The following is a 111317-nucleotide window of genomic DNA, read 5'->3' on the forward strand; positions in this document are numbered from 1 at the left end:
GCGCAGGCGGAAGCAGGCGTGGTGCCAGGGGCAGCGCAGGGTGTCGCCGTCGACCAGGCCCTCGGCCAGGGGCGCGCCGTAGTGCGGGCAGGTGGCGCCTATGGCGTACAGCTGGCCGGCCTGGCGCACCAGCAGCGCCGCTTCGCCGCCGACCTGGCCGGCGAGCGGGCTGCCTTCGACGATGTCCGCCAGGGGCACGCCCTGGGCGAAGTCGGGGCCGGGTGGGGACGATGGATGGTCGCTCATCGCTTGTTCCTCGTCTTTTCCTGAAGGTCACCGCTTCAGGATAGCCCCCGGCGCCCGGGCGCACGCCTACGCTCGTCGAGGCGCGGTCAGGCCGCGTGCTCCTTGCCCTGGCCTGCGCGCACGTCGAAGGCGCCGCCGGTGAGCACGCCGTCGACCGTCACCCGGCCCTTGCCCGGCAGCAGCGGGAACACCAGTTCGGCGAAGCGGTAGGCTTCCTCCAGGTGCGGGTAGCCGGACAGCACGAAGCTGTCCACGCCCAGCGCGGCGTACTCCAGCAGGCGCGCCGCCACGGTCTGCGGGTCGCCCACCAGGGCGGTGCCGGCGCCGCCGCGCACCAGGCCGACGCCGGCCCAGAGGTTGGGGGCGACTTCCAGGCGCTTGCGGTCGCCGCCGTGCAGCGCCGCCATGCGCCGCTGGCCTTCGGAATCCATCTTCGCGTAGTTGGCCTGGGCCGCGGCGATGGTGGCGTCGTCCAGGTGGCTGATCAGTTCCTCGGCGGCGGCCCAGGCCTTCTCGTTGGTCTCGCGCACGATCACGTGCAGGCGCACGCCGAAGCGCACCGTGCGGCCGTGGCGGGCGGCGCGCTGGCGCACGTCGGCGATCTTCTCGGCCACCGCCGCCGGCGGCTCGCCCCAGGTCAGGTAGGCGTCGACGTGCTTGGCCGCCAGCTCGTGGGCGGCGGGGGAGGAGCCGCCGAAGTACAGCGGCGGGTAGGGCTGCTGCACGGGCGGGAAGAAGTTCTGCGCGCCGCGCACCTGCAGGTGCTTGCCGTCGTGGTCGACGGTCTCGCCGCCGAGCAGGCGCCGCCAGATGTCGAGGAACTCGTCGGAGGCCTCGTAGCGTTCGTCGTGGGAATAGAACACGCCGTCGGCGGCCAGCTCGGTGGCGTCGCCGCCGGGCACCACGTTGAGCAGCAGGCGGCCGCCGCTGGCCTGGTCGAGGGTGGCCGCCTGGCGCGCCGAGGCGGTGGGGTTGCCCAGGGACGTGCGCAGCGCCACCAGCAGCTTGATGCGGCGGGTCACCGGCACCAGGCTGGCGGCGGTCACCCAGGGGTCGAGGCAGCTGGCGCCGGTGGGGATCAGCAGGCCGTCGTAGCCGAGCTGGTCGGCGGCCACGGCGATCTGCCGCATGTATTCGTTGGTCGCCGGCCGGCCGCTGCCGGAATGGCCCAGGTAGCGGGTGTCGCCGGAAGTGGGCAGGAACCAGAAGATATCCAGGCTCATGAAGGTGTCCTCGTTGCCATCGTCGAAAGGAAGGGGCGTTGCCCCGGGAATGCACGCGTGGCGGTGAGTCTTGTAGGTGGGAGGGCTCGCCGCGGAAAAGGCAAGCCCTGTGCCAGCGCCGGGATTCGCGGCCTGCAGCCCGCCACGGCGGCGGCGGGCTGTTGCTGGGCGGGCAAAGTGTTGATCCGCTGTTGTCTGGGCAACAGCTGGCGGGTCAGAACTTCCAGGCGTAGCCGACGCCGAGGATGTCCTGGCTCATCTTCAGGTCGGCCTCGCCGCCGCCGAAGGCCGGGTCGATGGAGCCGCTGCCCTTGACCTTCTCCTCGAAGCCGTGGGTGTAGGCCAGGCTCAGCTCGTTGTCCGCCGACGGGCTCCAGGTCAGGCCGAGGCTGGCGTGGTCCCGGATCACCCCGGGAGCGAGGATGTTGAGGAAGGTCTGGCTGCTCGGCACCGGCTGTTCGGCATGGCTGTAGCCGCCGCGCACGGTCAGCTGCGGGCTCAGCTGGTAGCTGGCGGAGAACTTGTACACGGTGATGTCGCGCCAGCCGAAGCCGGGGCCGTTCTTCGAGCCGAGCTGGTTGCCGGCGAACAGCTGCTGTGCGTCGAACGGGTTGCCCACCGAGGTCACGTGGCCGTACTTGATCTCCTGCACGTCGGCGCCCAGGGTCAGGCGCGGAGTCAGCTTGTAGGACAGGCCGGCGCCGTAGTTCTCCGGCACGTCGAAGCTGCCGCCGTCGGCGAACAGGCCGGCGTAGCGGTCGAACTTGTCGGCCTTGATCTTCGAGGCCCAGGTCAGGCCCAGGGTGAGTTCGTCGGTCAATTGGCCCTGCCAGCCCAGGCGCACGCCGACGCCGGTGGAGCTGTCGTGGTCGCGGTCGTCGAGGTTGCCCGGGTCGCTGGAGAACATCGGGTTGGCGAAGGCGCTCAGGCCCTTGCTGGCGAAGCGCTGGTAGACGATGTTCAGCGCGGCGCCGAAGGACTGCCGCTCGCTGAAGCGGTAGGCCACCGAGGGGGTGAGGAACACCTGGCTGAAGTCCACCCCGGCGCTGCCGCGGCTGCCGAAGGCGGCGTAGGGGTTGCGCCGGTAGTCGGTGTTCATGCCGCCGTTGCCGTACACCGCCAGGCCCACGCCCAGGCGCTCGTTGAGCTGCTTGCTGACGCCGAACTCGGGGATCAGGAAGAGGTTGCGCGCGTTGCCGTTGTAGTGGCCGTTGGCGCCGGCGCCGTTGCCCTCGATGCTGGCGCTGCGGTCCGGGGCGAACAGGCTCGCGCCCAGGTCCAGGCGGTCGCCGATCCAGGCGGTGCCGGCCGGGTTGTTGGCGGCGGCGAGGGCGTCCTGCGGTTGGGCGATGCTGACCCCGGCCTGGCCCTGTGCCTTGATCCCGTAGCCGTGGAAGAAATAGCCGTTGGTGGCCTGGGCCGCCGGGCTGGCGAGCCCGCCCAGGGCCACCAGGCCGAGCAGCAGACGTGACTGGACTTGCATGAATCGACACTCCCCATGGCGAGGCGGCACCTTGCCGCCTGAAGAGATGTCAATTTAATAGAATGTATAATATCTAACTATAATATTAATTTATTTTAATATTCCTTTCGGCAATATGAAGACGTCAGGGTTGCGGGCAGTAGAGCAGGTAGAGGGTGCTCAGCAGGTGCAGTACCTTGGGGTCCTTCACCGAGTAGAAGATGCGCTTGCCGTCGCGGCGGGTGTCGACCAGGCCTTCGCTGCGCAGCACGCCGAGTTGCTGCGAGAGGTTGGGTTGCTGGATGCCCAGGAGTTCCTCCAGCTCACCCACCGAGCGTTCGCCCTGGCTCAGCTGGCAGAGCAGCATCAGGCGGTCCGGGTGGCTCAGGGAGCGCAAGGTGGTGGCGGCCTCGGCGGCGGCCTGGCGCATCTGCTGGATATCCATGGGGCCCTCGGTGGGTGGAAGAGGCGGGCAGTATAGGGAAAGCGCCGGCTGGCACAAATCGCCGGCCGGTTCGCCGGAGCGGAGGCGGGCCGCTGCTGGCGAACAGTATAGGAAAATTGAAAGTCTTGGTGTGGGCTCAGCCTTGCCGCGGGGCCGTCCGCGCCGCTTCGACGAGGGCGGCCAGCTGGGCCGAGCGCTGCCGCAGCCAGGCCAGCGCGTTCTGGAACAGCGGGTGCCAGGAAGGGCCCGGCGCTTGCGCCAGGGGCTGCCAGAAGAAGGCGAAGTCGTGGCCGCCATCGTCCTCGGCGCGGTGTGTCCAGCGCTCCGGCAGGGCCTGGGCCGCCTGGCACAGCTGGAAGGACCAGACCTGGCCGGCGAAGCCGCTGTCCCAACTGCCGAGTTCGGCCAGCACCCGCGCGTCGGCGATTCCGCTTTCCTCGCGCAATTCGCGCAGCGCCCCCGCGGCCGGGCATTCGCCGGCCTCCAGGGTGCCCTTGACCAGCTGCAGGCCGGCCAGCGGGTGGTGGAAGGCCAGCACCTGCAGTTCGTCACATTGGCGCACGAGCACCGGGCAGGCCTTGTTGGGCGCCTCGCGCAGCACTTCGATGCGCAGGAAACCCTCGCTGGCCTGCGGTGCCTCGAAGCGGGCGTGCACGCTGCGGATGGCTGCTTCCGGCACCCGGTGGTCCTCGCGGCGCGCGCGGTTGCGCGCCAGGGCCAGTTCCAGGGCGGTGTCGAGCCATACGGCCACCACCGGCACGCCGTGGCGCGCGGCGGTTTCCAGGGCCTGGCGGCGATGCGCGGCGCCGGGCAGGGCGGCGTCGAAGAAGTACGCGGTGTCGCCCAGCGCGGCGGCGTGACGCTGCACCCAGGCGGTCTTGCCGCCGCCCTGCACGCCGATCACCAGGAATAGCGTGCTGCCGGCCGGGGCGCTGGCCAGCGCGCGGTCCAGTGCGGCGTAGGCCTGGCGCCAGGCCAGGGCGCTGCGCTCGGGGGTGTAGAGGCGGCCGCCGGGCGTTTCCAGGAAGTGGTCGGGATTGATGTGGCGGCTGTGGTTGTGGCTGTGGCTGTTCATGGCGAGGGGATATCCGTGCGGGGGCCGTTGGCTGGCCGAGCACTATAAAGGCGGCCGCGCCCCGGCGATAAATGGCGCGAAGGCATTTTCATGTACCGGCGAAAGCGTGTGGCAGGGGACAGGCGAGGCGGCAGGAAAATCTTCGGGCCTGTTTAGAATGTTTATTCACTACGGTTATTTGCTTAGTTCTGCAGGCAATATCCATGTTGTCTGTTTGGAGGTCATGGAATCTTCTTTGCCTGCAATGACGGAAATAAAGAAGCGATAACGAACGAGTGCTCCACTGGATATCCGTTTCCCCGAGGGCCGGCGAAGCAATCCGCCGCTGCCCCGCCAGCTTGTCCGCCCCCTCCGTCGGCCTAGAATCGCAGCCATTCGCAGTTATCCATTCCATCCAGTTCAGGGAGATACCAAGATGATGAATGCCATGCAGATGCCGATGAACGCCAACCCGATGATGCCGATGATGGGCATGCCGATGATGATGGCGACCCTGCAGTGCGAAATGCAGGACGACGGCATGATGTGCAAGATGATGCCGGCCATGGGCATGGACGCGGCCATGTTCCGCAACAACGCCGAAATGATGGCGATGATGATGAACTGCGGCATGCCGATGATGATGCACTGCGGCAACATGTCGATGATGTGCATGTCCCAGACCGGCATGGCGATGATGCCGATGATGGGCATGATGAACATGATGCCGATGATGATGGGCATGCCCATGCCGTCGATGAAGTGCATGATGGAGTGCTCCATGCAGGGCGACGCCATGATGTGCAAGATGATGCCGATGCAGGGCATGAACATGGAGATGTTCAAGAACTGCTGCATGCTGATGAACAAGATGATGGAATGCGGCATGCCGATGATGATGAGCTGCAACGGCATGCCGATGATGTGCTGCACCTGCTGATCGCGGCGCGCTGAACGGGAAAGGCCCGGTGGGGAAACCCGCCGGGCCTTTCGTTTTGCGCCGCCGCCTCAGTCCAGGCGTTCGGCGTAGGTGGTGACCAGGTAGGCCACGGCCTCGCTGTCGGCCGGGTTGCGGTAGCTGTGCGCCTGGTCGGCATAGAACAGGATGGAGTCGCCGGTGCCGAGCAGGAAGCGCTCCTCGTTCACCGCGATCTCCAGCACGCCCTGGGCCACCACCAGGTTCTCCTGGGTGCCGGGGGCGTGGCCGGCGGAGTGCTCGATGGCCAGGCCGGCCAGGCGCAATTCGTAGAATTCCACCTGGCGCGAGACGTCGAAGGGGAAGAGCGCGCGGCTGACGAAGGCGCCGTCGCCGCTGACCAGGCGCTTGCTCTCGCGCGCCGGCAGCAGGGCCACGCCGTCGAAGGCGCGGTCGTCGAGGAAGGCCGCCACCGAGACCTTCAGGCCCTGGGCGATCTTGCACAGCACCTTGATCGAGGGGACGCTGCGCCCGGACTCGATCTGCGCCAGCATCGCCCGGCTCACCCCGGACAGCCGCGCCAGGCCGTCGAGGGAGAGGTTGCGCTTGCCGCGCAGGCGCAGCAGGTTGTGCGCCACGCGCTGGCCGATGGGGTCGCCGGCGGCCGCCGGGGCGGCCTCCAGGCCCGCCTCGGTGGCGTCGGTGGAAAGCGGCAGGCCCATGTTCAGGCCTCGCGGATGCCGCTGTCGCGCTGCTGCTGCACCCATTGGGCGGCACCGAAGCCGGCGCGGCTCGCGTACATCGCCCACATCAGCTCGGCCATGCGGCGTGCCTGGCGGCGCGTGCGGTAGCGGGCGAGGTCGATGACGTTGTCGGTGCGGTCCATGGCGACTCCTGGGAGGCTTGGCGTTGAAGATGGGGGCTAGCCTAGCTGGGGTTGTGTTAGAACCATAAATACTGAGTTTTCATTTGTTAAGCATTTATTGGTCTAAGTGCTTTGGCCTCGACAGGGTGTCCGGTCGCCATGACGTTTGGATCGAGCGCCCCACGAAGAACAGCGAGGTCGCAATCGTTTGCTGCTTAAGTCTTCCACTGAGCCTGGTGAGTATCGCTTGACGCCTTATCTTTATTGGTTACGATTGGTTTTTAATCGAAATGACTAACTCTGCCCAGGAGGCACTTGACATGGCCACGACTTACAAGACTCGCTCGGTCACCGCTCACGTTCCCGTCGAACTGGCGGAGCGCGTGGACGAAATCGCCGAGCGCCTGGAACGCTCGAAGAACTGGATCGTCAAGCAGGCCTTGTCCGCCTGGCTAGACCAGGAGGACGAGCGTAGCCGCTTGACTCGCGAGGCCCTGGCCGATGTGGATGCCGGCCGGGTAATCGATCATCAGTCCGTCCAGGCCTGGGCGGAGAGCCTGGACTCCGACACACCGCTACCGCTGCCGGTACCGCGCTGATGGCGTTGCAGTGGACGAGCAAGGCTTTGTCCGATCTGGCACGGCTCCACGAGTTTCTCGCTCCGGTGAATCGGTCTGCGGCGGCCCGTACCGTCCAGCAACTGGTCGCCGCGCCGGCTGTCTTACTGACCAACCCACGTCTCGGTGAGCGCCTGGATGAGTTCGTGCCGCGTGATGTCCGGCGGCTTCTGGTTGGCCATTACGAGATGCGCTACGAGATACGGGGCTCCGACCTCCATCTGCTTCGTGTATGGCATACCCGCGAAGAGCGCTGACGGTTGGCCTAGGCTGAAAGCAACCCACGCCACCGCCAGGAGCCACCCATGAGCCTTCGCCCCTTCCACCTCGCCATCCCCGTCCACGACCTGCCTGCCGCCCGCCGCTTCTATGGCGAGGTGTTCGGCCTGGAGGAGGGCCGCTCCAGCGCCCAGTGGGTGGACTTCGACTTCTACGGCCACCAGTTGGTGATCCACGAGCACCCGCGCACCGCATCCCAGGAAAGCGCCCATTGCAACCCGGTGGACGGCCACGACGTGCCGGTGCCGCACTTCGGCATCGTGCTCGACTGGGCGCAGTGGGAGGCGCTGGCCGAGCGCCTGCGCGGGTTCGACGTGCGCTTCGTGATCGAGCCCTACGTGCGCTTCAAGGGCCAGGTGGGCGAGCAGGCGACGATGTTCCTCCTCGACCCCTGCGGCAACGCCCTGGAGTTCAAGGCGTTCAAGGACATCGGCCAGTTGTTCGCCAAGTAGCTCAGGGCAGCAGGCGCGGAAGGCTGCCGGGCATGCAGGGCACGCCGGCAACCGCCGATGCTTCTGCGACCGAACGGGTCGTTCTCGCGTGGAGGCCTTGCCGCCTTCAGCGCTCCGGCGGGTTCAGCCGGGTATCCAGGGCGAAGGCCTCCTGGCTGACCAACTCGTAGGCGCCCTTGGCCAGGGCCGGGCTGAGCAGCAGGTTCCAGCAGTGCGGCACCACCGCCGAGGGGATGAGGATGAACGGGTGGGCGTCGAGCAACTCGTTGCCGAACAGCTGTTGTCCATGGCTGGGGATGCCGGGCACCAGCCAGTTGCGGTTCGGCAGGCTGCCCGGCTCGACGCGCAGTACCCGGGCGGGGTCGAGGATACGCGCGCAGGTCAGCACGTGGGGCACCCGGTCCAGCGCGGCGAAGCCCTTGTGCACCGCCACCTCGAGGATGGCCGTGGCGGCGTCCGCGCTGGCGTACACGGCGCGCACGCCCCTGGAGTTCCAGCGCCCGCCGGCCAGTTCGGCGCCGATGCCGCTGTCCCAGCCGTCGGCGTGTTCGCGGCGGTCCAGGCGCCAGAGGTACAGCTCGCCGTTCCCTGGCAATGGCTGCATCAGTAGACCCCGTAGTCCAGGCGGGTGAGGAAGTCGTCCACCAGTTCGAAACCGACCTGGGTAGTCAGCAGGTCTACCGGCGCATGGCCCTCCAGGCCCAGGGCCGGGGCCATCAGCCAGTCCACCGCGGCGCGGCGCGAACCCATCACCTCCTCGGCGCGGCTGAGCACCTTGGCGAGGCGCCAGGCGCTGCTGCTCTGCTCGGCGGACAGCGGTTCGGGGTGCTTGAGGCGGCGCTGCAGGGTGCGCTCGGACATGCCGATAAGCTTGATGAAGGCCTGCTTGTCCAACTCCAGGGACTCGGCGAAGGCGATCACCACGTCCGACGGCAGGCCGCGCTCGATCATCTCGTGCACTTCGAACACGCTGCTGGCGTGGGGCCCCTTGTCGCCATAGAGCAGGCGCAGCGGCCGGTCCGGGTCCTGGGGGAGGCGATGGCGGTTGTCATTGCCGAGGTTCATGGCGCGGCGCTCCTGTTTTTTGCCATATGGCGAGAATTTACCGCCAGGTGGCGTGAATGACCAGTGAAACTGGCCGAACGGTCGCCGGCCCTTGCGCACTGGCTAGTCCCATTGGACGATCTTCCGCCGCCGGGGCCAGGCCATCGATCTCGACGCTTTCCTCGCGGGGTGCCGCGTGCGCATGGCCAACGACAAGCTTCCGCGGCGCGCCATGGTCCTGGATGGGTTGCCGCTGAAAGCCACCGGCAGGCGGGAGAGGGGGCCGTTCGGTATGGGCGGGGAGTCCAGCGTTAGGGTAGGGCGAATAACCGTTCGCGGTTATCCGCCGTCGGCCACTGCGCCTATGTCCACGAACGATGGCGGATAACGCCCTACGGCCATGCGGCATCGACGGCCGCTATCCCGCGACCCGCAGCCAGATCGCCGAGGCGTCGTCGCTGGCCTTGAAGCGCGGGTAGCGCAGGCACGCCGCGTCGTCCCGCTCGATGCCGCGCAGTTCTTCCGCCAACGGCCCCAGGCCGTGGGCGAGCACGCGGGCGACCAGGCCGGCGGCGTTGTAGGCGCCGTAGGTGTCGAACAGTGCGGCGAAGCCATCGCTCATCAGCAGCAGGTCGTCGCCCCGGGCCAGGGGCGCACGGGCCAGGCGCAGGCCAGCCCTGGCCTGCGCGGCATCCACCCCCAGCACGGCCTTGGGCCGTTCGCGGGCGGCGCGGCGGTCGGCCAGCACATGGGGCGCACGCACGCCGCCGGCACCGGCGCCGGGGCCGAGGGCGGCGGCTTCGGCGAGTTCCTCCGCACGGTTCGGTTCGGGTGTGAGGAAGGCCACGCCGGCGGCGCTGCGGTGGATCACCGCACAATCGCCGAGGAAGCCGCAGGCAAGGCTGTCGCCCTCTATCGCCACCGCGGCGAAGGAGGCGCGCGGCAGCTCCCAGGCGGCGACCGGCTCGCGGCGGCGGTCGCGCCGGTAGGCGTCGGCGACCACCTCGAACATGCCTTCGCACAGGTTCGCGAGGGTGCCGGAGGCCGCGGCGAAAGCCCGGTGCGCGGACGCGGCCAGCCAGGCGGCGCCACCGCGCTCGCCCAGCAGGCCCGGCGCGCCGAGGTCGGTCGCACCGTCGATGATCCAGGCATGCCGCTCGGCGCAGCCGATGCGGTCGTCGTTGGGAACCTCCGCCTTGCCGGCGAGGCTGAGGACCTGGAGCAGATCGAGGTGCATGGGCAGGGGGGCTCCCGTGAAGCGTTGGTCTCTGGTGGCCGCTGCCGGCCGAGGACAGAGCCTGTCAGCCGCGCGACGCGCTGTCCACCCTGCGTGGCTTGCATTCCGGGTTCGCTATGTAGAACTCTATACGGCGAACCCCGAGGACTTCGCAGAGAGCGCCCGAATGAATACCGCCGTGCACGCCAAGGAAGCCGTAGGCGCGAACTACGCGCTGGAACTGATGAAATACGCCCAGGCCCGCACCTGGGAGGCCGTGGATGCCATCGCCGCGGCCATCCGCCCGGGGATGAGCGAGTCCCAGGCCACCGCCATCGGCAAGCAGGTGCTCGCCGAGCTGGGCATGGAGCGCATCTGGCACCCGTTGCTGATCCGCTTCGGCGCCAACACCCTGAAGACCTTCAAGCAACGCTCCGACGGCGACCCGCTGCTGGGCGAGAACGACATCTTCTTCATCGACATGGGTGTGGTCTGGCGCGGCCACGAAGGCGATGCCGGGGCCACCTTCGTGGTTGGCGACGACCCTGAGATGACAGCCTGCGCGGCAGCGGCCAGGGAGTTGTTCCTGCACGTCGAGGCGCACTGGCGGGAAACCCGCTGCAGCGGCGTGGCGCTGTACGACTTCGCCCATGCCCGGGCCCAGGCGCTGGGCTGGAAGCTCAACCTGGACATCAAGGGCCACCGCGTCAGCGACTTCCCCCATGCCATCTACCGCGCCGGCGACCTGGGCGACTACGCCGAGCACCCGGGCGGCGGGCTGTGGATCCTGGAAATCCAGATCGCCCACCCGGACAAGCCCTACGGGGCCTTCTACGAAGACCTGCTGGCCTGACGCGGAGGCGCCATGAGCGAAGTCGTGCTGCTGTTCTCCTACGGCACCCTGCAGGACAGGGCCGTGCAACTGGCCAGCTTCGGCCGCGAACTCCAGGGCCGGGCGGACGCCCTGGTCGGCTACCGCCAGGACCTGGTGGAGATCACCGATGCCGCCGTGCTGGCCACCAGCGGCAAGCGCTACCACCCCATCGTCCGCTACAGCGGCGTGGCCGGCGACCGGGTGCCGGGCACGGTCTTCGAGATCACCCCGCAGGAACTGCTCGCCGCGGACGCCTACGAGGTGGCCGACTACCAGCGTGTCGGCGCCGAGTTGCAGTCCGGCCTGCGGGCCTGGGTCTACGTGCAGGCCTGATACGCCTTCGCGGCGCTCCGTTTCCCTGGGGTTCTGTTCCTGCGTTCCAGGAGGTTTCCCATGAGCAACGGCGTTGCAACCACCCCTTCACCGTCTGGGCAGCGACCGCGCCGAGCACCACGGCGGCCACGCTGGAGTTCTGCGCCCGCCACCGGATACTGCCGCGGGTCGAGCACTTCCCCATGAGCCGGGTCAACGAGGCTATCGAACACCTGCGCAGCGGCAAGACCCGCTACTGCATCGTGCTCGACGCCGGCAAGTGACGTGATGGGCGCGGCCCGCCGTGGCCGCGCTCGGTCTTGCGCCGCCAGCCGCTGCGCTTCGAGTCCCGACTGCCCCGCAAAGGTATCCCGGCGGACGCCTTCGTTCGACAGGGAAGGGCACCCCGGGGTTGCCTTGAACATATGGAAATTCGTATATTCGGTTTTCCATATGTTCTGGCGCCCACCATGCTCACGCCCCCCGAAGTCTTCAAGTGCCTGGCCGACGAGACCCGCACCCGCGCCACCCTGCTGATCGCCGAGCAGGGCGAGCTGTGCGTCTGCGAGCTGATGTGCGCGCTGGGCGACAGCCAGCCCAAGGTCAGCCGCCACCTGGCGCAGCTGCGCACCGCCGGGCTGCTGCTCGACCGCCGCCAGGGGCAGTGGGTGTACTACCGGCTCAACCCCGTTCTGCCCGCCTGGGTCCACGAGGTGCTGCGCGTCACCCTGCAGGCCAACGCCGACTGGCTGAAGGAAAGCGCCGCCCGCCTGCGCGACATGGATGGCCGCCCCGTGCGCGCCAGCTGCTGCTGACCCCTCCCGGAACCCGCCTCGATGCTGCTCGCCGCTGCCGTCTTCCTGTTCACCCTCGTCCTGGTCATCTGGCAGCCCAGGGGCCTGGGCGTCGGCTGGAGCGCCAGCGCCGGCGCGCTCGTCGCCCTGGCCCTGGGCGTGGTGTCGCTGCACGACATCCCCAGCGTCTGGGCCATTGTCTGGAACGCCACCGCCACCTTCATCGCGGTCATCGTCATCAGCCTGCTGCTGGACGAGGCCGGCTTCTTCGCCTGGGCGGCGCTGCACGTGGCGCGCTGGGCGGGCGGCAGCGGCCGGCGCCTGTTCGCCTTCTGCGTGCTGCTGGGCGCCGCCGTTTCCGCGCTGTTCGCCAACGACGGGGCAGCCCTGATCCTCACCCCCATCGTCATTTCCATGCTGCTGGCGCTGCGCTTCCCGCCGGCGGCGACCCTGGCCTTCGTCATGGCCGCCGGCTTCATCGCCGACACCGCCAGCCTGCCGCTGGTGGTGTCGAACCTGGTGAACATCGTCTCCGCCGACTATTTCGGCCTGGGCTTCGCCGAGTACGCCGCGGTGATGGTGCCGGTGAACCTGGCCAGCGTCGCCGCGACGCTGCTGGTGCTGTACCTGTTCTTCCGCCGCGACCTGCCGCAGCGCTACGCAGTGGACCAGCTGCAGGCGCCGCGGGAGGCGATCCGCGACCCGGCCACCTTCGCGGTCGGCGCCTGGATGCTGCTGGCGCTGCTGCTCGGGCTGTTCGCCCTGGAGCCGCTGGGTATCCCGATCAGCGCGGTGGCGGCGCTGTGCGCGGCGGTGCTGTTCGCCGTCGCCGCCCGTGGCCAGGTGATTTCCACCCGTCGGGTGCTGCGCGAGGCGCCCTGGCAGGTGGTGGTGTTTTCCCTGGGCATGTACCTGGTGGTCTACGGCCTGAAGAACGCCGGCCTCACCGACTTCCTCACCCGCGTGCTGGACGGCCTGGCGGGGCAGGGCGTGTGGGCCGCGGCCCTGGGTACCGGCCTGCTGTCGGCGCTGCTGTCCTCTGTCATGAACAACATGCCCAGCGTGCTGGTGGGGGCGCTGGCCATCCAGGCCGGCGCAGCCGGGGGCGTGGTCCGCGAGGCGATGGTCTACGCCAACGTCATCGGCTGCGACCTGGGGCCGAAGATCACCCCGATCGGCAGCCTGGCCACGCTGCTCTGGCTGCACGTGCTGGCGCGCAAGGGCATCCGCATCACCTGGGGCTACTACTTCAGGGTCGGCATCCTGCTGACCCTGCCGGTCCTGCTCGTCACCCTCTCGGCCCTGGCCCTGCGCCTGGCCTTCCGATAGCCGCCCGGCGGCGGCAGGAGCCTTCCATGCGAGTCCTGTTCATGTGCACGGCCAACAGTTGCCGCAGCATCCTTTCCGAAGCCCTGTTCAACCACCTGGCGCCCGCCGGCTTCGAGGCGGTGAGCGCCGGCAGCTTCCCCCGCGGCCAGGTGCTGCCGCGCAGCCTGGCGACCCTCGAGCGCGCCGGCATCGCCACCGAGGGCCTGAGCAGCAAGGGCAACGAGGCCTTCGCGGACAACCCGCCGGACATCGTCATCACCGTCTGCGACAAGGCCGCGGGCGAAGCCTGCCCGGTGTACTTCGGCCCGGCGTTGAAGGCCCACTGGGGCCTGGAGGACCCCTCCGAGGCGCTGGGCGACGAAGCGCAGCTGGATGCCGCCTTCCGCGCCACCCTGGCGCGTATCGAACGGCGTTGCCTGGCCTTCTTCGCCTTGCCTTTCGCCAGCCTCGATCGCGCCGCGCTGGAGCACGAGCTGGCGCGTATCGGCCACCTCTGACCGCGCCCGCCACGCAGGGCAGCCTCCGTGGCGGGCGCGGGGCGCGGCTCAGAGTTGCGGCGTGTATTTCACGCTGAACATCAGGTTGCGCGGGTCGCCGTAGTAGTTGTTGTAGTCGATGGTGTTGTACGCGGGCACGTAGTACTTCTTGTCGAACAGGTTGTTCATGTTCGCTGCCACCGTGACCTCGTCGCTCAGCTTGTACGCAACCCGCGCATCCCAGATGGCGTAGCCGGGCAGGTCGAACTTGTGGTCGTACGAGGTAGTGCCGCTGACGGCAGTGGTGCCCAGGCCCAGGGACACGCGGTTCCAGTCTCCCGGCAGGGTATAGTCGCCCCACAGCTTGAGCTGGTGCTTGGGTGTCCAGGTGCTGAATACCTTGTCTTTGTAGTCGTTGTCCTTGAGGTACCTGGTGGTGTTGTAGACGTAGCCGGCCATCAGCTGCAGTCCGCTCAGCACCTCGCCGCTGATCTGCGCTTCCAGGCCCTGGCTGCGCACCTTGCCCGAGGGTTTGGCGCAGTACCAGCCGTCGCAGTCCATGGGCCCGCCGAGGTCGAGCACCGCGCGGTTTTCCTGGTCGTAGCGGAACAGCGCCAGCGAGGTGTTGACCGCGCCATCGAGCAGTTCGCCCTTCAGGCCCAGCTCGTAGTTGCTGCCGGTGATCGGCTCGACGATGGAGCCGGAGGCGGTGCGGTCGGTCTGCGGCTGGAACACGTCGGTGTAGCTGGCGTAGACCGACCACTGCGGGTCCAGCTCGTAGACCAGGCCGGCGTAGGGCGAGACCTTGCCGGTGCTGGTGGTGGTGGATTCGCTGCGCGCGGTGTGGGCGAAGGTCTCGGCGCCGTAGGTGTAGTCGTACCAACTGGTGCGCGCGCCGAGGATCAGCTTCAGCGGCTCGGTCAGGTTGATCGACCAGCGCGAGTACAGGCCCTTCTGCACCACGTCGTAGTCGGTCAGCCGGCCCAGGCCGCGGCTGGCCAGGTCGTAGATGTCCGGCATCGGGCGATGGTGGTCGACATTGGCGGAATCGGCGCCGAAAGTGGGGGCGCGGGCCCAGCGGTCGTCGGTCTTGATCCGCGAGTAGTTGCCGCCCAGCAGGAAGCTCTGCTCGAAGCCCAGGCCGGTGAACTGGCCGTCCAGGTACAGGTCCAGGCCCTTGCTGTGGGTCGTGAAGTCGGTGCTCCAGTCGATGTAGGTGTTGTCGGTGGAGCCGTCGGTGGGCAGCGCGTCCCACAGCGCCTGGTAGGTGGCGCCGTTGTGCTCGCTCATGTAGACGCTGGCGGCCTTCACCCGCCAGTCGTCGTTGAGGCGGTAGGTGGCGTCGAGGAAGACGCTGGTCTGGTCGTTGTCGGAGCGGTTCCAGTCGGCGCCGACGTAGGTCGAGCGCGACCAGTCCGGGTTGCCGCCGTCGGCGTAGCGCGGCAGGCCTAGCATGGGCGGGCGCGAGTGGCCCTTCTGGTTGGCCACGCCGACGCCCACGGTGAGGTCCGGGGTGAAGTCGTAGTCCACCGCGCCGTAGACGGTCTGGTTCCAGCCGCGCACGTAGTCGATGAACGAGTCGCTGTCGTTGTAGCTGACCACGGTGCGACCACGCAGGGTGCCGCTTTCGTTCAGCGGGCCGCCGGCATCCAGCTGCATGCCGTAGCGGTCCCAGGAGCCGGCCTTGCCGGTCAGGCTGACGGTGGCCTTCTGCTGGCCGCGCTTGCGTACCAGGTTCAGTGCCCCGCCCGGGCTGTCGCCGCCCTGCAGCAACGCCGCCGGGCCGCGCAGCACTTCGGCGCGGTCGTAGAAGCTCATGTCCTCGGTCAGGTAGCTGCCCAGCGAGTAGGTGTTGCGCGGGATGGGCACGCCGTCGTACTGGATGGTGTCGATGCTGAAGCCGCGGGAGAAGATGAACAGCCCCGAGCCGGGCGACTTGGTGGCGGTCAGCCCCGGCGTGCGTTTGGCCAGGTCGGAGATAGTCTCGGTGTTCTGGTCGTCCATCTGCTTGCGGGTGATGACCGTCACCGACTGCGGGATGTCCTTGAGCTTCTGTACGCCCTTGCCCAGGGTCACTGCGCCGGAGGTGTAGGAGTGGGAGCCCTCGGTGGTGGCCACCGGCTCGCTGCCGATGACGTTCGTGGCGCCCATTTCCAGCACCTCGCCCTGCTTCACCAGGCGGTAGCCGTGCTCGCCCTGGCTGGCCTGGTAGCCGCTGCCGGCGAGCAGGCGGGCGAAGCCTTCCTCGACCTCGTAGTGGCCCTTGAGCCCCGGCGAGCGCAACCCTTGCAGGTCGGCGGTGCGGTAGAGGATGGCGATGCCGGCCTGCTGGGCGAAGCGGTTGAGGCTCTCGCCCAGGTCGCCGGCAGGGATGTCGAAGGTGCTGGCCGCGGCCTGGGCCAGTTGGGGCAGGGCGGTGGCGCCGCACAGCGGCAGCGCCAGTTGCACGGCCAGGACCAGGGGTGCCAGGGCGGCGCGCCTGGCTGAGTATCGAAGGGTGGACATCGGGTGAAAGCTCCGTTTCTTGGTTGGCTTCTTCCTTGACGGACGGCCCGGAAAAAGCGGAACCACTCTCACCCGTAAATCATTCCTGGCCGCCCTTCGCCTCGATCCACACCAGCCAGGGCGTGAAGCGCCGCACCTTCACCGGCAGGCTGTCCTCGATCAGCGCCAGGGCGCGCTCGCTGTCGTCCAGCGGCAGCACCGCGGAGATGCGCATGCCCGCGAGCGCCTTGCTGTCGTAGCGCCAGTAGCCGCGCTGCTGGCTCGACAGCTGGGCGAGCACCTCGCCCAGGGGCGCGTCGTGCACCACCAGTTGGTGGCGCTGCCAGGCCTGGTCGACTGCCGCCGGCTCCACCTTGCCGACCAGCCGGACGTCGTCCCGGCTCAGCCGCGCCTGCGAGCCGGCGCTCACCTCCAGGGTGTGCGAGCCGTCGGCGCTCTGCGCCGAAACGCGGGAGTGCAGCATGCTCAGCAGGGTGTCGCGTTCCTCGCGGCGCACCACGAAGCGGGTGCCCAACGCGCGCATGCTGCCGTCGTCGGTGGTGACGCGGAATGGTCGCTTCGGATCGGGCGCCACCTCCACCAGCACTTCGCCGCGCAGCAGCTCGACGCTGCGCTGGCCGCCGTCGTAGTGCAGGTCCACCGCGCTGTTGCCCGAGAGCAGTAGCACGGAGTCGTCCGGCAGCCGCTCGCGGCGCCATTCGCCCGGCGCGGTGCGCAGGTCGGCCAGCCAGTAGTGGCGCCAGTCGCCGTTCGCCGCCAGCAGCAGCGACAGGCCCAGCACGGCCGCGCCCAGGCCGGCCAGGGCGCCCGGCCGCCGCCGGCGCGGTGCCGCCAGGGTGCTGGAGAGGGCCGCCTGGACCGCCTGGCTTTCCTCCTGCAGGCTCTGCAGCTGGCCGATCAGGCCGCGCATCTGCTCGACCGCCCGGCCGCGCCGCGGGTCGCCGGCGCACCAGTGTTCGAAGGCCTGGCGCTCGGCGGCGGAGCAGTCGTCCTCTTCCAGGCGCAGCAGCCAGTCGGCGGCTTCCTCGAGCATGCGTTCGTCGCTCATGCTCAGACGTCCATCGCCTGGTTGCAGTGCACCAGCGCCTGTACCAGGTAGCGCCGCACCATGCGTTCGGAGATCGCCATGCGCTGGGCGATCTCGCCCTGCGGGAGGTTGCCCAGGTAGCGCATCAGGAAGACCTGGCGGGCCTTCTCGCCGAGGCCTTCGAGGGCGAAGGCGAGGATTTCCAGCAGCTCCAGGGTAGCGTTGATCCGTTCCGGGGAGGGCGAGCCCTCGCTGTGTTCGTGCAGCCTCGCCAGCTCTTCCAGGTAGACGGCCTCCAGGCGCTTGCGCCGTGCTTCGTCGATGACCAGCCGGCGCGCGGTGGTGCTGAGGTAGGCGCGCGGCTGGCGCATGTCGGCCAGGCAGTCGGGTGCGCTGAGGATGCGCATGAAGGTGTCGTGGGAAATGTCCGCGGCGTTCTGCGGGCAGCCGAGCTTGCGCCGCAGCCAGCCGAACAGCCAGCCGTGATGGTCCAGGTAGAGCTCGTGCACGGTGCGACGCGGCGGATCGGCTGGCTTGTGCATGTCGGGGCAAATGCAATTGATAATTCATATCAATTGTAAGGAGGGCGGTGACTTTCAGCAATTTCCTTGATGCCGAATCCGATGGATGTCGGAAATTCCGGTGTCGGAAGGGAAGCGCTGGCGCTGCCCCGAAATCCTGCTTGCGCCGCTCTAGACCAAGGTCCTAAAGACCCCGCCGGGCATCTGTGACACCTTCCCGCGCCGTTTTGCCGTCCCTGTTCTCCGGAGCCACGCCATGCCCTTGCCTTTCCCCTCCAGTACGCCCCGTTCGCTTTGCGGCCTGGGCGCCCTTGCGCTGCTCGGCGGCTTCGCCGGCCCGGCCAGTGCGGAGTTCCTGGAGGACGGCAGCGCCCGCCTGGAGGCGCGCACCCTGTACTTCAACCGCGACTTCCGTGATGGCGCCTCTTCCAACCCGCAGGGCGCCTCCAAGCGCGAGGAGACCGCCCAGGGCTTCATCCTTGACGTACGCTCCGGCTTCACCGAGGGCCCGCTGGGCGTCGGCGTGGATGCCCTGGGCATGCTCGGCGTCAAGCTCGACTCCAGCCCGGCCGACAGCAACAGCGGCCTGCTGCCGTCCAGTGGCCACGACCCGCGTCATTCGGCCGACCAGTACGCCAAGGCCGGGGTCGCCGGCAAGCTGCGCTTCTCGCGCACCCAGCTGCGCTACGGCGCCATGCTGCCGGACATGCCGCTGCTCAAGTACAACGACGGCCGCCTGCTGCCGAACATGTTCCACGGCGCGCAACTGGCCAGCGAGGAGATCCGCGACCTGAAGTTCTCCGCCACGCGCCTGGAGCGCTATACCGCGCGGGATTCCAGCGACGCCCAGGACATCCGCCTCAACTGCAAGAACAAGCGCTACGCCTGCGACACCACCGGCAACCGCTTCGACGCCTACCAGCTCGACTACAAGGTGAGTGACGACCTGTTGTTGCAGTACGCCCAGGGCGGGCTGGAGAACGTCTACCGCCAGCGCTTCGTCGGCCTGCTCGGCAAGCGGGCGCTGGGCGGGGGCGTGGCCAGCGCCGACTTGCGCTGGTTCGACAGCGACGATGATGGTGCCGCCCGCGCCGGCGAGATCGACAACCGCGCCCTCAGCCTGCTGCTGGCCTACGCCCGCGGCGGCCACACCTTCAGCGCCGGCTGGCAGCGCATGAGCGGCGACAGCTCGATGCCCTACCTCGATGGCAGCAACCCCTACGTGGCCAACTACGTGCAGGTGAACGACTTCGCCAACGCCGAGGAGCGCTCCTGGCAGCTGCGCTACGACTTCGACCTGCGCAGCGTCGGCGTCCCCGGCTTGAGCCTCATGGCCCGCTACCTCAACGGCGACCACATCCGCCTGGCCAGCGGTGGCGAGGGCAAGGAATGGGAGCGCGACCTGGAGGCCAGGTACGTGGTGCAGACCGGCACCTTCAAGGGCCTGAGCCTGCGCCTGCGCAACGCCACCTACCGCACCGACTATGAACAGTGGGCCCGGGACGTGGACGAGGTGCGCCTGATCGCCAGCTACAACCTGTCGATCTTCTGAGGCGGCTGCTCAGGCCAGCGTGAGGCCCATGAAAAAAGCCCCGTGGCGCATGCCACGGGGCTTTTTCGTTCACGTCAGGTCGCGACGCCGATCAGAACACGCTGAACGGGTACTCGACGAAGACGCGGACTTCGTTGCCGTCGTCGTTGTACTCGCGGGCGTCGTTGGAAACGCGAAGCCAGGAGCTGCGCAGCTTGATCGACAGGTCCTTGGCCGGGCCGCTCTGCACGACGTATTTCGCCTGGTTGAAGATCTCGCGCTCATGGCCATTGTTGGTCTGCGAGGTCTTGATGTTGTCGCCATAGACGTAGGCGACGGTGTAGCTCAGGCCCGGGATGCCGTATTCAGCGAAGTTGATGCTGTAGTTGGCCTGCCAGGAGCGCTCGTCCTCGGCGTTGAAGTCCGACCAGTAGGAGTTGGCCAGCCAGATGGTGGTGCCGCCGTCGCCGATGCGGTAGCCAGTATCGCGGTAGCTGCCGTAGACGTAGCCCATGTCGCCAGTGTTGCGCTGGTGGGCGAGCATGAAGGCGTGGGCACCGATGCTGTAGGTGGCCGCCAGGCTCCAGATGGTGTTGTCGCGGGCGCCGCCGTAGTAAGTCTCGGCGAAGTCCTTGTTCAGCTTGGTCTTGTAGCCGTTGAAGTCGAAGGTCAGCGACTGCTTGTCCTGCATCGGGAATACGTAGTTCAGGTTCACGTATTGCTTGCGGGCGATGTCCTCGTTCTCCGAGCCATACAGCGAGCCGCTGAAGTTGTCGGTGAACTTGTAGCTGCCGCCGAACACGTCGATGCGCTTCAGGTGGCCACTGTCGCGGCCTTCGGCACTCTTGCGGGCTTCCTGGGTGAAGCGGCCGACGTTCAGCTCCAGACCTTCGATCTCCTTGGAGGTGATCATGGCGCCGGTGTAGCTTTCCGGCAGCAGGCGCGAGTTGTCGAAGCTCAGGACCGGCAGGCTGGGCATCTGGTCGCCGTACTTGAGCACGGTGTTGGAGAGGCGGAACTTGACCGCCGCGCCGGCGCGGGCGAGGTCGCTCGCGGCTTCGCCACTGTCACCCTTCTTGAAGAAGTCGATGCCGCCGGCGCCGCTCTTGCCCTTACCGCCGTCCAGGCGCAGGGCGTACAGGCCAAAGGCGTCTACGCCAACGCCGACGGTGCCCTGGGTGAAGCCGGAAGTGAAGGTGGCGCTGGCGGCCTGGCCCCACTCGGACTTGTCGTCGGCACCGTGCTTGTAGTCACGGTTCATGTAGGCGTTACGGAAGAACAGGTCCAGGTGGCTGTCTTCCACGAAGCCCTTGGCGGCTGCCTGATCGTCGGCCATGACCTGGGTGCTGGCGGCGAGGATCCCCAATGCAAGCAAACTGAACTTTTTGTTCATCATCTTGTTATTTCCTGCAGTCTGTTTATTCGCAGCGCCCGAACGCAGAAAAAAGCTTGCCCGCCCGGGTGCTCCAACCCGGGGCCGGCGACGCTGGGTGCTGGCGTTTCTTGGATGGTCACGAGGCCCCTCACAGGCCCCGATGGCGCGCGATGATAGCAGAACGTGGATAAAATCCAGGAATTTCGAAGGGTTGGCGCGTTTTTGCGAAAGCGCCTACGCGAAATTGGGAGCCTGGTTCCCGCTCAGGCAAGGGGCTGCGCGTTGTTGCGCCGTTGCAGCCACAGGCTCAGGCCCAGGCCGATGATCGCGGCGGCGCAGGCGAACGGGAAGATCGCCCGGAAGCCCCAGGCACTGGCGATGGCACCGGCCAGCGGGCCGGTGATGCCCAGCGAGACGTCGATGAACAGCGAGTAGGCGCCCAGCGCCGCGCCGCGGCTGGAAGCCGGCACCAGGCGCACCGCCTCCACGCCCAGGGCGGGGAACACCAGGGAGAAGCCGAAACCGGTCAGCGCCGCGCCGGCCAGCGCCGACCAGGGCCCCGGGGCCAGCCACAGCAGGAGCAGGCCGAGGCTTTCCACCAGCAGGCAGCAGATGGCCACGGCGAAGCCGCCATGGCGGTTGATGGCGCTGGCGAACAGCAGCCGCGCGCCGATGAAGCAGGCGCCGAAGGCGCTCAGGCAGTACACCGCGCCACTCCAGCCGCGGCTGGCGTAGTACAGGGTGATGAAGGTGGCGATGCAGCCGAAGCCGATGCCGCCCAGGGCCAGCCCGGTGCCGTGGGGAGCCACGCGGCCGAGCACGTGGTGGAAGGGTAGGCGCTCGCCGTGGACGATGGCCGCGGCGCGCTTGGGCCAGGCCAGGGCGAAACCGATGGCGGCCAGCAGCATCACCACCGCGCCCATGCTCCACAGCCCCAGGTGCTGCACCAGCAGGACGCCGAAGGGCGCGCCCACGGCCAGTGCGCCATAGCTGGCGATGCCGTTCCAGGAGATCACCTTGGCGGTGTGCAGCGAGCCGACGCGGTCGATGCCCCAACTGATGGCGCCGGTGCCCACCAGGCTCTCGGCGGTGCCGAGGATCATCCGGCCGAGCAGCAGGCAACCCAGGCTCAGTGCCTGCATGTCCTGCAGCCACACCGAAAGCAGCATCAGCAGGCCGCTGCCGGCGCAGCCGAGCATGCCGTAGAGCACCGCGCGCTTGGGCCCGAGGTTGTCGATCACCTTGCCAGCGTAGGGGCGGGTGAGCAGGGTGGCCAGGTACTGCACGCTGATCACCAGCCCGGCCAGCACCGAGCCGAAGCCCAGGTCGCCATGCACGTAGCCCGGCAGCACGGCCAGGGGGATGCCGATGGTCAGGTAGGCGAGGAAGGTGAACAGCACCACCGACACCACCTCGAGCGTGATGGCGGCGTTGGAACGGGGCGTGGCGGTATCGGCGGACATGGACGTGAACAGCAGGGGCGGAGAGGGGAGGGGCATGATGAACCGCCGCCGGCTTGTAGGAAAGCTAGCTAACGAACTACCTGAAGGATTCGTCGCTCGGCCTTGTTTCGCGAGCAAGCTCGCTCCTACGAAGAGCGGGCGCCCCTTGTAGGAGCGAGCTTGCTCGCGAGCGCTCTTTCAGACCCGCCGGAACAACGTCGGGTAGTCCAGCACCAGCCCTTGCCCATCCACCTCCAGCAGCGCCTGGAAGTCCGTGCCCTCCAGGTTGCGGTACAGGTAGTGGTGGGCATCCTGGCGCGTGTAGCCCTGGCGCATCCTGCGTGGCCGCAGCTGCGGCGCTTCCACGTAGACCACGTCCAGGGCCACCGACTGGCCGTCGGCCAGGCCCAGGCGGCGGATCGGGAAGGTATTGGTGAAGGGGCTGGGCCAGATGTCGATGTCCAGGCAGCCGTCCAGCTCCGTCAGCGGGCTGCCGTCGCCCAGCGTCCAGCGGCCCCGGCCGTCGGCCAGCAGCACCAGGTGGCGCCGCAGGTGTTCGCCCTCCACCAGCAGCTCGGCTTCGCGCAGGCGCCAGTCGGCATCCCATTCCAGGCGGTACTCCAGCTGGTAGGGCGGCTGGCCGTCGGCGGCGGCCACGCGCAGCTGGCTGTCGGCGCGGCCGTCCTGAAGCAGCAGGCGCTCCCAGCTGGCCGGCGGGGCCTGCCACAGGCCTTCCCAGGTCAGCTGGCGGTTCATGCCGGGTCCAGCAGCAGGCCCAGGCGCAGGCGCTTGGGCAGGCGCGCGACCACCAGCTGGTGCGAGCGGGTGAGGGCCTCGCGCAGCTCGTCGGCGCCCATGGGGTAGGGGCGCTGCATGGCGATCCAGTAGGCGCGGGCCAGGTAGGGTGCGGGGCGGATGCCGGGGCGGTCGACGAAGCCGAGGAAGAGTTCCGGGCCGACCTTGAAGGCCAGGCCGCCGCGGCCTTCGTCGAGGAAGTCGAGGATGGCGAACATCTTGTTGCCGGCCACCGAGAACACCCGGTTGCTGCCCCACTTGATGTCCTCGCGGGCGCCGGGCAGTTGCAGGCAGAAGCGGGCGATCTGGTCGGGCGTCATGGGTTCTCCGGCGTCAGCCGCGGAAGTAGACCTGCACCAGATGGTAGCCGAACTGGCTCTTCACCGGGCCGTGCACGACGTTCAGCGGCTTCTTGAAGACCACCGCGTCGACGCTGCGCACCAGTTGCCCGGGGCGCAGCTCGCCGAGGTCGCCGCCGCGCTTGCCGGAGGGGCAGGTGGAGTGTTTCTTCGCCAGGGTGGCGAAGTCCTCGCCCCTGGCCAGGCGCTGCTTGAGCTGCTCGGCCTCGGCGGCGGTCTTGACCAGGATGTGGCGGGCCATGGCGACGGGCATGGGGTGGCTCTCTGCTGACGGAAAAGGCTGATTGTACCTTCCGCCGCCTGGCCGAAGGGCAGTGACGTATATCGCATTTCTCCGGGGCTGGCATTGTGCCCGCCCCTGGCTCTACCTAGAGTCTGGCGATTATTCCTACAAGCGACCGCCCTTTGCGGACGGCGCCTCCTCCTAGCGTGCGGATGCAATACAGATGGAAATCCAAGCGATGCTGCGGATCCTGTCCAGCCAGGACGGTTCCGACCTCTACCTGTCCACCGGCGCGCCGCCCTGCGCCAAGTTCAACGGCGTGCTCAAGCCGCTGTCCAGCGAGCCGCTGAAGGCCGGCGACGTGGCGCGCATCGCCGACGCCATCATGGACGAGGAGCAGAAGGCCGAGTTCGAGCGCGAGCTGGAGATGAACCTGGCGATCTCGGTCGCCGGCGTCGGACGCTTCCGCATCAACATCTTCAAGCAGCGCAACGAGGTTTCGATCGTCGCGCGCAACATCAAGCTGGACATCCCGCGCTTCGAGGACCTGATGCTGCCCGAGGTGCTGCTCAAGGTGGTGATGGAGAAGCGCGGCCTGGTGCTCTTCGTCGGCGGCACCGGCTCGGGCAAGTCGACCTCCCTGGCGGCGCTGATCGACCACCGCAACCGCAACAGCGGCGGGCACATCATCACCATCGAGGACCCCATCGAGTACGTGCACCGGCACCGCAAGTCGATCATCAACCAGCGCGAGGTGGGGGTGGACACCCGCAGCTTCCACGCCGCGCTGAAGAACACCCTGCGCCAGGCGCCGGACGTGATCCTGATCGGCGAGATCCGCGACCGCGAGACCATGGAGCACGCCCTGGCCTTCGCCGACACCGGGCACCTGGCGATCTCCACCCTGCACGCCAACAACGCCAACCAGGCGCTGGACCGCATCATCAACTTCTTCCCCGAGGAACGCCGGCCGCAGCTGCTCAACGACCTGGGCAACAACCTCAAGGCCTTCGTCTCCCAGCGCCTGGTGCGCACCCAGGACGGCAAGCGCCGCGCCGCGGTGGAGGTGCTGCTGGGCACCGCCACCATCAGCGACATCATCAAGCGCGGCGACTTCAGCTCGATCAAGGAGATCATGGACAAGTCCCGCGCCCTGGGCATGCAGACCTTCGACCAGGCGCTGTTCGACCTGGCGGTGGAAGGCGCGATCAGCGAGGAGGAGGCGGTGAAGAACGCCGACTCGGCGAACAACCTGCGGCTGAAGCTCAAGCTGCACCGGGACAACCCGGCCAGCGCCACGGCCCAGGCGGCCGGCACCCAGCCGGCAGCCCCGGCCGCGCCCGCGGTGGAAGCCTCCAGCTGGGGCCTGGAGCTGGCCCTGGAAGAGATCAAGGCCGAGGACGAGGAAGACAAGAAGGGCGGTTGAGGCCCGCCCAACCTGCGTGGGGCGAACAACCGTTCGCGGTTGTCCGCCGTCGGCCGTGCCTCCGGGGCATCCGGCGTGGCCGGTGAATCCGATCGCGGACGGAGTCCGTTCCTACGACCGTGCGTCCTGGAACTGTAGGAGCGGACTCTGTCCGCGATAGGCCGAGCCCCGTTGCGAAATCGCGGATGAATCCGCTCCTGCGCAAACCACCTCGGCGCAATCGCCCTACAGCAGGTCCAGCGGATAGCTGACGATCAACCGGTTCTCGTCGAAGCTGTTGGTCCGCCCCCAGTCGCGGCGCATGGTGGAGTTGCGCCATTTCACGTTCAGCGTCTTCAGCGGCCCCGATTGCACGGTGTAGGCCAGCTCGCTTTCGCGGCCCCACTCGGTGCCGTCGTCGGTGCTGGCGTTGTGCACGTTGCTGCCGTGGATGTAGCGGTTCATCAGGGTCAGGCCGGGCACGCCGAGGCCGGCGAAGTCGTAGTCGTGGCGCAGCTGCCAGGAACGCTCCTTGGCGTTCTCGTAGCTGGAGTTGTAGCTGTCGTTGGCCAGGGTGCCGCCGCTGGCGCCGTTGACGCGGAACCACTCGTCGTCGCCCATGACCTTCTGCAGGCCCAGGTAGAAGGTGCTGGCGCCGACCTTCGCCGAGAACATCCCCGAGGCGGTGCGGTTGTCCAGATCGCCGGCGCGGGCGCTGCCGTCCTCCTTGCCCCAGAAATAGCCGAGGTTGGCGCCCAGCACCCAGTCGCCCAGCGGCTGGAAGTGCTGCACCTGCAGGTACTGCTGCTGGTAGATGTCCTTCAGCTCGGCGTTCCACAGGCCGACGAGGGTGCGCTCGTGGTTGAAGCGGTATTCGCCGCCGGCGAAGTCGAAGCGGTCGGAGGTGTAGGCCGTGCGGTTGAACAGGCTCATGTCCTCCATGCTGGCATCGTTGCGCGGGCTGTTCTGGCGGAACTGGCCGCCGTACAGCGTCAGGCCGGCGATTTCCTTGGAGGTCAGCTGGGCGCCCTGGAAGGTCTGGGTCAGCGAGCGGCCGTCGTCGGAGCGCAGGATCGGCAGCGCCGGGGCCCATTCGCCGACCTTCAGCTCGGTCTTCGACAGGCGCGCCTTGCCGGCCACCGCGAGGCGGCCGAAGTCGTCGGCCGGGCGGCCGTCGTCGTGCACCGGCAGCAGCTGGGTGCCGGCGGTGCCGCGGCCGCCGTCGAGCTTGACGCTGTACAGGCCGAGCACGTCCAGGCCGAGGCCGACGGTGCCCTGGGTGAAGCCAGACTTGAAGTCGAGGATGAAGTTCTGCGTCCACTCCTCGGCCTTGCCCTGGGCGGTGTCGCCGACGTAGTTGCGGTTCATGTAGAAGTTGCGCAGCGTCAGGCTCGACTTGGCGTCCTCGAGGAAGCCGTCGGCGAAGGCGGGGAGGGTGGTACCGGCCAGGGCCAGGGCGGCGGGCAGGTAGCGGGGAAAACGACGGATGCAGGGGTAGCCCATGACGATCTCTCTGGAGTCATTGTTGTGGGGAGAGGCTTGTCTGGCGCCGGCTGTGGCGCCGGAAACGACGGCGCGGCGCTAGGCGGCGACCTGGCCTGGCGACGGCGGTGCGAGAGAGGGATGGGCGGCGTGCAAGTGCGACATTGCTCTGGACCTTCTTGTAATTGTTGGTGTGCTTTCGCGTCCGAGGGCAGCGGGCGCTGCCGGAGGTCGGTACGCCTCGATAGTGGAAGGGCGGCGGGCGGTGGACAATCGGTGAAAACGCTTCCTGTGCGAATATCGAACATTAATTAACTGGTTCGAACATTTAGGCGCGCCCTGCAAGCCGCCCCCGGCGGTTCCCCGGCCCGGTCGATCTCATTAGAATCCGCCGATCCTCGTAGTGGACGACACCCATGGCCGGTAGCCAGATCGAACGCGCCTTCAGCCTTCTCGAAAGCCTCACCAGCGAGCCCCGTGGCCTGCCGATGCAGACCCTGGCCGAGCGCCTGGAGATACCCAAGAGCGCCACCCACCGCATGCTCGCCGAGCTGATCCGCCTAGGCTACGTGCGGCAGAACCCGGAGAACGCCCGCTACCAGCTGTCCACCAAGCTGGTGGCGCTGGGCTTCCGCTACCTGTCCTGCAGCGGCGCCGACATCGTCCAGCCGATCCTCGACCGCCTGGCCCAGGACAGCGGCGAACTGGTGCGCCTGGGGGTGATCGACGGCAGCCGCCAGACCTGGATCGCCAAGTCCCAGGGCGCCCGCTCGGGCCTGCGCTACGACCCGGACATGGGCCGCGACGCGCCGCTGTTCTACACCGCCTCCGGGCACGCCTGGCTGGCCAGCCTGGACGACGCGCAGGCCCTGGAGCTGGTGCGCCGCCAGGGCGTGGGCGACCCCGCGCAGTTCGGCCCGCGCGCGCCGCGCAGCGAGGATGAGTTGCTCGGTTACCTGCGCCGCGCCCGCGAGCGCGGCTATGCCTGGGTCGAGCAGACCTCGGCGCTCGGCACCTCGGCCCTGGCCGCCGTGGTGCACAGCCCGGTGGACCGCCGGGTGATCGGCGTGCTGAGCATCGCCGGGCCCAGCGCGCGCCTGCCGGAAGCGCGCCTGCACGAACTGGCGCCGCTGCTGCTGGCCGCCGCTGCCGAGCTGTCTGCGGCGAGCCAGGCCTCCGACCTCTTCGCCTGATTCCCCTTGCTGCCTGGCCTTCCTCCCCCGCGGAGGAGGGCCGCTCGCGCCTGCCCGGACGCAACGGCGGTCGATAATCGCCCGCTGCCTGTCGTGCTGCACTTGAGTAAAATTGGAACCGAGTTCTAAATTCACTCATGCCATTCCATGGAGCCCCGCGTACCGGGCCCCAGCACAACAAGCAGAAGAGGAATCCCGCGTGACCGCTCCCTTGCGCATTGCCCTGATCGGCGCCGGCATCATGGGCCGCCAGCATCACCAGCACCTGCTTCATGTCCCCGCCCTGCAACTCTGCGCGGTGGCCGACCCGGGCCCCGGCGCGGCCGGGTTCGCCGCCGAGTGTGGCGTGCCGTACTACGCCGACCACCGGCGCATGCTGGAAGAGGCGCAGCCGCAGGCGGCGATCATCGCCAACCCCAACAACCTGCACGTGGCCACCGCCCTGGACTGCCTGGCCGCCGGCGTGCCGGTGCTGCTGGAGAAGCCGGTGGGCGTGCACCTGGACGAGGTGCGCGAGCTGGTCGAGGTGAGCCGGGGCAGCGGCGTGCCGGTGCTGGTCGGCCACCACCGTCGGCACAACCCGCTGATCGGCAAGGCGCGGGAAATCCTCGCCGCTGGGGCCCTGGGGCGCCTGGTCAACGTCACCGCGCTGTGGCAGCTGCAGAAACCCGACAGCTACTTCGAGGTGCCCTGGCGCCGCGAGCCGGGCGCCGGCTTCCTGCTCACCAACCTGATCCACGACCTCGACCTGCTGCGCTACCTGTGCGGCGAGGTGGTGCAGGTGCAGGCCTTCACCGGCAACTCGGTGCGCGGCTTGGTCAACGAGGACAGCGCGGCCATCCTGCTGCAGTTCGAGAACGGTGCCCTCGGCAGCCTGACCGGCTCCGACGGCGTGGCCGCGCCCTGGAGCTGGGAGCTGGACTCCGGCGAGAGCCCCCTCTACCCGCGCCAGGTCGACCAGCCCTGCTACCTGCTGGCCGGCACCGAGGGTGCGCTGAGCATTCCGCAACTGCAGCGCTGGCACTACGCACAGCCGGGCGCCGGCTGGCACCAGCCGTTGCTGCGCAGCAGCGAGCCCTTCACCCCGGGCGAGGCGCTGCGTCGGCAACTGGAGCATTTCGTGCGCGTGGTGCGCGGTGAGGAGCTGCCGTTGACCGACGCGGTGGACGGCGGCCGCACCCTGGCGCTGATCGAGGCCATCCGCGAGGCCGCCGCCAGCGGCCGGGCGTGTGCGCCGGCGCGGGTTGGTTGAATGAGACTGTGCAGCTTTGTCCGCGATAACCGAAGGTGCCGACGCGGATCGCGGACAAAGTCCGCTCCTACAGGTTGACGCTGAGATTCCCATCTACGCCGGACAGCCCCCTCTCCCGCTTGCGGGAGAGGGTTGGGGAGAGGGCGCTCTTGAGCCCGACACCTGGACCGCCGGTGAACACCGTTCGCGAGCAAGAGCTAGGCGCCCCCCTCGCTCCTACGAAAAGCGCCTCGGCGCGGCCTGTAAGCCACGAGATTCGCGCCCAGGGCGCGCTCCTACAATTCACCTGTGACCCGGATACCGATACCCATGACCGACCGAATCTTTTCCCTCGCCGCCCTGACCGTGCTCGAGCTGTCGCCGCCGGAGATGGTCGAGGTCGCCGCCCGCGCCGGCTACAGCCATGTCGGCCTGCGCCTGGTGCCGGCCACCGCCGAGGAGCACCACTTCCCGCTGGTGGCCGACGCCGAGCTGCGCCGCCAGACCCAGGCGCGCCTGCGCGACACCGGCATCCGCGTGCTGGACCTGGAGATCCTGCGCCTGAAGCCGGAAACCCGCGTGGCCGACTTCGAGCCCATCCTCGCCGTCGGCGCCGAGTTCGGCGGCACCGAGCTGCTGGTGGCCGGCAACGACGCGGACGAGGCGCGCATGACCGAGCGCTTCGCGCAGCTGTGCGAACTGGCCGCTACCTACGGCATCCACCCGCACCTGGAATTCATGCCCTGGACCGACGCCCCCGACCTGGCCACGGCCTGGCGCGTGGTGAAGAACGCCGGGCAGGCCAACGGCTGCGTGCTGGTCGATGCCTTCCACTTCGACCGCTCCGGCTCGTCCCTGCAGGACCTGGCGCAGGTGCCGGCCGAGCGCATGCGCTATGCCCAGCTGTGCGACGTGGCCGGCCCGCGCCCGGACGACATGCAGGAGATCCTCCGCCAGGCTCGCAACGAGCGGCGCTTCCCCGGCGATGGCGACTGCGACCTGGCCGGCCTGCTGCGCACCTTGCCGGCGACGGTGCCGCTGAGCCTGGAGATTCCCACCCGGCAACTGCTGGAGCAGGGCGTCAGCGCCCTGGAGCGCGCCAGCCTGGCCCTGGACAAGGCACGAACGGTGCTCGCCCGGCTCTGAGGCCGGCTGGGTCAGCCGCTGAAGCTGCGCGCGGTCACGTAGGCCCGTTTCCAGTAGGGCGAGTCGAGGGAGTCGATGCGGATCGTCCTGCCGGTACTGGGGGCGTGGATGAAGCGGTTGTCGCCGATGTACAGGCCCACATGGCTGGCACGGCCACTGCCGTTGTGGCTGAAGAACACAGCATCGCCCGGTTGCAGTTCATGGCGGGCTATCGTCGCGTCACGTTGCGCGATCATCGACCTGGTGGTGCGCGGCAGGCGCAGGTCGGCGACGTGGCGGTACAGGTAGACCAGCAGGCCGCTGCAGTCGAACCCGGTTTCCAGCGAGTCGCCGCCCCAACGGTAGCGCTGGCCGATGAGCTGGTGCGCGCGGGCGACGATGAGCTGGCGCGTGGTCGGGCTGACGGCGCTGTTCCGGCCCATCGGTGCTGGCTGGACGGTTGCCAGGGAATAACGGCGCCATTGCGGGGAATCGAGATCGTCGGCGTGGGCGAGGGGAACGATCAGGGCAAGCAGCGAAAGAGCAAGTAACCAATGAAAAACACGCATTTCGGAACACTACAGGGTGGAGTTTGAGTCGTGGCGCAATCCTTCTGCTGGCAAGCCCGCACCAGGCCCCCGGTCTATGCGGACGAGGGCGGTGCGGGTGAGGTGGGGTTGGCTGCTACTTCCCTGGTAGCTGCTGGCTCTCCAGCGTCCCTGCAGGCCGGGCATGGCCCGGCTCCGCAGCTGGGCGGCCAGGCGTTCGGCCAAAAGCATCGCGGAACAGGCCGGGGGCCTTTCCGTTCTGCGGCCTATCCGGGCCTGGAACTCCGGAGGCAAGAGGGATGTCGCAGCGAGCGGAGCCGGTCCGTTGGCGGGAGCGGTCGTTCGCACTGGAGCGCGGCGAGCACTGTAGCGGCGCGGGGCGGGCAGCCATATGGGATTAGTCCTGAATCCGCCGGGCATTCATCTGACCCCTGCCCGTTCCGGCGAAAGCGGCATGGCGCTGCGGCCCCGGCCGCGAGTCGCAAGCAGCCCGCCTACCTGGCGTACACGAGGATGCAGCTTCGTCGAAATCCCGGCACACTGCCGGGCGCCTTGCTTTTCCACCCACCGAACCGGAAGACCCGATGACCGCCGCCTCCGCGCTGTCCGGCAGCAGCCAGCCCCTGAAGGGCATCCTTCTGGTGATCCTGGCCACCTCGCTGTTCTCCACCCACGACGCCCTGTCCAAGTACCTCTCGGGCTTCTATCCGATCCTCCTGGTGGTCTGGGCCCGCTACGTGGTGCACACGCTGCTGATGGCCGGCATCTTCCTGCCGCAGTCGGGCCTGCGCGTGCTGCGCACCCGCCGGCCGGGGCTACAGGCGCTGCGCGCGCTGTGCCTGCTGGGCACCAGCCTGCTGTTCACCACCGGGCTGCAGTACATCCCCCTGGCCGAGGCCACGGCGGTCAACTTCCTCGCCCCGCTGATGGTCACCGCGCTGTCGGTGCCGCTGCTGCACGAGAAGGTCAGCGCCGGCCAGTGGGCGGCGGTGAGCCTGGGCTTCGCCGGGGTGCTGGCGATCGTCCACCCCGGCGGCGAGCTGTTCACCCCGGCGGTGCTGCTGCCGTTGGGCTCGGCGCTGTGCTTCTGCTTCTACCAGTTGCTGACGCGCAAGCTGGCGGCGGTGGACAGCCCGACCACCAGCAACTTCTTCGCCGGCCTGCTGAACACCGCCCTGACCACGGCCATGGTGCCCTTCGTCTGGCACACCCCGAGCTTCGGCCATGCCCTGCTGATGCTCGCCCTGGGCACCTGCGGCATGTCCGCCCACCTGTTCCTCACCCAGGCCTTCCGCCACGCCGCCCCGGCGCTGCTGGCGCCGTTCGGCTACTGCCAGATCGTCTTCGCCGGGCTGATCGGCTGGCTGGTCTTCAGCCACGTACCGAGCGCCAGTGCGCTGGTGGGCATCGCGGTGATCTGCCTGAGCGGGTTGGCGGCGGCGTGGATGCAGCGGCGGGGTTGAGGGGGCGGTGTAGGAGCGAGCTTGCTCGCGAATGGAGTTTCACGGTGGCGTCGGTGCTGGGTTCAAGAGCCCCTCACCCCAACCCTCTCCCAGAGGGAGAGGGGGCTGTCCTGGGTCGCTGGGAAGTCTGGAGTCAGACTGATACTCCTGACCACTCCTCGTCATTCCTGCGAACACGGAATCGTAGGGCGCATAATCGTTCGCGGTTATCCGCCGTCGTCCGTGCCACCGGGGCGTCCGGCCGGGGCGTTGAATCCGATCGCGGACGGAGTCCGCTCCTACGCCCGTGCGTCCTGGAACCGTAGGACTCTGTCCGCGATCATGGCGGATAACGCCGTAGGCGTTATGCGCCCTACGAGTTATCGCGAACGTGGGGAGTCAGGGTTCGCGAGCAAGCTCGCTCCTACGAAAAGCAAAAGCGCGTCAGCTCTGGCTCTGGCTTTTGGACTTCCAGAGAAATATCCGAGCGCACCGGAACGCCCCTTCAGAAGGCCGAGCGAAACCGGCGCTCAGGAGGTCATGCGACATGGATGTCGCGAGAGCCCCGATGGGCTACAGGGACGTACCCTCGGGGCGGGCCTCCGTGGCGGGGGAGTTCGCGAGGGTAGCCCGGCTCCATCGGGCCCGTATGCGGGGCAAGCCTTCTTGGTTACTTCTTTGGCGTTTGAAAGAAGTGACTCGCCCGAGGGGGCGAAACGAGAGACACCCACGCACTCGGAGCGGCGCGCCACACCCAAACCCAATAGACAGTTGCTCCTACGTCCGTGCTTCCTGGAATCGTAGGACTCTGTCCGCGATTTTCCGTCGTTTTCGCGAGCGGGGCGGTCATGGGTGTCCGACCTGGGCTCTCGCGATGTAGGCAATTTCCGGTTTTTCTCCAGGGTGATAGCCAGGTGTGCAGCAGCGCACCCCGGGCGGGCGCCCGGCAACCGTACTTTCTCTCCCTCGCACAGACGCCGGCGAGGGGGACTCCATTCCCGAAGCAGTATTCGCCTCGTCTGAGACCTATTGGTGAATAGTAACGATGAGGTTACTATGGCGGCCATAGAGGTGGTCGAGTATGTCCGGGAAGACGCGTCCTGCCCCTATCAGGAGTGGTTCGACTCCCTGCATTTCCAGGCGGCGGCCAAGGTTGCCACCGCCAAGGTGCGCATGGCGGTGGGCAACACCTCCAACGTTGGCATCGGCGAATACCGCATCGACTGGGGGCCGGGCTACCGGATCTACCTGGCGAGGGACGGTGAGGCGCTCATCGTGCTTTCGGTGGTGGCAGCAAGGCCGGCCAGGCAGCGGATATCCGCAAGGCGAAGGCGCTGCGCGCCGAGTACAAGCAACGCAAGAAGGCCCGGCTCGGGCCGCAGATGAGAGGGTGATTCCAATGGCACTGACCAGGGATTTCAAACAGACCGTCGTCGCGCGGGTACAGCGTGAACCGGCATTCGCCACCGCGCTGCTCGACGAGGCCGCTTCGCTGTTCCTCAACGGCGAGCCGGACGCCGCGCGCCTGATCCTCCGCGACCTGGTCAACGCCACCCTGGGCTTCGAGCGCCTGGCGGTCGAAACCGAGAAGCCGAGCAAGAGCCTGCATCGCATGCTGTCGGCCTCGGGCAACCCGGGCATGGACAACCTGGCGGCGATCTTCGATGCCCTGCGCCGCACCCTGGGGGTGGAAATCCAGGTGCGGGCGGTGCATGTCGCCTGATGCCGTTCCAAGAAAGAAGGCCCCTGTCGGGGCCTTTTTTCATTCTCGGGCATTACCTGTTCAGTGGCTGGCCACCCGCAGGCTGTTCTGCCGCGCATTGTCGTACTCGGCTTTTTCCAGCGGCTTGGCGTCAGGCTTTCCCAGGTCTTCCATCGGCAGACGGTGGGTTTCCGGGGCCAGGTAGGCGGCGAAGGCGCACAGGCAGGTGATGAGGAAGGCCAGGCTGCCGATCACCCACGGGATGTTGTCCGAGCCGGGCGGGGCGACGGCGGCGAACAGCGCCGGCAGCATGGCGGTGAGCATGGTACCGATGTTCTGCGCGATGGCCATGGCCGAGACGCGGTAGCGGGTCTGGAACAGCTCCGGGTAGAAGGACGGGAACACCGCGTTGTAGCCCTGGTACACCAGGCCCCACATCAGCAGCGACATGAGGAAGGCCAGCGGCACGTTCTGGATGCTGATGGCGTACAGGTAGCCGAAGGCGAGCAGGCCCGAGCCCAGGGCGCCGACGATCAGCGTCGGGCGGCGGCCGATGCGGTCGGAGAGGTTGCCGACGAAGGGAATGGCCAGCACCGCGACTATGTTGCCCACCACCGGGATCCACAGGTACACGCTCTTGTCGAAGCCGATGCCGTAGGCCGGCTGCACCGCGTAGGCCGCGCCGAAGATGGTGGCCACCACCGGGATCACGTTCATCAGCGACATGACCATGACCAGCAGCATCTGCTTCCAGCTGTTGCGGAAGGCCTCGGCGATCGGCGACCTGGCCACCTGCTGCCTGGCTTCCTCGTTGACGAAGGCCGGGGTCTCGTGCACCTCGCGGCGGATGATCAGGCCGGCGATCAGCACCACGGCGCTGAGCAGGAAGGGAATCCGCCAGCCCCAGGCGTTGAAGGCGTCGTTGGGCATGAAGTAGGCCAGCGGCAGGAACACCGCGGCGGCCATCACCTGGCCGGCCTGCACGCCTTGCAGGGTGTAGCTGGCGAAGTAGCCGCGGCGGCCGAAGGGGGCGTGTTCGAGGATCATCGAGCTGGCCCCGGAGATTTCCCCGGCCACGGCGAAGCCCTGCACCAGGCGCAGCACCACCAGCAGCGCCGGGGCGAGGAAGCCGACGTCGTGGTAGGTCGGCAGCAGGCCCACGGCCATGGTCGACAGGCCCATCATGAACATGCACAGCAGCAGCACGTTCTTGCGCCCGCGGGTGTCACCCCAGTGGCCGAGGAAGAAGGCGCCGACCGGGCGGGCCAGGTAGCCCACGCCGTAGGTCGCAAGCGACGCGACGATGGCCATCTTCGGGTCGGCGGAGGGGAAGAACAGCTGCGGGAAGATCAGGGCCGCGGCCTGGGCGTAGATGAAGAAGTCGTAGTACTCGAGAGCCGAGCCGATCCAACCGCTGGCGGTGGCTTTCTTGGCTTGGGAGCTGGAGGGAGTTGCCATCGTTGTCTCCGTTTCTTGTTGTAGTCGGTGCCTGCCCGCCGCCGCCGCGCCGCAGGGCGTGGTGCGCAGGTCGGGTCGGGGCACTGGAAGTCTTCGCGGGGGCCTGTCGCGCTCGGCTACGCGGCTCAGGGCAGCGGGCGAGCCGGCGTTCGTGGTGGGCTGGAGACGGCGGCGGTGAGGGGGCGTGCAGTCAACATGGGCAGGGACTCTTTGTTGAAATTGTTATGGGGCAAGGCGTCTCGCGGGCCAGGGGAGGCATGGCCCTGGTGTGTCGCGGTGAATCCATGGTCGGCCACTGGACGAAAAACCGTCAATTCGCTGATCGGCCTTTTGTTCGGTGATCGAACACAAAACTAACTGGTTCGTACAATTTGCCTTGCCGCTGGAAAATACCCTGCGAATAATCCAATGACCAGCCGTGCGTCCCACGGCTGGCGCTATTTCCGAAGGTCGCCGACAGCCGGCGGCCAGGCCATGGCTCGCAGAAGCCAGCAGCACAGGAGCCCCAGCATGCAGCGCTCGATCGCCACCGTCTCCCTGAGCGGTACCCTGCCCGAGAAACTCGAAGCCATCGCCGCCGCCGGCTTCGACGGCGTGGAGATCTTCGAAAACGACCTCCTGTACTACGACGGCAGCCCCCGCGACGTGCGCCAGATGTGCGCCGACCTGGGGCTTGCGATCACCCTGTTCCAGCCCTTCCGCGACTTCGAGGGCTGCCGCCGCGACCGCCTGGGGCGCAACCTGGAGCGCGCCGAGCGCAAGTTCGACCTGATGCAGGAACTGGGCACCGACCTGGTGCTGGTGTGCAGCAACACCGCCGCCGATTCCCTGGGCGAGCGCGACATCCTCGTCGACGACCTCCGCGAGCTGGCCGAGCGCGCCGGCAAGCGCGGCCTGCGCATCGGCTACGAGGCCCTGGCCTGGGGCCGCCACGTCAACACCTGGCAGCAGGTCTGGGACCTGGTGAAGGCCGCCGACCACCCGGCCCTGGGCGTACTGCTGGACAGCTTCCACACCCTGTCGATCAAGGGCGACCCCCGCGGCATCGCCGACATCCCCGGCGAGAAGATCTTCTTCGTGCAGATGGCCGACGCGCCGATACTGGCCATGGACGTGCTGGAGTGGAGCCGGCACTTCCGCTGCTTCCCCGGCCAGGGCGAGTTCGACCTGGCGGGCTTCCTCGCGCCCATCCTGCGCAGCGGCTACAAGGGCCCGCTGTCGCTGGAGATCTTCAACGACGGCTTCCGCGCCGCGCCGACCCGCTCCAACGCCGCCGACGGCCTGCGCTCGCTGCTCTACCTGGAGGAGAAGACGCGCCGCCTGCTGGAGCAGGACGCCGCGCCCGCCGGCGACCCCGGCATCCTCTTCGCGCCGCCGCCGGCCAGCCGCTACGACGGCATCGAGTTCCTCGAGTTCGCCGTGGACGAGAACCTCGGCGCGCGCCTGGGCGGCTGGCTGGAGAAACTCGGCTTCGCCCGCGCCGGCGAGCACCGCTCCAAGGCGGTGAGCCTGCTGCGCCAGGGCGACATCAACATAGTGCTCAACGCCGAGCCGTACTCCTTCGCCCACAACTTCTTCGAGGCCCACGGCCCCTCGCTGTGCGCCACCGCGCTGCGGGTGCGCGACGGCAACCGCGCCCTGGAGCGCGCCCAGGCCTTCAGGGGCCAGCCATTCCGCGGCCTGGTCGGCCCCAACGAGCGCGAAGTCCCCGCGGTGCGCGCCCCCGACGGCAGCCTGATCTACCTGGTGGAGCAGGGCGAGCCGGGGCAGACCATCTACGACAGCGACTTCCGCCTCGACGCCCAGGCGCAGGCCAGCGGCAACCTGCAGCGCATCGACCACATGGCCATGGCGCTGCCGGCCGACAGCCTGGACAGTTGGGTGCTGTTCTACAAGGCGTTGTTCGACTTCGAGGCCGACGACGAGGTGGTCCTGCCCGACCCCTACGGCCTGGTGAAGAGCCGCGCCCTCCGCAGCCGCTGCGGCAGCCTGCGCCTGCCGCTGAACATCTCGGAGAACCGCAACACCGCCATTTCCTACGCGCTGTCCAGCTACCGCGGCTCGGGCGTGCACCACATCGCCTTCGCCTGCGAGGACATCTTCGCCGAGGTCACCCGCGCCAAGGAGGCCGGGGTGCCGCTGCTGGACATCCCGCTGAACTACTATGACGACCTGGCGGCGCGCTTCGACTTCGACGACGAGTTCCTCAGCGAGCTGGCCTACTTCAACGTGCTCTACGACCGCGATGCCCAGGGCGGCGAGCTGTTCCACGTGTACACCGAGCCGTTCGAGGGACGTTTCTTCTTCGAGATCCTCCAGCGCAGGAATGGCTACGTCGGCTACGGCGCGGCCAACGTCGCAGTGCGCCTGGCCGCCATGGCCCAGGCGCGCAGCGGCGCGGCGCGCAAGCCCAAGCTCTGAGGGGCAGCGGCGGGGGCAGGCGCGCGGTGCCTTCCCCCGCCGCGCGCCACGGCCCATAATCGGCGGATTCCAAAGGGCAGTGAGCCAACCATGCCGAATCTCGCCGAACCCCTGGACTGCGTCACGGAAGTGCGCGGCAAGGGGCGCAAGAACAATCCCGAAAAGACCCGCGAGGGCATCCTCCAGGCGGCCATCGCCGAGTTCGTCCAGCAGGGCCTGTCCGGCGCCCGGGTGGACGCCATCGCCGAGCGCACGCACACCTCCAAGCGCATGATCTACTACTACTTCGGCAGCAAGGAGCAGCTCTACGTCGAAGTCCTGGAGAAGCTCTACGGCGACATCCGCAACACCGAGGACAAGCTGCACCTGGCGGAGCTCGCGCCACTGGAGGCGATCCGCCGCACCGTGGAGTTCGCCTTCGACCACCACGACCGCAACGTCGACTTCGTGCGCATCGTCAGCATCGAGAACATCCACCACGGCGAGTACGTGAAGAAGTCCTCGGCGATCCGCTCGATGAGCAACAACATGCTGCTGTCGCTGGCCGAGATCCTCCGCCACGGCGCCGAACAGGGGCTGTTCCGCGACGGCATCGACCCGCTGGACCTGCACCTGTTCATCAGCTCCTTCTGCTTCTACCGCATCTCCAACCGGCACACCTTCGGCGAAATCTTCCAGATCGACCTGACCGACGAGCAGGTCAAGCAACGCCACAAGCAGATGATCTGCGAGGCGGTGCTGCGCTACATCCAGCGCTGAGCCCGGCCAGCTCCAGGCCGGCGAGGTAGCCGAAGGTCATGCCCGGCCCCAGGGTGATGCCGCCGCTGGGGTAGTGGCCGGCCATCACGCTGGCCATGTCGTTGCCCACCGCGTACAGCCCCCCGATGGCCGCGCCGCTGCCGTCCAGCACCCGCGCGCGGGCATCGGTGCGCAGCCCGGCGAAGGTGCCGAGGCTGCCGGGCAACAGCTTCACCGCATAGAAGGGGCCTTTCCCCAGGGGCCGCAGCGAAGGGTTGGGCCGCTGCCGCGCCTCGCCCTGGGCCTTGTTGTAGGCCGAGCGGCCGCGCTGGAAGTCCGCGTCCTCGCCGAGGGTGGCGTGTTCGTTGAAGCGCTTCACCGTCGCCTGCAACTGCGCGGCGTCGATGCCGCAGCGCGCCGCCAGCTGCGCCAGGCTGCGGGCCTTCACCAGGTAGCCGCGGCGCTCGTAGGGCAGGTCCGGAAAGGGGAAGGGCTTCACCCAGCCGATGCCGTAGCGCCGCCGTGCCCGGGCGTCGGCGATCAGCCAGGCCTCGTGGGGCTCGCCCGCCGGCGTGGCGGCGAACAGGGCGTTCATGAAGTCGTGGTAGCAGTCGGCCTCGTTGGCGAAGCGCCGGCCGTCGCGGCGCACGCAGAGAAAGCCGGGCTTGGCCCGTTCGACCAGGTGCGGGAAGTGGCCGACGCTGCCGTCGCGGCGCGGCACCAGCGACACCGGCACCCAGGCGCCGGCGTGTGCCAGGTCGGTGGCCACCCGGGCGCCGATGGCTTCGCCCAGGCGCAGGCCGTCGCCGCTGTTCTGCGGCGGCGCGGCGGAGCGGTGCTGCCAGCCGTCCGGGGCGTGGGGCATCAGCTGGGCGATGCGCGCGCGGTCGTGGGGGAAGCCGCCGCAGGCCAGGACCACGCCACGGCGGGCGCGGATTTCCAGGGTGTCGCTGCGGGCGCCGGTGACCTGGCCGCCTTCGTGGAGCAGTTCGCGGATCGGTGTTTGCGTCAGCAGTTGCACCTTCAGGTCCAGCGCGCTGCGCAGCAGGCGGGCCACCAGGGCGTTGCCGTTGACCAGTTGCGTGCCGCGCCCGTGGCGCAGGCGCCCGTACCAATGCCGGGCGATGCGCTTGAGCACGTAGAGCGCGGCCCTGGGCGAGCGGGTGGCGTCGAGGAAGTTGGCCAGGTCGGCGCCGCCGGCGATGCCCATGCCGGCCAGGCTGACGACGTCCAGCGGCTCGCGCAGGTGGCGCAGCCAGGGGCCGAGTTCGCGGCCGTCGTAGGGCAGGGCGCACAGCGAGCGGCCGCCGGCGGCGGCGCCTTCGCCGTCGCGCATGTCCGGCATGCGGGTGCCGGAGAAGAACTGCACGGCGGTATGGCGCTGGAAGAAGTCGACCATTTCCGGGCCGTGGCGCAGGAAGGCGGCCTGGCGCTCGTCCAGCTGCTCGGCATGGACCTGGGCCTTCAGGTAACGCTCCGGCGCATCCTCCGGCTCGATGCGGCCTTCGGCGATGGCCAGCGGGTTGCGCGGGATCCACAGCCAGCCGCCGGACCAGGCGCTGGTTCCGCCGAGTTGCGCTGCTTTTTCCGCGACGACCACGCGCAGGCCGTGGTGTGCGGCAGTGACCGCGGCGGCCAGGCCGGCGGCGCCAGAGCCGACCACCAGCAGGTCGCAGTCGAGGGGTTGCAAGGTGGGCATGGGGTTTCTCTTGTCGTCATGGGGCGCGCGGACGGCTCCGCGCGCTGGGGCCATCACTGCAGCGGGGAGAAGCCGGTGGGCTTCATCAGCCGCGATTCCAGCTTGAGCACCGCGCCCAGTTCCCTGTTGCGCTTGCCGAACTCGGCCCAGCGCGGGTCGGCGGCCATGCTGGCGCGGCGCTGCATGCGCTCGTCCAGGCTCTCGTAGGCCCACAGGTGCACCACCTGGCTGCATTCGCCGAACTCGGTGGTGAAGAAGCCCACCAGCTTGCCCAGGTGCTCGGTCTGCACCGCGTAGGCGTGGCTGTGGTAGAGGGCCAGCCAGTCGGCCAGTTTCAGCGGGTCGATGCTGTAGGTGCGCAGTTCGTAGTACATCGTCAGTGCTCCAGGGTTGCTTGTTTCGAGGCCGGCGTGGCGAGGCGCGCGGCGATATGCCTGGCGGCCAGCCAGGCGAAGGTCAGGCCGGGGCCGAGGGTGATGCCGGGGCCGGGGTAGGTGCCGTCCATCAGCGAGTTCATGTCGTTGCCGGCGGCGTAGAGGCCGGGGATGGGCCGGCCGGCCGCGTCGAGCACCCGCGCCTGGCCGTCGGTGACCAGCCCGCGGGCCGAGCCGAGGTCGCCGGTGTGGAGGCGGATGGCGTAGTAGGGCGCCTTTTCCAGCGGCGCCAGGCAGGGGTTGGGGCGGTGGTCCGGGTCACCCATGTAGCGGTTGTAGCTGTTGCCGCCCTTGGCGAAGTCCGGGTCGACGCCGTTGCGCGCGTTGGCGTTGAAGCGCTCCAGGGTCTGGCGCAGGCCGCCGACGTCCACGCCGATGGCGCGGGCCAGGGCTTCCTGGGTCTCGGCGCGGTGCAGGTAGCCGGCCTCGATCAGCGCGCTGTTGTCGACCGGTTTCGGCCGCGCCAGTCCCAGGCCGTAGCGGTTCATGGCGGTGGCGTCGCAGACCAGCCAGCACTCGGTGTTGCCCGTGGCGAACATGCTCTGCACGAAGTGGTGGTAGGAGTTGGATTCGTTGACGAAGCGCTCGCCCGCCCGGTTCACCGCGATGACGCCCGGCTTGGCGCGGTCGGTGACCAGGTGCGGGAAGCGCTCGCGGCTGCCGTCGGCGTGGCGCAGTTCGGAGACCGGCGCCCAGAAGAAGTTCGCCGCCAACCCTTCGCCGGCCGCCGCGCCCACGCCTTCGCCCAGGCGCAGGGCGGCGCCGTCGTTGCATTCCGGCGACATGCTCAGGTGCCCGGTGTTGCTGGCCGGGCGGAAGCGTTCGGCCAGCTTGCCGGCGGCGAAACCGCCCATGGCGCAGACCACCCCGCCATGCACGCGGATGCGCTCGATGCGGCCTTCGTGCAGCACCTGCGCGCCCACCACGGCACCGTTCTCGACGAGCAGTTGCTGCGCCTCGCTGTTCAGCCACAGCTCCACGCCCTTGTCGAAAGCCGTGGTGGCCAGGCGCGCGATCAGCGCATTGCCGGTGGTCAGGCGCGTGCCGCGGTGGTGCCCGAGGCGGTCGATGCCGTAGCGGACCAGCAGCCTGAGGCAGTGCCAGAGCGACTTCGGCGAGCGGCGGAAGCTGAGGAAGTGCTGGATGTCGACGCGGTTGACCATCATGCCGCCGAACAGCAGCATGCCCGGCGGCGGCATGCGCAGGTCGCGGAAGCGCTCGCCCAGGCGGCGGCCGTCGTACTCGACCATCTCCAGCGCGCGGCCGAACTCGGTGCCGCCTTCCTCGTCGGGGTAGTAGTCCGGCGAATGCGGGCGCAGGGCGTAGCGCAGCTCGGTGTTGGCCTCCAGCCAGCGCAGCGCCGCGTGGCCGTTGCCGATGAAGCTGTCCACCAGCTCGGGCTTGTAGCCCCGGCCGATGGTGCGCTGCAGGTAGGTGCGCATGGCTTGCTCGGAATCCTTCGCTCCGGCCGCGCGGGCCTGGTCGGTGCCGTAGATCCACACCGCGCCGCCGGAGATGGCCGAGGTGCCGCCGAAGTTCTCGGCCTTCTCCAGCATCAGCACGCGCAGGCCCTGGCAGGCGGCGGTGGCCGCGGCGGCGAAACCGGCGGCGCCGCTGCCCAGCACCAGCACATCGCACTCGTGGCTCCAGGCCGGGGCGTTGAGGCTGGTCATGGCTGGATCTCCAGCGGGGTGACGCCCATGAAGGCGCCCAGGTTGCCCAGTTGCGCGAAGGCCATCTCGGCGCCGGTCTGGATGCGGCAGCCGGCCTCGCGGGCGCGCTCCAGCAGCGGGGTGATCTCGGGCTTGGTGACCACGTCGGCCACCAGGGTGTGGGCCTGCAGACCGTCGAGCAGCATGCCCGGCAGCGGCAGCTCGCCGGTGCCGCCCATGCCCACGGGGGAGGCGTTGACCAGCAGGTCGAGGCTGGCGATGTCATCGCCGCCGGCGCCGATGCGCACGTCCGGGAAGAGGGCGCCCAGGCGTTCGGCCAGCGCGTCGGCGCGGACCTGGTCGAGGTCGCGCAGCCGCAGCTCGCCGATGCCGGCTTCGCACAGCGCATAGGCGATGGCGCTGCCGACGCCGCCGGCGCCGACCACCAGCGCGCGTTTGCCGGCGGGTTGCAGGCCATGGCGTCGGGCGGCGTTGAGGAAGCCGGCGCCGTCGACGTTGTCGCCCAGCAGGCGGCCGTCGCGCTCGCGGCGGATCACGTTGACCGAGCCCAGCGCCTCGGCGCGGGCGCTCAGGCCGTCCAGGCGCGGCGCCAGGGCCTGCTTGTAGGGCACGGTGACCACGCAGCCGCGCAGGTTGTGCCAGCCACGCAGGGTGGCGACGAAGGCATCCAGGACATCGGCGCCCAGGTCGATGGCGATCATCGCGAGGTCCTGGCCGTTGTGGGCGAACCAGGTGTTGAAATTCTCCGGCGACTTCACCTGAGCGATGGGCGTACCGACGATGGCGACCAGTTCGGTCGAACCACGAATCATGCTGACCTCCAGGGTTCTTGGCGTTGTTCTGCTGGCCAGGGTGCGGCGGCGGGCTCTTGCGCTCAATGCGATTGACGGCGCTTTAGTGCGTTATTCGCAGTGGCAATGCGATAATCGCAATATTCGGCCGAATTACCTGGAGCCCACACCTTGGAAACCCCCGGCGTCCACCCCCGCGACCTGATCGCCGGCCTGCAGAAGGGCCTGGCGCTGATGCAGCTGTTCAGCGCCGAGCGCCCGCGCCTGAGCGTGCCCGAGGCGGCGCGCCTGTCGGGCCTCACGCCCAGTGCCGCGCGGCGCTTCCTGCTGACCCTGGTGCACGAGGGCTTCGCCGAGACCGACAGCCGCCACTACTGGCTGACGCCCAAGGCCCTGCGCATCGGCCAGGCCTACGTGGACTCGGCGCAGCTGCCGCGCATGCTGCGGCCGATCGTCGAGCAGGTGGCGCGGCAGACCCAGGAGCACGTCTCGGTGGGCACCCGCGACGGCGACGAGATCGTCCACGTGGTGCGCAGCCGCTACAGTCACATCGCCTCGCTGTCGATCCGCCCCGGCTCGCGGGTGCCCATGTACTGCACCGCCAGCGGCCGCCTGTGGCTGGCGGCGCTGGATGAGCAGGCGCTGGATGCCTACTTCGAGCGCAACCCGCCACGGGCGCTGACGCCCTATACGCTGACGGACCTGGCGGCATTGAAGGCTGAGATAGCCAAGGTCGCCCAGCAGGGCTACTGCCTGGTGGACCAGGAATACGAGATCGGCATGCGCGTGATCGGCGTGCCGCTGCCGGACCGCAGCGGGCGCCTGCGCGCCAGCCTGGCGATCACCACCCACGCCTCGCGCCTGGGCCTGGACGAGATGCGCCTGCGCTACCTGCCGGCGCTGTACGAGGCCCAGGCGCTGCTGCGCCCGGTGCTGGACTGAGCGGGCGCTGATCGCCCCAAAGGCCTGGCGCAGACGCGCTGACGCGGCATAATCGGCGGCTCCGCTTGCCGACGAGTTCCACGATGACTCTCGAATTCCTCCTGGTGGCGATCCCCGCCGTGCTGCTCACCGGCGTCTCCAAGGGCGGCTTCGGCGGCGCCCTGGGCGGCATCGCCGTGCCGCTGATGGCCCTGGCCATGCCGCCGACCCAGGCCGCCGCGCTGATGCTGCCGATCCTCTGCATGGCCGACGTCACCGGCCTGCGCCGCTTCTACGGCAAGTGGGACGTGCGCAACCTGAAGATCATGCTGCCCGGCGCGCTGCTGGGCGTGGCGGTGGGCGCGCTGAGCTTCGGCCTGCTCAGCGAGCGCTTCATCGCCCTGCTGATCGGCGGCATCGCCATCGCCTTCGTGCTGCTCAACGCCCTGGTGGCCCGCGCCGCGGCCCAGCCGAAGCCGGCAGCGTTGGGGAAGGGCGTGGTGCTCTCGGGCATCGCCGGCTTCACCAGCTTCGTCGCCCACGCCGGCGGCCCGCCGGTGATGATGTACCTGCTGCCGCAGCAACTGGAGAAGGTGCGCTACATCGCCACGGTGAACTGCTTCTTCCTGCTGACCAACGCCATCAAGCTGGTGCCCTACGCGCTGCTCGGCCAGTTCACCTGGCACAACCTGGGCACCAGCCTGCTGCTGGCACCCATCGTGGTGCTGGGCGTGTGGCTGGGCATCTGGCTGCAGGACAAGGTCAACCACCTGTGGTTCTACCGCATCGCGCGGCTGGGGCTGCTGGCGACTGGGGTGCAGCTGCTATGGGAGAACTGGCGGGGGTAGGGGGCGTTTTTCGTAGGAGCGAGCTTGCTCGCGAACAATGGCGTCAGGTTTGACTCCGGAGCTGGGGTGGAGTCCGCAACCCTCTCCCCAGCCCTCTCCCTGAAGGGAGAGGGGGCTAGTCCGTGCCGAGATAAGTGATGGTTTCAGCCTGATATCGCCGAGATTGCCGGCTAACACCATGACATCCAACTCTGCCCAACGGTCCCCTCTCCCTTCAGGGCGGGGCGCGCAGCCGAGGGTTAGGGAGAGGGCACTCTTCAACGCAAACACCATGGACCCAAGGAGCGTAGGGCGAATAACGCTCCGCGTTATCCGCCGCCTGACCACGGTCGAGCGCCCGCTGGCTGTAGAACAGGGCTCCGCTAGGTGTAGCGGCGTATAACCGCGAACGGTTATACGCCCTACGCTCAATCCAGGCTGCGGAAGTGGGCCTGCATGCGCTGCGCATCGGCCGGGCGGCCGCTGAAGAGTTCGAAGGCCTTCACCGCCTGGAACACCGCCATGGTGCCGCCGTCGAGGGTGCGGCAGCCGAGGCTGCGGGCGTGGCGCAGCAGTTCGGTTTCCAGCGGGAAGTAGATGATCTCCGCCACCCACAGCTCGGCGCGCAGCAGTTCCACCGGCAGCGGCGTGCCGGGCAGCTTGGCCATGCCCACCGGGGTGGTGTTGACCAGGCCGTCGGCCACCGCCATGGCGGCCGGCAGGTCTTCGCAGACCAGGGCACGGCCGTTGCCGAAGTGGGTGTTGAGGTTGTCCACCAGGGCCTGGGCGCGGCTCGCGTCCACCTCGAAGATGCTCAGCTGCTCGACGCCTTCGCTGAGCAGCGCGTGGGCCACCGCCGCGCCGGCGCCGCCGGCGCCCAGTTGCACCACGCGGTTGCGCTTCACGTCCGCCAGGCCACGCCGGAAACCTTCGGCGAAGCCCAGGCAGTCGGTGTTGTGGCCGATGCGCTTGCCGTCCTTCAGCACCACGGTGTTCACCGCGCCGATGCCGCGCGCTTCCTCGGACAGCTCGTCCAGCAGCGGGATGATCGCCTGCTTGCACGGGAAGGTGATGTTCAGCCCGGTGAAGCCCAGGCGCTGGGCGCCGTCGAGCACTTCGGGCAGGGCGTCCAGGTTCAGCTTCAACTGGTCCAGGTCGATCAGCCGGTACAGGTAGCGCAGGCCCTGGGCGTCGCCTTCGCGCTCGTGCAGGGCGGGGGTGCGCGAGGCCTGGATGCCGGCGCCGATCAGGCCGGCGAGGATGGAGGCTTTCTGGCTCATGGCGTCAACCCCGCAGCAGGTGGGCGAAGTGGTCGAGGGCCAGGCGATAGCCGTTGCTGCCGAAGCCGGCCAGCACGCCCACGGCGATGCCCGAGACGAAGGAGTGGTGGCGGAATTCCTCGCGCTTGTGCACGTTGGACAGGTGCACCTCGATCACCGGCAGCTCCACGGCGGCGAGGGCGTCGCGGATGGCCACCGAGGTGTGCGTCCAGGCCGCCGGGTTGATGACGATGCCGGCGCAACGGCCGCGGGCCTCGTGGATCCAGTCGATCAGATGGCCCTCGTGGTTGGTCTGCTTGAAGTCCACCTGCAGGCCCAGTTCGTCGGCGCGGGCGTGGCACAGCGCCTCGACGTCGGCCAGCGTCTCGTAGCCGTAGGTGGCCGGTTCGCGGGTGCCGAGCAGGTTCAGGTTGGGGCCGTTGAGGATCAGGATCGGGAGGGGCATGCGGGTGTCTCTTGTAGGTCTTGTCGCCGCTGGAGTGCGGTCATCAGAAAATGTACTAAACAGTTACTTTCGTCAATCGCCCCCCGCGACGCCTGTCAAAAGCCCTGTAAGCCGGGCGCAGCAAGGCCCGGCGCGGCTTCTGGACCGGGCCGGGCGACTGCTGGGGTGGGCGGAAGTGTGCGATCAGCGAACGGTCAGTCCCATTGCGGGGCAAATTCCGGGCTGACCAGACGGACGTTCTTCGGCAGGGCGGCGATCTGCGCGCGGTCGGCGTCGTCCAGGCGCAGGTCGAGGGCGGCGAGGTTGGAACGCTGGTTGGCCAGGCTGGCGGCCTTGGGAATGGCGGCCACGCCGTCCTGCTCCAGCAGCCAGGCCAGGGCCACCTGGCTGGGCAGCACGCCGTGGCGCCGGGCGATGGCCTGGATCGCCGGCTCTTCCAGCATGCGCCCGCGGCCCAGCGGGGTGTAGGCGGTGAGGGCCATGTCGTGGGCGCGGGCGTAGTCCAGCAGTGGCTGCTGGTCGAGCATCAGGTGGTACTCCACCTGGATGGCCGCCAGCGGCGCGCCCAGGGTTTCCACGGTCTCGCGCAGCAGCGCCAGGGGGAAGTTGGCCACGCCGATGGCGCGCGCCTTGCCGCTGTCGCGGGCGGCCACCAGGGCCTCGACGCTGCGCTTGAGGTCGTTGCCGGCCAGGCTGCCGTTGCGGCCCGGCCAGTGGATCATGAACAGGTCCAGGTAGTCGCTGCGCAGCGCGCGCAGGCTGTCGTCCAGGGACTGGGCGAGGTCGGCCGGAGCCAGGCGGTCCCACCAGACCTTGCTGGTGACGTGGACGTCCTCGCGGGGCACGGCGCTGTCGGCCAGTGCCTGGCCGACAGCATCCTCGTTGTTGTAGCCGGCTGCCGTGTCGATGTGCCGGTAGCCCAGCTCCAGGGCCTGGTGCACGGCGGCGGTGCACTCGGCGCCGGTCATCGGCCAGGTGCCCAGGCCGAGCCTGGGCATGTTCAGGCCGTGGCGGTTGCGGATGCGTGCTTGCATGGGGTGGCTCCTGCTTGGGGTTCGTAGTCGTGGGCGCCGGCGGCATGGCGGCCGGCGACGTAGCCGAAGGTCAACGCCGGGCCGAGGTTGATGCCGCCGGAGGGGTAGTGGCCGCCGAACACGCTGGCCATGTCGGTGCCGGCGGCGTACAGGCCGGGGATGGGCTCGCCGTCGGCGCCGAGCACGCGGGCCTGGCCGTCGGTCTTCAGCCCGGCGAAGGTGCCGAAGCAGCCGGGTTGCACTTTGACCGCGTAGAAGGGGCCGTGCTCGATGGGGGCGACGCACGGGTTGGGGCCGGGGTTGGCCGCATCGCCCTGCTTGCGGTTGAAGGCCGTGCTGCCGCGGCCGAAGACCGGGTCCTCGCCGTTGCGGGCGTGGCGGTTGTACTCGGCGACGGTGGCGGCCAGGCCTTGCGGGTCGATGCCGCAGACCCGCGCCAGTTGCTCGATGGTCGCGCCGCGCCTGAGGTAGCCGCTGCGCAGGTGCGCGCCGATGGGTAGCGGCGCCGGGCGCACGTAGCCCAGGCCGTAGCGGCGCAGGAAGCGGTGGTCGCAGACCAGCCAGGAGCAGGCCTCCTGGTCTTCCGGCAGGGCGGCGATCATCGCGCTGACGTAGTCGTAGTAGCCGTGGGCCTCGTTGACGAAGCGCCTGCCGTTGGCCAGCACGCCGATGATGCCAGGCTTGCCGCGCTCGATGATGTGCGGGAAGTGGCCGACGCTGCCGTCGCGGTGCGCCACCTTCGACACCGGGGCCCAGGCCACCGGCGAGCGCAGGTTCGTCTCGACGCTGCCGCCGGCGGTTTCGCCCAGGCGCAGGCCGTCGCCGGAGCAGGCGCCGGGCGGCAGGGCGAGGTTGTCGTGGCCGCTGGCGTCGCGGGGGAACAGCTGGCGGCGGCGCTCGGCGTCGTTGGGGAAGCCGCCGGCCGCCAGCACCACCGCCTTGGCGCGGATTTCCAGTTCGCCGCGCGGCGTCTGCACCACCGCGCCGCGCACGGCGCCATCCTCCAGCAGCAGGCGCTTGGCCGGGCAGGACTCCATCATGCGCACGCCCAGGTCCTCGGCCGACCTGGCCAGGCGCGCCACCAGGGCCACGCCGTTGACCAGGTGCATGGCGCGGCCGTAGCGGGCCAGGTGGTAGAAGTGGGTGAGCACGCGCCTGGCCACGTGGACGAAGGCGCGGGGCGAGCGGGTCATGTTGAGGAAGGCAGCCAGGTCGGCGCCGGCCATGATCGGCATGCCGAGGAAGGACGTTTCGCGCATTGTCCTGCGCAGGCGCGGCAGCAGGTCGCCGACCTCGCGGGCGTCGTAGGGCGCGGCTATCACCTGGTGCCCGCCGGTGGCGGCGCCGGGGGTGTCGCCATGCATGTCGGGGATGCCGTTGCCGTCGGCGAACTGCAGGCGGGTGTGCTGCTCGAAGAAGGCCACCATGTGCGGCGCGGCTTCGAGGAAGGCGTCCACCCGCGCGGCGTCGTAGTGCTCGCCCAGCTCGTTGCGCAGGTAGGTGCGCGGCTGCTCGATGTCCTCGACGATGCCGGCGCGGCGCGCCAGCGGGTTGCGCGGCACCCAGGCCCAGCCGCCGGACCAGGCGGTGGCGCCGCCGAACACCGCTTCCTTCTCCACCAGGATGACCTTCTGGCCATGCCAGGCGGCAGTGACCGCGGCGGCCAGGCCGGCGGCGCCGGAGCCGACCACCAGGAGGTCGCAGTCGGTGGGTGGGAGGTTCGGGGCAGGGGACATGGGTGGTACTCCACGGGAATTATTTTTGGAACCTGGTTCCATAATCTGATTTGGTGTGGAGTGAAGGCAAGCTGCCGGGCGCAACTACTGGTCGATAATCGGCCGGGGGGCGAAACGATACCCATCATTCATCGGGGCGCGGGGCTGATTATTTCCATGCAAGGCATGGTGGTGGGCTGGGCCTCGCCCCTCTCCCTAACCCTCGGCTGCGCGCCCCGCCCAGAAGGGAGAGGGAACCGTTGGGCAGGGTTGGGTGTTCTGGAGTCAGCCGGAAACGGCGGCGTCACCAACTGACACCAAACTGCGCCGTGGCACGGACAAGCCCCCTCTCCCTTCAGGGAGAGGGCTGGGGAGAGGGTTACGGACTTCGGCTCCACTCCGGAGCAAGGCTTGGCACCGCTGTTCGCGAGCAAGCTCGCTCCTACAGATGTTCCCTGAGTTCTCTGAAAGCTCGGGCGAAAGCCTAAGCCACTTCGGATTGTTGTCCCTGAGTTGCTCTCGCTAGGGTTCGTCCCTCACGGCGGTTGCCGTGCCGTCGTTACGGCCGTCGGGTTGGAGGCGCCTTCCCCTCGGAGATACGTAGAAAAGTATGCCCGTTACGGGTATGGTTTGGAGGCCGGGATGACGCGCATCCTCAAGCGGAAGGACTTCGCGCGGTGGCAAGCGAACGAGAAGTTACCTGATGCCGCCTTGTGCAGGGCAGTCGAGGAGATGCAAAGCGGTCTGATCGACGCGGATCTGGATGGCCATCTCTACAAGAAACGAGTGGCGCGGCCCGGCGGTGGCAAGAGTGGCGGTTACCGCACCCTGGTGGCGGCTCGAGTCGGTGACTGTTACGTATTCCTGCATGGGTTCTCCAAGAGCGACAAGGCGAATATCACGCAGGACGAGAAGAAGGCGCTGCAATTCGCCGGCAAGGTGTTCCTGGAACTGTCCGAGGATGCCTTGGCGAAGGCGTTGCAGGCTGGCGTGCTATTGGAGGTACATTGTGAGCAAGCTCATTGAATCCCTGCGTGACGACCTGGCTGTGCTCCATGAAGCGGGAGCGATCGGCAAGGTGACGATGCGCGAGTTCGACACGATCTGCCCGCCGCCGGTACGGGAGTTCAGTGCTGCCGACATCAAACGCCTTCGCGAAGGGCTGAAATTCAGCCAGCCGGTGTTCGCGCTCCACCTGCACACCACTGCTTCGACCGTGCGCAAGTGGGAGCAAGGCGAAACCCATCCAACGGGGCCTGCGCTCAAACTGCTCAATGTCATTGCCGACAAGGGTTTGCAGGCGATTCTCTGATAAAGGCATTTGGGCGTCCCCGGTCGAGCGGCGTTACCAGCTAACATCAGACTTCTCCGCTGCACGGACAAGCCCCCTCTCCCCGAAGGGAGAGGGCCGTTGGGCGTCCGCGGGGGAGGGTGTCGTGACCCTGGGCTCAGATATGCAACGCATGCCCCAGGGCGCGCAGGGCGGCTTCCTGCACCGCTTCGCCGAGGGTCGGGTGGGCGTGGATGGTGCCGGCGATGTCTTCCAGGCAGGCGCCCATCTCGATGGACTGGACGAAGGCCGTGGATAGCTCCGAGACCGCCTTGCCCACCGCCTGCCAGCCGAGGATGAGGTGGTTGTCCGCGCGGGCCACCACGCGGACGAAGCCGTCGTGGGCTTCCAGGGTCATGGCGCGGCCGTTGGCGGCGAACGGGAAGTTCGCCGTCAGCACCTCGTGCCCGGCGGCCCTGGCCTGGTCCGGCGAGAGGCCGACCACCACCACTTCCGGGTCGGTGAAGCACACCGCCGGGATGGCCGCGGGGGTGAAGGCGCGGCGCTTGCCGGCGATGAGTTCGGCGACCATCTCGCCCTGGGCCATGGCGCGGTGCGCCAGCATGGGCTCGCCGGCGATGTCGCCGATGGCCCAGACGTTGCGCATCGAGGTACGGCACTGCTCGTCGATCCTGAGCGCGCGGCCGTCCATGTCCAGGTGCAGGCTCTCCAGGTTCCAGCCTTCGGTGTTGGGCCGGCGGCCGACGGCGACCAGCACCTGGTCGGCCTCGATCACCCGCTGCTGGCCCTGGCCGTCGCGCAGGCGCAGGCCCTTGCCGTCGGGTTCCAGGCCCATCACGCTGTGGTTCAGGTACGTCTCCACGCCGAGCTTGCGCAGGGCTGCCGCCACCGGCTTGGTCAGTTCCTCGTCGTAGCCCGGCAGGATGCGCGGCTGCGCTTCCACCACCGTCACGTCCACGCCCAGCTTGCGGTAGGCGGTGCCCAGTTCCAGGCCGATGTAGCCGCCGCCGATCACCGCCAGGCGCCGGGGCAGGGCCTTGGGCGCCAGGGCTTCGGTGGAGGAGATGACCTTGCCGCCGACCGGCAGGAAGGGCAGTTCCACCGAGCGCGAACCGGCCGCCAGCAGCAGGTGCTCGGTGTGGATGCGCTGGGTGCCGCCGTCGGCCAGGGCGACTTCCACGGTCTTGCCGTCGACGATCTGCGCCCAGCCGTGCACCACGCTCACGCCATGCTTCTTCAGCAGGGCGGCGACGCCGGTGGTGAGGCGGTCGACGATGCCGTCCTTCCATTCCACGGTGCGCTGGATGTCGATGGCCGGCGCCTGCACGCTGATGCCCAGCGCGGACTTGCCGGCGAACTCGCGGGCTTTCAGGTATTCCTCGGCGGCGTGGATCAGCGCCTTGGAGGGGATGCAGCCGATGTTCAGGCAGGTGCCACCCAGGGTCGCGCCTTCCACCAGCAGGGTGCGGATGCCCAACTGCCCGGCGCGGATGGCGGCGACGTAGCCGCCGGGGCCGCCGCCGATGACCAGCAGGGTGGTTTCCAGGGTCTGGTTGTGCTTCACGGCGGTCACTCCAGGAACAGGGTGGCGGGGTGTTCGAGCAGGGCGCGCACGGCCTGGATGAAGGCTGCCGCGTCCATGCCGTCGACCACCCGGTGGTCGAAGGAGGAGGACAGGTTCATCATCTTGCGCACCACGATCTGGCCGTTGACCACCATGGGCCGCTCGACCATGCGGTTGACGCCGACGATGGCCACTTCCGGGTGGTTGATCACCGGCGTGCTGACGATGCCGCCCAGGGCGCCGAGGCTGCTCAGGGTGATGGTCGAGCCGGAGAGTTCCTCGCGGCTGGCCTTGCCGTGGCGCGCGGCCTCGGCCAGGCGCGCCACTTCCGCGGCGTTGCCCCAGAGGTCGCGGGATTCGGCGTTGCGCAGCACCGGCACCATCAGGCCGCTGTCGCTCTGGGTGGCCACGCCCAGGTGCACCGCGCCGTAGCGGGTGATGACCTCGGCCTCGTCGTCGTAGCGGGCGTTGAGCTGCGGGAACTCGCGCAGGGCCACCACCATGGCGCGGGCGATGAAGGGCAGCAGGGTGAGCTTGCCGCGGCTGGCGGCGTACTTGGCGTTGAGGTGTACGCGCAGCGCTTCCAGGTCGGTGACGTCGATTTCCTCGACGTAGCTGAAGTGCGGGATGCGCCGCTTGGCCTCGGCCATCTTCTGGGCGATCTTGCGGCGCAGGCCGATGACCTGGATCTGCTGCTCGTCGTGGCGCGCGGCGTAGCCGGAGGCGACCACCGCCCCGCCGTGGGCCAGGTACTGGTCGAGGTCGTCATGCAGGATGCGCCCGGCCGGGCCGCTGCCCTGCACGAACTGCAGCTCCACGCCCAGGTCGCGGGCGCGCTGGCGCACCGCCGGGGAGGCCAGCGGTTTCTCGCCGGGGGCGCGGCGCGGGGCCGGCGCGGCGGCAGCGGGGCGCGGCGCGGGGGCCGGCTTCGCTTCGGCTCGGGGGGCTTCTTTCTGCGCCTGCGGGGCCGGCTCGGGCTGGGCCTCGGCGCTGGGCGCCGCTGTGCTTTCGTGCGGCCTGGCCGCGGCTTCGCGGTGGTTGCCGGCGCCTTCCACTTCCAGGCGCACCAGTTCGCCGCCCACGGCCATGACCTGGCCGGGCTCGCCGCCCAGGGCGAGGATGCGGCCGGAAACCGGCGAGGGGATTTCCACGGTGGCCTTGTCGGTCATCACTTCGGCCAGCACCTGGTCCTCGTGGACCTCGTCGCCGACCTTGATGTGCCATTCCACCAGTTCCACTTCGGCGATGCCTTCCCCGATGTCCGGCATCTTGATCACGTGAATGCCCATTCAGACCTCCATGGCACGCTTGAAGGCGGCGCCGACGCGGGCCGGGCCGGGGAAGTAGTCCCATTCCTGGGCGTGCGGGTAGGGGGTGTCCCAGCCGGTCACGCGGGCGATGGGGGCTTCCAGGTGGTGGAAGCAGTTTTCCTGCACCAGCGACATCAGTTCGGCGCCGTAGCCGCAGGTGCGGGTGGCCTCGTGGACGATGACGCAGCGGCCGGTCTTTTTCACCGATTCGACTATGGTGTCCAGGTCCAGCGGCCAGAGGCTGCGCAGGTCGATGATCTCGGCGTCGATGCCGGTCTCCTCGGCGGCGGTCTGCGCCACGTAGACGGTGGTGCCGTAGGTGAGCACGGTCAGCTCGGAGCCGGCGCGGGCGATGGCCGCCTTGTCCAGCGGCACGCGGTAGTAGCCTTCGGGCACCTGGCTCTGCGGGTGCTTGGACCAGGGCGTCACCGGGCGGTCGTGATGGCCGTCGAAGGGGCCGTTGTACAGGCGCTTGGGCTCCAGGAAGATCACCGGGTCGTCGTTCTCGATGCAGGCGATCAGCAGGCCCTTGGCGTCGTAGGGGTTGGACGGCATCACCGTGCGCAGGCCGCAGACCTGGGTGAACATCGCCTCCGGGCTCTGGCTGTGCGTCTGCCCGCCGTAGATGCCGCCGCCGCAGGGCATGCGCACCACCATGGGCACGACGAAGTCGCCCACCGAGCGGTAGCGGATGCGCGCGGCCTCGGACACCAACTGGTCGGTGGCCGGGTAGACGTAGTCGGCGAACTGGATTTCCACCACCGGGCGCAGGCCATAGGCGCACATGCCCACGGCGGCGCCGATGATACCGCTCTCGGAGATCGGCGCGTCGAACACCCGCGAGGTGCCGTACTTCTTCTGCAGGCCTTCGGTGCAGCGGAACACTCCGCCGAAGTAGCCCACGTCCTGGCCGAACACCACGACGTTGTCGTCGCGTTCGAGCATCACGTCCATCGCCGAGCGCAGCGCCTGGATCATGGTCATGCTGGTGACCGCCTGGGCGTTCCCGTGTTGCGGATTCATGGCGTTCATACCCCGAGCTCCTGGCGCTGCCGGCGCAGGTGTTCCGGCAGGTCCTTGTAGACGTCGTCGAACAGGTTGGCGGCGCTGAACACGTGGCCATCCACCAGCGAACCGTGGCGTTCGGCTTCCTTCTGCGCGGCTATCACTTCGGCTTCCAGTTCCTTGTGCAGCGCCTCGTGCTGCTCGTCGGACCAGATGCCCAGGGCGAGCAGGTGCTGCTTCAGGCGGCCGATGGGGTCGCCGAGGGGGAAGTTGGTCCAGTCGTCGGCCGGGCGGTACTTGGACGGGTCGTCCGAGGTGGAGTGCGGGCCGGCGCGGTAGGTGACCCACTCGATCAGGCTCGGCCCATGGCCGCGGCGGGCGCGCTCGGCGGCCCACTGCGAGGCGGCGTAGACGGCCAGGAAGTCGTTGCCGTCCACCCGCAGCGAGGCGATGCCGCAACCCACGCCGCGGTTGGCGAAGGTGGTGCCTTCGCCGCCGGCGATGGCCTGGAAGGTGGAGATCGCCCACTGGTTGTTGACCACGTTGAGGATCACCGGGGCGCGGTAGACGTGGGCGAAGGTCAGCGCGGTGTGGAAGTCCGACTCGGCGGTGGCGCCGTCGCCGATCCAGGCCGAGGCGATCTTGGTATCGCCCTTGATCGCCGAGGCCATGCCCCAGCCCACCGCCTGGATGAACTGGGTGGCGAGGTTGCCGGAGATGGAGAAGAAGCCCTTCTCGCGGCTGGAGTACATGATCGGCAGCTGGCGGCCCTTGAGCGGGTCCTGCTCGTTGGAGAGCAGCTGGCAGATCATGTCCTTGAGCGGGTAGTCGCGGGTGATCAGGATGCCCTGCTGGCGATAGGTGGGGAAGCACATGTCGCCATCGCGCAGGGCCATGGTGTGGGCGGTGGCGATGGCTTCCTCGCCCAGGCACTGCATGTAGAAGGACATCTTCTTCTGGCGCTGCGCGGTGAGCATGCGGGCGTCGAAGATGCGCGTCTTGAGCATCAGCCGCAGGCCGCGCAGCAGCTGTTCGTGGCTGAGCTGCGGGTCCCAGGGGCCGAGGGCGTTGCCCTGGTCGTCGAGCACGCGCACCAGGCTGTACGCCAGGTCGGCGGTCTGCGCCGGTTCGACGTCGACGGCGGGCTTGCGCACTTCCCCGGCGGGGGACAGGTGCAGGTAGGAGAAATCGGTCTTGCAGCCCGGGCGCCCGGTGGGCTCGGGGACGTGCAGGCGGAGGGGGGCGTAGTCGGTCATGGTGGGTCTCCAGTTGTGATCGGGGGTAGGGGATCAGCAGACGGAAGACGCCGTGCCCGGCGGGTGCGGCTGGCCTGGTTGGGCGACGGTGCGGGTGCCGCGCGCGGTAGCGCGGCGGGTGCTGACATCACTCATGGTGAGGTCCTCGTTCGTTGTTCTTGTGATTTCAGTATAGGTGTGACCGGCTGGTTTTTTGCTCCAATTTGACTAGCTTGAGACAGAAGATTTAGTGTCTTTGAACTACAAAAACCCTTCTCCGTAGAAGTGAGCGCCATGGCCGACATCGACCGCACCGACCTCAAGATCCTCCGCGCCCTGGCCGACGACGGCCGCCTGAGCTGGCGCGACCTGGCGCAGAAGATCGGCCTGTCGCTGACGCCGACGCTGCGCCGGGTGCGGCGCCTGGAGGAGGAGCAGTACATCCAGGGCTACTTCGCGCGGCTGGACGAGGAGCGCCTGTCCGGGGCCATGAGCGTGTTCGTTTCGGTGACCCTGGAAAAACAGACCGGCGACTACCTGGCGCGGTTCGAGGAAAACATCGTCCAGGCCCCGCAGGTGATGAGCTGCTTCCAGATGACCGGCGACGCCGACTACATGCTGCGCGTGGTGGTCAAGGACCTGGCGGCCTACCAGGCCTTCCTCACCACCACCCTGACGCAGATACCCGGGGTGGCCGGGATCAAGTCGGCGTTCGCGCTGAAGTCGGTGCTCAAGCGGGCGGCGCCGCCGATTTGAGGGGGTAGGAGCGGATTTATCCGCGATTGCGCCGGCAGGGCCGGCGCATATGCCATCGTGAGCGTTACGAGCCAACCTGTAGGAGCGGGCCCTGCCCGCGATTCGCGCGGGGGAATGGCGTGGGTGGGCAGCGTAGGAGCGGATCTCATCCGCGAAGCGCGCCGGTGGTTCCGGTTATCGCGGACAAGGTCCGCTCCTACGGGATCGGTATGGCGCGCGCCAGCGGCGGATAACCGCGAACGGTTATGCGCCCTACGGTTTCGGGGGGCGCACGGCTGTGGGGAATGGCCTTACTGCTCGTCGAGGGCGAAGGCGGTGAGGCTGTAGGTGGGGATGCCGGCATCGGCCAGCTTGGCCGAGCCGCCGAGTTCCGGCAGGTCGATGATGGAGGCGGCCTCGAGGACCTTGGCGCCCATGCGCCGTACCAGCTGGGCCGCGGCCAGCAGGGTGCCGCCAGTGGCGATCAGGTCGTCGAAGATCAGCACGCTGTCGCCTTCGCACAGGCTGTCGGCGTGCACTTCCAGCAGGGCTTCGCCGTACTCGGTCTGGTAGGCCTGGGCCAGCACGTCGGCCGGCAGCTTGCCCTGCTTGCGGAACAGCACCAGCGGCTTGTTCAGTTCGTAGGCGATGATCGAGCCGATCAGGAAGCCGCGCGCGTCCATGGCGCCGATGTGGCTGAAATCCGCTTCGACGTAGCGCTGGATGAAGCTGTCGGCGACGAAGCGCAGCGCGCGCGGCGACTGGAACAGCGGGGTGATGTCGCGGAACACCACGCCCGCCTTGGGGAAGTCGGGGACCGCGCGGATCACGGATTTCAGGTCGAGCTGGTTGAGGATCATGCTGGCAGGGCACCTGGAGACTGCTTTCGAAGCTCCAAAGTATAACGGGCCCGCCACAAGGCGAGCCCGTTTTACGCGATGACCGGAGGGTCGTGCCTTCAGCTTTCCATCTGGCCGCCGGCGAGGGCGCACAGCTCGATGGAGTCGATGATGCGCACTTCCTTGCCTTCGGCGGCGATCAGGCCGTTCTGCTGGAAGCGGGTGAACACCCGTGACACGGTTTCCACCGCCAGGCCCAGGTAGTTGCCGATCTCGTTGCGCGACATCGCCAGGCGGAACTGCTGGGCGGAGAAGCCGCGGGCGCGGAAGCGCGCCGAGAGGTTGACCAGGAAGGTGGCGATGCGCTCGTCTGCGGTCTTTTTCGACAGCAGCATCATCATCTGCTGGTCGTCGCGGATTTCCCGGCTCATCACCCGCATCAGCTGGCGGCGCAGCTGCGGCAGTTGCTCGGACAGCTCGTCCAGGCGCTCGAAGGGGATCTCGCACACCGAGGTGGTCTCCAGGGCCTGGGCCGACACCGGGTAGGCCTCGGTGTCCATGCCGGACAGGCCGACCAGCTCGCTGGGCAGGTGGAAGCCGGTGATCTGCTCCTCGCCGCCGTCGGTGATGCTGAAGGTCTTCAGCGCACCGGAGCGCACCGCGAACACCGAACCGAAGGCGTCGCCCTGGCGGAACAGGAACTCGCCCTTCTTCAGTGGCCGGCCGCGCTTGACGATTTCGTCGAGGGCGTCCATGTCGTCGTTGTTCAGCGACAGGGGCAGACACAGGGGCGCCAGGCTGCAGTCCTTGCAATGCGCTTGGGGCAGGGCGCGCACCTTGATGGTTTCGGCCATGGGGAATCCTTGGGTGGAAAGGCACAAGAACCGCAAGGGTAACGCACCCGAGGGGGCGGCTGCCAGCATACCGGGGGGATTTCGGAATTTTCCGGTGTTTATTCCGAAACCTTATGTAAAAAAGGCCAGATTCGTACTTATTCGCTAGGTTGTTTCCTTCAGATAACCCGCGAGAACCGCTGCAGGTTCTGGTGCGGCAGGTAGTGGTCGAAGAGCATGCACAGGCTGCGCACCAGCAGCCGGCCGGCGGCGGTGACGTCGATGCCGCGGGGGTTCAGTTCGATGAGGCCGTCACGGGCGAAGCGCTCCAGCTCGTTCCAGATGTCGGCGAAGTAGCCGTGGAATTCGATGTTGAAGCGTTCCTCGATGTCCTCGAAGTCCAGCTGGAAGTGGCAGATCAACTGCTGGATCACCGCGCGCCGCACGCGGTCGTCGGCGCTGCAGTAGAGGCCGCGGCGGGTGGCCAGCTGGCCGTTGTCGAGGCAGTTCTGGTAGGTGTTGATGTCGGTGCTGTTCTGGCAGTAGAGGTCGCCGATCTGGCTGATCGCCGACACGCCCAGGCCCACCAGGTCGCAATGGCCGTGGGTGGTGTAGCCCTGGAAGTTGCGCTGCAGGGTGCCGTCCTCCTGGGCGCTGGCCAGTTCGTCGTCGGGCAGGGCGAAGTGGTCCATGCCGATGTAGCGGTAGCCGGCGGCGCTGAGCTGTTCGATGGTGCGCTGGAGCATGTCCAGTTTCTGCGCGGGGGAGGGCAGGTCCTGGGCGTTGATGCGCCGCTGCGGCATGAAGCGCTCGGGCAGGTGCGCGTAGTTGAACACCGAGAGGCGGTTGGGCTGCAGGCCGATGACCTGCTCGACGGTGCGGGCGAAGCTGTCGGGGTTCTGCTTGGGCAGGCCGTAGATCAGGTCGATGTTGATCGAGCGGTACTGCAGGGTGCGCGCCGCGTCCATGATGGCGCGGGTCTCATCGAAGCTCTGCAGGCGGTTCACCGCCTGCTGCACTTCCAGGTCGAAGTCCTGCACGCCGACGCTGACGCGATTGAAGCCCAGCTCGCGGAGCAGGCCCATGGTGGACCAGTCGGCCTCGCGCGGGTCGATCTCGATGCCGTAGTCGCCGGAGTCGTCTTCCACCAGGTTCAGGTGCTCGCGCAGCTGGCCCATGAGTTCGCGCAACTGGCCGGGGCTGAGGAAGGTGGGGGTGCCGCCGCCGAAGTGCAGCTGTTCCACGCACTGGTCCTTGCCCAGGTGGCGGCTGACGATCTCGATCTCGTGGATCAGCCGCGCGAGGTAGGGCGCGCTGCGCCCACGGTCCTTGGTGATGACCTTGTTGCAGGCGCAGTAGTAGCAGATGTTGGCGCAGAACGGGATGTGCACGTACAGCGACAGCGGCCGGTCGGCCTTCTGGCTGTTGCGCAGGGCATGCAGCATGTCGAAGGGGCCCACGCCTTCGTGGAACTGCACGGCGGTGGGATAGGAGGTATAGCGCGGGCCGGACAGATCGTAGCGACGGATCAGATCTGTGTCCCAGCGGATATCGTCGAGCATGCCGCAGTCCCCGAATCAGGCGAGCTTTTCGGCGCAGTCTAGGGAGACTGTGGGAAAAGCCTCTTGACCTGCATCAAGCGGTCGCAGGGGGTACCTCGTTGGAGGGGGGGGCTTGCAGTGGTGTTGGGGTTGGCTTTGGAGTTGCGGTGGAGTCCGTAACCCTCTCCCCAGCCCTCTCCCTGAAGGGAGAGGGGGCCAGTCTGTGCCGAGAAAGGTAATGGTTTCCGCCGGCAGCCACTGTGCTAGCCGGCTAACGTCATAACATCAAACCCTGCCCAACGGTCCCCTCTCCCTTCAGGGAGAGGGTTAGGGAGAGGGCGCTCTTCGGTCCGGGCACCAGGCTGAAGCCTGTTCGCGAGCAAGCTCGCTCCTACGAAAAGCGGGGGGCTTCAGTGCATCGCATGGCCCATCAGCCAGGCCTGGTGCGGGCCGGGTAGGGTCCACAGGCCGAAGAGGATCACCAGCAGGCCGCCGGCCATGCGCACGCTGCGTTTGCGCAGCAGCGCCGTGATCCGCTCGGCGGCGAGCCCGGTGGCCAGCAGCACCGGCCAGGTGCCCAGGCCGAAGGCGAGCATCAGCAGCGCGCTCTCCAGCGCCGAGCCCTGGCTGCTGGTCCATAGCAGGGTGCTGTAGACCAGGCCGCAGGGCAGCCAGCCCCAGAGCGCGCCGAGCAGCAGCGCGCGAGGCACGCTGGCCACCGGCAGCAGGCGGCTGGCGAAGGGCTGGATGTACTTCCACAGGCCGCGGCCCAGGGCTTCGATACGCGTCAGGCCGCTCCACCAGCCGGCCAGGTACAGGCCCATGGCGATGAGCAGCAGGCCGGCGACCACGCGCAGCGCCGAGGCGAAGGGCGTGCTGGCGATCGCCCAGCCGGCCAGGCCCAGCAGCAGGCCGGCGGCGGCGTAGCTGAGGATGCGCCCGAGGTTGTAGGCCAGCAGCAGTTGCAGGCGGCGCCCGCGCTGCTCGGGGGGAATGGCCAGGGTCAGCGCGCCCATCAGGCCGCCGCACATGCCCAGGCAGTGGCCGCCGCCGAGCAGGCCGAGGATCAGCGCGGACGCCAGCATGGGCGCCAGGTCAAGCATCGCGCGAATCCTTGTCCCGGGCTTCGCCCTGCGCGTCCCTGGTGCCTTCGGCCTCGTCGATGCCGGCCTGGTGCCTGGGGTCCTCGTCGTCGAACAGGATGCTGTGGGCCGGACCGTCCATGTCGTCGTACTGGCCGCTGTTCACCGCCCAGAAAAAGATCCAGACGGCGATGGCGACGATGATCAGCGCCACCGGGATCATCACGTAGAGAGCGGGCATATCGACTCCGTTGAAAGGGCTTGCGCCGCCTCAGTGGGCGGCGAGCGGGGCGGCCAGGGGCTGTGCCTCGGCGGCCGCCGGCAGGCCGCGCACGCGGGTCAGGCGCAGGGCGTTGAGCACCACGGTCAGCGAGCTGACCGACATGCCGATGGCCGCCCAGGCCGGGGTGATCCAGCCGAGGGCGGCGAAGGGCAGCATCAGCCCATTGTACAACCCCGCCCAGGCCAGGTTCTCGATGATCACCCTGCGCGTGCGGCGGGCCAGGGAGAAGGCCTGCACCAGGCTGTCCAGGCGGTTGGACAGCAGCACCGCGTCGGCGCTGGTCTTGGCCAGGTCGGTGGCGCTGCCCATGGCCACGCTGATGTCGGCGGCGGCCAGCACCGGCACGTCGTTGACGCCATCGCCCAGCATCAGCACGTGGCGGCCTTCGCCGTGCAACTGCTTGAGGATCGCCAGCTTGTCGTCCGGGCGCAGGCCGCCATGGACTTCGTCGATTCCCAGTTCGGCGGCCACGCTCTGCACCATCGGCGAGCTGTCGCCGGACAGCAGCAGGGTGCGCCAGCCGCGCTCGCGGCAGGCCTGCAGCAGGGCCGGGGCGTCGTCGCGCAGGCGGTCGTCGAGCACCAGCCAGGCCAGCGGGCCATGTTCGTCGCCCAGCAGCAGCCACTGGCCGTGCTCGCGGGGCATGGCCGGTTCCGGCAGGCCGCTCAGGGCGCAGACGAAGGCCGCCTGGCCGATGCGCAGGCGCTGGCCGTCGACCACGCCTTCCAGGCCCAGGCCGGGGTGGCTCTCCACCGCCTCGGCGGGCTGCGGGGCGCGGCCGAAGGCGCGGGCGATGGGGTGTTCGGAGCGGTTTTCCAGGGCCGCGGCCAGGGCCAGGCAGCGCTCGCCGTCCAGCGCCCCCAGGGGCTGCACGGCGCGCAGGGTCAGGCGGCCTTCGGTGAGGGTGCCGGTCTTGTCGAAGATCACCGTGTCGATGCGTTTCAGGCCTTCCAGCACATGGCCGCGGGTGAGCAGCAGGCCGAGCTTGTGCAGGCTGCCGGTGGCCGCGGTGAGGGCGGTGGGCGTGGCCAGGGAGAGGGCGCAGGGGCAGGTGGCGACCAGCATGGCCAGCACCACCCAGAAGGCCCGCGAGGCGTCGTGCTGCCACCAGAACAGGCCGACCACCACGGCCAGCACCAGCAGCACCAGCAGGAACCACTGCGCGGCGCTGTCGGCGACCTGCGCCAGGCGCGGCTTGTCGGCCTGGGCGCGTTCCAGCAGGCGGACGATGGCCGACAGCCGGCTGTCGTCGCCCAGGGCCTGTACCTGCAGGGTCAGCGGGCCCTCGACGTTGAGGGTGCCGCCGGTGACGCTGTCGCCGGCCTGGCGCGGCTGCGGCAGGTATTCGCCGGTGAGCAGGGATTCGTCGACGCTGGACTGCCCGGCGAGGATCAGGCCGTCGGCCGGCAGCACCGCGCCCGGCGGCACCAGCACCCGGTCGCCGACGCGCAGCTCGCTGAGCAGGATGCGCTGGCCGTTGCCGGCCTCGTCCAGGCGCAGGCAGGAGGCCGGCAGCAGGTTCACCAGCTGCGCGGTGGCTGCCGCCGTGCGCTCGCGGGCGCGGCGTTCGAGGTAGCGGCCGGCGAGCAGGAACAGGGCGAACATGCCCACCGCGTCGAAGTACAGGTCGCCCTTGCCGGTGATGGCGGTCCAGATGCCGGCCAGGTAGGCGCCGCCGATGGCCAGGGACACCGAGACGTCCATGGTCAGGTGGCGCGTGCGCAGGTCGCGCAGGGCGCCGCGGAAGAACGGCTGGCAGGAGTAGAAGACGATGGGCGTGGTGAGGAACATCGCCACCCAGCGCAGGATTTCATGCATCTCGGCGCTGAGGTCGATGTTGAATTCCGGCCAGGTGGCCATGGTCGCCATCATCGCCTGGAACCACAGCAGGCCGGCCACGCCGAGCTGGCGCAGGGCGCGGCGGTTCTCTTCGGCGAGCTGTTCGGCGGCCTTGTCCGGGTGGTAGGGGTGGGCGGCGTAACCGATCCTGCGCAGCTCGGCGAGCAGGGCGCTGAGCGGCAGCTGGCTGTCGGCCCAGCGTACGTGCAGGCGGTGGTTGGACAGGTTGAGCCCGGCCTCGGCCACCGCCGGCAGGCGCCGCAGGTGCTTCTCGATCAGCCAGCCGCAGGCGGCGCAGCTGATGCCTTCGAGGATGAGGGTGGTCTCGGCCAGCTCGCCCTGGTGCTGGACGAAGGGCTGCTGCACGTCCGGGCGGTCGAGCAGGGCCAGTTCGTCGTTCAGCTGGGCCGGCAGCGCCTCGGGGTTGGTGGCCGTCTCGGTGCGGTGCCGGTAGTAGCCTTCCAGGCCGCCGGCGACGATGGCCTCGGCCACCGCCTGGCAGCCGGGGCAGCAGAATTCGCGGGTCTCGCCGAGGACCCGGGCGGTGAAGCGGCTGCCGGGCGGAACCGGCAGCGCGCAGTGGTAGCAGGGCAGGGGGGCGCTCATGGGCGCTGGACTTCATCCCCCTTGAGGGGTTCGTCGCCGAGGAGGATCTCGCCGTCGGCAACCAGCTTCTCTTCCTCGAACAGGCGCCAGGCGTGTCCGTCCTGTTCGCCGAGCAGTTCGACGAAGCGGCGCCCTTCGACGGCGCTGTCCAGGCGGCCGGTGTAGCGGCCCGGCTCGTTGGCCGGCAGCAGGCTGACGTGGCGGTCCTGGGATTCCAGGGTGGGGGAGATCAGGTTGAGGGTCAGCTGCGCTGGCTGGCTATTGCCTTTCAGGCGCACCTCGACTTCGCCGGTGAGCTTGTCCAGACGCACCTGGGCCTGCATGTGCAGTTGCTGGGCCAGGTGTTCGCGGTCCAGCGAGCGGTTGATGCCCTTGCCGGCCTCGTAGTAGTTGTCGTTGACCAGGGTGTCCTGGTTCTCCACGGCGATGCGCACCATCGTCAGGCTGAGGAACACCGAGGTGGCGAGCATGCCGATGATGATCCAGGGCCAGAGGTGCTTGTACCAGGGTTGTACGGGCGCCGACTGCATGGGTTTTTCTCTCTCGTGGTCCGCGGGGCGGAAGCGGCCTGCCCGAGGGGTGGGCGGCTCGCCGGGGTGGGGCGGATTCTACGTGCTCCGGGCGCCGCTGGCATCCCGCCGCGGGGGCGGGATGCGTTGCGGTTCAGCCGGGGTTCAGCGTACGACCGGGCCGATGAAGCGGCTGTCGGCTTCCTTGCTGATGGACGGATCGTCCACCGACTGGATGGTGAAGGTGATCTTGTTGGTGCTGGACGGCAGCTTGTCCGGGTCCACCGCCAGTTCCACCGGCATGGCGAGGATGTCGCCGGCGGCCACCTGGACTTCCTTGCGGCCTTCCAGGGTCAGACCGTCCAGGCCCTTGGCGCCGAGCACGTAGGTGTGGTCGCGCTGGTCCTTGTTCATGATCTTCAGGCTGTAGACGTTCTCGATCCGGCCTTCGGCGTTCTCGCGGTAGAGCACGCGGTCCTTGCTGACGTCGAAGCCCACCAGCGGGCGGATCACCACGGCGGTCGCCAGCAGGCTCATCATCACGCACAGGGCGATGGCGTAGCCGATCAGGCGCGGGCGCACCAGGTGCGTCTTCTGCCCGGACAGGTTGTGCTCGGTGGTGTAGCTGATCAGCCCGCGCGGGTAGTTCATCTTGTCCATGATGCTGTCGCAGGCGTCGATGCAGGCGGCGCAGCCGATGCATTCGATCTGCAGGCCGTCGCGGATGTCGATGCCGGTGGGGCAGACCTGCACGCACATGGTGCAGTCGATGCAGTCGCCCAGGCCCTGGGCCTTGTAGTCCAGGGTCTTCTTGCGCGGGCCGCGCTTCTCGCCGCGGCGCGGGTCGTAGGAGACGATCAGGGTGTCCTTGTCGAACATCACGCTCTGGAAGCGCGCGTAGGGGCACATGTAGATGCACACCTGCTCGCGCAGCCAGCCGGCGTTGCCGTAGGTGGCCAGGGTGAAGAAGCCCACCCAGAAGTAGGCCCAGCCGTCGGCCTCGCCGGTGACCAGGTCGGCCAGCAGCTCGCGCATGGGGGCGAAGTAGCCGACGAAGGTCAGGCCGGTGACCAGGCCGATCAGCAGCCACAACGAGTGCTTGGCGGCCTTGCGCAGCAGCTTGTTGGCGCTCATCGGCGCCTTGTCCAGCTTCATGCGCTGGTTGCGGTCGCCTTCGGTGACCTTCTCGCACCACATGAAGATCCAGGTCCACACGCTCTGCGGGCAGGTGTAGCCGCACCACACGCGGCCGGCGAACACCGTGATGAAGAACAGCCCGAAGGCGCAGATGATCAGTAGGCCGGAGAGGAGGATGAAGTCCTGCGGCCAGAAGGTGGCGCCGAAGATGTAGAACTTGCGCTCGGGCAAGTCCCACCACACCGCCTGCCGACCGTTCCAGGTCAGCCACACGGTGCCGAAGTAGAGAAGGAACAGGAAAGCGCCGCCGACACGGCGCAGGTTGCGGAAGAACCCGGTGAAGGCCCGGGTGTAGATCTTCTCGCGGGAGGCATAGAGGTCGACGTTCTCTCCACCCTTCTTCGCGGGCGGTGTGACGTCTTGCACGGGAATCTGTTTGCTCATCAGTGCGTACCACGGCAGTGGGAGGGTGCCCCGTCGATACATGCCGAAAGGGTCAGGATATGGCTGCACGCCTAAACATGATACGACTTGGCTCTACGTGCAACGGTGCGACCGTTGGTCGCGTCGGAAACGTCCTAAATTTTTTCGTCCCCCCGAAATAGAGCGGCGCCGGTGGTAGCCGGCGCCGCTGGGTGTTGCGAGGGGAGGGCGGAAGCGCTTATTCGCTCTTCTGCGCATCACCCTGGGACAGGCTGTACACGTAGGCGGCCAGCAGGTGCACCTGGTCACCGCCGAGGCGCTCCTGCTGGGCCGGCATCTGGCCCTGGCGGCCGTAGCGGATGGTCTGCTGCAGCTGGGAGAAGCTCGAGCCGTAGATGAAGGCGGCCGGGTGGGTCAGGTTGGGCGCGCCCATGGCGGCGGTGCCCTTGCCTTCGGGGCCGTGGCAGGCGACGCAGGTGGTGGCGAAGATCTTCTGGCCGTTGGCGACCTGTTCGTCGGTCACGCCTTCGGGCAGCTTGCGGCCGTCCAGCTTGCTGGTGACGAAGGCGGCCACGTCATGCACGCCCTGGTCGCCCAGTACCTCGCCCCAGGCCGGCATGGCGGCGTGGCGGCCACCCTTGATGGTGGTCTCGATGTCCGCGGTGCTGCCACCCCAGCGCCAGTCCTGGTCGGTCAGGTTGGGGAAGCCGTAGGCGCCCTTGGCGTCGGAGCCGTGGCAGACCGAGCAGTTGGAGGCGAACAGGCGGCCGCCCATCTTCAGCGCCAGCGGGTCCTTGGCCACCTCTTCGATGGGCATGGCGGCGAATTTGGCGAAGATCGGCCCATATTTCTCGTCGGCCTTGGCCATTTCCTTCTCCCACTGGTGCACGCCGGTCCAACCCGGCTGGCCATTGGCGAAGGGCTTGCCGTCGCTGACTTCCTGGTAGCCCGGCAGCAGGCCTTTCCAGTTGCCCAGGCCCGGGTACAGGACCAGGTAGCCGAGGGCGAAGATGAAGGTGGCGACGAACAGCATGAACCACCACTTCGGCAGCGGGTTGTCGTACTCCTCGATGCCGTCGAAGGAGTGGCCGACGGTCTCGTCGGTGGCTTCGCTGCGCTGGCCGCGGCGGGTGGCGAACAGCAGCCAGGCCAGGGCGAAGATGGTGCCCAGGGTAAGTACGGTGACGTACAGACTCCAGAAGGTTGTCATTCTTTGTTGCTCCTAGAAGCTTGCTCTTGCTCGACGTGCTTCATGGCTGCCGGGTCGTCCGCGAAGGGCAGCAGGGCGTCCTGATCGAAGCGCTGCTTGCGCTTGCCGCTATAGGCCCAGAGCAGTACGCCGACGAAGGCCACCATCACCACGACGGTGCCGAGGCCGCGAATCGTCCCGATATCCATCTGCTGTCACCGTTTGCTCTTGATGATGGTGCCCAGGCCCTGCAGGTAGGCCACCAGGGCATCCATCTCGGTCTTGCCCTTGACGGCATCGCGAGCACCGGCGACGTCTTCGTCGGTGTAGGGCACGCCGAGGGTGCGCATGGCCTGCATCTTGGTCTCGATGTCCTTGCCGTCGAGCTTGTTCTCGACCAGCCAGGGGTAGGCGGGCATCTTCGATTCCGGCACTACGTTGCGCGGGTTGTACAGGTGCGCGCGGTGCCAGTCGTCGGAGTAGCGGCCGCCGACGCGGGCCAGGTCCGGGCCGGTACGCTTGGAACCCCACAGGAAGGGGTGGTCCCAGACGCTCTCGCCGGCCACGGAGTAGTGGCCGTAGCGCTCGGTCTCGGCGCGGAACGGGCGGATCATCTGCGAGTGGCAGCCGACGCAGCCTTCGCGGATATAGATGTCACGGCCTTCGAGCTCCAGCGCGGTGCGCGGCTTCATGCCTTCCACCGGCTTGTTGGTCACGTCCTGGAAGAACAGCGGGACGATCTGCGTCAGGCCGCCGATGCTGACGGCGATGACCATGAAGAAGGCCAGCAGGCCGATGTTCTTCTCGACTGCTTCGTGCTTCATCAATGAGCTCCTACAGCGGGAATACGGGCCGCGGCGTCGACTTCAGCCGCGTTGTAGCCGCGCACGGTACGGAAGGTGTTGTAGGCCATCAGCAGCATGCCGAAGGCGAAGAAGAAGCCGCCCAGCGCACGGACCATGAAGCCCGGGTGGCTGGCCTGCAGCGCTTCCACGAAGGAGTAGGTGAGGGTGCCGTCGGTGTTCACCGCGCGCCACATCAGGCCCTGGGTGATGCCGTTGACCCACATCGAGGCGATGTAGAGCACGGTGCCGATGGTGGCGAGCCAGAAGTGCGCGTTGATCAGGCCGGTGCTGTGCATCTGCTCGCGGCCGAAGACCTTCGGGATCATGTGGTACAGCGAGCCGATGGAGATCATCGCTACCCAGCCCAGGGCGCCGGCATGCACGTGGCCGATGGTCCAGTCGGTGTAGTGGGACAGCGAGTTGACGGTCTTGATGGCCATCATCGGGCCTTCGAAGGTGGACATGCCGTAGAAGGCCAGGGACACCACCAGGAAGCGCAGGATGGGGTCGGTGCGCAGCTTATGCCAGGCGCCGGAGAGGGTCATCATGCCGTTGATCATGCCACCCCAGGACGGGGCCAGGAGGATCAGCGACATCACCATGCCCAGGGACTGCGCCCAGTCCGGCAGCGCGGTGTAGTGCAGGTGGTGCGGGCCGGCCCAGATGTACAGGGTGATCAGCGCCCAGAAGTGGACGATGGACAGGCGGTAGGAGTAGACCGGGCGCTCGGCCTGCTTGGGCACGAAGTAGTACATCATGCCGAGGAAGCCGGTGGTCAGGAAGAAGCCCACGGCGTTGTGGCCGTACCACCACTGGACCATGGCGTCGGTGGCGCCGGAATAGATGGAGTAGGACTTGAACCAGCCGACCGGGATCTCCAGGTTGTTGACGATGTGCAGCATCGCGGTAACCAGGATGAAGCCGCCGTAGAACCAGTTGCCCACGTAGATGTGCTTGGTCTGGCGCTTGACGATGGTGCCGAAGAACACCACGGCGTAGGTGACCCAGACGATGGCGATCAGGATGTCGATCGGCCATTCCAGCTCGGCGTACTCCTTGGAGGAGGTGTAGCCCAGCGGCAGGGTGATGCCGGCCAGCACGATCACCGCCTGCCAGCCCCAGAAGGTGAAGGCGGCCAGGCTATCGGAAATCAGGCGGGTCTGGCAGGTGCGTTGCACCACGTAGTAGGAGGTTGCGAACAGAGCACAGCCGCCGAAGGCGAAGATCACCAGGTTGGTGTGCAGCGGGCGAAGTCGCCCGAAACTGGTCCACGGCAGCCCGAAGTTCAGCTCGGGCCATACCAACTGTGAGGCGATGAAAACACCCATCCCCATTCCTAGTATCCCCCAGACCACCGTCATGATGGCGAACTGGCGGATTACCTTATAGTTATAAGCAGTCGGACTGATTGCTGTGCTCATTCTAAGGTTCCACGGTTTTTTTGCTATTTAGGGACAAAAAACGGCGGCAAGTATGTAGAAAGCCAGTAGGCAATGCAACGCGCCGGGATAAGCCCCGGAGCCGCTGCGCATGCCGCTTTGAAGGCATTTCTGCCAATGTTTTTCAGGCTCTCTCTCGGCGCGTAAACCCTGATAAGCGTAGGGCTTCCCCGAATTACCGCCGACTCACGGATGGAATGAGCTTAGTCTTGATCTAGAGCAGTGTGAAGGAATGGCGCGCGCCAGGTGCGACACTTGGTCGCGTAACTGCGCGGAAGTTGCTCGCGCCCGGGCGGGCGCGAGCGGCAGGGGGGTCAGTTGGCGTTCTCCGGGCGGGAAATGTTGTAGATGTACGCGGCCAGGACGTGGACCTTGTCCTTGCCCAGGTAGGCTTCCTGGGCCGGCATCTGGCCCTGGCGGCCATGGCGGATGGTCTGCTGCAGCTGGGCGAAGCCCGAGCCGTAGATGAAGGCGCCCGGGTGGGTCAGGTCCGGCGCGCCCAGGGCGGCGGTGCCCTTGCCTTCGGGGCCGTGGCAGGCGACGCAGGTGGTGGCGAAGAGTTTCTCGCCATTGGCCACCTGGGCCTCGGTCACGCCTTCGGGCAGCTTGCGGCCGTCCAGTTTGGTGGTGACGAATGCAGCCACGTCATGCACGCCCTGGTCGCCCAGCACCTCGCCCCAGGCCGGCATCACCGCGTGGCGGCCGCCCAGGATGGAGGTCTGGATGGTCTGCGCGTCGCCGCCCCAGCGCCAGTCCTGGTCGGTCAGGTTGGGGAAGCCCATGGCGCCCTTGGCGTCGGAGCCGTGGCAGATCGAGCAGTAGGTGGCGAACAGGCGCTCGCCGGTCTTCAGCGCTGCCGGGTCCTTGGCCACCTCTTCGATGGACATGGCCGAGTACTTGGCGAAGATCGGCGCATATTTCTCGTCGGCCATGGCCTGCTCGCGTTCCAGCTGCTTCACCTGGGTCCAGCCATCGGTGTAGCCCGGCAGGATGCCCTTCCAGTTGCCCAGGCCCGGGTACAGGGCCAGGTAGCCGGCGGCGAAGACGATGGTGCCCACGAACAGCAGGAACCACCAGCGCGGCAGCGGGTTGTCGTATTCCTCGATACCGTCGAAGGAGTGCCCCATGGTCTGGTCGGTGGCGCCCTTGGTCTCGCCGCTGCGGGTGGCGAAGACCAGCCATAGCAGGGCGATCAGCGATCCGACGGTCAGTACGGTGATGTACAGACTCCAGAAGGTAGTCATGCTTTGTTGCTCCCAGAAGCTTGTTCATGCTCGGCGTGGCGCAGAGCCTGCGGGTCGTCGGCGAAGGGCAGCAGGGCGTCGGCGTCGAAGCGCTGCTTGCGCTTGCCGCTGTAGGCCCAGAGGGTGACGCCGATGAAGGCGAGCATCACCACGACGGTACCGAGGCCGCGGATGGTTCCGATGTCCATGGCCATCACCGCTTGTTCTTGATCGCTGTGCCCAGGCCCTGCAGGTAGGCCACCAGGGCGTCCATCTCGGTCTTGCCCTGGACGGCCTCGCGGGCGCCGGCGATGTCCTCGTCGGTGTAGGGCACGCCGAGGGTGCGCATGGCCTGCAGCTTGCCCTCGATGTCTTTGCCGTCGAGCTTGTGCTCGACCAGCCAGGGGTAGGCCGGCATCTTCGACTCGGGCACCACGTTGCGCGGGTTGTACAGGTGCGCGCGGTGCCAGTCGTCGGAGTAGCGGCCGCCGACGCGGGCCAGGTCCGGGCCGGTACGCTTGGAACCCCACAGGAAGGGGTGGTCCCAGACGCTCTCGCCGGCCACGGAGTAGTGGCCGTAGCGCTCGGTCTCGGCGCGGAACGGGCGGATCATCTGCGAGTGGCAGCCGACGCAGCCCTCGCGGATGTAGATGTCGCGCCCTTCCAGTTGCAGGGCGGTGTAGGGCTTCATGCCTTCCACCGGGGTGTTGGTGACGTCCTGGAAGAACAGCGGGACGATCTGCGTCAGGCCGCCGATGCTCACGGCCACGGCCATGCACAGGGCCAGCAGGCCGACGTTTTTCTCGAGTACTTCGTGTTTCATCAGTGGGCTCCTACGACGGCGGGAATCCGGGCGGCCGCTTCAGCGTCCTCCGCCTTGGAGGAGGCAATGGTGCGCCAGGTGTTGTAGGCCATGATCAGCATGCCGCTGAGGAACACGGCGCCACCGATCATGCGCACCACGAAGCCGGGGTGGCCGGCGGCGAGCGCTTCGACGAAGGAGTAGGTGAGGGTGCCGTCGGCGTTGACCGCACGCCACATCAGGCCCTGGGTGATGCCGTTGACCCACATCGAGGCGATGTAGAGCACGGTGCCGATGGTGGCGAGCCAGAAGTGCGCGTTGATCAGGCCGGTGCTGTGCATCTGCTCGCGGCCGAAGACCTTCGGGATCATGTGGTACAGCGAGCCGATGGAGACCATGGCGACCCAGCCCAGGGCGCCGGCGTGCACGTGGCCGATGGTCCAGTCGGTGTAGTGGGAGAGGGCGTTGACGGTCTTGATGGCCATCATCGGGCCTTCGAAGGTGGACATGCCGTAGAAGGCCAGGGATACCACCAGGAAGCGCAGGATGGGGTCGCTGCGCAGCTTATGCCAGGCGCCCGAGAGGGTCATCATGCCGTTGATCATGCCGCCCCAGGACGGCGCCAGGAGGATCAGCGACATCACCATGCCCAGGGACTGCGCCCAGTCGGGCAGGGCGGTGTAGTGCAGGTGGTGCGGGCCGGCCCAGATGTACACGGCGATCAGTGCCCAGAAGTGCACGATCGACAGGCGATAGGAGTAGACCGGGCGCTCGGCCTGCTTGGGCACGAAGTAGTACATCATCCCCAGGAAGCCGGCGGTCAGGAAGAAGCCCACGGCATTGTGGCCGTACCACCACTGGACCATGGCGTCGGTGGCGCCGGAGTAGATGGAGTACGACTTCATGAAGCCGACCGGCAACTCCAGGTTGTTGACCACGTGCAGCAGCGCCACGGTCAGGATGAAGCCGCCGAAGAACCAGTTGCCCACGTAGATGTGCTTGGTCTTGCGCTTCACCAGGGTGCCGAAGAACACCACGGCGTAGGCGACCCAGACGATGGTGATCAAGATGTCGATCGGCCATTCCAGCTCGGCGTACTCCTTGGAGGAGGTGTAGCCCAGCGGCAGGCTGATGGCGGCCAGCAGGATCACCAGCTGCCAGCCCCAGAAGGTGAAGGAGGCCAGGGTGTCGGAGAACAGGCGGGTCTGGCAGGTACGCTGCACCGCATAGTAGCTGGTGGCGAACAGGGCGCAGCCACCGAAGGCGAAGATCACGGCATTGGTGTGCAGCGGGCGCAGGCGTCCGAAGCTCGTCCACGGCAAGCCGAGGTTGAGTTCCGGCCACACCAGCTGGGCGGCGATGACGACGCCGACCAGCATGCCGACGATTCCCCAGATCACCGTCATCACGGCGAACTGGCGGACCACCTTGTAGTTATAAGCGGTCTGATTGGTTGTGCTCATGGTATATGGGCTTCCATCCACGGTTATGGGCTAGCCCATCCCGGCGGGTTCCTTACGGCGAACGCCGCCCCTCCCCCAGGGACAGGTACTAATTACGCAACTAGCGGAGCGAAGAATGGATAAACCCCGGAAACGGAATATTGATTCCGATCAATCGGCCTCCGAGGCGGTGCCAATACGTGACTGTGGCGCTTTGTCGCTGCTGTGGAACCGACCCGTCGGCGCGCTGTCGGCGACCCTCGTCCTGGCCCATGGCGCCGGCGCGCCCATGGACAGCCCGTTCATGGACGAGATCGCCCGGCGCCTGGCCGCCCGCGGCGTGGCGGTGGCGCGTTTCGAGTTCCCCTACATGGCCGCCCGCCGCGAGGACGGCCGCCGGCGCCCGCCGAACCCGCAGAAGCAGCTGCTGGAGTGCTGGCGCCAGGTATTCGCCGAAGTACGCGGGCAGGTGCAGGGGCCGCTGGCCATCGGCGGCAAGTCCATGGGCGGGCGCATGGCCAGCCTGCTGGCCGACGAACTCGGCGCCGACGCCCTGGTGTGCCTGGGCTACCCCTTCTATGCCGCGGGCAAGCCGGAGAAGCCGCGGGTGGCGCACCTGGCCGAGCTGCGCACGCCGACGCTGATCGTCCAGGGCGAACGCGACGCCCTGGGCGACCGCGCGCACGTGGCGCAGTACCTGCTGTCGCCGGCGATCCGCGTCCAGTGGCTGGCGGCGGCGGACCATGACCTGAAGCCGCTGAAGGCCTCGGGTTTGAGCCATGAGCAGCATCTGGACAGCACCGCCGACGCGGTGGCCGCCTTCCTCGCCCGTTGAACCGGCCTAGCGGCGTGCGGCCAGCAGGTCGAGCATGCCGCCGCCTTCCTTGATGGTCTGCAGGATGATTTCCGAGCGGATGTCGGTCACGCCGTTGGCGCGGTTCAGGCGATTGACGATGAAGTCGGAGAACTGCTTCAGGCTGCGCGCCTGCACCCGCAGCACGTAGTTGCTGTGCCCGGTGACGATATAGGCGCCGACCACCTCGGGCCAGCCTTGCACCCGCTCGACGAAGCGCTCGTGCCAGTCCGCCTCGTCCTGGCGCATGGACACATGCACCAGCGCCTCCAGCTCGATGCCCAGCCGCTCGGCATCCAGCACCGGGCGATAGCCGCAGACGATGCCTTCCTCCTCCAGATTGCGCAGGCGCCGCAGGCAGGCCGACGGCGACAGCGCGACCTTCTCCGCCAGCTCCTGGTTGCTGATGCGGCCGTTGTGCTGCAGGCAGAGCAGGATGCGCAAGTCGGTGCTGTCGAGAGTCATCTGCAGGATCTTCTATGAAAAGCTTTATTGGAGAAATTATCTGCGAATGAGCGGCGCATTCGCGACGAAGATAGCACGAAACTGCACAGGGCGTTGCAGCATCATCCTCCCACCTGCCGAGGAGACCGAGCATGCCCGACGACCGCACCCTGTGGGACATCAGCCCGCCGCTGGACACCAGCACCCCGACCTGGCCGGGCGACACGCCCTTCCAGGAGGAGCGCTGCTGGCGGATCGATGAGCAGTGCCCGGTCAACGTCGGGCGCATCACCCTGTCGCCGCACACCGGGGCGCACGCCGACGCCCCCTTGCACTACGACGCCGACGGCGCCGCCATAGGCGCGGTGGACCTGGCGCCCTACCTCGGCCCCTGCCGGGTGATCCACTGCCTGGATGCGCTGCCTTGCGTGCTCCCCGGGCACCTGCTCGGCCACCTGGCCGGGGTGCCGCCGCGGGTGCTGATCCGCACCTGGCGCAAGGCGCCGCTGGACGCCTGGCCGGAGCGCTTCGCCGCCGTCGATCCGGCCTGCATCGAGCTGCTCGCCGCCCATGGCGTGCGCCTGGTGGGGACCGACACCCCGTCGCTCGACCCGCAGGACAGCAAGCGCCTCGACGCGCACCGCGCCGTCGCCCGCCAGCGCATGGCCATCCTCGAAGGCCTGCTGCTCGACGAGGTGCCGCCCGGCGACTACGAGCTGATCGCCCTTCCGCTCAAGTTCACCCATCTCGATGCCAGCCCGGTGCGCGCCGTGCTGCGTCGTCTTTCGCACTAGGAACCGACATGACAACAAGAGAAGACTGCCTGGCCCTCGATGCCCGCGACCCCCTGGCCGCGCTGCGCGACGACTTCGCGCTGCCCGAAGGGGTGATCTACCTGGACGGCAACTCCCTCGGCGCCCGCCCCAGGGCGGCGCTGGAGCGCGCCCGCCAGGTGCTGGCGCAAGAGTGGGGCGAAGGCCTCATCGGTAGCTGGAACAGCGCCGGCTGGCGCGCCCTGCCGGAGCGCCTGGGCAACCAGCTGGCGCGCCTGATCGGTGCCGGCGAAGACGAGGTGGTGGTCACCGACACCACCTCGATCAACCTGTTCAAGGTGCTGGTGGCGGCCCTGCGCGTGCAGGCGGGCCGCGATCCCGCGCGCAAGGTGATCGTCACCGAGCGCAGCAACTTCCCCACCGACATCTACATGGTCGAGGGCCTGGCCGACATGCTCCGCCAGGGTTACCAGCTGCGCCTGGTGGATCGTCCGGAGGACGTGCCGGCTGCCGTCGGCGCCGATACCGCGGTGCTGCTGCTCACCCAGGTGAACTACAAGACCGGCCACCTGCACGACATGGCCGCGCTCACCGCGCTGGCCCATGAATGCGGCGCGCTGACCATCTGGGACCTGTGCCATTCGGTCGGCGCCGTGCCGGTCGACCTCACGGCGGCCGGTGCCGACTACGCCATCGGCTGCACCTACAAGTACCTCAACGGCGGCCCCGGTTCCCCGGCATTCGTCTGGGTGTCGCCGGCGCTGCGCGAGCAGGTCTGGCAACCGCTGTCCGGCTGGTGGGGCCATGCCCGCCAGTTCGGCATGGAACCGGCCTATGCACCGGCGCCGGGCATCGGCCGCTACCTCTGCGGGACCCAGCCGATCACCTCCATGGCCCTGGTCGAATGCGGCCTGGACAGCTTCGCCAAGACCGACATGCAGGCCCTGCGCGCGAAGTCGCTGGCCCTGACCGACCTCTTCATCGAACGCGTCCAGGCCCGCTGCGCGGCCCACCCGCTGACCCTGGTAACGCCGCTGGAGCACGCCCGCCGCGGCAGCCACGTCAGCTTCGAGCACCCCGAGGGCTACGCGGTGGTGCAGGCGCTGATCGACCGCGGGGTCATCGGCGACTACCGCGAGCCGCGGATCATGCGCTTCGGCTTCACCCCGCTGTACACCCGCTACAGCGATGTTTGGGACGCCGCGGAAATCCTCGGCGACGTGCTCGACAGCGGCGCCTGGCGCGCAGAGCGCTTCATGACCCGCAAGCAGGTGACCTGATCCGGCCCGCCAGGGCCTTCCCCGGGCGCCGGCTGGCGCCCGCCTTGACTGACAAGTACAACAAAAAGGTCGATCCCCTCCATGAAGCTGCATCCCTTGCCGATGTGTCCCTTGCTCGCGCTCGTCGCGCTGAGCGCGCCGCTGCTGGCGGACGAAGCCGACGGCGGATTCCTCGCCGGCAGCCAGCTGCTGCTGACCCAGCGCAACTTCTTCTTCCATCGCAACCTGCTGAACAACCCGGGCGGGCAGAACTATCGCCAGGAATGGGCCCACGGGATGATGCTGGACTACCGCTCCGGCTATACCCCGGGCACCGTCGGCGTCGGCGTGGACGCCTACGCCAACCTGGGCCTCAAGCTCGACAGCAGCCGCGCCCGCACGGGCACCGACCTGCTGCCGGTGGACTCCCGGGGCGAGCCGGAAGACGAGTATTCCGAAGCCGGCGCCGCGGTGAAGCTGCGGGTCTCCCGCAGCGAGCTGAAATATGGCAGCCAGGCGCCGATGAACCCAGTGTTCGGCACCGGCAACGCGCGCCTGTTCACCCCGATGGCCATCGGCGTTTCGCTCAACAGCCGCGAGCTGGACGGCCTGCTGTTCGACGCCGGGCACTTCACCGCCGGCAACGACGGCAACTCCAGCAACGCCGACGGCGCGCTCAAGGCGCTCTACGCCCAGGTGGAAACCCGCGCGGTCGACTATGCGGGCCTGGCCTGGACGCCGCGCGAAGGCACCCGCCTGTCCGCCTACAGCTCGCGCTTCGACGATATCTGGCGGCAGTACTACGCCAGCGCCGGCCAGCGTCTGGAGCTGGGCGACGGCCGAGCGCTGAACCTCGACTTCAACCTCTACCGCACCCTCGACGACGGCCGCCGGCTGGCCGGCGACATCGACAACACCACCTGGTCCGCCGCCGTGCGCTACAGCCAGGGCGCCCAGGCGCTGACCCTGGCCCACCAGCGCGTGCACGGCGACGAACCCTTCGACTACCTGGGCTTCGACCGCCAGAGCGGCACCTCGATCTACCTCGCCAACTCGGTGCAGGTGCTGGACTTCAACGGCCCCAACGAACGCTCCTGGCAACTGCGCTACGACCTCGACCTGGCCGGCTTCGGCGTACCCGGGCTGACCTTCATGAGCCGCTACGTCAGCGGCGACCACATCGACGACAGCCATTACCAGGGCGGCCCCAACGGCGCCTACGGACGCTATGGCGACCACGGCAGGCGCTGGGAGCGCGATATCGAGCTGGGCTACGTGGTGCAGTCCGGCGCGGCGAAGGACCTGTCGATCCGCGTGCGCCAGGCCAGCGTGCGCTCCAGCGCTCAGGTGGCCCGCGCCGACACCGCCGACAACGACGAAGTGCGGGTGATCGTCGAATACCCGCTGCAACTGCTCTGACGCCCGCCATAACGACAAGACCCCAGAGGCACAAGATGAACGACAAGACTGGATTCGCCGCCATCGCGGCACGCGAGCAGGGGCTCAAGCGCCAGCTCACCTCGGCGCAGATGAGCATGATCGCCATTGGCGGCGCCATCGGCACCGGGCTCTTCATGGGCAGCAGCTTCGCCATCGGCTTCGCCGGCCCCGGCGTGCTGCTCAGCTACGCCATAGGCGCGCTGATCGCGCTGTTGCTGATGGGCTGCCTGGCGGAGATGACCGTGGCCCATCCCACCTCCGGCTCCTTCGGCGCCTACGCCGAGTTCTACGTCGGCCCGCTGGCCGGCTTCCTGGTGCGCTACGCCTACTGGGCGGCCATCGTCCTGGCGGTGGGCACCGAGGTCACCGCCATCGCCCTGTACATGAAGTACTGGTTCCCCGGCGTGGCCAGCTGGGTGTGGATCCTGCTGTTCTCCTCGGCGCTGATCCTGACCAACGCCATCAGCGTCAAGGCCTTCGGCCACTTCGAGTACGCCTTCTCGGCGATCAAGATCAGCGCCATCCTCGCCTTCATCCTGCTCGGCGCCTGGCTGGTGTTCGGCGGCACGCACCCGGAGTACGGCTTCCATCACTACGTCGCGCACGGCGGCTTCCTGCCCCACGGGCTGTCCGGCATGTGGGTCGCGGTGATCATCGCCATCTTCAGCTACCTGAGCATCGAGATGATCGCGGTGGCCGCCGGCGAGGCCGAACAGCCCGAGCGCGCGGTGAAGCAGGCCTTCCGCGTGACCATGGTGCGCCTGCTGGTGTTCTACATCCTGACCCTGGCGCTGATCCTCGCCATGCTGCCCTGGGACCGGTCGGGGCAGGGCGCCGAGAGCCCCTTCGTCAGCGTCATGCAGCAGGTCGGGATTCCCGGCGCCACCGGGCTGATCAACTTCGTCATCCTGGTGGCGGCGCTGTCGGCGATGAACAGCCAGCTCTACACCACCACGCGGATGATGTTCAGCCTCTCGCGCGCCGGCTACGCGCCCCGCGCCATGGGCCGGCTGAGCGGCGCCGGGGTGCCGCTGAACGCGCTGGCGCTGTCCTGCACCGGCATCGCCCTGGCGACCCTGGTCAACGTGGCGTTTCCCGAGCAGTCCTTCATGCTGATGATGGCCATCTCGATCTTCGGCGCGCTCTTCGCCTGGATGATGATCTTCTTCACCCACTACCGCTTCCGCCGCTACCACCAGGCGCGCGGCGCCCTGCAGCTGTCCTTCCGCATGTGGGGGTTCCCCTGGGCGACGCTGCTGGGGCTGGGGCTCATGCTGGCGATCCTGCTGACCACCGCCTTCGTCGATGTCTTCCGCATGACCCTGGTCTTCGGCATCCCGTTCCTGGCGCTGCTGACGGCCGCCTACTGCCTGTTCGTACGCAAGGCCGCGGCGGTGGCGGCGGACCCGGCGCAGTCGCTGTAACGCAAGGCACCTCGGCCAGGTTCGGCTTCGGAGCTGCGTTGGCGTCCGTAACCCTCTCCCCAGCCCTCTCCCGCAAGCGGGAGAGGGAGCTTGTCCGTGCCGAGAGAAGGAATGCTTTCACCGGAAACCGTCGAGGCTGTCGGCTGACTGCATAACCTCCTGTTCTGCCCAACGGTCCCCTCTCCCTTCAGGGAGAGGGTTAGGGAGAGGGAGCGGAGTCAAGCCATGCACCGAAACCGCCGGGAGCGTAGGGCGAATAACCGTCCGCGGTTATCCGCCGCCTGACCTTGGTCACCAGGCACTGCGGCCCCGAGCCCGAAGCCCCGTTCAAGGGCGCTCCGAACCGACCACGAAGCGGGCAACGGACGAAGGAACGGCGTACAACCGCGAACGCTTGTACGCCCTACGCCCGGACGAGCCCCAGTGCTCAGCGGTTGAACCGCTCCACCAGCGAATACTGGCTCTGCGCCGTGCCGGTCAGCTCCTCGCTCAGCTGCGCGGTGCGCTGGGCCTCGTCGGAGGTCTGGTCGGCGAGCTGGGCGATGGTGGCGATGTTGCGGTTGATCTCCTCGGCCACTGCGCTCTGCTCCTCGGCCGCCGCGGCGATCTGGTTAGCCATGTCGGCGATGTTGGCCACCGAGTCGCTGATGCCGGACAGCGCCTGGTCGGCCTCCAGCACCCGCTCGACGCCTTCGTCGGCCTGGCGGCGGCCAACTTCCATGGCGCTCACCGCGCCTTCGGCGGTGGTCTGCAGCTTGGCGATCAGGCCGTGGATCTGCTCGGTGGACTCGGCGGTGCGCTGGGCCAGCGAGCGCACCTCGTCGGCCACCACGGCGAAGCCGCGGCCCATCTCGCCGGCGCGGGCGGCCTCGATGGCGGCGTTGAGCGCCAGCAGGTTGGTCTGGTCGGCGATGCCCTTGATCACGTCGACCACGCCGCCGATCTCGTTGCTGTCCTGGGCCAGCTGGCTCACCGCAAGGCCGGTCTCGCCCACCGAGGCGGACAGGCGCTGGATGGCTGCGCGGGTCTCGCTGGCCACGCTGCGCCCGCGGCGCGTCAGCTCGTTGGCCTGGCGGGTGGCGTCGGCGGTGCGCTGCACGTTGTTCGCCACTTCCTGGGTGGTGGCGGCCATCTGGTTGACCGCCGTGGCCACCTGCTCGGTCTCCACGCGCTGGCGTTCCAGGCCGGAGGAGCTGTGGTGGGCCAGGGTATCGGCCTGGCGGGCCTGGGCGGTGAGCTGCTCGGCGGTGTCCTGCAGGCGTGTCAGGCAGGTCTTCAGCCGCGCTTCCTGGCTGAGGATGGACATTTCCAGGCGCGCCTGGGCGCCGCGGCTGTCGGTGTACATCTGTGCGATCAGCGGGTCCGAGGTGGTCTGCTCGGCCAGGCGCAGCAGGCGCTTGAGGCCGCGCTGCTGCCAGCCCAGGCCGGCCAGGCCGAGGGGGATGGCGAGCAGGGCGGCGAGGGCGAAGCCCCAGTGCGAATCGAGCCAGACGCCGATGAGGAAGGCCACCTGGCTGATCAGGATGAACGGCAGCCAGTCCAGCAGCACCGGCAGCCACAGGTCGCGGCGCGGGATCGCCGGCTTGCCGGCGTTGATCCGCTGGTACAGGGCCTGGGCGCGCTCGACCTGCTCGGCGCTGGGGCGCACGCGCACCGACTCGTAGCCGACGATCTCGTTGCGCTCGAAGATGGGCGTGACGTAGGCGCTGACCCAGTAGTGGTCGCCGTTCTTGCAGCGGTTCTTGACGATGCCCATCCACGGCTTGCCGTTCTTCAGCGTGGCCCACATGTGGGCGAACACCGCCGGCGGCACGTCCGGATGGCGCACCAGGTTGTGCGGCGAGCCCACCAGCTCGTCCCGGGCGAAGCCGCTGATGTCGACGAAGGCGTCGTTGGCATAGGTGATCACGCCACGGCTGTTGGTGGTGGAGATCAGGCGTTGTTCCGCTGGGTAGGTGCGTTCACGCTGGGTGACGGGCTGGTTGTTGCGCATTCAGGGCAAGGTCCACGAAAAAGGCATGTGACGGTTTTGTTATCGGCCGGGATCAACGAAAGTTGAAGCCTTGTTCGATATTTGGCGTAGGAATATTGACGTGGACGATGGCAAAACGCTATCTGTCACATGGTCGTAGATAATTTTCCTATGGATTTATAGGTTTTGTCTGCCGGGCAGGGCCTGCTCCCGCAAGGGCGCGGGCACAGGGGAAACCGTAGGAGCGGATCTTATCCGCGATTTCGCCGGCAAGGCCGGCTCCATCCCCACACCTACGGCAGACTCCGCATGGGGCGTAGGGCGTATAACCGTTCGCGGTCATACGCCGTTTCACCTATCTCCCCACCGGCTCCGACCTCGAACCGGGCGACTGCTCAGATCAGGCTGCGCAGCACGTAGTGCAGGATGCCGCCGGCCTTGAAGTACTCCACCTCGTTGAGGGTGTCGATGCGGCACAGCACCTCGAAGCCATCCTGCTTGCCGTCCTCGCGGGTGACTTCCACCTTCAGCGTCATGTGCGGCTTCAGCTCGCCGTCCAGGCCGCGGATGTTCAGCACTTCCTTGCCGGTCAGGTTCAGCGCCTTGCGGTCCTGGCCGCCGGTGAACTGCAGCGGCAGCACGCCCATGCCCACCAGGTTGGAGCGGTGGATGCGCTCGAAACTCTCGGCGATCACCGCCTTGACCCCCAGCAGGTTGGTGCCCTTGGCCGCCCAGTCGCGGGACGAGCCGGTGCCGTACTCCTTGCCGGCGACTATCACCAGCGGCGTGCCCTCGGCCTGGTAGCGCATGGCCGCGTCGTAGATCGCCAGCTTCTCGCCGCTGGGTACGTGGAGCGTGTTGCCGCCTTCCTCGCCGCCGAGCATCTCGTTCTTGATGCGGATGTTGGCGAAGGTGCCGCGCATCATCACCTCGTGGTTGCCGCGCCGCGAGCCGTAGGAGTTGAAGTCGGCGTAGGCCACGCCGTGCTCGCTGAGGTAGCGCCCGGCCGGGCTGTCCTTCTTGATGTTGCCGGCGGGGGAGATGTGGTCGGTGGTCACCGAGTCGCCCAGCACCGCCAGCACCCTGGCCTTCTCGATGTCGGCCACCTTCGGCGGGGCCTCGGCGATGTGCTCGAAGAACGGTGGATGCTGGATGTAGGTGGAGTCGGCCTGCCAGGTGTAGGTCTGCGCCTGGGGCACTTCGATGGCGCGCCACTTCTCGTCGCCCTGGAAGACCTCGGCGTATTCCTTGTGGAACATCGCGGTGTCCACCTTCTGGATCGCCTCGGCGATCTCCTGCTGGCTCGGCCAGATGTCCTTCAGGTACACCGGCTGGCCGTCCTTGCCGGTGCCCAGCGGGTCCTTCGACAGGTCCAGGCGCACGCTGCCGGCCAGGGCGTAGGCTACCACCAGGGGCGGGGAGGCCAGCCAGTTGGTCTTCACCAGCGGGTGCACGCGGCCCTCGAAGTTGCGGTTGCCGGACAGCACCGAGGCCACCGTCAGGTCGGCCTGCTGGATGGCCTTCTCGATGGGTTCCAGCAACGGCCCGGAGTTGCCGATGCAGGTGGTGCAGCCGTAGCCCACCAGGTCGAAGCCCAGCTCGTCCAGGTAGCGCGTCAGGCCGGCGGCCTTGAAGTAGTCGGTGACCACCTTGGAGCCGGGGGCCAGCGAGCTCTTCACCCAGGGCTTGCGCTGCAGGCCCTTCTCCAGCGCCTTCCTGGCCAGCAGGCCGGCGGCCATCATCACGCTGGGGTTGGAGGTGTTGGTGCAGGAGGTGATGGCGGCGATGACCACCGCGCCATCCTGCAGGTGGTAGCTCTTGCCCTCGTGCTGGTACTCGATGCCCTGGCTCTCGGCGCTGCCCACCGCGGCGCCACCGCCGCCTTCATTGAGCAGGCGCGAGACTTCCGGGCTGCGCGCGGCCTTGGGCTGCAGCGCGAGGAAGTCGGCGAAGGCCTTGCCCACCTGGCCCAGGGGAACGCGGTCCTGCGGGCGCTTGGGCCCGGCCAGGCTGGCCTCGACGTCGCCCAGGTCCAGCTGCAGGGCGTCGGTGAACACAGGCTCGTGGCCCTTTTCGCGCCACAGGCCCTGGGCCTTGCAGTAGGCCTCCACCAGCTTGACGGTCTGTTCCGGGCGGCCGGACAGGCGCAGATAGCCCAGGGTGATCTCGTCCACCGGGAAGAAGCCGCAGGTGGCGCCGTATTCCGGGGCCATGTTGGCGATGGTGGCGCGGTCGGCCAGGGGCAGGTCGGCCAGGCCGTCGCCGTAGAACTCGACGAATTTCCCCACCACGCCCTTCTGCCGCAGCATCTGGGTGACGGTGAGCACCAGGTCGGTGGCGGTGATACCTTCCTTCAGCTTGCCGGTAAGCTTGAAGCCGATCACCTCGGGGATCAGCATGGACACCGGCTGGCCGAGCATGGCCGCCTCTGCCTCGATGCCGCCGACGCCCCAGCCGAGCACACCCAGGCCGTTGATCATGGTGGTGTGCGAGTCGGTGCCGACCAGGGTGTCGGGGAAGGCGTAGGTGCGCCCGTCCTCGTCCTTGGTCCACACCGTGCGGCCCAGGTACTCCAGGTTGACCTGGTGGCAGATGCCGGTGCCCGGCGGCACCACGCGGAAGTTGTCGAAGGCGTTCTGGCCCCAGCGCAGGAAGGCGTAGCGTTCGCCGTTGCGCTGCATCTCGATCTCGACGTTCTCGGCGAAGGCGGCGTGGCTGGCGTAGCGGTCGACCATCACCGAGTGGTCGATGACCAGGTCGACAGGGGACAGCGGGTTGATCTTCTGCGCATCGCCCCCGGCCTTGGCCATGGCGTCGCGCATGGCGGCCAGGTCGACCACCGCCGGCACCCCGGTGAAGTCCTGCATCAGCACCCGCGCCGGGCGGTACTGGATCTCGCGGTCGGAGCGGCGCTCCTTCAGCCAGCCGGCCAGGGCGCGCAGGTCGTCGGCGTTGACCGTGTGGTTGTCCTCCCAGCGCAGGAGGTTCTCCAGGAGCACCTTGAGCGACTTCGGCAGCCTGTCCAGGTCGCCGAGCTGCTTGGCGGCTTCCGGGAGGCTGTAATAGTGGTAGGTCTTGCCGCCCACCTCTAGGGTGCGCAGGCTGTTCAGGCTGTCCACTGCGGGCATGACGTTCTCCTCAGGCTAGGTTCTGCCGGATCGACGGCACCGCTCCGATACTGACGGAGGCGCCGGGCGAAGAGCCCGGCATGGCGCAAAAGCAACGCGGATTGGCGGTAACTTCTGCATATCTGGCGGCATCCTGACGGTTTCCGGCATGCGTGCCCCGGGGCTGCCAGGCCCTGGAACGCGACTTCGGAACTCTCAAGCTAGACCGCTCCGGGCGGTCCTGCCATGGAGTCTGGACCCTTTGCCGCAGCCGCGGGTTCCCCCGGCCCGGCTTTCGCGGCGGGCGAATCCGGGTGAAAGCCGGCCGCTCAGCGACTATAGTGCGCGGCCAAGGAGACACCCCGATGAACACCCTGCTACTGCATTGCCGCCCGGGCTTCGAAAACGAGGTCTGCGCGGAGATTTCCGACCTGGCCGCCGGCCTGGACGTGGCTGGCTACGCCCGCGCCAAGCCGGCCACCGCCTACGCCGAGTTCGTCTGCCAGGAAGCCGACGGCGCCGACCGGCTGATGCGCCACCTGCGCTTTTCCGAGCTGATCTTCCCGCGCCAGTGGGCCCGCGGCACCGGTTTCGTCCCGTTGCCCGAGCAGGACCGCATCGGCGCGCTGCTGGAGGAGCTGGGCCCGTACCCGCTGTGCGGCAGCCTTTGGCTGGAAGTCTTCGACAGCAACGAAGGCAAGGAACTGTCGACCTTCTGCCGCAAGTTCGAGAAGCCCCTGCGCGCCGCGCTGGTCAAGGCCGGCAAGCTGCGCGAGGACCCGAGCCTGCCGCGCCTGCTGCTGACCTTCCGCTCCGGCCGCGAAGTCTTCGTCGGCCTCGCCGAGCCGCGCAACAGCGCCATGTGGCCGATGGGCATCCCGCGCCTGCGGTTCCCCCGCGAGGCGCCCAGCCGCTCGACCCTCAAGCTGGAGGAGGCCTGGCACCACTTCATCCCGCGCGCCGACTGGGACAAACGCCTGGCGCCGGGCATGCTCGCCGTGGACCTGGGCGCCGCGCCCGGCGGCTGGACCTGGCAACTGGTCAACCGCGAGATGCGGGTGATCGCCGTGGACAACGGGCCCATGGCCGAGAACCTGGTCTATTCCGGCCTGGTGGACCACCAGCGCGCCGACGGCTATGTGTTCCGGCCGCGGCAGACGGTGGACTGGATGGTCTGCGACATCGTCGAGAAGCCGGCGCGCACCGGCTCGCTGATCGAGACCTGGATCGGCGAGGGGCTGTGCCGCGAGGCGGTGGTCAACCTCAAGCTGCCGATGAAGCAGCGCTACGCCGAGGTGCGCAAGATCCTCGAACGCCTGCGCGAGAGCTTCCGCGAGCGCGGCCTGCGCGTGGCCATCGGCTGCAAGCAGCTGTACCACGACCGCGAGGAAGTCACGGTACACCTGCGCCGCCTGTAGGGCCGCGGGCGATCCGCGACCTTCGGCGACTTGCCGTGGCGCCGCGCAGCGACCATGCTGTGCGGCGCACCCCCTCCCGGAGCCGCTCGTGAAGCGAAAGTTGCCCTCGCTGCTGGGCAGTTACAGCCGCATGTTGTTGCCGCGCCGTGGCCTGGGTCGTGGCGAGCGCCTGCCGAACCTGGCCATGGACAGCCGCAGCCTGCGCTTCGACGCCCGCCACCTGCGCGCCTACCGCCAGCACTTCGGCCTGGACCCGGCCCTGGGCGTGCCCCTGCTGTACCCGCAGGTGATCAGCCTGCCGCTGCACCTGCGCCTGCTCAGCCGTTCGCGCATGCCGCTGTCGATCCTCGGGCTGATCCACCTGCGCAGCCACATCCAGCGCTACCGGCTGCTGGAAGAGGGCGACCAGTTGCAGCTGGACTGCCGCATCCTCACCAGCCGGCGCAGCCCGCTGGGGCTGGAGGTGGACGTGGTGACCGAGGTCTGGCACCACGACATGCTCTACTGGCAGTCGATCACCACCTACCTGCGCCGCGGCGACTTCCTCGACGACCACGCCGAGCCCGACCCGCTGCCCGAGCGCGCCCAGTGGCACACCCTGGAGGTGCCTGCGCACCCCGGCGTGCAGTGGCGCGTGCCGAAGATCGCCGGCTGGCGCTATGCGGGCCTGAGCGGCGACTTCAACCCGCTGCACCTGTCGCGCCTGATGGCCTCGCGCTACGGCTTCGGCAAGCCCTTCGCCCACGGCATGTGGAGCCTGGCGCGCAGCCTCACCGGCCGCCGCCTGGCCGAACAGGTGCGCCTGGACGTGCACTTCAAGGCGCCGCTGCCGCTGGGCAGCCAGGTGCGCCAGAGCCACCGCCGCCTGGGCCACAAGGAACAGTGGGCGCTGCTGCCGGTGGACGGCGACGGCGAGCCGATGCTGCTGGCCCAGCTGGACGAGGCGCCCGCCGGGCCGCTGCGCTGAGTCAGCGGCCAGCCGCCAGGCGCGGCTGCAGCGGCAGCAGGGCGGGCAGTTGCACCTCGCCCTGTAACGCCACCGTGCGAAGCTGCCAGGAGCCGTTGAACAGGTACTGGCCACTGAAGCCGCTGACCAGCAGGCCGATTTCGTCCCCCGCCGTCAGGCGGGCGCTGACCGCGTTGAGCCGCGTGGTGCCGCGGTTGAGCAACGGCTTGACCTGCTCGTCCAGCACCCGGGTGCGGCCGTCCGCGCCGCGAATCGCCAGCGAGGCGAACAGCAGCGCCTGCTCGCCCGCGCCCAGTGGCCGGGAGAGGCGCACCTCGGGGCTGCCGAGCAGGGCGCCGGGCTCGGCGACCTGGTGCAGCGGGATGAAGGTGCGGGGCTGCAGCAGCCCGCTGCTGGCCGGGCGTACCGGTGTCGGCGGCAGGGCCACGGTGGGGCCGGGGGCGGGCAGTTCGTCCAGCGCCAGGCCCTGGTCCAGGTCGAGGCTGACGCACAGCGAGGGCACGCTGTCGGCGGCGCCGGGGCGCCGGCGCAGCTTCTCCTCGTACCAGGCGAGGATGCCCTGGTAGAGGTTGATGGCACGCTCGCCGCAATGGATCACCGGTTCGTTGTTGAACGGCGGCAGGCCGCTCCAGGCCTGCAACGGCGGCGGCAGGATGTGCCCGCCCTGCATCCCCAGCAGGCGCACGTCGGCATTGCCCTGGCGCAGGCACTGGCGGATCTGCAGGCCCTGGTCGAGGGGGAACAGGGTGTCGCGCAGGCCCTGGATCAGCAGGGCGTCGGCATGCGGGCGGCGGCCCTCGGCGCAGTAGCGCGCCAGGCTGTGGGCGGCCAGCTCGGCCCGCACCGGTTCGGCCATGCGCCCGCTGGCGCTGTGCAGGTAGTCGGCCTGGACGAACTTGCCCAGGTCGTAGCCGGTGGCCAGGCCCAGGCTGACCAGCACGCCGCCCCAGCCCATCTTCAACTGGCCATCGGGGGCCAGGGCGTCGCTCAGGTCGTACCAGGTGGCGATGGGCACGATGGCGTCGATGCGCGGGTCTTGCGCCGCGGCCAGCAACTGCACGGCGCCGCCGTAGCTCTCGCCGAGCATGCCCAGCCGCGGGTCGCCGGGGCCGTCCATGCTCAGCCGGGGCAGGTGCGCGGCGGCCCAATCGATCACCGCGCTGGCGTCGCTCACCTCGAAGCGTGGGTCCATCATCTCGATGCGCCCGTCGCTGCCGCCCCAGCCGCGCTGGTCGTAGCTGACCACCCAGTAGCCGGCCTTCCAGGCCTTGAGCGCGGCGCGCCCGGACATCATGTTCTGGCCATAGAAACCGTCCGGCCCGGTCACCCGCCAGCCGCCCCAGCCGTGGGTGTGCACGACCAGCGGCGCCGTCTCGCCGGCCTTGAGCGCCGGCTGGAACACGGTGGCGGACAGCCGCGTGCCGTCGCGGGCGGTGATCACCGCCTCGTACCAGCTGGCCGGCAGGTCCTGTCCGGCGCTGGCGGCATAGTCGGGCAACTGGTCGCGGGCGGCGCAGGCGGTGAGCAGCAAAGCGAGGCAGAGCAGGGCGGGCAGGCGCATGGGCGGGGGACATCCGCTGTCGGGGAAGGCGCCGAGCTTAGCCCAGCGCAGCGCAGCGGGGGCCCGACGAAAGGTTGGGCCATTGCCGTTCGCCCGCGACGCGTGACCCTGCGCCCCGCTTTGGGCGACAATGCGCCATTCGTTTTGCGGAGCCTCTCCATGTCCCAGCCTGTCGACGCCATCCTCGACGCCACCGGCCTGAACTGCCCCGAACCGGTCATGATGCTGCACAACAAGGTGCGCGACCTGCCGGCTGGCGGCCTGCTCAAGGTCATCGCCACCGACCCCTCCACCCGCCGCGACATCCCCAAGTTCTGCATCTTCCTCGGCCACGAACTGGTGGAGCAGCAGGAAGAGGCGGGCACCTACCTGTACTGGATCCGCAAGAAGCTCGACTGAGCCGCCACCGCCGACGATGTTTCCTGGGCGTAGGGCGAATAACCGTTCGCGGTTATCCGCCGCTACACCTCGGCTCAATCCGAGTTCACGGCCAACCCTGGTGGTCTGATCGGCGGATAACGCCGGAGGCGTTATGCGCCCTACGTCGGCCACAGGGAAAACGCCTCGCCCGCTTGACCCTCCCATGGCAAAGTCGAATGCTGTCCGCTCTCGGTCATTGAAAGTGGACATCATGAAAGCCCTGGACATCGAGGCCGTGCAGGCCTTCGTGCTGGTCGCCGAGCTGAAGAGCTTCACCCGCGCCGCCGAGGCCCTGGCCAGCACCCAGTCGGCGGTGAGCCTGAAGATCAAGCGCCTGGAGGACGGCCTCGGCCGCCGCCTATTGGAGCGCACGCCGCGCCTGGTGCGGTTGTCCGCCGACGGCGGGCTGTTCCTGGAAGCGGCCCGCGCCCTGGTGGCGGCGCACCGCCAGGCGCTGGGCGCGTTCGCCGGCGGCCAGCCCAGGCGGCTGGTGGTGGGCATCAGCCACCACATCGTCGGCGCCGAACTGCCCGGGTTGCTGCGCCAGCTCACCCGCAGCGAGCCGGGGCTGCTGCTGGAACTGCGGGTGGACAGTTCGCGGGAAACCCTGGAGCGCTTCGACCGCGGCGAACTGGACGTGGCCCTGGTGCTGCAGCAGGGCCCGCCACGCCAGGACGGCGAGGTGGTGCTGCAGGAACCCTTCGCCTGGATGGGCGCCACCGACTTCCAGCCATTGCCCGGCCAACCGCTGCCCCTGGCCACCCAGGCCGAACCCTGCAGCGTGCGGCGCATGGCGGTGGACGCCCTGGACCAGGCCGGGGTGGCCTGGCGCGAGGTGTTCGTCGGTGGTGGGTTGATGACCATTGGCGCGGCGGTGAGCGCGGGCATAGCCGTGGCAGCCCTGGGGCGTCGGGTGGCACCGGCGGGGTGCGAGGACGTGGGGGCGCGGCTGGGGCTGCCGGCGTTGCCGGGGCGCGATGTGCTGCTGTTCTCCCATCCCCGGGATGCGCAGGCGCAGGGGATGTTGCGGACATTGGTGGCGGCGGTGCGGAGTACGGTGGGGTAGAGGATGGTTACCTGGGGGCTTTTCGTAGGAGCGAGCTTGCTCGCGAACGAGGTTTCCCGGGACTTCGGCGCCAAGATTGGAGCACCCTCTCCCCAGCCCTCTCCCTGAAGGGAGAGGGGGCTAGTCTGTGCCAACGTCAACAACGGTTTTAGCCGGCAACTCCGGAACTGCCGGCTGACTCTGGAAAACCCAAACGCTCCGAACGGTCCCCTCTCCCTTCAGGGAGAGGGTTAGGGAGAGGGGGCGGAGTCAAGCCGAAACACTGCAATTGCCGGGAAACTCCATTCGCGAGCAAGCTCGCTCCTACGAAAAGCCCCATCCTTACCCCACCAGCACCCGAGCCACCCGCACCACACCCCAGGCCATCCCCAGCACCATGAAGGCGCCGAAGGCCAGCCCTGCCAGTTGTGCCGCCAGTTCCCGTTTCTGCCTGTCGTTCATGGCAGTCGCTCCAGCCCTGGCCGTGCCAGGTACAGGACTTCGTAGCCGAGGCTGCCCGCGCGTGCCTCCAGTGCCTCGGCACTGAGGCTGAAGCGCAGCAGCGTCCAGCGCTGCAGGTCGGCCACGACCCAGGCCGCCAGCACATCCTCCCGGCCCAGCAGCGCCTCGCCGGCGGCCAGCGCGCCGTCGCGCAGGGCGGCGGCGCCTCTATCGGACAAGGGTAGTTCCTCGCGGTACAGCGAGCGGGCCGGGCGATCGAAGGCGGGGCCGCGGCGGGCGTCCAGCGGCAGCCAGGTTTCCACCGCGGGCCGGCCGAAGCTGTCGATCACCCCCTGGAAGGCCTCGCCGGCCAGGAAGGCCGCGGCGGCGGCCGGTTCCCGCCAGAGGTAGACCGAGGCGTAGAGGTTGCCTTCGGCGCCGTGGCGGCCCTTTTCCTGGAGGACGAAAGCCTTGCAGGCCAGGCCCGGCCAGGCGTCCCAGTGCGGGCCCTTGCTGGCGGCGCGCTGGCGGATGGCGCCCATGTCGTGTTCCGCCGGCAGGCGGTGGCTGTATTGCATGGCGAACATGGCGGACTCCTTTATCCGTGGGCCTGGAAGGAGTCTGCGTGGCCGAAGCTATGCGAAACAGATATGAATGATTGTTTCAGTGATTCGATCTAGAAATCATTGAAGCCCAGTTCGCCCTGGGCCTGCTCCGGCTTCGGCCGTGCCGGGCGCTGGCGAGTCGGCGGCACGGGCGCCTTGCGTGGCGCGCTGGCTTGCGCCTCCGGCTCCGGCGGCGGCAGGGCCAGCCGGCAGCTGCGCACGGTCCACCAGCGCGGCAGCAGTTGGCGCACTTCGCTGCGGCCGAAGCGGTCGTCGATCAGCCAGACCACGCCTTCGTCCTGCTGGGTGCGGATCACCCGGCCGGCCGCCTGCACCACCTTCTGCAGGCCGGGGTAGAGGTAGGTGTAGTCGTAGCCGTCGCCGCCGCCATTTCCAAAGAGGGCATGCATGCGCTGGCGGATTTCCTCGTTCACCGTGTTCACCTGGGGCAGCCCCAGGGTGGCGACGAAGGCGCCGATCAGGCGGTCGCCGGGCAGGTCGATGCCCTCGCCGAAGGCGCCGCCGAGCACCGCGAAGCCGATGCCGCGGCCGCCGTTGCGGAACTGTTCGAGGAAGCCTTCGCGCTCGGTCTCGTCCATGTTGCGCGCCTGCACCCAGACCGGCACCCCGGGCTCGTCGCGGACGAAGCGTTCGCGCACCTGCTCCAGGTAGGCGTAGCTGCTGAAGAAGGCCAGGTAGTTGCCCGGCCGCTCGCGGTACTGCCGGGCCATCAGTTCGCAGATCGGCCGCACCGACTGGGCGCGGTGCCGGTAGCGGGTGGACAGGTTGCGCACCACCTGCACCTCCAGCTGTTCGGCGTGGAACGGCGATTCCACGTCGATCCAGGCGGTGTCCTGCGGCAGGCCCAGCAGGTCGCGGTAGTAGTGCGCCGGCGTCAGGGTGGCGGAGAACAGCGTGCAGCTGTGGGCCTCCTCGAAGCGCGGGGCGAGGAAGGGCGCGGGGATGACGTTGCGCAGGCACAGCGTGGAGTAGACCCGGCCGCTTTCGGTCTGGCGGCGGGTGATGTCGAACAGCGAGTGCTCGCCGAAGGCCTCGGCCAGGCGGCAGAAGGCCATGGCATCGAGATAGAAGCCCAGCAGCTCCAGGCTGTTGCCGTCGGGCTGCTCGCTGAGGTGGTCGGTGATGGCGGTCACCGCCTTCTGCAGCGCGAGGATGAACAGCTCCGGCGCCAGCGGGTAGACCTGGTATTCCACTTCCTGGTCGCGGTGCAGCTGGTTCCAGTGGCGGCCGACGCGCTCCAGCGCGCCCTTGAGCTTGGCCGGGGCGACGCGGCGCAGGTCCTGGAAATCGGCCTGGTCGAGTTCGCCAGTGTACATCTTGCGCCCGCGCTCCACCAGGTTGTGGGCCTCGTCCACCAGCAGAGTCACCTTCCACTCGTTGAGCACGGTGAGCGCGTAGAGCAGGGCGCTCATGTCGAAGTAGTAGTTGTAGTCGCACACCACCACGTCGGCCCAGCGGCTCAGCTCCTGGCTCAGGTAGTAGGGGCAGATGCCGTGCTCGCGGGCCACCTCGCGGACCCGCGCCTGGTCCAGCCAGGCGCCGTCCAGGGCGGCCAGGCGGGCGGCCGGCAGGCGGTCGTAGAAGCCCTTGGCCAGCGGGCAGGAGTCGCCGTGGCAGGCCTTGTCCGGGTGTTCGCAGGCCTTGTCGCGGGCTACGTGTTCCAGCACCCGCAGCGGCAGCTCGGGTTCGTCCTGGCGCAGGCTGGCCAGGGCCTCCAGGGCCAGGCGCCGGCCGGGGGTCTTGGCGCTGAGGAAGAACAGCCGGTCCAGGCCCTGGCCGGGCATGGCCTTGAGCTGTGGGAACAGGGTGCCGAGGGTCTTGCCGATGCCGGTGGTGGCCTGGGCCATCAGGTGGCGGCCGTCGCGGGCGGCGCGGTACACCGCCTCGGCGAGCTGGCGCTGGCCGTGGCGGAACTGCGGCCAGGGGAAGCGCAGGCTTTCCAGGGCTGTATCGCGGGCCGCGCGGTGGGCCATCTCGCGTTCGGCCCAGGTCACGAAGCGCTGGCAGTGTTCCTCGAAGAAGGCGTGCAGTTCGTCGGCCGTAAAGCGCTCCTGGAATACCGTCTCCTTCTGCGTCATGACGTTGAAGTAGACCACCGCCAGGTCGATTTCCTCCAGGCCCTGCAGGGCGCAGAGCAGCCAGCCGTAGACCTTGGCCTGGGCCCAGTGCAGCTGGCGGTGGTTGTCGGGGATGCGGGCGATGTCGCCGCGGTGCGTCTTGATCTCTTCCAGGCAGTTGCGCGCCGGGTCGTAGCCGTCGGCACGGCCGCGCACCAGCAGGTTGCGGTAGGCGCCGGCCAGCGGCAGTTCGGCGAGGTAGCCGGGGCCGCGGCGGCCGACCACGGTGGCGTGGCCGGCCATGCCTTCCTGGGCGGTGGGCGAGGGGGTGAAGCGCAGGTCGAGGTCGCCGACCTTGGCGGTGAACTCGCAGAGTGCGCGCACCGCGACCTGGTAGTTCATGCGGCCGGCTCCCCGGCCCAGGTCACGTAGCAGACCTCCACCGGCATGCCGTGCGCGGCGCAGAAGGCCAGCCAGCGCTTCTGGTTGTCCTGCAGGCGGTCGCCGGGGCCCTTCACCTCGATCATCCGGTAGCGGCCCTCGGCGGGCCAGAACTGGATCAGGTCGGGCATGCCGGCGCGGTTGGCCTGCAGGTCTTCCAGCAGGCGGCCGAACCAGGCCTTCAGGTGCGCCGCCGGCAGGCAGGCCAGGGCCTGTTCCAGCAGGTTCCCGTCCAGCAGCTCCCAGAACACGAAGGGCGATTGCAGGCCCTGTTTCTCGCAGTGGATGCGGCGCATCTCGTCGGCGTAGGCGCCGCTGTCGAGCAGTGCCAGGCGCGCTTCGAACAGCCCGGCGCGACGGGCGCGGAACTGGCTGTCGTAGAGGTCCGCGGGGCCTGCGTGGAAGGGGTGGAAGAAGGCGCCCGGCAGCGGGGTGAAGATCACTTCCCAGCAGAGCAGGCCGAACAGGCCGAGGACCAGGGTGTTCTCTACGTAGTGCACCGGCGCTTCGGGGCGGGCCAGGTGCAGTTGCACGCACTGCTCGACGCTCAGGCCGGGCTGCGGCTCCAGCTCCAGGTCGATGCGTGGCGGCGGCTCGGCCCTGGCCTTCGCCGGCTGGGCGTGGCCGAGCTGGCGGCGCAGGCGCACCAGGGCGCGCTCGATCAGCTGCGCCTCGGCGGCGTCCTGGGGCTGGGCCGCGGCCTGCAGGGCCAGGTCGTAGGCATCGGCATGGCGTTCCAGGCGCTCCAGCACGCGCACCTGGCGTTGGCGGGCGCTGGCGTGTTCGCTGGCGGCATAGACCTGCAGGGCGCCTTCCCAGTCGGCTTCGCGCTCCAGTTGCTGGCCGATGTGGAACAGCACGCGTCCGCGACGGCGCTGCAGCTGGGCGGTGCCGCAGTCGACGCTGGCGATCAGCGGCAGCAGTTCCTGGGCAGCGGCGCCCAGGTCGAAGGCTTCGCGGCAGCGCTGCAGGAACAGGTGCGCGTCGACCTCGTCGCGGCTGGCGAAGCCGCGGGATTCGCGGGTCAGCGGGACGGTTTCATAGCGCAGGATGCCCAGGTCGGTGAGGACGAATTCGGTCCAGTCCTGGTACAGGTTGCCGAAGAACATCAGGCGCAGGCGCTCCACCTGGGGCGCGATGGCCAGGCTGTAGACCGCCTCGTCCAGCTGTGGGCACCAGGCGGCGAAGGGCCGCGGCTCGGCGTCGACCGCGGCCAGTTCGGCCTGCAGCTCCGGCTTGCGCAACTGGCGGCTGGACAGCTGGGCGCCGAAGCAGTCGAGGATTTCGTCCTTGCGCAGCAGGCCGAAGAGTTCTTCCAGGCCCAGCGCGGCGGCGCCATCCAGCCAGCCGGCCTCCAGCAGCGGCGCGGCGGCCCGGCGCGGGCAGCCGATCTCGGCGTAGTCCAGCTTGCTGGCGCGAAAATGCGGGCCCTTGCGCATGATCAGCCGCACCAGCAACGCCCGGGCCTCCAGCGGCATGGCCTGGAAGTCGCGGAGGAAGGCGCGCTCGGCGGCGTCGAAGAGGTCGTCGTAGCGTTCTTCCAGCCAGGCGAGGGCGCGGTGGAAGTTGGCCAGGTAGTAGAAGCGCGGGTCGGTCTGGAAGGGCATGGGCGAGGGCTGGGGCTGTATTTTTATACAGATATCAGTTGGGGTGGGGATTGGCAATCGGTGGGGGATGGGTGGGGGGATTTGTTGGTTGGGGGGGCTTTTGGGCTTTTCGTAGGAGCGAGCTTGCTCGCGAACGGGAGTCACCTGTGGCGGCGGTGTTTCGGGGCGATTCCGCTCCCTCTCCCTAACCCTCTCCCTGAAGGGAGAGGGGACCGTTGGGCAGAAACGGGTATTACGGAGTCAGCCGGAAACTCTGGCGTATCCGGCTGATACCAGGCTTGCAGCCGGCACGGACTAGCCCCCTCTCCCTTCAGGGAGAGGGTTGGGGAGAGGGGCGGATTTACCTTTGACACCAGTGCAACCGGGATACTCCGTTCGCGAGCAAGCTCGCTCCTACAGTTTCGAAGCACACCTTAAGGTTTCCCGCCTCCCGGTCGCCCTGCATTTCAAATCCCCCGCACGACGAGGTCGGGCATGCGCCAGCACAACCGTATCGTATTCCGCTCCATGTTCCGCATCCGCGTGCTCGACGCCGGCGGCAAGCTGCTCGGCTATGTCGCCGACCTCTCCGAAAGCGGCCTGAAGATTCGCTGCGACCTGCTGCTGGCGCCGGACAGCCTGCATGACCTGCGCCTGCGCATGCGTGACCGCGAGGACCGCCTGCGCGAGGCCGAGGTGAAGGTGCGTTGCGTGTGGTCTGGGGAGAATGCCCAGACCGGCCAGTACGAGGCCGGCCTGGCGCTGGAGCAGCCGTCGGTTTCCTTCCACGCGCTGATGGCCGAGCTGCGCGCCGGGCGCCGCAGCGCGACGCCCGGCTGATCAGCCGAGGGTGCCCAGGACGTTCACCGCCACCCGCTCGGGTATCTCGTTCTGCGACAGTACGTGCAGCCCCGGGCTGAAGACTCTTGCATAACGCGCGAGCAGCGGGCGCAGCTGCGGCATCACGGTGAGGATCGGCGGGTGGCCTTCCTTGCGCAGCTTTTCCTTCACCACCGGCATGGTGTTCTGCAGCTGGTTGAGCAGGTTGGGCTCCACCGGGATGTTGTCCAGGCTCACCGGGCCGGCCTGCTGGGCGATGGCCAGGGCGCTGAGCAGGGTGTTCTCCAGGTTGTTGTCGAGGATGAACACCGACAGCTCGCCGCGCTCCCCGGCGATGCCCGAGACGATGCTGCGGCGCAGCGCGTAGCGCACGTCCGAGGCCAGCAGCAGCGGGTCCTTGGTGGTCTCGGCGGCTTCCACCAGGGTGGTGGCGATGCTCACCATGTCGCGCAGCGGCACCTGTTCCTGCAGCAATTGGCGGTATACGCGGTGCTGCAGGCTGAAGCTCAGCTGCGCGCGCAGGTGCTCGGCGAGCTTGGGCGCCTGGGCCGCCAGGCGCTGCATCAGGTGCTCGACGTCGTCGTGCTTGAAGATGTCCGGCAGGTGCTCGCGGATCACCTTGTTCAGGTGGGTGGCGATGACGCTGGCGCAGTCGATCACCTGGTAGCCGAGGTTGAGCGCGCGCGGCTTGTCCTCCGGGCGGATCCACACCACCGGCATCTGGTAGGCCGGGTCGTGGCCGAGGATGCCGTCGACCTCGCCGTAGGTTTCCGCCGAGGGGATGGCCATCAGGCGGTCGGCGTGCAGTTCGGCGCCGTCGATGCGCTCGCCGCTGATGTGGATGGCGTACTGCGAGGCCTTCAGCCGCAGGCTGTCGCGGATGTGGATTTCCGGCAGCAGGAAGCCCAGGCTCTCCGACAGCGTCTGGCGCACCCCGCGCACCCGCTGCACCAGGGGCGCGCCGCCGGCCTCGTTGACCAGCCCGACCAGCTTGTAGCCCAGGGAGATGGACAGCCGCTCCACCAGCGGGATGTCTTCCCAGCCCAGCTGCTGGGCGCGTTCCTGGTCCATGGCCTTGCCGATGGCCTCGGCCTGCTCCAGGCCCTGCGCCTCGCCTGGCGGCTCGGCCAGGGACACGCGCCAGGCGACGAAGGCGATCAGTGCGGCGAAGCCGAAGAAGGCCAGGTGCGGCATGCCGGGGACGATCGCCAGCACCGTGACGATGCCCGCCACCGTGTACAGCAGCGAGGGCGAGGCGAGCATCTGCCGGCGCACCAGCGCGGTGATCTCCGCCGACTCGTTGACCCGCGTGATGATGATCGCCGCGGCGGTGGACAGCAGCAGCGCCGGGATCTGCGCCGCCAGGCCGTCGCCGATGGTCAGCAGGGCGTACTGGCGGAAGGCGTCGGCGCCGGCCATGGCGTAGACGAACACGCCGATGGCCACGCCGCCGAACAGGTTGATCAGCAGGATCAGGATGCCGGCGATGGCGTCGCCGCGGACGAACTTGCTGGCGCCGTCCATGGCCCCGTAGAAGTCGGCCTCCTTGGACACCTCGGCGCGCCGGCGCTTGGCCTCGGCCTGGTCGATCAGGCCGGCGTTGAGGTCGGCGTCGATGGACATCTGCTTGCCCGGCAGGGCGTCCAGGGTGAAGCGCGCGGTGACCTCGGAGATGCGCTCGCCGCCCTTGGTGATCACCATGAAGTTGATGATGGTGAGGATCACGAAGACGATCAGGCCGACGATGAAGTTGCCGCCGATGACCACGTGGCCGAAGGCCTCGATCACCTTGCCGGCGGCCGCCGAGCCGGTGTGGCCGTCGAGCAGCACCACCCGCGAGGAGGCGACGTTCAGCGACAGCCGCAGCAGGGTGGTGACCAGCACCACCGTGGGCAGCAGCGAGAAGTCCAGCGGGCTGCGCGAGGACACGCTGACCATCAGCACCAGCAGGGCGATGCCGATGTTGAAGGTGAAGAGCACGTCCAGCAGCAGCGGCGGCAGCGGCAGGATGATCATCGCGAGGATGGAGAGGATGACCAGCGGGATGCCGATCCGCCCGCTGCGCAGTGTCGGCAGGAGCTGCTCGAGGAAGTTCATGGTTGGCCTCTGCTTGCCAGGCTGTCGGGGATGGGGAGGTTCTTGGCCAGTTCCGGCTTGCGCAGCCGGCGCCCCTGGCGGTAGGCGCGCAGCTGCAGGATGTAGGTGAGGACGTGGGCCACGGCGGTGTAGAGCCCGGCCGGGATCTGCTGGTTGACCTGGGTGCTGAAGTAGATGGCGCGGGTCAGCGGCGGCACCTCCAGCACTTCCAGGTCGTGTTTGGCGGCCATCTGGCGGATGTACAGGGCCATCTCGTCCATGCCGCGGGCCAGCACGTAGGGGGCCTGGGCCTTCTTCGGGTCGTACTTGAGGGCCACGGCGAAGTGCGTCGGGTTGGTCAGCACCACGTCGGCCCTGGGCAGCACGCGGTTGATCTGGCGCTGCAGCATCTGCCGCTGCACCTGGCGGATGCGCGCCTTCACTTCCGGGCGGCCTTCCTGGTTCTTGTGCTCCTCGCGGCGCTCCTGCTTGGTCATGCGCATGCGCTTGCGGAACAGGAAGCGCTGCAGCGGGATGTCCAGCAACGAGAAGAACACGAATACCGCCAGCAGGCCGATCAGGGTGTCGAACAGCAGGCCCAGGGCGCCGCCGATGGCGCTGCGGATGTCGCTGCGCTGCAGCGCGATCAGCTGCGGCAGGGCGTCCAGCAGCAGGTACCAGGCCACGACCAGCAGCACCGCCATCTTCAGCAGCGACTTGAGCAGCTCGGTGAGGTTCTGCATCGAGAACATCCGCGCAAGGCCGGTGATGGGGTTGAGCTTGCCGGCCTTGAAGGCCAGGTTGGCCGAGGCGAAGATCCAGCCGCCGGGCACCATGCCGAAGGCCACCACCAGCAGCGGGGTGAGCAGCAGCGGCAGCAGTAGCTGGACCATCAGCCAGATGTGCTGGCCGAGGATCAGCGCCAGGTCGTCCAGGCCCACCTCGCTGCGGTTCAGGTCCAGGTAGGCGAAGCGGAAGCTCTCGGCCAGGCCGTCGAAGAAGCGCCCGACGCAGGCCTTGAGCACCAGCAGGGTGCACAGCAGCGCCACGGTGCCGGCCAGGTCCTTGGAGCGCGGCACCTGGCCCTTCTGCCGGCTCTGGCGCAGTTTGTGCTCGCTGGCCTCTTCGGTCTTTTCCTGGGAGCCGCCCTGTTCAGCCATGGCTGGCGCCTCGCAGCAGTTGGCCGAGGTTGTCCAGCAGCGCGCGGGTGAGCTGCAGGTAGGTGTCGGGCAGGTCCGGCAGGGTCAGGCGGATGCACGCGAGGCCGGCGAGGATGGCCATGGGGAAGCCCAGGGAGAACAGGTTCATCGCCGCCGAGATGCGGTTGAGCAGGCCGAAGCAGAACTGTACGAGGAACATGCAGAAGGCCAGCGGCAGGCTGATCAGGGTGGCGGCGGAGAACACCCAGGCCAGGGCGTAGGCCAGGGTGGCGAAGCCGGCGTAGGCCAGGCCGCCGCCCACCGGCCAGTAGTGGAAGCTCTGGTAGAGCACGCTGACCACCAGCAGGTGGCCGTCGCTGGCGAGGAACAGCAGGGCCAGCAGCAGGAAGTACAGCTGGCCGACCACCGAGGACGAGGACACGCCGTTCACCGGGTCGTTGTAGCGCGCCATGGCCATGCCCATCTGGGTGGACACCACTTCGCCCACCAGGCTGAAGATCACGAATACCAGCTGCAGCGCAAGACCCAGCACGGCGCCCACGGCGATCTGCTCCAGCGCCGCCAGCAGGCCCTCGGCGGACAGCGCCTGGATGGCCGGCGGGCGGGGCAGGGCACCGGCCAGCGCGAGGGTCAGGCCCATGGCCAGGAGGATACGCACCTGGCGCGGCAGCGAACGGTGGTTGAGCAGCGGCGCCATGGCGAGCATGGCCATGATCCGGCAGAACGGCCACCAGTAGCGCTGCAGTTCCTGCAGGTACTGGCTGGCCTGCAGCAGGGACTCGTTGGCGTGCATCGCTGCGGGCCTAGCCGACCAGGTGCCCGGCCTGGCGGAAGGTCTCGATGAACAGGTCGCTGAGCGTGCGCAGTATCCAGTGCCCGGCGAACACCAGCATGCCCAGGGTGATGAGCAGCCGCGGCAGGAAGCTGAGCATCTGTTCGTTGATCTGCGTGGCGGCCTGGAAGATGCTCACCAGCAGGCCGCCGAGCAGGCTCGGCACGACCAGCACGCAGACCACGATGGCGGTGATGTGCACGGCGTTGGCGATGATCTCGACGGCGTATTCCGGGGTGAGCATGGCGGCCTCAGAACGGCTGGATGCTGGAGGTGAGGGTGCCCATCAGCAGCGCCCAGCCATCGACCAGGACGAACACCATGAGCTTGAACGGCAGCGAGATCATCATCGGCGAGAGCATCATCATGCCCATGGCCATGAGCACGCTGGCCACCACCAGGTCGATGACCAGGAAGGGCACGAAGATCATGAAGCCGAGCTGGAAGGCGGTCTTCAGCTCGCTGAGCACGTAGGCCGGCAGCAGCAGGGAGAAGTCCAGCTCGGCCTTGTTCTCCGGCATCTTCTCGCCGGCCAGGGCCAGCAGGGTGTCCAGGGAGGTCTTGCCGGTCTGCGCGAGCATGAAGCGGCTCAAGGTGCCCTTGGCCCGGCCCAGGCCTTCCTCCAGGGTGATGGCGTCGCTCTGAAAGGGTTCGTAGGCCTCGGTGTAGACCTCTTTCCACACCGGGCGCATGACCAGCAGCGTCATGCACAGGGCGATGCCCACCAGCACGTTGTTCGGCGGGCTCTGCTGCAGGCCCATGGCCTGGCGCAGGATGGCCAGCACGATGATGAAGCGGGTGAAGCTGGTCATCATCAGCAGCATGGCCGGCAGCAGCCCGAGCAGGGTCATCACCACCAGGATCTGCAGCTTCACGCTCAGTTCCTGGCCGTGGCCGGTGTCGTTCAGGCTCAGCAGGGAAATCTCGCCGCCGGCGGCCAGCACCACGCCGGGCAGCATGCCGGCCAGCGCCAGGCCCAGGGCCAGCCAGTGCCGCGCGCGTTTCATCGGGCCAGGTCGTCCAGCCCGGCGCCGCACAGTTCCAGCACGCGCAGGCCGTAGTTGCCGTTCATCACCACCACCTCGGCCTTGGCGAACAGGGCGCCGTTGACCTTCAGGTCCAGCGGCTCGCCGGCCAGCTTGTCGAGGACGATGACGCTGGAGGTATCGACTTCCATCAGCTCCTTCAGGGAAATCTCGGTGGAGGCCACCTCCAGGGTGAGGTTCACCGGGATCTTGCCGAAGAAGCTCAGGTCCTGGCGCGGCGCCGGGCTGTCCTGGGCGGCGGCCGGGGCGGCCTCGTCGAGGGCCAGGCCGGCGTCGTTGAGGAGGTTGTCCAGTTCGCTGTCGGTGACTTGGCTCATGGGCTTTTCACGCTCTCGAGGGAGGTCAGGAAGAGGCCGCCGTCTTCTTCGAAGAGGGTGCCGCGGAAGAGTTTCTGCTGGTTCACCTGCACCTCGCAGCGCTCCAGCAGGCGCACCGGCAGGATGTCGCCGGGGCGCAGCTCCAGCACCTGGGCCAGTGGCAGCTGCAGGGCGGCGATGACGCAGTCCAGGCGCACCGGCAGGTGCACCAGGTGCTGCGCCGGGCTGCCGTTCAGGCGCGCCGGCGGCGGGCCGGCCAGGCGGGTGGTGAGGGCGTCGGCCAGTTCGGCGTCCAGGTAGATGAACAGCGAGGCCTGGCTGCCGGTGATGTGGCTGAGGAAGTGGAACTCGGCCACGTACTCCCAGCTCGCCAGCTCGTAGTCGTTGTCGTGGGGGGTCAGCTCGCCGAAGGTGTCGCCCAGCAGCAGCGAGCGGGCGAACAGCTGGGTCACGTCCACCCCCAGGCGCTTGCGCATGCGCTGCTCGGAGGTGCTGATCGGCGGGGTGTCGTGGCTGGGTAGCGAGGTGCCGCCGTAGTAGCACTCCAGGGCCTCGGTCAGCAGCGGGCGGTCGATGGCGAAACCGACCTTGCCGAAGGGGCAGCGGAAGATGCATTCGGCCGGCCGCGGCGCACTTTCCTGGACCTCGACTTTCTGCAGTTCCAGGTTGATGCGGTAACTGCGCAGGAAATAATCGCTGATGATGCGCGGATGCTTGTGGGCGATCTCGCGAATATATTGCGGAACCCTGTGGTAATGCCGGCCCAACTTGTGTGGCTGCAGGCGCACGAGTCTTTCCGAGGGCACGCCGTGGTGGACTTTGGATTGGCCAGTCATGGGTTGGGTCGACTTCCGGAAGTTGGGCTGCGAAGGCGTTCGCCGGGGCGCGGCCGAGGCGGCGCGGGGCGAACCTGGGGCGCTCACCGCTGGCGCGGGTTTTACGCGCAGCAGAGCCTGCAGATGGGGCGGGAGTCTAGGGAGGCGGGGGCTTGCGGTTAAATCAATAGATATCAAATGACGTTTTTGATCGTCATTTTCGGGCGCCTGAGCGGATTTGACGAAAACTGACTCGGCAGTCTCACTGTGATCTGGTTAACGTTGCGCCTGTGACGGGGTTCTGCTGAAAAAGTTCCCCGGCAAGATTGAAGGGCGACAGGAAAAAGCCATTCCTTAAGGCCCTCTTCGGATAAAGGGGAAGGTATTCGGTCATTCCTTCCTATAGAGGCTGGAAGTTCGTTCGGCCACTGCCTGCCGGCAAATGAAAGTTCATCGCCGCCGTGGCTTGGATGGAATAACCGAGTGCTGTCCCGTGGGCGGCCCAGACGCAGGAAAGTTGCATTGAAACAGTTCAGTCAATTGGCCAGTTGCAGTGAAGAAGCAAGCCTGGCGGATCAGCAGGTGGTGATCGTCGGCGGCGCCGGCGAGATCGGCCTGGACCTGCTCAATGACGGCCTGGCGCGCCTGGGCCGGCGCGTGCTGCGGGTGAAGAACGCGGCCGAGCTGGACGGCGTCGACCTAGCGGCCTGCGGCCCGGTCTTCGTCTTCGCCGAGCGCCGCCCGCAGCGCAGCTTCCCGCAGATCGGCGAACTGCTGCAGCGCGTGCCGCAGCTGAGCCTGGTGCCGGTGGTGGAATACGCCGACCAGGAAATGGCCGCCCAGCTGCTGGAAATGGGCTGCATCGACTACCTGCTGGCGCCCTTCAGCGAGAGCCAGCTGGCCGCGCTGCTGCACCGCCAGGAGCAGGCGGCGGTGGCCGGCGAGGGCTTCGTCTCGCAGTCGCGCGCCGGGCGCCGCCTGCTGGCCCTGGCCCAGCGCGTGGCGCAGACCCGCGCGCCGATCCTCATCAGCGGCGAGACCGGCACCGGCAAGGAGCTGATGGCGCGCTACATCCACCGCTTCTCCGCCGAGCCGCAGGCGCCCTTCGTGGCGGTGAACTGCGCCGCCATCCCCGAGCAGATGCTCGAGTCCATCCTCTTCGGCCACGAGCGCGGCGCCTTCACCGGCGCGGTCAGCGCCCAGCCGGGCAAGTTCGAACAGGCCAACGGCGGCACCCTGCTGCTGGACGAGATCGGCGAACTGCCCCTGGCCCTGCAGGCCAAGCTGCTGCGCGTGCTGCAGGAACAGCGCGTGGAGCGCCTGGGTGGGCAGCGCGAGATCCGCCTGAACGTGCGCATCATCGCCGCCACCAACCGCGACCTGCAGGAGGAAGTCAGCGCCGGCCGCTTCCGCGCCGACCTGATGTTCCGCCTCGACGTGCTGCCGCTGCACATCAGCCCGCTGCGCGAGCGCAAGGACGACATCCTGCCCCTGGCGCAGCGCTTCATCGGCCAGTACGCGCCCCAGGAGCGCCATGCCGAGCTGCTCACCGAGGCGGCCCGGCAGGCCCTGCTGGCCCACGACTGGCCGGGCAACGTGCGCGAGCTGGAGAACGTCATCCAGCGCGCCCTGGTGCTGCGCGCCGGGCTGTTCATCCAGCCGCGCGACCTGGGCCTGGCGCCGCCGGCCGAGCAGGCAGCGAGCGTGCCGGTGGCCCCGCCGCTGCCGGGCGAGGGCGGCAAGGCGGCCCTGCGCGCCAGCGGCAAGTGGGCCGAGTACCAGCACGTGATCGACACCATCCGCCGCTTCGGCGGGCACAAGACCAAGGCCGCGGAAAGCCTCGGCATGACCCCCCGCGCCCTGCGCTACCGCCTCAACGCCATGCGCGAGCAGGGCGTGAACCTGTCCTTCTGACCCGAGAGTCGCCATGAACCCCATCGAGCAGGCCCGCAGCGAGATGCTCGGGCAGATGCAGCAGTTGCGCGAGCTGTCGGCCGCGCCCATCCGCCCGGCCAGCCCGGCCCCCGGCGCCGCCGCCGAGCCCGGCTTCGGCAACGCCTTCGAGGACGCCCTGCGCGCCGTCGACGCCCAGCAGCACCAGGCCAGCCAGGCCATGGCCGCGGTGGACAGCGGGCGCAGCGACGACCTGGCCGGCGCCATGGTCCAGAGCCAGCAGGCCAGCGTGTCCTTCAGCGCGCTGCTGCAGGTGCGCAACAAGCTCACCACCGCCTTCGACCAAGTCATGAACATGCCGCTGTGACGGCGCACAAGGGCTGAACCGTGCTGCACAAGATCAAGAACCGCCTGCCCCTGGACAAGCTGCGCCTGGACCCGCGCCTGAGCCTGCTAGGCCTGGCCGGCGCCGCCGCGCTGCTGGCCCTGGGCAGCACCTGGTACCTGTGGCGCGACCAGGGCGCCTTCCACCCGCTGTACGGCGCCGGCGAGGCCTACCCGGCGGCCGAGGTGATGCAGGTGCTGGACGCCGACAGCATCGCCTACCGCCTGCACCCGCAGAGCGGCCAGGTGCTGGTGCGCGACGACCAGCTGGCGCGGGCGCGCATGCTGCTGGCGGCCAAGGGCGTGAAGGTCGCGGTGCCGGCCGGCTACGAGCTGTTCGACAAGGACGAGCCGCTGGGCACCAGCCAGTTCGTCCAGGATGTGCGCCTGAAGCGCAGCCTGGAAGGCGAGCTGGCGCGCACCGTGATGGCCATGGAAGGGGTGCAGCAGGCCCGCGTGCACCTGGCCATCGACCAGCAGAGTTCCTTCGTGGTCAGCCAGCGCGAGCCGGCCAAGGCCTCGGTGATGCTGCAGCTGGCCCCCGGCAGCCGGCTCAAGCCCGAGCAGGTGGCGGCGGTGGTCAACCTGGTGGCCAACAGCGTGCCGCAGCTGCAGCCGGAGAACGTCAGCGTGGTCGACCAGCACGGCGTGCTGCTCTCCCGCGGGCTCGCCGCCTGGGGCGGGGCGCAGCAGAACGGCCAGCTGGTGGACGACTTCCAGCAGAAGGCGGTGGCCAACGTCGAGCAGGTGCTGGCGCCCATCGTCGGGCCGGGCAACTACCGCGTCAGCGTGGCCGCCGACATCGACTTCAGCCAGAAGGAAGAGACCCTGCAGCGCTACGGCGACACGCCGCGCCTGCGCCGCGAGACCCTGCGCGACGACAACACCGTGGACGAACTGGCCCTGGGCGTACCCGGCTCGCTGAGCAACCGCGCCCCGGCCAAGCCGCCGGAGCCGCAGCCGGGAGCGAACAACGCCCAGGCCCAGCAGGCCCAGGGCAGCCAGGACAAGGCGGCCACCTCGCAGCGCAAGGAATCCAACCGCCAGCTCGACTACGACCAGGACATCACCCACGTCAGGCACGCGCCCTTCAACCTGCGCCAGCAGAGCGTGGCGGTGATGATCAACGCCGCCGCCGCCCCCGAGGGTGGCTGGAGCGAGGAAACCCGCAAGCAGCTGGAGCAGGCGGTGAAGAACGCCGTGGGCTTCAACGCCGCGCGCGGCGACAGCCTGTCGCTCAGCGTGCTGCCCTTCGTCGCCGCCGCGCCGCTGGACGAGCCGGGGCGCTGGTGGGACGACGCCCAGCTGCAGGGCTGGGTGCGCCTGGGCGTGTTCACCCTGGTCAGCCTGCTGTTGCTGCTGCTGGTGGTGCGCCCCGCGGTGCGCAGCCTGACACAGCGCAAGCCGGTACCGGCCGGGGGCGAGGAGGGCGCGGGCACCCTGCTGGCCAACGAGCACGGCGAACGCCTGCTGGCGCGGGTCGGCGATGCGCCGCGCGCCCTGGGCCTGTTCAGTGAACTCAACCCGCTCTCGGAAATCCGCCTGCCGGCGCCGGGCTCGGGCCTGGAGCACCAGATCGAGCACCTGCAGATGCTGGCCAAGAACGATCCCGAGCGGGTCTCCGAAGTGATCAAGCAATGGATAGGGCGCAATGAGCGAGACCTCAACCCCGTCGGCTGACGAAGCGCGCGTGCCGGTGCGCCGGCGCGCCATGAGCTCCATGGAGCAGGCGGCGATCCTCATGCTGAGCATGGGCGACGAGACCTCGGCCGGGGTGCTGCGGCACTTCTCCCGCGAGGAGATCATCAGCATCAGCCAGGCCATGGCGCGGCTGAACAACGTCAAGCTGCCCATGGTGTCGGACGTGATCGGCCGCTTCTTCGAGGACTACAAGGAGCAGAGCAGCATCAAGGGCGCCTCCCGCGGCTACCTCGCCGGCATGCTCGGCAAGGCCCTGGGCAGCGACATCACCCGCAGCCTGCTGGACAGCATCTACGGCGAGGAAATCCGCGCCAAGATGGCCCGCCTGGAATGGCTGGACCCCAAGCAGTTCGCCGCGCTCATCGCCAACGAGCACGCGCAGATGCAGGCGGTGTTCCTCGCCTTCCTGCCGCCGTCCATGGCCAGCCAGGTGCTGGAGTGCCTGCCGGCCGAGCGCCAGGACGAGCTGCTGTACCGCATCGCCAACCTCAGCGAGGTCAGCAGCGAGGTCATCGCCGAGCTGGAACAGCTGATCGACCGCAGCCTGGCGGTGCTCTCCACCCAGGGCTCGCAGGTGCGCGGCATCAAGCAGGCGGCGGACATCATGAACCGCTTCAAGGGCGACCGGAACCAGATGTTCGAGCTGCTGCGCGGCCACGATTCCGGCCTGGTGGAGCGCATCGAGGAAGAGATGTACGACTTCTTCATTCTCTCCCGGCAGAGCCAGGACACCCTGCAGGCGCTGCTCGAGGCCATCCCCCTGGAAGAGTGGGTGGTGGCGCTCAAGGGCGCGGAGCCGGCGCTGGTCAAGGCCATCCAGGGCGCCATGCCCAAGCGCCAGGCGCAGCAGATGGACGCCATCAAGCGCCGCCAGGGCCCGGTGCCGCTGAGCCGCGTCGAGCAGGTGCGCCGCGACATCATGGCGATGGTCCGCGAGCTGGCCGCCGAAGGCGAGATCCAGCTGCAGCTGTTCCGCGAACAGACGGTGGAGTGAGGCAGCCATGACGGTCAAGGTGATCCGCGGCGGCGCCCGCGACTGGCGGCCGTACCGCTTCCCGCCGCGCTGCAGCGGGGCGTTGCAGGAGCAATGGCACGGCGGCGACCCCGCCGAGCTGCAGAAGGCCGTGGCCGAGGGCTACCAGCAGGGCAGCGACAAGGGCTACCGCGAGGGCCTGGAGCAGGGCCGCGAGGCCGGCCACGACGAGGGCCTGCGCCAGGGCCGCCAGGAGGGCCTGCGCCTGGGGCGCGAGGAAGGCCGCGAGGAGGGGCGCCGCGTCTTCGAGACCGCCGCCCAGCCGCTGGACCGGCTGTGCGGGGAGTTCCGCCGCTTCGCCGAAACCTTCGAGGCGCAGCGCCGCGAGCAATTGCTGGAACTGGTGCAGAAGGTGGCCCGGCAGGTCATCCGCTGCGAGCTGACGCTGCACCCCACGCAGCTGCTGAGCCTGGCCGACGAGGCCCTGGCGGCCATGCCGGAACAGCCGGACAGCGTGCAGCTGCAGCTCAACCCCGAGGAATGCGCGCGCATCCGCGAACTGGCCCCCGAGCGCGCCGCCGCCTGGCGCCTGGTGCCCGACGAACGCCTGGCCCTGGGCGAATGCCGCCTGCTCACCGCCGAGGAAGAAACCGACATCGGCTGCCAGCAGCGCCTGGACAGCTGCATGCAGGTGCTCGGCGAGCACCTGCTGGGCGACGACTGACGATGGCCCTGGGCGAAAGCTTCAGCCTGGACTTCGACCAGGCCCTGCGCTCGCTGGACTCGGTCCAGCTGGCCAAGGTCAGCGGGCGCCTGGTGCGGGTTTCCGGAATGCTCCTGGAAAGCCTCGGCTGCCGCCGCGCCACCGGCCAGCGCTGCCTGGTCGAACAGGCCGACGGCAGCCTGCTGGATGCCCAGGTGGTCGGCTTCGACCGCGACACCACCTACCTGATGCCGTTCAAGAAACCGGTGGGCCTGGCCGCCGGCTCGCGGGTGTTCCCGGCCGAGGAACAGGCCGCGCTGCGCATCGACGAATCCTGGCTGGGGCGGGTGGTCAACGGCCTCGGCGAGCCGCTGGACGAGCGCGGCCGCCTGGGCGGGCGCGATGCGCTCTCGGCGCAGCTGCCCAGCGTCAACCCGCTCAAGCGCCGCCCGGTGACCGAGGCGCTGGACGTCGGCGTGCGCGCCATCAACGCCCTGCTGACCCTCGGCAAGGGCCAGCGCGTCGGCCTGTTCGCCGGCAGCGGGGTGGGCAAGAGCGTGCTGCTGGGCATGATCACCCGGCAGACCAAGGCCGAGGTGGTGGTGGTCGGGCTGATCGGCGAGCGCGGCCGCGAGGTGCAGGAGTTCATCCAGCACTCCCTCGGCGAGGAAGGCCGGCGCAAGGCCGTGGTAGTGGTGGCGCCGGCCAACGAGTCGCCGCTGATGCGCCTGAAGGCCACCGAGCTGTGCCACAGCATCGCCGCCTACTTCCGCGACCAGGGCCGCGACGTGCTGCTGCTGGTGGACTCGCTGACGCGCTACGCCATGGCCCAGCGCGAGATCGCCCTGGCCCTGGGCGAGCCGCCGGCGACCAAGGGCTACCCGCCGTCGGTGTTCGGCATGCTCCCGGAACTGGTGGAAAGCGCCGGCAATGGCGTGGCCGGCAGCGGCAGCCTGAGCGCGCTGTACACGGTGCTGGCCGAAGGCGACGACCAGCAGGACCCGATCGCCGACAGCGCCCGCGCCATCCTCGACGGCCATATCGTGCTGTCGCGCCGGCTGGCCGACGTCGGCCACTACCCGGCCATCGACATCGGCGCCTCGGTCAGCCGCTGCATGGCCCAGGTGGGCGAGCCGGCGCACCTGCGCGCGGCGCGGCAGTTCAAGGAACTGCACGGCAGCTACGAGAAGATCCGCGAACTCATCCCCCTGGGCGGCTACACCGCCGGGCTGGACGCCCGCACCGACCGCGCGGTGCAACTGGCCCCGGCGCTGGAGCGCTTCCTGCGCCAGGAAGTCAATGAAGGTGCGGACCTGGCCGCCAGCCTGGAAACCCTGCAACAGGTGCTGCGGCAATGAAGGAACAGATCGACACCCTGCGCCGCCTGGCCAGCGTGCGGCACAACCGCGTGCGCGAGATGCTCGGCCGGGTGAACTACCAGCGCGGCCTGTGCCAGCGCTACCGCAACAACATCACCGGCCTGACGCGCCTGTGTGGCTTCGTGGTGCCCACCAGCACGTCGCTGCAGCGCGGCAACCAGCAGCAGTATAAGGCCACGCTGTTCAGGATGCTGGCGCTGCAGAAGCGCGAGCTGGAGGTGGCCGAGCAGGCGCTGGAGCGCATCCAGGGCGAACTGCTGCAGGCCATGCGCGGCGAGAAGGTGCTGGAGCACGTCATCGAATCGCGTTTGGAACAATGGCAGGCGCAACTGGCGCGCCAGGAGCAGAAGATCCAGGACGGCCTGGCGGCGCAGACCTGGTGGCGGAGCCAGGGCGCATGAGGCAGGATTTAAGTTCTTCGCCGAGCCGGTCGCCTGAGGCTCGATAGACACCTTTTTCTGGACGCGAACATGGAAATCACCCGGCAACTCAAGCCCGTCATCGGCGCCCCCGTGCAGAGCGCCGCGCCCCAGCGCAGCCAGCGCGAGGAAGCGGCCCGCCCCGCCGCCCAGGCGCCGGCCGCCAGCGGCGCGCTGCCGCTGGAGCAGGTCCAGGAAGCCCTGGGCGCGCTGCCGGAAGTGGACCTGGACAAGGTCGCCGCGATCCGCGACGCCCTGGCCCGCGGCGAGGTCTCCCTCGACCCCGAGGCGCTGTCGCGCAGCATGCTCGACTTCCACGGCGGCGGTGCATGAGCGAAAGACGCGCCCGCCTGCTGCAACTGATCGAGGCCGACATCCGCCTGGACCGCGCGGACTACCTGTACCTGCGCACCGCGCTGCTGGACCTGCACGACCAACTGATGGCCCGCGACAGCGAGGCCATCGCCCGCTGCAACACCCGCATCGGCGAACTGGTGGAATCCGTCCGCCAACGCGCCGAACGCCGCGCCAGGGTGCTCCAGGCCTTCGGCCTGGACATCGGCCGCGCCGGCATGCAGCGCCTGCTCGAACACTTCCCCGGCGCCGGCCGCCAGATCCTGCAGCGCGACTGGCAGGCACTGGCCGAACAGGTCGAGGAATGCCGCCTGCTCAACGAGCGCAACGGCCGCCTGCTGGCGATGCACAACGAGATCATCGGCCAACTGCTGGCGGGGCAGGGCGAGCACGGGGTGTATTCGCCGGAGTATTGAAGTTTGCCTTTCACGGCGCCTTCGGGCGCCGTTTTTGTCTGGGCGCAGGGCGGTGATGGTGTGCCGGATCGGCTCCGCTCCCTACAGCCAACCCGCCAACCCGCCGTGCGCTCCTGCGGTCGTGCTTTCCTGGCCCGTAGGGCGGGCGCATAGCCGTTCGCGATTATCCGCTAAGGACGGTTTCGGCGGATAACACCGTAGGCGTCATGCGCCCTACGAAGAAACGTCCGCGCGCCGAACGCCCCTTCAGCGGGCCGAGGGAACCCCTTGCTCAGGAGGCCGGGCCGAAAGGGATGTCGCGAAGGTCCCGGTCAACATAGGGACGCGCTATCGGAATGTGCTTCCACTGCGGGGGGATTCGTGAGGAAAACCCGGTTCCGCCGGGCCCGTATGCTGGTGCGGAGACCTTTGGTTACTTTGGGCAGGGGAGGCCTGCCACCATCTGCCAAAGTGGCACATCCCAGGGGGAGGAACAAACATCTACGCCCTCGGAGCGGAGCACTACACCTAGGCGAGAAGCCGCCGGGTTTCCGCGCTCGCGGGGATGGCGAGAAGGGAATTGGCTGGGACGATGCGATGTCGCCGCGGCAGGGCCTTGTAGTCGTATATGCAGTATTGGCTGCCACGATCCGAGTGCAGCAGCACTTCTTCTCGTGGCTTTCGCCGTGGTACAGCCATCTCCAGCGCGGCATGTACCAAAGCCTGATGCATGCGGCGGTGCATCGCTCAATCGATCACCTCGTGGTGAATGGTGTAGGTCTCCCTTGCCCTTCCATGGGTGGCAGCGTCTGAGGGAGCGATCGACTTGAAGGGGCGGCGTATCGTCGCTCTGGATCTACCGACCTCGCAATGGCAATCAAGGCATCAGCCAGCGACGAATTCGCCAGCCGATGCAGGGGGTGATCAACTCGATGATGATCGAGATGGCGGCGGCCATTGCTCGGAAGGACTACGAGCAACTGCATGAACGCCAGGCCTAGGGCGTCATGAAAGCGAAGAGCGAGAGGAAGTACCGCGGGTATCCCGTCAACGATGATCTTCACAGTAACTCGTTGCCGAACTGTTGCATTTGCTCTGTCCTTGATGTTTGGAAGCGTAGAATGGTAGACGCGGTGGGTATCTGTTTTCAGGGGCGCGCATGTGTCATTCCGTGCCTATGACAGCGCTGATCCTCCCGCTGCGATAAGCCTCGAAGATCTGTCCCAGGCTTGAGCGGGCATCACCCTTGGCAGTGAAAATACCACCACAACCATGGTTGGCTTCGGCATACTTAGGATCATCCATCAGGATCAGGTGCGCTTTTCTCAGGTTCCAGTAGGGTATACCGGCATACAGATGATGTGTTAGATGGTAATTGTCGCCGTGCATACCGATAAACAGGCGTTCAATGAGGCTAGGGAAGCGGTTACGGGTGAGCTTTACCTCATCTTGGTACACCCCGAACATGCCGAAGTGCTCGGAAATCTCGGAAAACCAGCCGATCACTTGGAAGGATGTGAAGTACGGCACGAGCCAGAATAGTAAATACCCCAGGGGGCCCACCGAGAACCAGAACACCGCTAGGATCGCCAGGTGCACGAGCAGTAGTTTGAAGCCTTGCCAAGGCTTGGTAATGATGTCTCCCGCCCGATTTTTTACCAAGTAGATGAAGTAGTGCGAGGTATTGGCTAGCGTGATGCTCTTGAGCAAATGGCGCAAGAGAAAATCAAGCCGATCGCTAGCCGCATATAACCCCGACTCGATATAATAACGGTGATCGGGATCGGTAAGCTGGTCGCCGAGATGATGGTGATGCATCTTCACATGGGAATGCCGGTAGGCCTCGTAGTTCTGGAAGATCGGATAGGCAAGCAAGTACTCACCAATCACTCGGCAGAGCACCTTGTTGCTCATTAAGGTCATGTGCGCGGCCTCGTGCAGCAACGAGGCTATTGCCCGCTGTCGCGAGCCGACCAGTAGCACCGTCAACAGATAAAGGTACGGGCTTTGCAGGCTCAGGATAACCGCTAGCGTAATGACTCCCAGATCGAGCGAGAGTCCGACTACCCAATGCCAGT

At 68.3% G+C, this 111317-nt stretch carries 106 protein-coding genes and 2 pseudogenes (2 of these 108 cut by a window edge); 44 read left to right on the forward strand and 64 right to left on the reverse strand.

Going from position 1 to position 111317, the window contains the following annotated elements:
• The 5 genes from VV867_RS05040 to VV867_RS31130 all read right to left on the reverse strand — a co-directional run.
• On the reverse strand, positions 1-246 hold the beginning of the coding sequence (locus tag VV867_RS05040) for an FAD-dependent oxidoreductase (protein WP_328565772.1). 1284 nt of this gene lie to the left of the window's left edge; only the first 246 of its 1530 coding nucleotides appear in the window; its start codon is at positions 244-246; the stop codon falls past the left edge of the window.
• Positions 247-332: 86 nt separating this feature from the next.
• Complete coding sequence (gene ssuD / locus VV867_RS05045; protein ID WP_109934964.1) at positions 333-1469, reverse strand: FMNH2-dependent alkanesulfonate monooxygenase; 1137 nt, start codon at positions 1467-1469, stop codon at positions 333-335.
• 214 nt (positions 1470-1683) lie between these two features.
• The gene (locus tag VV867_RS05050; RefSeq protein WP_109934963.1) at positions 1684-2952 is read right to left on the reverse strand and encodes an OmpP1/FadL family transporter; all 1269 of its coding nucleotides are present in this window, start codon (positions 2950-2952) and stop codon (positions 1684-1686) included.
• Between the two features lie 124 nt (positions 2953-3076).
• Complete coding sequence (locus VV867_RS05055) at positions 3077-3376, reverse strand: ArsR/SmtB family transcription factor (RefSeq protein WP_208604341.1); 300 nt, start codon at positions 3374-3376, stop codon at positions 3077-3079.
• Positions 3377-3512: 136 nt separating this feature from the next.
• Positions 3513-4451: an AAA family ATPase gene (locus tag VV867_RS31130; RefSeq protein WP_442965003.1), complete on the reverse strand. Its 939-nt coding sequence runs from the start codon at positions 4449-4451 to the stop codon at positions 3513-3515.
• Positions 4452-4866: 415 nt separating this feature from the next.
• Here VV867_RS31130 and VV867_RS05070 point away from each other — a divergent pair, with 415 nt between their 5' ends.
• Complete coding sequence (locus VV867_RS05070) at positions 4867-5370, forward strand: hypothetical protein (RefSeq protein WP_081884540.1); 504 nt, start codon at positions 4867-4869, stop codon at positions 5368-5370.
• A 68-nt stretch (positions 5371-5438) separates the two neighbouring features.
• On the opposite strand, the gene VV867_RS05075 is transcribed toward VV867_RS05070, so the two are convergent.
• Together VV867_RS05075 and VV867_RS05080 are read right to left on the reverse strand one after the other, a co-directional pair.
• Positions 5439-6068 (reverse strand): helix-turn-helix domain-containing protein, encoded by a 630-nt coding sequence (locus VV867_RS05075; RefSeq protein WP_328565773.1) that lies wholly within the window; start codon positions 6066-6068, stop codon positions 5439-5441.
• Positions 6069-6070: 2 nt separating this feature from the next.
• A complete protein-coding gene (locus tag VV867_RS05080) occupies positions 6071-6232 on the reverse strand; it encodes a hypothetical protein (RefSeq protein ID WP_177412081.1) in 162 nt (53 codons plus the stop codon).
• A gap of 299 nt (positions 6233-6531) precedes the next feature.
• On the opposite strand from VV867_RS05080, the gene VV867_RS05085 reads away from it, so the two are divergent.
• The 3 genes from VV867_RS05085 to VV867_RS05095 are packed head-to-tail and all read left to right on the forward strand — an operon-like array spanning position 6532 to position 7559.
• Positions 6532-6810: a CopG family ribbon-helix-helix protein gene (locus VV867_RS05085; RefSeq protein ID WP_089390469.1), complete on the forward strand. Its 279-nt coding sequence runs from the start codon at positions 6532-6534 to the stop codon at positions 6808-6810.
• A complete protein-coding gene (locus VV867_RS05090; protein WP_328565774.1) occupies positions 6810-7085 on the forward strand; it encodes a type II toxin-antitoxin system RelE/ParE family toxin in 276 nt (91 codons plus the stop codon). The genes VV867_RS05085 and VV867_RS05090 overlap by 1 nt, the downstream gene beginning before the upstream one ends.
• 48 nt (positions 7086-7133) lie before the next feature.
• Positions 7134-7559: a VOC family protein gene (locus tag VV867_RS05095; RefSeq protein WP_089390471.1), complete on the forward strand. Its 426-nt coding sequence runs from the start codon at positions 7134-7136 to the stop codon at positions 7557-7559.
• 106 nt (positions 7560-7665) lie between these two features.
• Here the strand turns inward: VV867_RS05095 and VV867_RS05100 are convergent, their stop codons facing one another.
• From VV867_RS05100 to VV867_RS05110, 3 genes are all read right to left on the reverse strand, one after another.
• Positions 7666-8163, reverse strand: coding sequence for an RES family NAD+ phosphorylase (locus tag VV867_RS05100; RefSeq protein WP_328565775.1), 498 nt, complete (start codon positions 8161-8163; stop codon positions 7666-7668).
• Entirely contained in the window at positions 8163-8624 is a 462-nt protein-coding gene (parS, locus tag VV867_RS05105) for a type II RES/Xre toxin-antitoxin system antitoxin (protein ID WP_328565776.1), read from the reverse strand. Before parS ends, VV867_RS05100 begins: the two co-directional genes overlap by 1 nt.
• Before the next feature lie 397 nt (positions 8625-9021).
• Positions 9022-9840 (reverse strand): hypothetical protein, encoded by an 819-nt coding sequence (locus VV867_RS05110; protein WP_328565777.1) that lies wholly within the window; start codon positions 9838-9840, stop codon positions 9022-9024.
• A gap of 166 nt (positions 9841-10006) precedes the next feature.
• Here VV867_RS05110 and VV867_RS05115 point away from each other — a divergent pair, with 166 nt between their 5' ends.
• The 6 genes and pseudogenes from VV867_RS05115 to VV867_RS05140 all read left to right on the forward strand — a co-directional run bounded on the left by VV867_RS05115 (position 10007) and on the right by VV867_RS05140 (position 13625).
• On the forward strand, positions 10007-10672 hold the full coding sequence (locus tag VV867_RS05115) for a M24 family metallopeptidase (RefSeq protein ID WP_109934960.1): 666 nt from the start codon (positions 10007-10009) through the stop codon (positions 10670-10672).
• Between the two features lie 12 nt (positions 10673-10684).
• Positions 10685-11026 carry a gamma-glutamylcyclotransferase family protein gene (locus VV867_RS05120; RefSeq protein WP_328565778.1) on the forward strand — a complete coding sequence of 114 codons (342 nt, stop codon included), beginning with the start codon at positions 10685-10687 and terminating at the stop codon, positions 11024-11026.
• Positions 11027-11133: 107 nt separating this feature from the next.
• Positions 11134-11289, forward strand: a pseudogene (locus VV867_RS05125) (alcohol dehydrogenase); the annotation flags it as partial.
• Between the two features lie 186 nt (positions 11290-11475).
• Positions 11476-11820 carry a metalloregulator ArsR/SmtB family transcription factor gene (locus tag VV867_RS05130; RefSeq protein ID WP_328565779.1) on the forward strand — a complete coding sequence of 115 codons (345 nt, stop codon included), beginning with the start codon at positions 11476-11478 and terminating at the stop codon, positions 11818-11820.
• 21 nt (positions 11821-11841) lie between these two features.
• Positions 11842-13128 carry an arsenic transporter gene (locus VV867_RS05135; RefSeq protein WP_328565780.1) on the forward strand — a complete coding sequence of 429 codons (1287 nt, stop codon included), beginning with the start codon at positions 11842-11844 and terminating at the stop codon, positions 13126-13128.
• A gap of 26 nt (positions 13129-13154) precedes the next feature.
• The gene (locus VV867_RS05140) at positions 13155-13625 is read left to right on the forward strand and encodes an arsenate reductase ArsC (RefSeq protein ID WP_328565781.1); all 471 of its coding nucleotides are present in this window, start codon (positions 13155-13157) and stop codon (positions 13623-13625) included.
• A 48-nt stretch (positions 13626-13673) separates the two neighbouring features.
• Here VV867_RS05140 and VV867_RS05145 read toward each other — a convergent pair whose 3' ends face one another.
• The 3 genes from VV867_RS05145 to VV867_RS05155 all read right to left on the reverse strand — a co-directional run bounded on the left by VV867_RS05145 (position 13674) and on the right by VV867_RS05155 (position 17678).
• On the reverse strand, positions 13674-16109 hold the full coding sequence (locus VV867_RS05145; protein ID WP_328565782.1) for a TonB-dependent siderophore receptor: 2436 nt from the start codon (positions 16107-16109) through the stop codon (positions 13674-13676).
• A 79-nt stretch (positions 16110-16188) separates the two neighbouring features.
• The gene (locus VV867_RS05150) at positions 16189-17157 is read right to left on the reverse strand and encodes a FecR family protein (RefSeq protein ID WP_328565783.1); all 969 of its coding nucleotides are present in this window, start codon (positions 17155-17157) and stop codon (positions 16189-16191) included.
• 2 nt (positions 17158-17159) lie between these two features.
• Positions 17160-17678, reverse strand: a complete 519-nt coding sequence (locus VV867_RS05155; protein ID WP_109934953.1) for a sigma-70 family RNA polymerase sigma factor — start codon at positions 17676-17678, stop codon at positions 17160-17162.
• Between the two features lie 235 nt (positions 17679-17913).
• Here VV867_RS05155 and VV867_RS05160 point away from each other — a divergent pair, with 235 nt between their 5' ends.
• A complete protein-coding gene (locus VV867_RS05160; protein ID WP_328565784.1) occupies positions 17914-19209 on the forward strand; it encodes an OprD family porin in 1296 nt (431 codons plus the stop codon).
• A 91-nt stretch (positions 19210-19300) separates the two neighbouring features.
• On the opposite strand, the gene VV867_RS05165 is transcribed toward VV867_RS05160, so the two are convergent.
• From VV867_RS05165 to VV867_RS05185, 5 genes are all read right to left on the reverse strand, one after another.
• Complete coding sequence (locus VV867_RS05165) at positions 19301-20584, reverse strand: OprD family porin (RefSeq protein ID WP_328565785.1); 1284 nt, start codon at positions 20582-20584, stop codon at positions 19301-19303.
• Between the two features lie 242 nt (positions 20585-20826).
• Positions 20827-22026 carry an MFS transporter gene (locus VV867_RS05170; RefSeq protein ID WP_275630469.1) on the reverse strand — a complete coding sequence of 400 codons (1200 nt, stop codon included), beginning with the start codon at positions 22024-22026 and terminating at the stop codon, positions 20827-20829.
• A 177-nt stretch (positions 22027-22203) separates the two neighbouring features.
• On the reverse strand, positions 22204-22761 hold the full coding sequence (locus VV867_RS05175; protein WP_328565786.1) for a putative glycolipid-binding domain-containing protein: 558 nt from the start codon (positions 22759-22761) through the stop codon (positions 22204-22206).
• Positions 22758-23120: an MmcQ/YjbR family DNA-binding protein gene (locus VV867_RS05180; RefSeq protein WP_109934948.1), complete on the reverse strand. Its 363-nt coding sequence runs from the start codon at positions 23118-23120 to the stop codon at positions 22758-22760. The genes VV867_RS05175 and VV867_RS05180 overlap by 4 nt, the downstream gene beginning before the upstream one ends.
• 13 nt (positions 23121-23133) lie before the next feature.
• A complete protein-coding gene (locus VV867_RS05185; RefSeq protein ID WP_109934947.1) occupies positions 23134-23412 on the reverse strand; it encodes a peptidylprolyl isomerase in 279 nt (92 codons plus the stop codon).
• Between the two features lie 193 nt (positions 23413-23605).
• Between VV867_RS05185 and VV867_RS05190 the strand changes: the two genes are divergently transcribed.
• Positions 23606-24808: a PilT/PilU family type 4a pilus ATPase gene (locus tag VV867_RS05190; protein ID WP_177412080.1), complete on the forward strand. Its 1203-nt coding sequence runs from the start codon at positions 23606-23608 to the stop codon at positions 24806-24808.
• 225 nt (positions 24809-25033) lie between these two features.
• Here VV867_RS05190 and VV867_RS05195 read toward each other — a convergent pair whose 3' ends face one another.
• Positions 25034-26290, reverse strand: coding sequence for an OprD family porin (locus VV867_RS05195; protein ID WP_328565787.1), 1257 nt, complete (start codon positions 26288-26290; stop codon positions 25034-25036).
• A 395-nt stretch (positions 26291-26685) separates the two neighbouring features.
• Here VV867_RS05195 and VV867_RS05200 point away from each other — a divergent pair, with 395 nt between their 5' ends.
• From VV867_RS05200 to VV867_RS05210, 3 genes are all read left to right on the forward strand, one after another.
• Positions 26686-27462 carry an IclR family transcriptional regulator gene (locus VV867_RS05200; protein WP_109935662.1) on the forward strand — a complete coding sequence of 259 codons (777 nt, stop codon included), beginning with the start codon at positions 26686-26688 and terminating at the stop codon, positions 27460-27462.
• A gap of 199 nt (positions 27463-27661) precedes the next feature.
• Positions 27662-28714, forward strand: coding sequence for a Gfo/Idh/MocA family protein (locus VV867_RS05205; RefSeq protein ID WP_328565788.1), 1053 nt, complete (start codon positions 27662-27664; stop codon positions 28712-28714).
• Between the two features lie 309 nt (positions 28715-29023).
• The gene (locus VV867_RS05210; protein WP_109936283.1) at positions 29024-29839 is read left to right on the forward strand and encodes a sugar phosphate isomerase/epimerase family protein; all 816 of its coding nucleotides are present in this window, start codon (positions 29024-29026) and stop codon (positions 29837-29839) included.
• 11 nt (positions 29840-29850) lie between these two features.
• On the opposite strand, the gene VV867_RS05215 is transcribed toward VV867_RS05210, so the two are convergent.
• Complete coding sequence (locus tag VV867_RS05215) at positions 29851-30261, reverse strand: C40 family peptidase (protein WP_256595966.1); 411 nt, start codon at positions 30259-30261, stop codon at positions 29851-29853.
• A 689-nt stretch (positions 30262-30950) separates the two neighbouring features.
• Here VV867_RS05215 and VV867_RS05220 point away from each other — a divergent pair.
• From VV867_RS05220 to VV867_RS05230, 3 genes and pseudogenes are all read left to right on the forward strand, one after another.
• Positions 30951-31829, forward strand: a complete 879-nt coding sequence (locus VV867_RS05220) for a DMT family transporter (protein ID WP_109936281.1) — start codon at positions 30951-30953, stop codon at positions 31827-31829.
• A gap of 1035 nt (positions 31830-32864) precedes the next feature.
• A pseudogene (locus VV867_RS05225) lies at positions 32865-33202 on the forward strand (type II toxin-antitoxin system RelE/ParE family toxin).
• Positions 33203-33207: 5 nt separating this feature from the next.
• Complete coding sequence (locus VV867_RS05230; protein ID WP_275629875.1) at positions 33208-33531, forward strand: helix-turn-helix domain-containing transcriptional regulator; 324 nt, start codon at positions 33208-33210, stop codon at positions 33529-33531.
• Between the two features lie 60 nt (positions 33532-33591).
• Here the strand turns inward: VV867_RS05230 and VV867_RS05235 are convergent, their stop codons facing one another.
• Entirely contained in the window at positions 33592-34968 is a 1377-nt protein-coding gene (locus VV867_RS05235) for an MFS transporter (RefSeq protein WP_328565789.1), read from the reverse strand.
• 510 nt (positions 34969-35478) lie between these two features.
• Between VV867_RS05235 and quiC the strand changes: the two genes are divergently transcribed.
• Positions 35479-37389, forward strand: a complete 1911-nt coding sequence (quiC, locus tag VV867_RS05240; protein WP_328565790.1) for a 3-dehydroshikimate dehydratase QuiC — start codon at positions 35479-35481, stop codon at positions 37387-37389.
• A gap of 90 nt (positions 37390-37479) precedes the next feature.
• A complete protein-coding gene (locus tag VV867_RS05245; RefSeq protein WP_328565791.1) occupies positions 37480-38148 on the forward strand; it encodes a TetR family transcriptional regulator in 669 nt (222 codons plus the stop codon).
• Here the strand turns inward: VV867_RS05245 and VV867_RS05250 are convergent.
• From VV867_RS05250 to VV867_RS05265, 4 genes are all read right to left on the reverse strand, one after another.
• The gene (locus tag VV867_RS05250) at positions 38090-39817 is read right to left on the reverse strand and encodes an FAD-dependent oxidoreductase (RefSeq protein ID WP_328565843.1); all 1728 of its coding nucleotides are present in this window, start codon (positions 39815-39817) and stop codon (positions 38090-38092) included. The two genes, VV867_RS05245 and VV867_RS05250, sit on opposite strands and share 59 nt — an antisense overlap.
• A gap of 62 nt (positions 39818-39879) precedes the next feature.
• Complete coding sequence (locus VV867_RS05255; RefSeq protein WP_328565792.1) at positions 39880-40200, reverse strand: NIPSNAP family protein; 321 nt, start codon at positions 40198-40200, stop codon at positions 39880-39882.
• Positions 40201-40202: 2 nt separating this feature from the next.
• On the reverse strand, positions 40203-41933 hold the full coding sequence (locus tag VV867_RS05260) for an FAD-dependent oxidoreductase (protein WP_328565793.1): 1731 nt from the start codon (positions 41931-41933) through the stop codon (positions 40203-40205).
• Positions 41930-42745: a shikimate dehydrogenase family protein gene (locus VV867_RS05265; RefSeq protein WP_328565794.1), complete on the reverse strand. Its 816-nt coding sequence runs from the start codon at positions 42743-42745 to the stop codon at positions 41930-41932. The genes VV867_RS05260 and VV867_RS05265 overlap by 4 nt, the downstream gene beginning before the upstream one ends.
• A 150-nt stretch (positions 42746-42895) precedes the next feature.
• Between VV867_RS05265 and VV867_RS05270 the strand changes: the two genes are divergently transcribed.
• Entirely contained in the window at positions 42896-43666 is a 771-nt protein-coding gene (locus tag VV867_RS05270; protein ID WP_328565795.1) for an IclR family transcriptional regulator domain-containing protein, read from the forward strand.
• Between the two features lie 83 nt (positions 43667-43749).
• The gene (locus VV867_RS05275) at positions 43750-44493 is read left to right on the forward strand and encodes a sulfite exporter TauE/SafE family protein (protein ID WP_328565796.1); all 744 of its coding nucleotides are present in this window, start codon (positions 43750-43752) and stop codon (positions 44491-44493) included.
• A gap of 407 nt (positions 44494-44900) precedes the next feature.
• Here the strand turns inward: VV867_RS05275 and VV867_RS05280 are convergent, their stop codons facing one another.
• The 4 genes from VV867_RS05280 to VV867_RS05295 form a co-directional block, all read right to left on the reverse strand.
• Positions 44901-45752, reverse strand: coding sequence for a shikimate dehydrogenase (locus VV867_RS05280; protein WP_328565797.1), 852 nt, complete (start codon positions 45750-45752; stop codon positions 44901-44903).
• A gap of 4 nt (positions 45753-45756) precedes the next feature.
• Positions 45757-46197: a type II 3-dehydroquinate dehydratase gene (gene aroQ / locus VV867_RS05285; protein ID WP_328565798.1), complete on the reverse strand. Its 441-nt coding sequence runs from the start codon at positions 46195-46197 to the stop codon at positions 45757-45759.
• 194 nt (positions 46198-46391) lie between these two features.
• Positions 46392-47231, reverse strand: coding sequence for an aldo/keto reductase (locus VV867_RS05290; RefSeq protein WP_328565799.1), 840 nt, complete (start codon positions 47229-47231; stop codon positions 46392-46394).
• A complete protein-coding gene (locus VV867_RS05295) occupies positions 47198-48967 on the reverse strand; it encodes an FAD-dependent oxidoreductase (protein WP_328565800.1) in 1770 nt (589 codons plus the stop codon). The genes VV867_RS05290 and VV867_RS05295 overlap by 34 nt, the downstream gene beginning before the upstream one ends.
• Before the next feature lie 621 nt (positions 48968-49588).
• On the opposite strand from VV867_RS05295, the gene VV867_RS05300 reads away from it, so the two are divergent.
• Both VV867_RS05300 and VV867_RS05305 read left to right on the forward strand, forming a co-directional pair.
• Entirely contained in the window at positions 49589-49972 is a 384-nt protein-coding gene (locus VV867_RS05300) for a type II toxin-antitoxin system RelE/ParE family toxin (protein WP_328565801.1), read from the forward strand.
• Entirely contained in the window at positions 49956-50258 is a 303-nt protein-coding gene (locus VV867_RS05305; protein WP_328565802.1) for a helix-turn-helix domain-containing protein, read from the forward strand. Before VV867_RS05300 ends, VV867_RS05305 begins: the two co-directional genes overlap by 17 nt.
• Positions 50259-50394: 136 nt before the next feature.
• Here the strand turns inward: VV867_RS05305 and lpdA are convergent, their stop codons facing one another.
• Genes lpdA through VV867_RS05325 form a run of 4 tightly spaced genes read right to left on the reverse strand, consistent with a single transcriptional unit; the run spans position 50395 to position 55372 of the window.
• A complete protein-coding gene (gene lpdA, locus VV867_RS05310; RefSeq protein WP_109931959.1) occupies positions 50395-51801 on the reverse strand; it encodes a dihydrolipoyl dehydrogenase in 1407 nt (468 codons plus the stop codon).
• Positions 51802-51806: 5 nt separating this feature from the next.
• The gene (locus VV867_RS05315) at positions 51807-53090 is read right to left on the reverse strand and encodes a dihydrolipoamide acetyltransferase family protein (RefSeq protein WP_328565803.1); all 1284 of its coding nucleotides are present in this window, start codon (positions 53088-53090) and stop codon (positions 51807-51809) included.
• Positions 53091-54143: an alpha-ketoacid dehydrogenase subunit beta gene (locus VV867_RS05320; RefSeq protein WP_109931963.1), complete on the reverse strand. Its 1053-nt coding sequence runs from the start codon at positions 54141-54143 to the stop codon at positions 53091-53093.
• The gene (locus VV867_RS05325; RefSeq protein WP_109931965.1) at positions 54140-55372 is read right to left on the reverse strand and encodes a 3-methyl-2-oxobutanoate dehydrogenase (2-methylpropanoyl-transferring) subunit alpha; all 1233 of its coding nucleotides are present in this window, start codon (positions 55370-55372) and stop codon (positions 54140-54142) included. The genes VV867_RS05320 and VV867_RS05325 overlap by 4 nt, the downstream gene beginning before the upstream one ends.
• 273 nt (positions 55373-55645) lie before the next feature.
• Here VV867_RS05325 and VV867_RS05330 point away from each other — a divergent pair, with 273 nt between their 5' ends.
• On the forward strand, positions 55646-56107 hold the full coding sequence (locus VV867_RS05330; protein ID WP_109931967.1) for an Lrp/AsnC family transcriptional regulator: 462 nt from the start codon (positions 55646-55648) through the stop codon (positions 56105-56107).
• 290 nt (positions 56108-56397) lie between these two features.
• On the opposite strand, the gene VV867_RS05335 is transcribed toward VV867_RS05330, so the two are convergent.
• From VV867_RS05335 to ccoN (VV867_RS05410), 16 genes are all read right to left on the reverse strand, one after another.
• A complete protein-coding gene (locus tag VV867_RS05335; RefSeq protein ID WP_328565804.1) occupies positions 56398-56946 on the reverse strand; it encodes an adenine phosphoribosyltransferase in 549 nt (182 codons plus the stop codon).
• Positions 56947-57044: 98 nt separating this feature from the next.
• On the reverse strand, positions 57045-57779 hold the full coding sequence (gene anr / locus VV867_RS05340) for a transcriptional regulator Anr (protein ID WP_109931971.1): 735 nt from the start codon (positions 57777-57779) through the stop codon (positions 57045-57047).
• Positions 57780-57937: 158 nt separating this feature from the next.
• Positions 57938-59320, reverse strand: coding sequence for an oxygen-independent coproporphyrinogen III oxidase (gene hemN / locus VV867_RS05345; RefSeq protein WP_275629890.1), 1383 nt, complete (start codon positions 59318-59320; stop codon positions 57938-57940).
• A gap of 389 nt (positions 59321-59709) precedes the next feature.
• A complete protein-coding gene (locus VV867_RS05350) occupies positions 59710-60402 on the reverse strand; it encodes a sulfite exporter TauE/SafE family protein (protein WP_109931975.1) in 693 nt (230 codons plus the stop codon).
• A complete protein-coding gene (gene ccoS / locus VV867_RS05355; RefSeq protein WP_109931977.1) occupies positions 60395-60622 on the reverse strand; it encodes a cbb3-type cytochrome oxidase assembly protein CcoS in 228 nt (75 codons plus the stop codon). The genes VV867_RS05350 and ccoS overlap by 8 nt, the downstream gene beginning before the upstream one ends.
• Positions 60623-60652: 30 nt before the next feature.
• Positions 60653-63109, reverse strand: coding sequence for a heavy metal translocating P-type ATPase (locus VV867_RS05360; RefSeq protein ID WP_328565805.1), 2457 nt, complete (start codon positions 63107-63109; stop codon positions 60653-60655).
• Positions 63106-63639 carry a FixH family protein gene (locus VV867_RS05365; RefSeq protein ID WP_109931981.1) on the reverse strand — a complete coding sequence of 178 codons (534 nt, stop codon included), beginning with the start codon at positions 63637-63639 and terminating at the stop codon, positions 63106-63108. The genes VV867_RS05360 and VV867_RS05365 overlap by 4 nt, the downstream gene beginning before the upstream one ends.
• Before the next feature lie 144 nt (positions 63640-63783).
• Positions 63784-65199 carry a cytochrome c oxidase accessory protein CcoG gene (gene ccoG, locus VV867_RS05370; protein WP_275629893.1) on the reverse strand — a complete coding sequence of 472 codons (1416 nt, stop codon included), beginning with the start codon at positions 65197-65199 and terminating at the stop codon, positions 63784-63786.
• A 217-nt stretch (positions 65200-65416) separates the two neighbouring features.
• Positions 65417-66388, reverse strand: a complete 972-nt coding sequence (ccoP, locus tag VV867_RS05375; protein WP_109935750.1) for a cytochrome-c oxidase, cbb3-type subunit III — start codon at positions 66386-66388, stop codon at positions 65417-65419.
• The gene (locus VV867_RS05380) at positions 66385-66576 is read right to left on the reverse strand and encodes a cbb3-type cytochrome oxidase subunit 3 (protein ID WP_109935751.1); all 192 of its coding nucleotides are present in this window, start codon (positions 66574-66576) and stop codon (positions 66385-66387) included. The genes ccoP (VV867_RS05375) and VV867_RS05380 overlap by 4 nt, the downstream gene beginning before the upstream one ends.
• Before the next feature lie 6 nt (positions 66577-66582).
• Positions 66583-67191 (reverse strand): cytochrome-c oxidase, cbb3-type subunit II, encoded by a 609-nt coding sequence (gene ccoO, locus VV867_RS05385; RefSeq protein ID WP_275629894.1) that lies wholly within the window; start codon positions 67189-67191, stop codon positions 66583-66585.
• Entirely contained in the window at positions 67191-68633 is a 1443-nt protein-coding gene (ccoN, locus tag VV867_RS05390) for a cytochrome-c oxidase, cbb3-type subunit I (RefSeq protein WP_089393525.1), read from the reverse strand. The genes ccoO (VV867_RS05385) and ccoN (VV867_RS05390) overlap by 1 nt, the downstream gene beginning before the upstream one ends.
• A 332-nt stretch (positions 68634-68965) precedes the next feature.
• Positions 68966-69895 (reverse strand): cytochrome-c oxidase, cbb3-type subunit III, encoded by a 930-nt coding sequence (gene ccoP / locus VV867_RS05395; RefSeq protein WP_328565806.1) that lies wholly within the window; start codon positions 69893-69895, stop codon positions 68966-68968.
• A complete protein-coding gene (locus tag VV867_RS05400; protein ID WP_024128706.1) occupies positions 69892-70083 on the reverse strand; it encodes a CcoQ/FixQ family Cbb3-type cytochrome c oxidase assembly chaperone in 192 nt (63 codons plus the stop codon). The genes ccoP (VV867_RS05395) and VV867_RS05400 overlap by 4 nt, the downstream gene beginning before the upstream one ends.
• Positions 70084-70088: 5 nt before the next feature.
• A complete protein-coding gene (ccoO, locus tag VV867_RS05405) occupies positions 70089-70697 on the reverse strand; it encodes a cytochrome-c oxidase, cbb3-type subunit II (protein ID WP_089393523.1) in 609 nt (202 codons plus the stop codon).
• Positions 70697-72139, reverse strand: coding sequence for a cytochrome-c oxidase, cbb3-type subunit I (gene ccoN / locus VV867_RS05410; RefSeq protein WP_328565807.1), 1443 nt, complete (start codon positions 72137-72139; stop codon positions 70697-70699). Before ccoN (VV867_RS05410) ends, ccoO (VV867_RS05405) begins: the two co-directional genes overlap by 1 nt.
• Positions 72140-72254: 115 nt before the next feature.
• Here ccoN (VV867_RS05410) and VV867_RS05415 point away from each other — a divergent pair, with 115 nt between their 5' ends.
• On the forward strand, positions 72255-72953 hold the full coding sequence (locus VV867_RS05415) for an alpha/beta family hydrolase (RefSeq protein WP_328565808.1): 699 nt from the start codon (positions 72255-72257) through the stop codon (positions 72951-72953).
• A 6-nt stretch (positions 72954-72959) separates the two neighbouring features.
• Here the strand turns inward: VV867_RS05415 and VV867_RS05420 are convergent, their stop codons facing one another.
• Positions 72960-73436 carry an Lrp/AsnC family transcriptional regulator gene (locus VV867_RS05420; protein ID WP_328565809.1) on the reverse strand — a complete coding sequence of 159 codons (477 nt, stop codon included), beginning with the start codon at positions 73434-73436 and terminating at the stop codon, positions 72960-72962.
• Positions 73437-73567: 131 nt separating this feature from the next.
• Between VV867_RS05420 and kynB the strand changes: the two genes are divergently transcribed.
• From kynB to VV867_RS05440, 4 genes are all read left to right on the forward strand, one after another.
• Positions 73568-74209 carry an arylformamidase gene (kynB, locus tag VV867_RS05425; RefSeq protein ID WP_109935756.1) on the forward strand — a complete coding sequence of 214 codons (642 nt, stop codon included), beginning with the start codon at positions 73568-73570 and terminating at the stop codon, positions 74207-74209.
• Between the two features lie 8 nt (positions 74210-74217).
• The gene (gene kynU / locus VV867_RS05430; protein WP_109935757.1) at positions 74218-75468 is read left to right on the forward strand and encodes a kynureninase; all 1251 of its coding nucleotides are present in this window, start codon (positions 74218-74220) and stop codon (positions 75466-75468) included.
• 81 nt (positions 75469-75549) lie between these two features.
• Positions 75550-76866: an OprD family porin gene (locus VV867_RS05435; RefSeq protein ID WP_442965004.1), complete on the forward strand. Its 1317-nt coding sequence runs from the start codon at positions 75550-75552 to the stop codon at positions 76864-76866.
• Between the two features lie 35 nt (positions 76867-76901).
• Positions 76902-78311, forward strand: coding sequence for an amino acid permease (locus tag VV867_RS05440; RefSeq protein WP_328565810.1), 1410 nt, complete (start codon positions 76902-76904; stop codon positions 78309-78311).
• A gap of 427 nt (positions 78312-78738) precedes the next feature.
• On the opposite strand, the gene VV867_RS05445 is transcribed toward VV867_RS05440, so the two are convergent.
• Together VV867_RS05445 and acnA are read right to left on the reverse strand one after the other, a co-directional pair.
• Positions 78739-80304, reverse strand: coding sequence for a methyl-accepting chemotaxis protein (locus tag VV867_RS05445; protein ID WP_275629900.1), 1566 nt, complete (start codon positions 80302-80304; stop codon positions 78739-78741).
• A gap of 374 nt (positions 80305-80678) precedes the next feature.
• A complete protein-coding gene (gene acnA, locus VV867_RS05450; RefSeq protein WP_328565811.1) occupies positions 80679-83411 on the reverse strand; it encodes an aconitate hydratase AcnA in 2733 nt (910 codons plus the stop codon).
• Positions 83412-83755: 344 nt separating this feature from the next.
• Here acnA and rlmM point away from each other — a divergent pair, with 344 nt between their 5' ends.
• Both rlmM and VV867_RS05460 read left to right on the forward strand, forming a co-directional pair.
• On the forward strand, positions 83756-84808 hold the full coding sequence (gene rlmM / locus VV867_RS05455; RefSeq protein ID WP_109935761.1) for a 23S rRNA (cytidine(2498)-2'-O)-methyltransferase RlmM: 1053 nt from the start codon (positions 83756-83758) through the stop codon (positions 84806-84808).
• 88 nt (positions 84809-84896) lie between these two features.
• Positions 84897-85775 carry a MaoC family dehydratase gene (locus VV867_RS05460; protein ID WP_328565812.1) on the forward strand — a complete coding sequence of 293 codons (879 nt, stop codon included), beginning with the start codon at positions 84897-84899 and terminating at the stop codon, positions 85773-85775.
• Position 85776: 1 nt separating this feature from the next.
• On the opposite strand, the gene VV867_RS05465 is transcribed toward VV867_RS05460, so the two are convergent.
• Positions 85777-87336, reverse strand: a complete 1560-nt coding sequence (locus tag VV867_RS05465; protein ID WP_109935763.1) for an alpha/beta hydrolase — start codon at positions 87334-87336, stop codon at positions 85777-85779.
• A gap of 159 nt (positions 87337-87495) precedes the next feature.
• Between VV867_RS05465 and tusA the strand changes: the two genes are divergently transcribed.
• Both tusA and VV867_RS05475 read left to right on the forward strand, forming a co-directional pair.
• A complete protein-coding gene (tusA, locus tag VV867_RS05470) occupies positions 87496-87735 on the forward strand; it encodes a sulfurtransferase TusA (RefSeq protein WP_009622807.1) in 240 nt (79 codons plus the stop codon).
• Positions 87736-87967: 232 nt separating this feature from the next.
• Positions 87968-88822, forward strand: coding sequence for a LysR substrate-binding domain-containing protein (locus VV867_RS05475; protein ID WP_328565813.1), 855 nt, complete (start codon positions 87968-87970; stop codon positions 88820-88822).
• A gap of 437 nt (positions 88823-89259) precedes the next feature.
• On the opposite strand, the gene VV867_RS05480 is transcribed toward VV867_RS05475, so the two are convergent.
• From VV867_RS05480 to VV867_RS05490, 3 genes are all read right to left on the reverse strand, one after another.
• On the reverse strand, positions 89260-89829 hold the full coding sequence (locus VV867_RS05480) for a DUF4865 family protein (protein WP_109935765.1): 570 nt from the start codon (positions 89827-89829) through the stop codon (positions 89260-89262).
• 89 nt (positions 89830-89918) lie between these two features.
• Entirely contained in the window at positions 89919-92327 is a 2409-nt protein-coding gene (locus VV867_RS05485; protein ID WP_109935766.1) for an ATP-dependent DNA helicase, read from the reverse strand.
• Positions 92324-93973, reverse strand: a complete 1650-nt coding sequence (locus VV867_RS05490; protein WP_275629909.1) for a VRR-NUC domain-containing protein — start codon at positions 93971-93973, stop codon at positions 92324-92326. The genes VV867_RS05485 and VV867_RS05490 overlap by 4 nt, the downstream gene beginning before the upstream one ends.
• Before the next feature lie 474 nt (positions 93974-94447).
• Between VV867_RS05490 and VV867_RS05495 the strand changes: the two genes are divergently transcribed.
• Positions 94448-94792, forward strand: coding sequence for a PilZ domain-containing protein (locus VV867_RS05495; protein ID WP_089393506.1), 345 nt, complete (start codon positions 94448-94450; stop codon positions 94790-94792).
• Here VV867_RS05495 and VV867_RS05500 read toward each other — a convergent pair whose 3' ends face one another.
• From VV867_RS05500 to VV867_RS05530, 7 genes are read right to left on the reverse strand one after another with little or no spacing between them, the layout of a single operon-like run.
• The gene (locus tag VV867_RS05500) at positions 94793-96889 is read right to left on the reverse strand and encodes a flagellar biosynthesis protein FlhA (protein WP_328565814.1); all 2097 of its coding nucleotides are present in this window, start codon (positions 96887-96889) and stop codon (positions 94793-94795) included.
• The gene (locus tag VV867_RS05505; protein WP_328565815.1) at positions 96886-98028 is read right to left on the reverse strand and encodes an EscU/YscU/HrcU family type III secretion system export apparatus switch protein; all 1143 of its coding nucleotides are present in this window, start codon (positions 98026-98028) and stop codon (positions 96886-96888) included. Before VV867_RS05505 ends, VV867_RS05500 begins: the two co-directional genes overlap by 4 nt.
• Positions 98021-98821, reverse strand: a complete 801-nt coding sequence (fliR, locus tag VV867_RS05510; protein WP_328565816.1) for a flagellar biosynthetic protein FliR — start codon at positions 98819-98821, stop codon at positions 98021-98023. The genes VV867_RS05505 and fliR overlap by 8 nt, the downstream gene beginning before the upstream one ends.
• Positions 98822-98831: 10 nt before the next feature.
• Positions 98832-99104 carry a flagellar biosynthetic protein FliQ gene (locus VV867_RS05515; RefSeq protein ID WP_109935529.1) on the reverse strand — a complete coding sequence of 91 codons (273 nt, stop codon included), beginning with the start codon at positions 99102-99104 and terminating at the stop codon, positions 98832-98834.
• A gap of 7 nt (positions 99105-99111) precedes the next feature.
• Positions 99112-99867, reverse strand: a complete 756-nt coding sequence (fliP, locus tag VV867_RS05520) for a flagellar type III secretion system pore protein FliP (RefSeq protein WP_328565817.1) — start codon at positions 99865-99867, stop codon at positions 99112-99114.
• Complete coding sequence (locus VV867_RS05525; RefSeq protein ID WP_275629911.1) at positions 99864-100223, reverse strand: flagellar motor switch protein FliN; 360 nt, start codon at positions 100221-100223, stop codon at positions 99864-99866. The genes fliP and VV867_RS05525 overlap by 4 nt, the downstream gene beginning before the upstream one ends.
• The gene (locus tag VV867_RS05530; protein WP_328565818.1) at positions 100220-101059 is read right to left on the reverse strand and encodes a FliM/FliN family flagellar motor C-terminal domain-containing protein; all 840 of its coding nucleotides are present in this window, start codon (positions 101057-101059) and stop codon (positions 100220-100222) included. The genes VV867_RS05525 and VV867_RS05530 overlap by 4 nt, the downstream gene beginning before the upstream one ends.
• A 501-nt stretch (positions 101060-101560) precedes the next feature.
• Here VV867_RS05530 and VV867_RS05535 point away from each other — a divergent pair.
• The 9 genes from VV867_RS05535 to flgN all read left to right on the forward strand — a co-directional run bounded on the left by VV867_RS05535 (position 101561) and on the right by flgN (position 109260).
• Positions 101561-102952: a sigma-54 dependent transcriptional regulator gene (locus VV867_RS05535; RefSeq protein WP_328565819.1), complete on the forward strand. Its 1392-nt coding sequence runs from the start codon at positions 101561-101563 to the stop codon at positions 102950-102952.
• Positions 102953-102965: 13 nt separating this feature from the next.
• Positions 102966-103298 carry a flagellar hook-basal body complex protein FliE gene (locus VV867_RS05540; protein ID WP_328565820.1) on the forward strand — a complete coding sequence of 111 codons (333 nt, stop codon included), beginning with the start codon at positions 102966-102968 and terminating at the stop codon, positions 103296-103298.
• 20 nt (positions 103299-103318) lie between these two features.
• On the forward strand, positions 103319-104995 hold the full coding sequence (gene fliF / locus VV867_RS05545) for a flagellar basal-body MS-ring/collar protein FliF (RefSeq protein WP_328565821.1): 1677 nt from the start codon (positions 103319-103321) through the stop codon (positions 104993-104995).
• The gene (locus tag VV867_RS05550) at positions 104967-106010 is read left to right on the forward strand and encodes a FliG C-terminal domain-containing protein (RefSeq protein WP_109935522.1); all 1044 of its coding nucleotides are present in this window, start codon (positions 104967-104969) and stop codon (positions 106008-106010) included. Before fliF ends, VV867_RS05550 begins: the two co-directional genes overlap by 29 nt.
• A gap of 7 nt (positions 106011-106017) precedes the next feature.
• Entirely contained in the window at positions 106018-106713 is a 696-nt protein-coding gene (gene fliH / locus VV867_RS05555; protein ID WP_109935521.1) for a flagellar assembly protein FliH, read from the forward strand.
• Positions 106714-106715: 2 nt separating this feature from the next.
• Positions 106716-108050, forward strand: coding sequence for a flagellar protein export ATPase FliI (gene fliI / locus VV867_RS05560; RefSeq protein ID WP_328565822.1), 1335 nt, complete (start codon positions 106716-106718; stop codon positions 108048-108050).
• Positions 108047-108472 (forward strand): flagellar FliJ family protein, encoded by a 426-nt coding sequence (locus VV867_RS05565; RefSeq protein ID WP_089393492.1) that lies wholly within the window; start codon positions 108047-108049, stop codon positions 108470-108472. The genes fliI and VV867_RS05565 overlap by 4 nt, the downstream gene beginning before the upstream one ends.
• A gap of 69 nt (positions 108473-108541) precedes the next feature.
• On the forward strand, positions 108542-108823 hold the full coding sequence (gene flgM / locus VV867_RS05570; RefSeq protein ID WP_089393491.1) for a flagellar biosynthesis anti-sigma factor FlgM: 282 nt from the start codon (positions 108542-108544) through the stop codon (positions 108821-108823).
• Positions 108820-109260, forward strand: a complete 441-nt coding sequence (gene flgN, locus VV867_RS05575; protein WP_328565823.1) for a flagellar export chaperone FlgN — start codon at positions 108820-108822, stop codon at positions 109258-109260. Before flgM ends, flgN begins: the two co-directional genes overlap by 4 nt.
• A 1143-nt stretch (positions 109261-110403) precedes the next feature.
• On the opposite strand, the gene gntB is transcribed toward flgN, so the two are convergent.
• Positions 110404-111317 carry the 3' portion of a guanitoxin biosynthesis L-arginine gamma (S) hydroxylase gene (gntB, locus tag VV867_RS05580; RefSeq protein WP_109935517.1) on the reverse strand. The gene runs 73 nt beyond the window's last position, so 914 of the gene's 987 nt are visible here — the last part of the coding sequence; its start codon lies off the right edge, out of view; the stop codon is at positions 110404-110406.

The organism is Pseudomonas sp. JH-2, from assembly GCF_036231725.1.
Classification (GTDB): Bacteria; Pseudomonadota; Gammaproteobacteria; order Pseudomonadales; family Pseudomonadaceae; genus Pseudomonas; species Pseudomonas delhiensis.

Coding starts and splice junctions, on each gene's coding strand:
- VV867_RS05550 (WP_109935522.1), top strand. CDS start 104,967: ATGAGCGAGACCTCAACCCCGTCGGCTGACGAAGCGCGCGTGCCGGTG.
- VV867_RS05515 (WP_109935529.1), bottom strand. CDS start 99,104: ATGCTCACCCCGGAATACGCCGTCGAGATCATCGCCAACGCCGTGCAC.
- ccoP (WP_328565806.1), bottom strand. CDS start 69,895: ATGACTACCTTCTGGAGTCTGTACATCACCGTACTGACCGTCGGATCG.
- VV867_RS05275 (WP_328565796.1), top strand. CDS start 43,750: ATGACTCTCGAATTCCTCCTGGTGGCGATCCCCGCCGTGCTGCTCACC.
- VV867_RS05215 (WP_256595966.1), bottom strand. CDS start 30,261: ATGGGCCGGAACAGCGCCGTCAGCCCGACCACGCGCCAGCTCATCGTC.
- VV867_RS05445 (WP_275629900.1), bottom strand. CDS start 80,304: ATGCGCAACAACCAGCCCGTCACCCAGCGTGAACGCACCTACCCAGCG.
- flgM (WP_089393491.1), top strand. CDS start 108,542: ATGGAAATCACCCGGCAACTCAAGCCCGTCATCGGCGCCCCCGTGCAG.
- VV867_RS05485 (WP_109935766.1), bottom strand. CDS start 92,327: ATGAACTACCAGGTCGCGGTGCGCGCACTCTGCGAGTTCACCGCCAAG.
- kynU (WP_109935757.1), top strand. CDS start 74,218: ATGACAACAAGAGAAGACTGCCTGGCCCTCGATGCCCGCGACCCCCTG.
- VV867_RS05350 (WP_109931975.1), bottom strand. CDS start 60,402: ATGCTTGACCTGGCGCCCATGCTGGCGTCCGCGCTGATCCTCGGCCTG.
- VV867_RS05095 (WP_089390471.1), top strand. CDS start 7,134: ATGAGCCTTCGCCCCTTCCACCTCGCCATCCCCGTCCACGACCTGCCT.
- hemN (WP_275629890.1), bottom strand. CDS start 59,320: ATGCTCGACGATATCCGCTGGGACACAGATCTGATCCGTCGCTACGAT.
- VV867_RS05090 (WP_328565774.1), top strand. CDS start 6,810: ATGGCGTTGCAGTGGACGAGCAAGGCTTTGTCCGATCTGGCACGGCTC.
- kynB (WP_109935756.1), top strand. CDS start 73,568: ATGCCCGACGACCGCACCCTGTGGGACATCAGCCCGCCGCTGGACACC.
- VV867_RS05145 (WP_328565782.1), bottom strand. CDS start 16,109: ATGTCCACCCTTCGATACTCAGCCAGGCGCGCCGCCCTGGCACCCCTG.
- VV867_RS05530 (WP_328565818.1), bottom strand. CDS start 101,059: ATGACTGGCCAATCCAAAGTCCACCACGGCGTGCCCTCGGAAAGACTC.
- VV867_RS05175 (WP_328565786.1), bottom strand. CDS start 22,761: ATGAACCGCCAGCTGACCTGGGAAGGCCTGTGGCAGGCCCCGCCGGCC.
- VV867_RS05490 (WP_275629909.1), bottom strand. CDS start 93,973: ATGCCCTTCCAGACCGACCCGCGCTTCTACTACCTGGCCAACTTCCAC.
- VV867_RS05160 (WP_328565784.1), top strand. CDS start 17,914: ATGCCCTTGCCTTTCCCCTCCAGTACGCCCCGTTCGCTTTGCGGCCTG.
- VV867_RS05380 (WP_109935751.1), bottom strand. CDS start 66,576: ATGGATATCGGGACGATTCGCGGCCTCGGCACCGTCGTGGTGATGGTG.
- VV867_RS05115 (WP_109934960.1), top strand. CDS start 10,007: ATGAATACCGCCGTGCACGCCAAGGAAGCCGTAGGCGCGAACTACGCG.
- VV867_RS05055 (WP_208604341.1), bottom strand. CDS start 3,376: ATGGATATCCAGCAGATGCGCCAGGCCGCCGCCGAGGCCGCCACCACC.
- VV867_RS05440 (WP_328565810.1), top strand. CDS start 76,902: ATGAACGACAAGACTGGATTCGCCGCCATCGCGGCACGCGAGCAGGGG.
- tusA (WP_009622807.1), top strand. CDS start 87,496: ATGTCCCAGCCTGTCGACGCCATCCTCGACGCCACCGGCCTGAACTGC.
- VV867_RS05400 (WP_024128706.1), bottom strand. CDS start 70,083: ATGGACATCGGAACCATCCGCGGCCTCGGTACCGTCGTGGTGATGCTC.
- VV867_RS05335 (WP_328565804.1), bottom strand. CDS start 56,946: ATGATCCTCAACCAGCTCGACCTGAAATCCGTGATCCGCGCGGTCCCC.
- ccoP (WP_109935750.1), bottom strand. CDS start 66,388: ATGACAACCTTCTGGAGTCTGTACGTCACCGTACTTACCCTGGGCACC.
- anr (WP_109931971.1), bottom strand. CDS start 57,779: ATGGCCGAAACCATCAAGGTGCGCGCCCTGCCCCAAGCGCATTGCAAG.
- ssuD (WP_109934964.1), bottom strand. CDS start 1,469: ATGAGCCTGGATATCTTCTGGTTCCTGCCCACTTCCGGCGACACCCGC.
- VV867_RS05255 (WP_328565792.1), bottom strand. CDS start 40,200: ATGTACTACGAACTGCGCACCTACAGCATCGACCCGCTGAAACTGGCC.
- ccoN (WP_328565807.1), bottom strand. CDS start 72,139: ATGAGCACAACCAATCAGACCGCTTATAACTACAAGGTGGTCCGCCAG.
- parS (WP_328565776.1), bottom strand. CDS start 8,624: ATGAACCTCGGCAATGACAACCGCCATCGCCTCCCCCAGGACCCGGAC.
- VV867_RS05170 (WP_275630469.1), bottom strand. CDS start 22,026: ATGTCCGCCGATACCGCCACGCCCCGTTCCAACGCCGCCATCACGCTC.
- VV867_RS05435 (WP_442965004.1), top strand. CDS start 75,550: ATGAAGCTGCATCCCTTGCCGATGTGTCCCTTGCTCGCGCTCGTCGCG.
- VV867_RS05420 (WP_328565809.1), bottom strand. CDS start 73,436: ATGACTCTCGACAGCACCGACTTGCGCATCCTGCTCTGCCTGCAGCAC.
- VV867_RS05180 (WP_109934948.1), bottom strand. CDS start 23,120: ATGACGCCCGACCAGATCGCCCGCTTCTGCCTGCAACTGCCCGGCGCC.
- VV867_RS05185 (WP_109934947.1), bottom strand. CDS start 23,412: ATGCCCGTCGCCATGGCCCGCCACATCCTGGTCAAGACCGCCGCCGAG.
- VV867_RS05080 (WP_177412081.1), bottom strand. CDS start 6,232: ATGGACCGCACCGACAACGTCATCGACCTCGCCCGCTACCGCACGCGC.
- VV867_RS05360 (WP_328565805.1), bottom strand. CDS start 63,109: ATGAGCGCCCCCCTGCCCTGCTACCACTGCGCGCTGCCGGTTCCGCCC.
- VV867_RS05330 (WP_109931967.1), top strand. CDS start 55,646: ATGGCCGACATCGACCGCACCGACCTCAAGATCCTCCGCGCCCTGGCC.
- VV867_RS05325 (WP_109931965.1), bottom strand. CDS start 55,372: ATGACCGACTACGCCCCCCTCCGCCTGCACGTCCCCGAGCCCACCGGG.
- acnA (WP_328565811.1), bottom strand. CDS start 83,411: ATGCCCGCAGTGGACAGCCTGAACAGCCTGCGCACCCTAGAGGTGGGC.
- VV867_RS05300 (WP_328565801.1), top strand. CDS start 49,589: ATGACGCGCATCCTCAAGCGGAAGGACTTCGCGCGGTGGCAAGCGAAC.
- VV867_RS05295 (WP_328565800.1), bottom strand. CDS start 48,967: ATGTCCCCTGCCCCGAACCTCCCACCCACCGACTGCGACCTCCTGGTG.
- VV867_RS05365 (WP_109931981.1), bottom strand. CDS start 63,639: ATGCAGTCGGCGCCCGTACAACCCTGGTACAAGCACCTCTGGCCCTGG.
- fliI (WP_328565822.1), top strand. CDS start 106,716: ATGGCCCTGGGCGAAAGCTTCAGCCTGGACTTCGACCAGGCCCTGCGC.
- VV867_RS05315 (WP_328565803.1), bottom strand. CDS start 53,090: ATGGGCATTCACGTGATCAAGATGCCGGACATCGGGGAAGGCATCGCC.
- ccoN (WP_089393525.1), bottom strand. CDS start 68,633: ATGAGCACAGCAATCAGTCCGACTGCTTATAACTATAAGGTAATCCGC.
- VV867_RS05525 (WP_275629911.1), bottom strand. CDS start 100,223: ATGAGCCAAGTCACCGACAGCGAACTGGACAACCTCCTCAACGACGCC.
- VV867_RS05230 (WP_275629875.1), top strand. CDS start 33,208: ATGGCACTGACCAGGGATTTCAAACAGACCGTCGTCGCGCGGGTACAG.
- VV867_RS05140 (WP_328565781.1), top strand. CDS start 13,155: ATGCGAGTCCTGTTCATGTGCACGGCCAACAGTTGCCGCAGCATCCTT.
- ccoO (WP_089393523.1), bottom strand. CDS start 70,697: ATGAAACACGAAGTACTCGAGAAAAACGTCGGCCTGCTGGCCCTGTGC.
- ccoS (WP_109931977.1), bottom strand. CDS start 60,622: ATGCCCGCTCTCTACGTGATGATCCCGGTGGCGCTGATCATCGTCGCC.
- VV867_RS05500 (WP_328565814.1), bottom strand. CDS start 96,889: ATGAACTTCCTCGAGCAGCTCCTGCCGACACTGCGCAGCGGGCGGATC.
- VV867_RS05290 (WP_328565799.1), bottom strand. CDS start 47,231: ATGCAAGCACGCATCCGCAACCGCCACGGCCTGAACATGCCCAGGCTC.
- VV867_RS05280 (WP_328565797.1), bottom strand. CDS start 45,752: ATGAGCCAGAAAGCCTCCATCCTCGCCGGCCTGATCGGCGCCGGCATC.
- VV867_RS05075 (WP_328565773.1), bottom strand. CDS start 6,068: ATGGGCCTGCCGCTTTCCACCGACGCCACCGAGGCGGGCCTGGAGGCC.
- fliH (WP_109935521.1), top strand. CDS start 106,018: ATGACGGTCAAGGTGATCCGCGGCGGCGCCCGCGACTGGCGGCCGTAC.
- VV867_RS05220 (WP_109936281.1), top strand. CDS start 30,951: ATGACCGCCGCCTCCGCGCTGTCCGGCAGCAGCCAGCCCCTGAAGGGC.
- VV867_RS05135 (WP_328565780.1), top strand. CDS start 11,842: ATGCTGCTCGCCGCTGCCGTCTTCCTGTTCACCCTCGTCCTGGTCATC.
- aroQ (WP_328565798.1), bottom strand. CDS start 46,197: ATGCCCCTCCCGATCCTGATCCTCAACGGCCCCAACCTGAACCTGCTC.
- VV867_RS05475 (WP_328565813.1), top strand. CDS start 87,968: ATGAAAGCCCTGGACATCGAGGCCGTGCAGGCCTTCGTGCTGGTCGCC.
- VV867_RS05495 (WP_089393506.1), top strand. CDS start 94,448: ATGCGCCAGCACAACCGTATCGTATTCCGCTCCATGTTCCGCATCCGC.
- ccoO (WP_275629894.1), bottom strand. CDS start 67,191: ATGAAGCACGAAGCAGTCGAGAAGAACATCGGCCTGCTGGCCTTCTTC.
- VV867_RS05050 (WP_109934963.1), bottom strand. CDS start 2,952: ATGCAAGTCCAGTCACGTCTGCTGCTCGGCCTGGTGGCCCTGGGCGGG.
- VV867_RS05565 (WP_089393492.1), top strand. CDS start 108,047: ATGAAGGAACAGATCGACACCCTGCGCCGCCTGGCCAGCGTGCGGCAC.
- VV867_RS05155 (WP_109934953.1), bottom strand. CDS start 17,678: ATGCACAAGCCAGCCGATCCGCCGCGTCGCACCGTGCACGAGCTCTAC.
- fliP (WP_328565817.1), bottom strand. CDS start 99,867: ATGAAACGCGCGCGGCACTGGCTGGCCCTGGGCCTGGCGCTGGCCGGC.
- ccoG (WP_275629893.1), bottom strand. CDS start 65,199: ATGAGCAAACAGATTCCCGTGCAAGACGTCACACCGCCCGCGAAGAAG.
- VV867_RS05110 (WP_328565777.1), bottom strand. CDS start 9,840: ATGCACCTCGATCTGCTCCAGGTCCTCAGCCTCGCCGGCAAGGCGGAG.
- VV867_RS05210 (WP_109936283.1), top strand. CDS start 29,024: ATGACCGACCGAATCTTTTCCCTCGCCGCCCTGACCGTGCTCGAGCTG.
- VV867_RS05150 (WP_328565783.1), bottom strand. CDS start 17,157: ATGAGCGACGAACGCATGCTCGAGGAAGCCGCCGACTGGCTGCTGCGC.
- VV867_RS05070 (WP_081884540.1), top strand. CDS start 4,867: ATGATGAATGCCATGCAGATGCCGATGAACGCCAACCCGATGATGCCG.
- VV867_RS05100 (WP_328565775.1), bottom strand. CDS start 8,163: ATGCAGCCATTGCCAGGGAACGGCGAGCTGTACCTCTGGCGCCTGGAC.
- VV867_RS05165 (WP_328565785.1), bottom strand. CDS start 20,584: ATGATGAACAAAAAGTTCAGTTTGCTTGCATTGGGGATCCTCGCCGCC.
- VV867_RS05465 (WP_109935763.1), bottom strand. CDS start 87,336: ATGCGCCTGCCCGCCCTGCTCTGCCTCGCTTTGCTGCTCACCGCCTGC.
- VV867_RS05235 (WP_328565789.1), bottom strand. CDS start 34,968: ATGGCAACTCCCTCCAGCTCCCAAGCCAAGAAAGCCACCGCCAGCGGT.
- VV867_RS05200 (WP_109935662.1), top strand. CDS start 26,686: ATGGCCGGTAGCCAGATCGAACGCGCCTTCAGCCTTCTCGAAAGCCTC.
- quiC (WP_328565790.1), top strand. CDS start 35,479: ATGCAGCGCTCGATCGCCACCGTCTCCCTGAGCGGTACCCTGCCCGAG.
- VV867_RS05085 (WP_089390469.1), top strand. CDS start 6,532: ATGGCCACGACTTACAAGACTCGCTCGGTCACCGCTCACGTTCCCGTC.
- VV867_RS31130 (WP_442965003.1), bottom strand. CDS start 4,451: ATGAACAGCCACAGCCACAACCACAGCCGCCACATCAATCCCGACCAC.
- VV867_RS05505 (WP_328565815.1), bottom strand. CDS start 98,028: ATGGCTGAACAGGGCGGCTCCCAGGAAAAGACCGAAGAGGCCAGCGAG.
- VV867_RS05190 (WP_177412080.1), top strand. CDS start 23,606: ATGGAAATCCAAGCGATGCTGCGGATCCTGTCCAGCCAGGACGGTTCC.
- fliR (WP_328565816.1), bottom strand. CDS start 98,821: ATGCACGCCAACGAGTCCCTGCTGCAGGCCAGCCAGTACCTGCAGGAA.
- VV867_RS05195 (WP_328565787.1), bottom strand. CDS start 26,290: ATGGGCTACCCCTGCATCCGTCGTTTTCCCCGCTACCTGCCCGCCGCC.
- VV867_RS05320 (WP_109931963.1), bottom strand. CDS start 54,143: ATGAACGCCATGAATCCGCAACACGGGAACGCCCAGGCGGTCACCAGC.
- VV867_RS05265 (WP_328565794.1), bottom strand. CDS start 42,745: ATGATTCGTGGTTCGACCGAACTGGTCGCCATCGTCGGTACGCCCATC.
- VV867_RS05260 (WP_328565793.1), bottom strand. CDS start 41,933: ATGACCAGCCTCAACGCCCCGGCCTGGAGCCACGAGTGCGATGTGCTG.
- VV867_RS05120 (WP_328565778.1), top strand. CDS start 10,685: ATGAGCGAAGTCGTGCTGCTGTTCTCCTACGGCACCCTGCAGGACAGG.
- VV867_RS05480 (WP_109935765.1), bottom strand. CDS start 89,829: ATGTTCGCCATGCAATACAGCCACCGCCTGCCGGCGGAACACGACATG.
- VV867_RS05415 (WP_328565808.1), top strand. CDS start 72,255: ATGGATAAACCCCGGAAACGGAATATTGATTCCGATCAATCGGCCTCC.
- VV867_RS05245 (WP_328565791.1), top strand. CDS start 37,480: ATGCCGAATCTCGCCGAACCCCTGGACTGCGTCACGGAAGTGCGCGGC.
- VV867_RS05540 (WP_328565820.1), top strand. CDS start 102,966: ATGAACCCCATCGAGCAGGCCCGCAGCGAGATGCTCGGGCAGATGCAG.
- VV867_RS05130 (WP_328565779.1), top strand. CDS start 11,476: ATGCTCACGCCCCCCGAAGTCTTCAAGTGCCTGGCCGACGAGACCCGC.
- rlmM (WP_109935761.1), top strand. CDS start 83,756: ATGAACACCCTGCTACTGCATTGCCGCCCGGGCTTCGAAAACGAGGTC.
- flgN (WP_328565823.1), top strand. CDS start 108,820: ATGAGCGAAAGACGCGCCCGCCTGCTGCAACTGATCGAGGCCGACATC.